Raw genomic sequence first — 115,343 nt, forward strand, 5'->3', positions numbered from 1 at the left:
CCTTGCCCGGAACGCCGTTGATCATGATGTGGGTGATCGTCATGGTATCGCCTCGTCAGTGGTGGATTTGATTTTTTGTTTTCGCGCTGTGCACATGCCTCGGCATGCCCGACGGTAACCTACCACAATTGTCCCTTGGATTCAAAAGCCTGTGGTTGGAGGGGAGAACGGTATTTTGGAATGAGGGGGGCAGATCCCGTCTGTTGTTCTCACGCCATCCCTGTGGTAAAAACGGAGCAGTAAGCTGTGTCCGCCTTGCCTGTCTGAACGAATCGATGCGACAGGCGACCCGCCTTGGGTGGGCAGCCCCCTCTTTCCCCGTCCGAAAAGGAGAGTCCATCGCCATGAATGCCATTTCCCGTGAAAAATTATCTCCGAAATCCGTGTTGACCCATCTTGTTCAGGGGGGCTACCTCTCCCAGGATCAGGCCAGGCATGTTGTCTCCATGCGGGAGAGCGTGGAGAGAAAGCTGTCTCGGAAGAGGGAGGGCAAAAAGGTGGGGATCATCGAGGTGCTGAGGCACCTCTCCATGGACCGGGCCGACAGGCCGGGGGAGCCCCTGGATGAGGATGCGATTTACCAGGCCCTGGCCGATGCCTGGGCCATAGATTATATGAAGATCAACCCCTTGAAGCTCAACATGGAGACGGTGACCAAGACCATCCCCAGGAATTTTGCCATGAAGCACCTCGTGCTACCGGTGGCGATCAAAGACGGGGAGCTCACCGTGGCCATGTCCGATCCCTTCAACGCCGAGGTGCTGGATGACCTCAAGCGGGTGAGCCAGATGCGCATCCGGCCCGTGGTGACGTCCCGGTCCGACATCGAGCGCTATATCAACGAATTTTTCGGGTTCAGGTCGTCCATCGCTGCGGCCAAATCACAGTATGCAGGAACGGGCATCGACCTGGGCAACCTGGAGCAGTTCGTCAAGCTGGGATCCTACGGGGAGATCCAGTCTTCGGACCACCACATCATCAACGCGGTGAATCATCTGTTCAGCTATGCCTTTGACCAGCGGGCCAGCGATATCCATATCGAGCCCAAGCGCGATGTGACCGTCATCCGTATGCGCATTGACGGGGCGCTGCACTCCGTCTACGAGTTGCCTAAGACCATTCACAGCGCCCTGGTGACGCGCATCAAGGCCATGAGCCGCCTGGACATGGCGGAGAAGAGGCGCCCCCAGGACGGCCGCATCAAAACGGACAAAGACGGCACGGAGGTGGAGATCCGTGTCTCCACCGTGCCCGTGGCCTTTGGAGAGAAGGTGGTGATGCGTGTGCTGCATCCGGACATCATGTTCCAGGATCTTGAAAAACTCGGGTTTACCGGGGAGGATCTGGTTCGGTACGAAGCCCTTGTGAACCGACCCCACGGCATTGTGCTGGTGTGCGGGCCCACGGGAAGCGGCAAGTCCACCACCCTTTACTCCACCTTGAGGCGACGGGCGAGCCCGGAGCTCAACATCACCACCGTGGAAGACCCCATCGAGATGGTCCATGAGGAGTTCAACCAGATCGCGGTCCAGCCCCAGGTGGGCATCACGTTCGGCACCATCTTAAGAAATATCCTGCGACAGGACCCGGACATCATCATGCTCGGGGAGATGAGGGACCTCGACACGGCAGAGAACGCGGCCCAGGCGTCCATGACCGGCCACCTGGTCCTCTCCACCCTGCACACCAACGATGCGCCGTCGGCCATTATCCGCCTGCTGGACATCGGGATCCCCTCGTACATCATCCAGGCAACCCTCTCCGGGGTAGTGGCCCAGCGCCTGGTGAAGCGGGTCTGTCCCCATTGCGTGGAGACCTATGAGATGGACAGCGAAAAATTAAAAGGGCTCGGCCTGGATTCGGGTCGGGAAGGGATGCTGACCCTGTCTCGGGGCGCCGGGTGCCTCAAGTGTCGTGGAACAGGGTACCTGGGCCGGCTGGCCATCTTTGAGATCCTCACCTATTCCGAGGAAGTCCGTCGCCTGACCACCCGGGACGCGGACGCTGAGGCGATTCGTATTCAGGGGGTCAAGGAGGGGATGGTGAGTCTGAGGGAGAGCGGCATCCGGCAGCTCCTGGCCGGGAACACCACCTGGGAGGAGCTCCTGCGGGTGACCTGGGAGAGCCATTGATTCTGTACTTGAAAAAAAAGGCGCCCTGAACATGATGTCAGGGCGCCTTTGTGATTGGTTTGGGGCGGATTACTTTTTTAAAAAGGTGAAATGATCTCCGGGGGTGAACCCCTGGGTGGAGTAGGTCACCAGAACGGTTGCCGTTTCGTCCTGGGTGTCGAGGACAATGAAATTGCCGATGTTGACGGGGACCATCAGGCCTTTGTCTGTTAAGGCGTCGTCGGCCTTTTTGGTCTCGTAGTAAAACACCGTGTAGGTCTGGCCCTTGGCAATGCCGTCGGAGGCGCCCCGGTTGATGAAGCCGACCATGTCCTGGCCGAAGGTGGTCTCTCCTTCCTCGGCGGTGATGATCTCCCCTTCCATGGACTCTAAGCCGTCCAGGATGGGGATGTCACGGGACCGTTTTTTGTAGGGCATGATCTTGTCGTCGAGCTTGATGGAGCGGTAGGAGTCGGTGATGCGGGCGATGAAAAAGCCGTCCCGTTCTCCCATGATCTCCACCACCCCGCTCAGGTAGTGCTGGGTTCCGATCTCCTTGCGGACGCGGTTGAGTTTTTTTCTGTTGACGTCCAGGAGCCGTGCGGTGATCTGTCGGGGAGTGATGGTGCGGTAGGTGACATAGCGCGCGCCGATGACCAGGGAGGTCTCTTCGCTGGCCTTGATGTAGATGATGTCGCCTTCGCCCAGCATCAGCTGGTCGGTGCCCTTGAGTTTGAAGACCGTGCCGTGGGGGGTGACGGGCTCTTTTTTCATGAACCCGACCCGCTCGATTTTGGAGTAGTGGTAGGTGCGGGGCTCCTCTTTGTCCGCGATGGCGGCGGCTTCCACGGCGCCGGCTTCGTCAACGGCCATGGCGTGGCTCGAATCCCCGGTGCCCAGGGCGTCCAGATCGCTGCGATGGACGAGTTTGATTTTCTGGCCGGGATAGATCAGGTGGGGGTTGGCCAGCTGTCCGTTTTTGCTCCAGAGGTCGGGCCAGGTGTAGGGATTGTCGCTGAATTTTTGAGAGAGGCCCCAGAGGGTGTCCCCTTTTTTGACCGTGTAGTACACCCCGGTTTCCGAGGCGACCTGCTTCGTGGTATCAGCCAGACCTGATACCCCGGAGGACAAAAGGAAGACCAGTGTGAGTACGGCGGCGTATCGGAGTTTTGCCTTGATATCCATAATCGCTCCGGTATGATAATTAAGGTAAGTTGATATAGACCGTATCCGGTCTGAAATAAGGCCCCTGCATCGCTCTTTACTGTCCGGTTTTTTCATCCGTGTGTCAATACCAAATACTGGAAAGCGCTCACGTATTTTGGGGCCCTCTGGGGACATAAGATATAAGGTGAACCCAAGGAGTGGACGCCGTTCGGGCGTCTTTCTTACATCTGGGGTTGTGGTGCGGAAACAACCCCTGTATATGGTGGCAGCGGGTGGCTCCGGATCGTTGTTGAGGTGCCACAGGTCACACACTTACAGCTCATATATCCTGTATTGTCCTGATTTGTCAATGTTTTCGCGAATGCTCCCGTTGGGGCGCGGAACGGGCCTTGACGGGTTGTCACGCATCGGGCAGCAAAGGGAGAGGAACGTTTATGGAACGGATTGCAGATTTTTTGTTTGAAGCGGGGATGTTGAAGCGGATTCCGCGTTCCGGCTACCATTTCCTTGGCGGGGGAAAGGAGAGCATCGCCGAGCACTCCTTTATGATCACCACCATCGCCTTTGCCCTGTCCCGCATGGATGAGACCGTGGACGCCGGCAAGCTGCTGGCCATGTGCCTGGTGCACGACCTTCCCGAGGCCCGCACCGGGGACCTGAACTATGTTCAGAAAAAATACTGCTCCGCCGATGAAGCCCGTGCCGTGGCCGACCAGGCCCGGGGCCTTCCCTTCGGGAAAGAGTATGCCGCCCTGGTGGAGGAGTTCAATGCCTGTGAGACCCTTGAGGCAAGGCTTGCCAAGGACGCAGACCAGCTTGCCTTTGTCCTTGACCTGAGAACGCTCATGGACACCGGTCACAACGGTGCCGACAAATGGCTGGCCGTGGTGCTGGAGCGCCTGGTGACGGAGCCGGGGCGAAAGCTTGCCGACGCCATTGTATCCCGGGCCTGGGACGACTGGTGGTTGACGGGGTATTCCGAATAGGGACAGGCCTGTGTATCGCAATTTGTTCACGGGGCCCTGAGCGTTCTGCGGGGCATCAATGGTGGTTTTCCGGCTTTCTTCGGGTGGGGTGGAAAGGGGCTGGGGAGAAAATGCCTTTAACTTCGGCGCCGGTTTGGCCGATCAACATGAATGCATTCGGCATCAGTCTCGGGTGCTCTCGTGAGGCGAGACCGAAATAAAAAGGGGGAGGCGTGCCCGCATGTGTGAGCGGGCCAAAGGGCGGAAGGCATGGAAAAAATGGATACGGCTAAAATTTTGTATGTGGACGATGACCAGGATCTGATTCAAATTTACACCCGGTTTCTGGAAGGGGAAAACTACAGCCTGAAAACCGCTGCCGATGCGGAGGAGGGGCTTGAGATCGCCCAGGACTTCATGCCGGACCTTATCATCAGCGATGTGGCCATGCCCGGCATGGATGGGCTGGAGTTCTGTCGCAGGGTTCGGGCATCCGAGGGTCTTGGGGACGTCATCTTTATGCTGGTTTCCGGCATTGATGTGGAGCCGAGTGACGTGGTGGCGGGGCTCGGTGCCGGTGCGGACGAGTACCTGGTCAAGCCCTTTTCCCGCGATGAGCTCGTGGCCCGTATCGGGACCCTGCTGCGGATAAAAGGGCTAAAGGAGAGGGCTGAAAACGCCGATAGTTTTTTAAAGGACGAACTCCGGAACCGCGACACCCTGGAGGCCAGGCTGGCAGAGCTCAAGGAGGAGCTCGCCGGTGAACGGGAGGCCCTTTCCGGGGCCCTCAAGCAGGTGGCTTCCCTGGTGGGTGAGCGGCAAAAAGCTGTGGAACGGGCCGATGCCATGGAGGCCCGGGCATCAGACACCCTGACGACCTGTGTGGGCCTGCTGGTTTCAGCCCTGGACGCACGGCCGGTCTTTAAACGGGGACACGGCGCCGATGTGGCGCGCCTGTCTGTGGCCATGGCCGAGGATCTGGGGATGGAGGATGACAAGCGCCATCACCTGGAACAGGCCGCGCGGCTTCACGAGCTGGGGCTGCTTTTTGTATCGGAAACCCTGGCGGGGAAAAACCCGCTGGACTACTCCGAATCGGAAGCGGATTTTCTCTCCAGGCACCCCGAACGGGCCGGGAAGATGCTGGCCGGTGTGGAGGGGCTGGAAGAGACGGCCCGCATTGTCCGGCACCTGTTTGAACACCTCGACGGGAGCGGGACCCCCAGGGGCTTGAAAAAAGATGCCATCCCCTTGGCGTCACGGATCATTGCCGTGGCAGACGCCTGGGAAACCCTGGCGGCATGGCCGGATGGCGGCAGCGAGAGAGATCGTCTGGACAGGCTGGAAGAAGAAGCAGGGACGCGATTCGACCCCAAGGTTGTACACTGTTTGCGTAAGTGTCTGGGACGAAAGCCTGAAACTGAAGTCGGTGGCCGTGTGGAAATGAATGTGTTTGATGTGAAGCCCGGAATGGTTCTCGCCTCAGCCATCTATACAGCCAAGGGTGCCATGCTCCTGCCGGAGGATACGGTCCTGACGGACGAGTATATCAGGCAGATCGCACGCTACAACCGGATCGATTCCCTGGAAGAGACTGTATTTATAAAGGGATAGGTTGGCTTGACATGGATCTGGCTTCATTGATAGGTGTGATTTCCGGGGTTGGCTTTACGGCCGCGTGTATTCTTCTGGGCAGCAGCCTGATGCTGTTTTGGAACATGCCGTCGGTGATGATCGTTGTGGGCGGGACCATCGCCTCGACCCTCATTGCCTACCCCCTCAAAGAGTTCCTTGGCGTCTTCAAGACCGTTGGCAAGGTCTTTATGTTTAAGATCGAGAAACCCGAAGACCTGGTCAAGGCTCTGGTGGAGATCTCCAACAAGGCGAGGAAGGGCGGGCTTCTCTCCATCGAAGCAGACATCAACAGCACCGAAGACCCCTACCTGAAAAGTGCCCTCCAGATGACCGTGGACGGGGTGAAAACCTCGGACATCGCCGCGGTGATGCAAAAGAGGATGGAGTTGACCCACCGGGAACACAAGGTGGGGTACTCGGTTCTTGCCTCCATGGGGTCCTATGCCCCGGCCTTTGGCATGGTGGGCACCCTCATCGGCCTGGTGCAGATGCTGGCCAACCTCGACGACCCCTCCTCCATCGGGCCGAAAATGGCGGTGGCCATGATCACCACCTTTTACGGCGCCCTGATGGCCAACCTGTTTTTCATTCCCATGTCGGACAAGCTGAAGCTCCGCAGCGAAGAGGAGATCATGAACATGACCCTGCTGTACGAGGGCGTGGTCTCCATCCGCGAAGGGGAGCACCCCAGGCTCATGGAAGACAAGCTCAACGTCTACCTGTCGGCCGGGGGCGGAAAAGCCGCCAAAGAGGAGTAGACCATGGCTGACGAAAACGGCACCGGCGCAGCCGAAGAAGAGGCGGCTCCGGCCCTGAACCCTCCGGCCTCCATCGGGGGCGACGACGAAGAGGGCGGTGGCGCCCCCGAGTGGATGTGTACCTTTTCCGACCTGGTGACCCTGCTCATGTGCTTTTTTGTTCTGCTTTTTGCCATGAGTACCATCCAGGAGGAGACCTTCAAGGAGCTTGTTCAGTCCTTGAAATCAGCCCTGGGCGTGCAGCAGGTTCCCGAGACCGGCACCCGTGAAGGGTTGAGGATGAACGCGGGCACCGACACCACCGACCCCAAGGACCATGCCGTCGATGAGCTGGGGGGGATGGTCCAAAAAGAGATGGAAGAGATCGTCAGCGATGTGCGCGAGCTCATCATGTTCAACAAGCTCGGCGGCCAGGTGCGGGTGGAGGAGACCGAAGACGGCGCGGTGATCACCATCGCCGACATGGTCATTTTCGGGCCCGGCGAGGCAAGGCTCTCCGAGGACGGGCGCATCGTCATGGAGAAGGTGGCCATGGTGCTGGCCCAGTTTCATTATCCCGTCACGGTGTCGGGGCATACCGACGCCCTGCCCATGGCCAGGCGCAATGACGATTCCAACTGGGAACTCTCCACCCGTCGTGCCACCAGCGTGGTGCGTTTTCTTATCTCCATGGGCATTGATCCTGCCGAGTTGAAGGCCCAGGGGTTTGCCCACTACCGACCGGTGGCCGACAACGGGACCCCCGAGGGGCGCGCGAAAAACCGTCGGGTGGAGATTACCTATGAGCGCACCTACATCGCCCGGGCGATGGGCGGGGAGCTGTATTAGGAAGGCCACGGGCCTTTTGTCTGTTCTTCCATCACTGCCCCCTTCCTTTGCCGTCCTGCCTTTGGAACGCGTCGTGTCCACGATTGCTGTTGAACTCTCAATTTCTATCGGATAGAATACAAAGTTTTTAAAATATCGCTGGGGCGACGCCACCCGGGGGACATTTTCTCTGCGGCTGATGGCGGCCCTGTCTTTTACGTTTTTTTGTGGTGACGGATATGAAATTGAGATTGGATGAGCTTGCCAAGGCCATGGCCCTGCCGCGGGACACCCTGGAACGCTGGATTCGCCAGGGGCGCATTCCCGTGAAGAAAACCGGGACGGAGTGCTCTTTCGGGTTTGCGACCCTTAAGAGCTGGGCCGGAAAACACAACACCACCTTTGTCCTGGATGAGCCGACTTCGCCCGTGGATGCCACGCGGGAGGCCGTGACCCTGTCCCGTGTCCTGGAGCGCGGAGGGGTGGTGTACGATCTTGATGGCGACGATGTGTCGTCGGTCCTTCTGAACATGACCTCCTCGGTGAGGGGGCTGGGGGAAGGGGAGAGGGAGTCCCTTTTTCATCTCCTTGACGAGCGGGAACGCCTGGCTTCCACCGGTGTGGGGCGCGGTGTGGCCCTTCCCCACCCTCGAACGCCCATGGACGCCTGCGAGACCCCGTCCATCACCACCTTTTTCTTAAAGCACCCCGTGGATTTCGGTGCGGTGGATGACCTTCCGGTGCGCGTGCTCTTCCTGATTCTGAGTCCGGATGTGGGGATTCACCTTCAGCTTTTGTCCAAAATTTCTTTTTGTGTTCGGGAACCCGCGTTTCTGCGGTTTCTGGAGAGCGTGCCCTCGGAGGCGGCCCTTTTGGAAAAGGTGGCCGAGTTCGAGAGCCGTCTGTGACGGCCCGTGTGGGAGCCCGGTTTTTTGCGGTGGGGCAAGGCCACGGGCACCCTCTTTACAACGGGGATGGAATCTGTTAGTCCGGCGGTGTCGGTTCGGTACCGACAGTTGTTGGGTTCAGCCAGGAAAACCCCTGGTCCGGAGACCCCATGGAGTTCAGGCGGCGAATCGCCGCTGGGGGACCATGGTGTGTCCGGTTCAGGCGTTTTAAGGGCCTTTTTGCGTCATGATACCGGGGCGTGTTTTGTTTATGGTCGGGAACCCTTTTCCGACATCTTTGGGGATCTTTTCAAATGTTGAAAAGGCTGTGTAGACTTCCGTCGAAGTTACCGCGTATTCAGTCGGATGACCGGTTGATTTTGATGGTGGCAGGCGTCATGGTGGGGATTGCAAGCGGGTTGGCGGCCTTGGCCCTGAACCGCAGCCTTGAGGCGATGATGGAACTGGTTCATCACCTGAAGGACTACCCCTGGGCGTTTGTGCTGCCCGGGATCGGTGCGGCCGTGTCCGCCATCTATCTCGATTATGTGATGAAGGAGGGGGCCGGCCACGGGGTGCCGGAGGTGATCTATGCCGTCTCCCGCTACGGGGGGCTCCTGCGCCTGAGGTCCAGCGTTTCGCGGCTCATCTCCAGTTGCCTGACCATCGGCAGCGGCGGCTCGGCAGGCCCTGAGGCCCCGGTGGTGATGAGCGGGGCGGCCATCGGCTCCAATATCGCCAAGCTCTTCAATTTAAATGACCGCCAGCGCGTGACCCTTGTGGGGTGCGGGGCGGCCGGTGCCATCTCTTCCATCTTCAACGCCCCCATTGCCGGCCTGGTCTTTGTGCTGGAGGTGGTCCTGGGGGAGTGGTCCACGGTGAATATCGTGCCCATCGCCATCGCGGCGGTGGCAGGCACGGAAGTGAGCCGTTTTTTCAACGGCAACCAGATCGCCTTCAGCCACACCGGGTTTGATATCGGGGTGGCCGATACGGTTGCGGCTGCAGGCCTCGGGCTGGCCACGGCCCTTTTTTCCATCCTGCTGACCCGGGCACTGCGTTCCATGAACGGGGTCTCCTCCGGGGTCAAGCTTCCCAAGTGGGGGCGGGCGGCCATCGGCGGTTGTCTGGTGGGGCTTCTGGGCCTTATCTTCCCCGATGTGCAGGGGGAAGGGTACCATGCCATCCGTGAGATGATCGTGGGGGCCTACAACGGTGCCTTTCAAGTGGCTGCCATTGCTATTTTTGCCAAGATACTGGCCACCTCCCTGACCCTGGGCTGGGGTGGGTCCGGGGGGATCTTTGCCCCCTCCCTTGTGGTGGGCAGCTTTACCGGGCTGGCCTTTTACCGGGGCGTCACCGTCCTCTGGCCCTCCATTCCCCTGGTGGGGGAAGGGTGCTTTGCCCTTTTGGGCATGGCCGGGCTCATCAGCGGTATCCTCCAGGCCCCGTTGACCGGTATTTTCCTTATCGTGCAGATCACCGGGGGGTATGAGGTGATCCTGCCCCTTATCGTCGTTTCTGCCGTCTCCACCACCATCACCCACTATTTTGAGCCAGCCTCCTTTTATATGAAGGATCTGGTGGACCGGGGCCAGCTTCTCCGTCCCGGCACCGATGCGCGGGTGCTCAACGACCTCTCCCTGGGTGAACTCATCGAAAAAGATTGTCTGTCCGTGACGCCCCACATGACCCTGCGGGAGTTTGTGGAGGTGATCAAGCGCTCCACACGCAACTATTTTCCCGTGGAAGACCCCGGCACCGGGGATTTTCTGGGCATGGTGGACCTCGACAGGGTGCGGCCCTATCTGTTTGACACCATCATGTACGACGCCGTGGTGGTGGAGCAGATCATGGACCGCGACGTTGCCACCATCGCCTACGGGGACGAGCTGGCCGAGGTGTTGCAAACCATGGACGGCCAGGGGCTTTTCAGTATGCCCCTGGTGGTGAACCGGCGGTTTGTGGGGATGATCTCCAAGGCCACCCTCCTTGATAAATACCGAAAAGAGCTGATGGTGCAGACCACCGACAACCCCTGATAAGGCATGAAACCTATGGATACCCAACTTTTCCACATTTTTCGGAACACGCCCACCGGGCGGGAGACCTTTCTTCAATCACTCTATTTCTGTCGCCTCATGGGGGCGTCTCCGGTGGTGTACGTGCCCAAGCACACCAAGTTCCTGATGTACTTTGAGCGGGATGTGGTACAGGTGGATCTGGACAGCTCCTACTTAACCGCTTCGGAGACGGCTGAAAAACACGCGCGGGAGCTGGCCGAGCAGGAAGGGTTGGATCCCGGGGTGTTCAAGGCGAAAAACTTTACAGCCTCCACCCTGCCGGACATTCCCGTGGACTTTGATTTCATGTGCTGTCCGCGCAGCATCAGCGATCTGACGAGCAAGATCGGGTTGGGGTACATCGGCTCGCGGGTGCGCCGTATTATCCGCTCTGCTTTTTTTCCCGTGCTGATCACCAGCCCCTCCTTTCGTCAGTGGAACAGCATCACGGTTTTCTTCGGGGGGTCTGAAAACGCGGTCAATGCCCTGCGCTTAGGGGCCCGTATCGCCCGAAAAACAGGCATGAAGCTGCGCCTCTTTACCCAGGTCGAAGGGGGTAAGACACGGGACGATTACGAGAGGGTGATCGTTGAGAGCGGCCTGGGGGATGACATGTCTGCCTATGTGGACGACTGGCTCCTGTTTTTCGGGGGCAGGTTTGAAGAAAATCTTTACGAGGTCCCCCATGACAGCCTGTTGGTTCTGGGGGCCTATGGCCACGGATTGATCCGGGACCTTCTCTTTGGAAGCAAGATGGAGACCATTCAGTCGGTGATGCCCAACAACCTGATGGTGGCCGGTCCCAATTACGTCGACAGGCGCGCCTGATGGGATGATGCGTTATCCCGGGGCGTTGTGTGAGAGCCTTGGGGGGTGGGCCTGCGGCTGCCACGGGACCTTTTTCAAGGTCCCCTGAAAAGTGTGAGAAAACCCCTTGACAAAGATATGGGGATGACGTAAATCTTCTCTCGCTTTTGGAGCGGTATCCAAAACAAGCTGCTTCGGCGGCAAGGCTTCCACAGCACGCAAGGGTGGAAGGCCGGATACCGATTATAAGGGTTATAGTTTGCGGAGAGGTGACCGAGTGGCTGAAGGTGCACGCCTGGAAAGCGTGTGTGCTGTAACAGGTACCGAGAGTTCGAATCTCTCCCTCTCCGCCACTACCCCTTATAACTAAATTAAGGGTCAGGTTACATCGGAACAGGTTTTCACCACCTCCTCTCAATTCGGACGTGGGGCACCTGTTTTTTTTGTTTTGGCCCCATAGTCTTGCCCATGGCAGCAACGGGATGGACGGGGCGCTTGCAGCGCCGCTCATTTTATGGTTTCATCCCTGGTAGTGACCCCATGCACTGTGTGGGGCTTTTGAGGCGGCACCAGGCCGCGGCTGATTTGATGACACGCCGGCGCCTTGCCCGCGTTCCGGTCCGGAACCGGTCTTCGGCCGGCAGGGAGAACCGGTCACCATGTCCTATCTTGTCCTTGCCCGAAAATACAGACCCCAGCTTTTTGACGATGTGGTGGGGCAGTCCCACGTCACCACCACGCTCACCCATGCCATTTCTGCCGACCGTGTCGCCCATGCCATTCTTTTTTCCGGCCCCCGGGGCACAGGGAAAACCTCGGTGGCACGAATCCTTGCCAAGGCGATGAACTGTTCCGGCAGGCGGGAGACCGGTTCCCCCCACCCCTGCAACTCCTGCCGTTCCTGTCGGGAGATCACCCAGGGCAGCTCGGCCGATGTCTTTGAGATCGACGGTGCCTCCAACAACAGCGTGGAGCAGGTAAGGGAGCTGCGAAGCAACGTCAGCTACATGCCTGTCTACAGCCCCTTTAAGATCTACATCATCGACGAGGTGCACATGCTCAGCATGGCGGCCTTCAACGCCCTTCTCAAGACCCTGGAAGAGCCGCCGCCCCATGTCCTGTTTATGTTCGCCACCACCGAAGTGCACAAGATCCCGGTGACCATTCTTTCGCGTTGTCAGCGCCACGACATGCGGCGTGTTTCCCACCGGGACCTCAAGGCCCACCTTGAAAGGCTCAGCTCCTTAGAGGGCGTGTCCGTTCCCCAGGAGAGCCTGGATCTCATCACCGTGGAAGCGGGGGGCTCGGTGCGGGACTCCCTGAGCATCCTCGATCAGATTATCGGCAGCGCCGTGGACGGCGCCGTGACCCATGAGTCGGTGCTGACCACCCTGGGGGCCGTGGAGACGAGCGATGTGATGGCCCTTGTGGGGGCCCTGATTCGGAGGGACGGCGGGGCTGTTCTGTCGGCGGTGAACCGCTTTTACACCCAGGGCAACGATCTGCGGCGCCTCTTTTCCAGCCTGACCCAGACCTTAAGGAACCTTTTGGTACTGGACGTGGCCGGGCCCGAGGTGCTGGACCTTCCCGACGGAGAGACGGGCGCCCTGGCCGCCATGGCCAAGGCTTCCACCCGGGGATTCCTCACCAAGGCCCTGGAGGTGCTCCTGGCCGAAGAGCCGGCGGTGCGCTATGCTGCCGCCCCCAAGATGGCCCTGGAGCTGGCCCTGATCAAGATCCTCCAGGTACCCGATGCCCTCTCAATAGACACCCTGATTCGAAAAATCGACACCCTGCAGAAGACAGGAGGAAGCTCCCCTGCGCCATCGGGGGCACCCCAGGGTGCGGCCGGGGTTTCCGAATCCCGGGCGGCATACACCCCCAAGGCGCCTTCTGCCGGTCCGGTAGGCACCGCCCCGGAGTCGGCCGTGGTGGCCTCGTCGAGCCCGGCTCCGACCGAGCCGGTGCGCCCCGCCCCGGAACCGCTCCAGGCGGCTGCGTCGAGCCCGGCTCCGGCCGAGTCGGTGCGCCCCGTACCGGAACCGATCCAGGCGGCTCCGTCGAGCCCGGCCCCGGCCGAGCCGGTGCGCCCCGTCCCGGAACCGGTCCAGGCGGCTCCGTCGAGCCCGGCCCCGATCGAACCGGCCCACTCCGTCCCGGAACAGGCCATGGCGGCTCTGTCCGGTCCGGCCTCGGCCCCTCAGCCTCCCCGGGGGGCTGCAGTTCAGGCGGCAGGGAACGAAGCACCTCGTCCTGCCTGGAACCCTTCGGATTCGCCTGAAAAGGCATGGGGGGCGTTCCTTGAGGCCCTGCGTAAAAACCGGCCCCCCCTGGCCCCGCTCCTTGCCAAAAGCGCCTTGAAAAAAGTGGCGGGAAAGAGTATTGAGATCGAAATCACCGCCAACCGTTTTGCCGTGGGACGACTTAAAAACGGCAAGAAAAAAGAGTTGGAAGACGAGATCCGGGCCTGGTTCGGCCCGGAGATGGACGTGACCCTACACACCATCATTGCCGGCGAAGAGACCCCTTCCGGGGGGCGCCACGGGAACGATCGTTTCGTGACCGAGGCAAAAGAGCACCCCGTGATTCATGAAGCCATACGGGTCTTCGGGGGCAAGGTGGATGTCAACATCATTAAGGAGGAAGACCATGAAAGGCATGGGTAACATGATGAAGCAGGCCCAGAAGATGCAGGCCAAGATGATGAAGCTTCAAAACGAGATGGACCAGTACACCGCAGAGGGTACCGCAGGTGGCGGCGTGGTCAAGGCGGTGGCCAACGGCAAGCAGAAAGTGCTTTCTGTTACCATCGACCCGGAAGTGGTGGACCCCGAAGATGTGGAGATCCTCCAGGAGATGGTAGCTGCCGCTGTGAACGACGCCCTGACCAAGGTGGGGACCATCGTCAACGAGAAGATGAGCAAGGTGACCGGCGGGATGAATATTCCCGGTCTGATGTAGGTTTTTCCCCTGCTTTGTTGCCCAGGCTGCCGGAGGCTTTCCCTCCGGCATGCCGCTTACGGGCCGTGCGTTTTGCTTTGCACCCATTCCCAGGTCCAGCATGAATCATTATCCAGCCTCGTTGAAGCAGCTTATCGACAATCTCGCCCGTTTGCCGGGGATCGGCCGCAAGAGCGCCGAACGACTGGCCCTTCATATCCTGAAGGCCCCGCACCGAGAAGCGGATCTTCTGGCGGGGAGCATTGCCGAGGTGAAACGGCGAGTCCGGCTCTGCCGCCGCTGTTTTGCTCTTTCAGAGTCCGATCATTGCCCCATTTGTGCCAACACGGCCCGTGATCAGTCACGCATCTGCGTGGTGGAAAAACCGGCGGACATGGCGGCCATTGAGACCTCCGGGGGGTACTCCGGCACCTACCATATCCTCCAGGGGGCGTTGTCGCCCATGGACGATATCGGCCCGGACGACCTGCGTATTGCAGAGCTCCTCAACCGGGTGAAGGCCGAAGGCCCGGCAGAGGTGATCCTTGCCACGGGGACCAATGTGGAAGGGGAGGCCACCGCCGCCTATATCGCCGAGAAGCTCCACCTTCTGTCGGTGCGGGTGACGCGCATTGCCTCGGGCGTGCCCATGGGCGGGGATTTGAAATATGTGGATCAGGTGACCCTGAAACGGGCCATGGAGACGCGACATGATACATAGTAGCACCACAAGTGATGACATTTTCGAGTGCACCCAGTGCGGCGAGTGCTGCACGGGTTTCGGGGGCACCTACATGACGGAAGAGGATGTGGACCGCATCGCCGATTTCATCGGCATGAGCCCGGAGCGGTTTGTGGAGACGCGCTGCCAGATTGTCGACGGCATGCCGGTGATCGCCGCAGGCGAGGACGGGCGCTGCGTTTTTTTCAAGGATAACTGCACCATCCACGAGGTGAAGCCCCGCATGTGCCGTGCCTGGCCCTTCATCGATGCCGTGGTTCGGGTCCCTTCCAACTGGGACCTCATGGCCAACGCCTGCCCGGGAATCCGGACAGGGTTTCCCCATGATGTGATCCGGCGCATTGTCGGCCAGGAGCAGAGCAAGCTCAATGAGGCCAGGCATGAAGCCGGGTCAATCTCGCCACATCTCAGGGGGCAGAAGGCGTAAGGGGGCGTCTGCCTCCTCCGGGATGGCGATGACACCCCGGCGTTCCAGCTCCCCAAGGGCTGCATGAAACCCTGCGGCGTCCCCTGCCCACAACGGCTCCACCCCACGGCGGGTCAGGGGCAGGTCCTGGTCTGCCAGGCCGGTTAAAAGCAGGTAACACGAGACGGTCTCCGTGGGGAGGCCAAGGGTGAAAATTTTCTGGTCCATGTGCATGGGACCTCCTTTCCTGAAAGGCGTGTGCATGGGCTTGTTCGGGGCTTTCCCCGGTGGGGGCCCCACTTCGCTGACACTGCGGAGTATACCAAACGGTGTCCAATTCACAACCCTTGCCGGGCCATGGTCGACACCGTGTGGATCCGGCAGAACATACACAGGCGTTTTTACTATTATGATTGGTATTTTTGACTCGGGTATCGGGGGGCTTACCACCTGCCGTGCCTTGAAACAACTCCTTCCCGGTCACGAGATGATCTATTTCGGCGACACCGCCCGCACTCCCTACGGCAGCAAGAGCCGGGAGACCGTCGTGCGGTACAGCTTAGAAAACACCCGCTTTCTCCTGGATATGGGGGCGGAGATGATCGTGGTGGGGTGCAACACGGCATCCAGCGTGGCCCCTGCGGCCATCAGGGAGGCCTTTGACGTGCCTGTGTTTGAAGTGGTGACTCCGGCTGTGGAGCAGGCCCTTGCCGCCTCGAAAAAGGGGCAGATCGGGGTGATCGGAACCCGTGGCACCATCGCAAGCAGGGTGTACGAAACCCGCATCAAAGAGATGCGCCCCACCGCGTCGGTGCATTCCAACCCCTGTCCCCTGCTGGTGCCCCTCGTGGAAGAGGGGTGGTTTGATCGCCCCGAAACCCGCAGGATCGTCAAGAGCTATATCCACCCGCTGCGGGTCCGTCAGATCGATACCCTGATTCTCGGGTGCACCCACTACCCCATGCTGGAGCCCATCATCAAGCAGAAAGCGGGGAAACGTGTCTCCATTATCAACTCCGGGGCGGCCGTGGCCCGTCAGGTCAAGGCCTATGTGGACGCCCACCCCGAGTGGCGGGACAAGGGCGGCAGCGAAGGCTGCGACCGGTTTTATGTCTCCGATTACACCCCCCAGTTTCGCTCCATCGCCGAATCCATCCTCAATCAGAAGGTGGAACTCCAGCTGGTTCAGCAGTAGCGGCGGGCGGCTTTTGGCGGGCACCCGCCATGACTCGCCCACGGATGACGGTTTTTTTTTGTGCGGGTGTGGCCTGGAGCCATGCCCGCCCAAAAGGGCCGTGCCGAATAAAGATTGATCAAATGCGGGTTTGATATTATAAATAAATACAGCGTCTTTTTCGGGCGCTTTCTTTCTTCGGATCATCCGCTGCGGGTCCCCTTGCACCCTTGGGAGCATCCGCATTTTTAAACGGCCTTTTCCGGCTGGATTTTTGTCTCTTCCTCTTTTCTTTTTCTCCTCGTGCCCCTTCGCTCACCGCCGGATGCCGGTTGCTTTGTTTCATTCTTCTCCGTGAAAACCACTCTTATGCATCATGCATTCCCCACCCGCAACGCCATGTGAGGAGGACTCCATGACCGTACGCAAGATTTTCATTGCCGGGGCCGGAAACGTCGGCTCCGCTGCCGCCGCTTTTATGGCGACCAAACAGCTCGGGAACATTCACCTCTATGATATCCTGGAGGATTTTGCCGTGGGCCAGGCCATGGATATCAACCAGTCCCTGCCGTATTGGCGGTCCGACTCCAAGGTGACGGGGTGCCGCTCTCTGGGGGAAATGGAAGGGGCGGACGTGGTGGTGATCACCGCCGGTGGCAAGAGGGCCGAGGGCATGACCCGCCTGGACCTTCTCTATCAGAACCTCGACATCATGTACGAGATCGGCGAGATGGTGATGACCCTGGCCCCGGACGCCTTTGTCCATGTCACCAGCAACCCGGTGGACGTTCTGACCTGGGCCTTGAAAGAGCGGTGGCCCAAGATGAAGGTGACGGGTCTCGGCTGCGCCCTGGATGCCATGCGGTTTCGGTTTTTCCTCGCCGAGCACTTGAATGTCTCCCGGGAGGCCGTGAACTGTACCGTTATCGGGACCCATGACGACAACATGATACCCCTGGTGAACCGGGCCGATGTGGGGGGGACCCCCGTGAAAGAGCACCTTTCTCCTGACGATGAGGATCGCCTGGTGACCCTGGTGAAGCACGGGGGCGGTGACATCGTCAAGCGCTTGAAGACGCGCAGCGGTTTTTTTGCCGCAGCCACCAAGGTGACCCAGATCGTTGAGTCCCACCTTCACAACAAGCAGCACATCTTTCCCTTGAGTGTCCTCGTAAACGGTGAGTACGGATACTCGGACATGGCCTTGTCCCTTCCCGTTTCCATCGGGGAGCGGGGGGCCCACAAGGTGTTTGAGTTTGATTTGAGCGACGAAGAGCGGATCCTGCTGGATGTGTGCGCCGACTCCATGCGCAAGGTGATTGCTGAAATACGTGAGAGGGCATAAAGGCGCGGCAGGTAACATGTGGGCTGCCCGCATGGTTTTGTGGGCGTCAACCGACAGGAACCGGAAAATCCATCGACCGAATTCAAAACGGACCGATTTCTCAAAGGGAGGAGACGGTGGGTGACTCAGGCCTTACAGCAACTTTGGAACGAAGGACGGCAACGGACAGGCGGATCTACTCCTACGATAAACATTACCCGGAGAGACGCAAAGGGGGAGACAGGCGGGGAGACGAAGAGCCCGGTGCCGAAATCGGTTTGCGGGCAGAGGGCGACGGCCCCAAGCGTACCTGACCGCTGATGCCCGGCGTTTTGCTTTGCACGGCGGAACAAGCCGGCTTTCCCCGGCCTGTAACAAGCCCTTTCTGCGCGTCGAGCCGCGCTTTTCATCCCCTTAACTCAGCATGCCACGTACTCCTTTCGGGGTGAGCTGAAAGAAACCATCCTTTTACTACAGATACCCCCCAAGGCCCCATTGATCGTGCAGACCCTGCTCTGTGTTCACTGGGGTTTTGTGATGTGGAGCTGCGAAATTTTTGTCAAAAGGGTTTTATAGCTGATTTTAAGTATTTTTGAAGCGCGTGTCCTGTTCCAGTTCGTCATAGTCAAAATCTGCGAAATCGCCTCCCGCTCGATGATATCAACCGCATGTTGCTTGATTCCTTTCAGGGAAAAGTCAGCCAATGCCTCCGGGGATTTGGTGGCAAGGTCCCGGATCTCTCCCATGAGGTGGTCGTAGATGGGAGGGGCTGCAGGGGAGGCGCCGTTAATCCGGGGAGACTCCTCATCGAGGATTTCGCTGAGGGTGGCCTGATCACAGCCTATGAGAAGAATTCGTTTCAGGGCACTGAGAAGCTGCCGGACGTTTCCTGGCCATGGGCAGCGGCAAAGCCTGTCGAAGGTGTAGGTGTTGAGCGGGCTGATCTCCCGGTCCGTGTATATCCGCCGGTAGACCTGCGTGTAATGGGCAATGAGCTCGGGGATATCCTCGGGACGTTCCCGTAACGGGGGGATGTGGATTTTGACCATGTTCAGCCGGTAGTAAAGGTCCTGGCGGAACTCTTTCTTTTCTATTTTCTGCTGCAGGTCGTGGTTTGTGGCAGAAATGACCCAGGTGTTGGATCTCAAGTTGGTTTCAGAGCCCAGGCGGCTGTACTCCCCGCTTTGAAGCACGTGAAGGAGTTTTGCCTGGAGATGAAAGGTCATGTCTCCGATCTCGTCTAAAAACAGGACCCCGTCGTCGGCCAGTTCGAATTTACCCTTGCGCATTTTGTGGGCACCCGTGTAGGCGCCCTGTTCGATCCCAAAGAGTTCGCTTTCAAGGAGCGTGTCCGGAATGGCGGCACAGTTGACCTTGACGAACTCTTTTTTGTTTCGCAGGGATGTCTCGTACAGGGAGCGTGCGACAACCTCTTTACCCACACCGGTTTCGCCGGTAATGACGACGTTGAGGGCCGCGTTCCGCGCGATGCGGCTTACTGTCTCGCGAATTTTATTCATGGCGGGGCTGACCCCGACGAGGATGGTGCTCATGATGTCACCCTGGGGAATATATAGGTTCGGCCTCAACCCTTGGGGGGACGGGCCTGGCAGGGACACAACGGATCGGTCGGAATACTCAGGGACTTAAAGGCCATGTGCGCTTAAGAGGGGGGCGTGTCAGTGCCCAATTTATCTCCAGCGTGAATGGTGTCCCATGAGTGTGTATTAAAATCAGTTCCAACGTTTGTGTTTGTTGTGACTGGATCGCGTATCGCGAAATCAAGGAGTTAATTAATAAATGAAATATTTTTCCATGGCAAGAGTAAAGATGGTTTTTTACTCCTGGGTGTGTGCTGTGATCCTTGACAGGTAATAATATATTGTATTTTTATAATCTGTTGACGCGCACCCTTTCGGTAGGTATATAAGTGAATCTTCTGGAACTCGATATTGCCTTTTACTATGACTGTGTGGGGCTTGATGAAGGAATCAGGTAGTAATGCCAGTATTGATTTTGAATTTATCGCAGGGATGGTAGTTAAGTGGTACTGGGTCCTGTTGATACCCGTTACGATCTCCGTTTTTGTGGGGATATATCTGATTTATACCTCCCAGAGATTTTACGAGGCAAGGACGGTCATTCTGGTCCAGCCCCAGAAATTACCCACGGATGTGGTGCGAAACATCATCGCCGAGGACATTAACACCCGGGTGAGTACGCTTTCCCAGCGCATCAAGAGCCGAACGAATCTCGAGAAAATCATTGACGAATTTCATCTGTTTTCCAGTCACGAGTCAAAAGACATGTACATGGAGGACAAGATCGACACCCTCCGCCGGCGCATATCGTTTAAGGTGACCAACGGGCGAAATCGCAATGCAGACTCCTTTGCCGTCACATACAAGGGCACGGATCCTGTCCGTGTCACAAAAATTACCCAGTCCCTGGCATCGTATATCATCGATGAAAACCTGAAGCTCAGGGAAACCCAGGTTCTCGGGACCAACTCTTTTCTGGAAGATGAGCTGGAGACCATGAGGAAAAAGCTCGTGAAGACGGAGACGGGGCTCAAGGAGTACCGCGAGCGATACATGGGAGGGCTGCCGGAGCAGTTGAACAGCAACCTGCGTATCCTGGCCTCCCTTAACGAACGCCTGCCCCATGCCAGGAACGAGGTCAGGGCCACAAAGCTCCAACTGGACGCGGTGCGCCAGAAACTCAGCCTGGCCTCCGGGACCGGTGGGCCTGCCGCCGCCGTTACGGACCAGGGGAAAAGCGAGCTGGAACGCCTCAAAGAAGAGCTGAACGTCCGGCTGAAACGCTACACCAAACGGCACCCGGATGTGCGCAGGCTCAAAGCGTCCATTGCCGCCCTGGAAGAGCAGCCCGCCGAAGAAGCCGGCCCTTTGCAGGAGGCACCCAAGCCCCGGGCCGCATCGCTTCTTGATCGCCAGAGACGTGAGATCCTGGCGGAGCTTGCCGTCAGTGAAAAAGAGCTCACACAGCTCAAGGCCCAGATCGCAATCTATAAAAAAAGGGTGGAGGATACCCCCCGAAGGGAACAGGAGCTGCTCTCCCTCCAGAGGGATTACGAGAACATCCGCGGTGCCTACCACTCTCTTCTGGGCCGTCAGCTTGAGGCCCAGATTGCCGTGAACATGGAAAAGAAGCAGAAGGGCGAACAGTTTCGCATTATTGACCCTGCAAGGGTCCCGGAAAAACCGGTGGAGCCCGACATGAAAAAAATAGTGCTGTTTGTTCTGGCCGCCGGCCTGGGCCTCGGCTGCGGGGTGGTCGGGCTTCTGGAGTTCATGTTCCAGACCTTTCGAGGCCGCCGTGCCGTTGAGTCGGCCACCTCCGTGCCCGTCATCGCCACGATCCCCAACATGGAAGGATCCGGTGGGGTCCGTGCCCTTCTCTGGAAGCGGGTGGTCCCCATCTCCGGGGGGGCCATGGCATTTTCCCTTATCGGGGTGTTTCTCTGCCTTGCCTACCTGAAAGGGTGAGTCCATGGGTGTTCTAAGTAAAAGGGAAGAGACTCCGGACGGCGAACACATCGGCACCCCAGGGGGCCTCGGGCCTCCGGGTGAGGTTGCCGCCAAAAAACTCGTGACCCTTTCGGACCCCTGGGGGTACAGCTCGGAACAGTTTCGGGCCGTCAAGACCTCCATTATGTTTCCCGCTGACGGGCGCGATATTCGAACCCTTCTTGTGACAAGCGCCGTCCCCGGGGAAGGCAAAACCTTTGTGGCGGCAAACATTGCGGCGTCCCTTGCCGGCAGCATGGACAACCATGTGCTTATTGTCGACAGCGATATGAGGCGTCCGTCCATGGCCGAATTTTTCTCGCTGCCCCCCGGAGCGTCTGGCCTGGACCTTTATTTGAACCACCGATGCCCCCTTGAAGACGTGATTTATCGTACGGGCATTGATAAATTATCCCTTATTCCGGCGGGAGGCGGTGTGCCCAACCCGTCGGAGCTGATTACCTCGTCCACCATGACTCAGATGATTGCAGATGTCCGGGCGCGCTATTCAGATCGTTATGTGATTATTGATTCCCCCCCCCCCTTTGTTTGCCCCGGAGACCATCGCCATATCCAAGTATGTCGACGGGATTGTTGTTGTGATTCGAAATGATAAAACGCAGAAAAAATCTGTGGCGGAGTTGCTGGACAGGCTGGACCGGGACAAGGTCATCGGCATCGTCCTGAACAGGCACAACGCCCCCTTTGGCATGGGATACGGCTACAGAAATCCATCCCCTTACGGCAAGAAGCCGAGCAAAAAAAAGTAAGTGCTCACGTAAAATAAAGATGTCTGAACAAGACTGAAGCATGCCGCAGTGATTAGTCCCGGGGACTCCGTCTGCCCCCTTGTCTGTATGGCACCATGTGCCCGACCTAAGACTGGAATTCACGGTTCTCTGCTCGACCCGTGACATATCCGGGTTCGCAGGCCGGGACGCGACAAGCCATGGGATAAATCGCTGCGAAATAGAGGTTTCACTGTGACTCGCCTTGCCGCCGGAGGCATCGCCTTTTCGTGTGCAGGGTCTGTGGTTTGACTTGCGACACACCGGTGCCTCCCATGGTGGCGGCATCATGACGTATTAATGGACCAGCAGGTGGTAGTGACTCGATATGATCAACGTTTTTAGAAGCTATTATACTATACGCAATCTGTTTTTGATTATGCTTGAAAGTGTGCTCCTTTATCTGTGCATCCTGTTTTCGGCGACTCTTTTTGCGGGCGGCGAAGGGGCCGGGGATTTGTCGGGCCTCTCCACGAAGGCGGGGCTTGTTGTCTCCACCTGCATTTTCTGCCTTTACTGCAACAATATCTATAGCTTGAAAGATACGAATGGCTACGCAGACCTGGCCTTTAAGCTGTTTCAGTCCTTTGGCGCGGCCATGATTCTGCTGGCGATGGTGTATGCGGCTTTCAACCAGGCCATCATCGGTACGAAGTTCTTTTTTGTCTATATCCCCGTCGTGGTGGCGATTCTTTCGATCTGGCGGTTTTTTTATGTCTACCTGCTCAAGTCCGGTGTGCTGAGCCAGAGCATCTATATTATCGGGGACAGCGACCTGGCCATCGATATCTGCCGGGAGACAGAAGCCGAGATCGACTGCGGGTATCGCGTCAAAGGGATCCTTTCGCGCAACCCCCTCAAGGGGATGGAATCGGTTACGGCCCCGCACATCAACACCTACGATAATTTAGCCGCAACAGCCAAAGCAAACGGCATCAAGCGCATCGTGGTTGCCCTGAAAGAGAAACGGGGCAATTTTCCCATCGACGAACTCCTCCTGTGCCGTGTGAGCGGCATCGATGTGGTTGAGGGCAATACCTTCTATGAGATGTTGACGGGGAAATTCCTTGTCTCATCCATCAACCCCACCTGGCTGATCTTTTCAAACGGATTCAAAAAGAGCCGGATTCGAAACATCTTCAAACGGCTCGAGGATCTGTTTGCCTCCGTTATTCTGCTGGCCCTTTTTTCTCCCCTGATTCTTGTTACGGCCCTTCTTATCAAATGGGACTCCAAGGGACCGGTGCTTTTTTCCCAGGATCGCCTGGGAATTCGGCACAAGCCATACAGGCTCTATAAGTTCAGGTCCATGGTGGAGAATGCCGAGGGCCTCAGCGGTCCCGTATGGGCCAGTAGAGAGGACCCCCGGGTTACCCGTGTGGGGAAATTCATCAGGACATGGCGAATCGACGAACTCCCGCAATTGTTCAACGTACTCAAGGGAGACATGAGCCTTGTGGGACCGCGTCCGGAAAGGGAGCATTTCGTCAAGCAGCTGGAGGCCCAGGTGCCCTACTACGCCGAGCGGTTCATCGTCAGGCCCGGAGTCACGGGGTGGGCCCAGGTGCGGTATGAGTACGGCGACTCCGTGGAAGATGCCATGGAGAAGCTCAACTACGACCTTTTTTACATCAAGAACATGAGCATTTTCATGGATGTCGTGATCGTGTGCCGGACCATCCGCACGGTTCTTTTCGGGGTGGGGGCCAGGTAGCTGCCCTGTCGGTTGGGGGGCTTCGGCCACCATTCAACCGGTGCCTGGAAGGCTCACGTAAGACCTGTTTGTCAAACTTTTTAAAAGTTTGGCCCCCGGCAGGGCCGCCGGAGGCTTGTTTGAGCTGAATAGTGACCCGTTTTTCTGTTGGTCGGGGACGGCAATTTTACGTTGGTATCGTGGGCTCATGGAACCCAAGGGGCGAAGCTATGTCTTGTCGTCAGGTCGTTGCGGTTGTCTTGGTTGTGCTGTTGGCTGGGGTTTTCTCAGGGACCCCGGCCCGGGCAAAAAAAAGGGAAGAGCCAAACTATACCCTGGGCTATGGGGACGTGATCGATGTCCTGGTGTGGAAGGAGGCGGATTTTACGGTTGAAGGCCTCACGGTACGTCTCGACGGAAAAATCACCTTGCCCCTGGTCAATGATATCCGGGCCGAAGGACAGACAACCCGGCAACTCAAGGCCCACCTTGAAATTGTTCTGCGAAAGTATATTGAGAGCCCCGTGGTGACAGTGCTCTTAAAAGAGGCTCGGAGCCAGCGGTTCTATATCCTCGGGGAGGTCATGCAAACGGGGGAGTATTCCCTGACCAAAGAGTTGACGGTCCTTCAGGCCTTTGCCATCGCCGGCGGGTTTACCGAGTGGGCAAAAAAGAAGGACATCTTTGTGCTGCGCAGGAAAGAGACAGGCGAGGCGGTGATCCCTGTGAACTACCTGGATATCATCTCCGGAAAAGACCTCAAGGGCAACATCGTCATCCGGGCGGACGACACCATTGTGGTGCCGTGAGCCGTATGCTTTGTTCCCATGCCGGGCGATGCCCCGGCACGGGCAGCGTTCAAGGGGCTATGACCCGCTTTGCGCCACGGGGATCTCTTCGGGCCTTGCTGCTGCCGGTAATCTGGTTTGCTTGGGGGCTGACCTGTGCCCCTTGTTTTGCAGAGGTCCGGCTCGGGGTCACGTCCCAGGTGGAGTACAATGACAACCTTTTTCTAGAACCCTCGGAGGGGACCTCGGATTTTTTGTATCGGGTGTTTCCCTGGGTGGATTTGACGGAGAGGGGGCGCCGTCATCAGGTCAACCTTGCCTACCGTCCCAGCTACACCTGGTATGACCGAAACACCGAGTACAACCAGGCGGGCCATAACGCCGACCTGGGTCTTTCCGTCAACGTGACCAGGCATGTGGACCTTTTTTTCGACAACCATATCGAGCGCAGCGAGGAGGGGACCTCGGACCGGCAATCCCTGCAGGGGGCCTCACGGTTGCCGGTGACGAATCTCTCCTCGACCCTGGCCGCCCTCTGGGCAACGGGCCGGGACGAATCGTTCAGGGTGTCCTGTACGGGGGAGTCCCTGGATTACGACAGCCAGAGTCCCTCCGAGGACAGCCGCGAAGCCAGAGGGGAGGTGACCTGGCGGACGCAGGTGGGGGACCATCGGTTCCTGACCCTTGAGGCGGATTACGTGAAAGGCTGGTACGACGTCAGCTCTTCCTACCGGCAAGGCAGCGGCACCTTGGGGGCTGAGCATGGGGTGACCGCAAAAAAACGCCTGTTCGGCAGGGTCGGGGTTTCAACGTACACCAGCGACGGGCGAACGGATTACGTCACCGTCAACCCCTACGCGGGGGTGGCCGGGGAGTTTCCGAGGGGCCGGTATGATCTGGGCGCAGGGGTCCTGATCCGGGAAGAAGAGGACGCCGATACCACCTGCAGGCTTTCGGTGGTGGGAACCGCAGAGATCGAAAAACAGTGGCGGCGCGGTGACCTGTCCGCCTGCCTTGAGACCGGCCATGAAGAGAATTATATCGATTTTGATACACCCGGATTTACCACCTTTGTCACCGGCCTTGTCACCGGAGGGTACCTTCCGGCAAAGGGATGGCGGGTGGACGGCAGCTGCGAGGTGCGCGGCGACGACTACCTTGAGAACCGCGCCGGAAGGGAAGACAGGCAGGATGTGACCGTCCGGCTGACGGGTGGCGCTGAGTACCAGCTCATGAAGCAGGCCACCGTGAGGCTGGATTGCCATCACCGTTTAAGGCGATCGAACCTTGCAGAGCATGAGTACGACGAAAACAGCATTGTCCTGACCCTGAATATGTATACACGCTAACGGGCAAGGCTTTGGGCCTTGTCTCCCATGACACCAAGGGCTCGGGTAAAAATAAATAGGTTGGTCGTGCTATTTATTTTTTCTTCAGCCCCAACCAACATTAAACTGGGTGAACTGTGATTCCTGAACAAGAGATTCAAATTGCCGTGATCGGCCTGGGGTATGTCGGGCTTCCGCTGGCCGTGGCCTTCGGACACCTGTTTCCGACGGTGGGCTATGACATCAATGAAGGGCGTGTCAACGAGCTTGAGGGCGGTGAAGACTCCACCCTGGAAGTTGCCCCGGAAGAGCTCAAAGGGGCGAGGCTCCTTACCTATACCTGCGATCTGGAGGCCTTGAAACGGTGCAATGTCTACATTGTGACCGTGCCCACGCCCATCGACGGGAACAAGCGCCCGGACCTGAGCCCCCTTGAAGGGGCCAGTGAACTGGTGGGGCAGGTGGTGGGGAAAGGGGACGTGGTGATCTATGAATCCACGGTGTACCCCGGGGCCACGGAAGAGGTGTGTGTGCCTATCATTGAGCGGGTCTCAGGTCTGGCCCTGAATACCGATTTTTATGCGGGCTACAGCCCGGAGCGCATCAACCCCGGGGACAAAGAGCACCGGGTGACATCGATCCTCAAGGTGACCTCAGGCTCCACCCCGGAGGCCGCAGAGTTCGTAGACAGCCTTTACGGCAAGGTGATTGACGCAGGGACCCACAAGGCAAGTTCCATTCGTGTGGCCGAAGCGGCCAAGGTCATCGAGAACACCCAGCGGGACCTTAACATCGCCCTGATCAACGAGCTTGCCATCATGTTCAATCGCATGGAGATCGATACGGAAGAGGTGCTCAATGCCGCAGGCACCAAGTGGAATTTTCTCCCGTTTCGACCGGGCCTGGTGGGGGGGCACTGCATCGGGGTCGACCCCTACTACCTGACCCATAAGGCCCAGGAGATAGGGTACCACCCCGAGATTATCCTTGCCGGGCGGCGGATCAACGACGGCATGGGGGCCTACGTGGTTTCCGAAGTGGTCAAGCAGATGATCAAGCGGCGGATCCAGGTCCAGGGGGCTTCGGTGCTCATCATGGGCCTCACCTTCAAGGAAAACTGCCCGGACCTTCGAAACACGCGGGTGGTGGACATGGTCAACGAGCTCTCCGAGTATCATGCCGAGGTGGCTGTGTACGACCCCTGGATCGATGGGCAGGAGGCCGAAGAAGAATACGGGATAAGGCCCATCGACGCACCGGGGCCGGGGAGCTACGACGCGGTGATCCTTGCCGTGGCCCATGACGAGTTCAAGGCGATGGGCATTGATGCCATAAGGGCCCTGGGCAAGGAGCGCCACCTGCTCTTTGATATCAAGTACCTGTTCCCCGCAGACCAGGTGGACGCGAGGTTATGATCATGACTCCGTTTGCAGGCCTTGAAAAAGAGCTGAGCAGGGAGCCGCAGACCTGGCTGATTACCGGGGTGGCAGGCTTTATCGGGTCCAATCTGCTGGAAACCCTTCTCAAGCTGGATCAGCAGGTGGTGGGGCTGGACAACTTCGCAACGGGGCACCGGAGAAACCTTGATGAGGTCCAGGCCCTGGTGACCGAGGTGCAGTGGGCCCGTTTTGAATTGATCTCAGGGGACATCACGGACATAGAAACCTGCCGGAGGGCATCAAGGGGTGTGGACTTCGTGCTGCATCAGGCCGCCCTGGGCTCGGTGCCGCGGTCCATCGAAGACCCCCTGGCAACCCATGCCAGCAACAACACGGGGTTTCTCAACATGCTGCTGGCGGCCCGGGACAACGGGGTGAAACGTTTTGTCTATGCCGCCTCAAGCTCTACCTACGGCGATCATCCGGGGCTGCCCAAGGTGGAGGAGACCATCGGCAGCCCCCTGTCCCCCTATGCCGTGACCAAATACGTCAATGAGCTTTATGCGGATGTCTTTGCGCGGGCCTATGGTATGGGCTCCATCGGGCTTCGGTATTTTAATATCTTCGGCCCCCGCCAGGACCCCGACGGCGCCTACGCCGCGGTGATCCCCAGGTGGATCGCCGGGTGCCTGAATCAGGAACCCGTGTTTATCAACGGCGACGGAGAGACCAGCCGCGATTTCTGCTATGTGAAAAACGCGGTGCAGGCCAACCTCCTTGCCGCCACCACCCGAAACGATGAGGCCGTCAACCAGGTGTACAACGTGGCCGTGGGGGACCGCACCACCCTGGTCCGGCTTTACGGGGCCATTCGAAAGAGCCTTGCCGGCCGGGTGGGGGGCTTGACGCTGCCGGAGCCCGTGTACCGGGATTTTCGCGCCGGAGATGTCAGGCACTCCCAGGCCGATGTCTCCAAGGCCGCCCGCCTGCTGAATTACCGCCCCACCCACCGGATCACCGAGGGCCTTGAAGAGGCCATGGACTGGTACGTCGGGTTTTTCAGGGGCAAAGACGGGGTCCCTCATTCAGGCACACGGAAGGCTGCAAGGTGAGCCCCCGTACCCAAAACCAAGCCCTTCCCCACGGGCGCATGGTGTGCCTTGTATTGGTGATGCTGGTCGCCGCCGTGGCCATTCGGGGCATGCATCTCACCGAATCCGTGCCCCTGAAACAGTCCTTTGAGGCCTTTCCCATGGAGATCGGGCCGTGGACCGGTGAAACGAGCCGCTTTGACGAGAAAATTTACGAGGCCCTGGGCGTGGACGACTCCATCCTGGGAACCTACCGGACGGCACGGGGGGATGCGGTACAGCTCTACATCGGGTATTACCACAGCCAGAAAAAGGGCGATCTTATTCACTCCCCGAAGAACTGCATGCCAGGCTCGGGCTGGGCCATCACCCACTCGTCCCTGGAAGAGGTGAGGGGCACTGGCCCCGGTGATACCTTTCAGGCCATCAAGCTTTTCATTGAAAACGGCGGTGAGCGGCACGTGGTGCTCTACTGGTTCCAATCCAGGGGGCGGATCATCTCATCGGAGTACATGCAGAAGATCTACCTTGTGGTGGACTCCATTTTCAAGCGACGCACCGACGGCTCCTTTGTCCGGCTGATCTCGCCTGTTCGCGGCGGGGATGCCGATGCCGCCACCCAACAACTGAAAGCCTTTGCCCATGACCTCGCACCTGTCCTCCATGCGTACCTTCCTTCATAGGGCGATAAGCGCCCGGCCACAAGCGGTGGGCTGTGCCCACGGGGTGCTGCTGGCCGCCTCCTTCGGTTTTTTGTACCTGGGAACCCTGGCGGAGCTCACCTCGGACTGGAACACCAACCCCAATTTCTCCCATGGGTACCTTGTCCCGCTCATCTCGGGATTTCTGATCTGGCGCCGGAAAGAGCAGTTGAAAGCGCTTCCCATCACCCCTTCGCACCTGGGGCTGGCGGTGTTTGGCGGGGGGCTGCTGCTTTTCTTCGTGGGAACCATCGGGGCCGAACTCTTTGTGATGCGATGCTCCATGCTGGTCACCCTGGCCGGGATCATTCTGTTTTGCCTGGGCAGGCAGTGGGCCAAGGCCCTGGCCGTGCCGGTGGGGTACCTGGTCTTCATGATTCCCCTGCCCAGCATCATCTGGAACAAGATCGCCTTTCCCCTGCAGCTCATGGCCGCTTCGGGGGCTGCCCACGCCCTGCCTCTGTTTGGGGTGTCGGTATTTCGGGAGGGCAATGTCCTGCACCTGGCATCCACCACCTTAGAGGTCGTGGATGCCTGTTCGGGGCTCCGGTCCCTCATGGCGCTCCTGGCCCTGGGGGCTGCCTTTGCCTTCATCTCCCCCCTTGCACCCTGGAAAAAATGGATCCTGTTTTTGTCCTCTGTTCCTGTTGCCGTGCTGGTGAATGTCTTACGGCTTACGGTCACCGGCATGATGGCCGTGTACATCAGCCCGGAGACAGCCCACGGGACGATGCATGATCTTTCCGGGATGGTGGCCTTTGGCGCGGCGATTTTTTTTCTCTTCGTGATAAATCAATGTTTGGAAACGTGAAAGCACCCACATTATGACCCATTTAAAAAAACGGATTCATTTGATTGCGGCGGCGCGGCCGAACTTCATGAAAATTGCTCCGCTGTACCATGTCCTGGCCCGCAGCGGCTGGGCCGAGCCGGTCATCGTCCATACCGGGCAGCATTACGACGACAACATGTCTGACGCCTTTTTCAGGGATTTTCATCTTCCGGAGCCGCACATTCACCTGGGGGTGGGAAGCGGAAGCCATGCCGAACAGACCGGACGGGTGATGATGGCCTATGAACGGGTTCTGTTAAAGGACCCCCCGGATCTTCTCGTGGTGGTGGGGGATGTCAACTCCACGTTGGCGACAACCATTGCGGCAGCCAAGCTGGGGGTGCCCATCGCCCATCTGGAGGCGGGCCTGAGGTCCTTTGACATGTCCATGCCCGAAGAGATCAACCGCCTGGTAACAGACAGGCTCTCCCATTATCTCTGGACCCCCTCGCAAGACGGTGACGCCAACCTGATGCAGGAAGGGGTGGCCCCGGAGAAGATCCAGTTCGTGGGCAATATCATGATCGATGCCTTTGAGATGCTGAGGGAAAAGATTGAAGCCCGGTCCGTGTGCACGCGCCATCACCTGAAGGCCGGGAACTACGGGGTGGTCACCCTTCACAGGCCGTCCAACGTGGACGACGATGACACCTTGAAGGCCTTGTGCGAGGTGCTGGTGCGCATCTCAAAAAAGATTCCCCTGGTGTTTCCCGTTCACCCGAGAACGGCCAAGCGGTTGGCGGAAACCTCGCTTATGGACGGGCTGAAAGCCCAGCCGAACCTTACGTTTTGTGATCCCCTGGGCTACATCGAGTTCATGAGCCTGGTGTGCGACGCGCGGTTTGTGCTCACCGATTCCGGCGGCGTTCAGGAAGAGACCACCTACCTCAAGATCCCGTGCCTGACCCTTAGGCCAAACACGGAACGCCCCGTGACGGTCACCATAGGCTCCAATCGTCTCTGCACCGTAAGAAATATTGAGGCGTCCGTTGACGGGATCCTGCAGGCCCCTTGCCACGGTTTTGAGGTCCCCGAGTTGTGGGACGGGCAAACCGCCCAACGCGTGGCGTCGTCGATCCGAAAAATTGTGGGGGCAGAAGAGGGGGTCGCCCATGGCGCCTGAGACGGGTCCCGACACCCGGGGCAAAGGGGCCTTTGTCTTTACGGTGGACGTCGAAGACTGGTTTCAGGTGGAGAACTTCAAGCCGTGGATTCCCTTTGAGTCGTGGCCGCACCGGGAGCTGCGGGTGGAGAAAAATATCCATGGGCTGCTGGATCTTCTGGACGGGGGAGGGCAGCGGCGGGAGGCGACCTTTTTTGTGCTGGGCTGGCTTGCCGAACGGTATCCCCACCTGGTGCGGGAGATTTATGGCCGCGGCCATGAGATCGCATCCCACGGGTTTAATCATCATCTGCCCGCCATGCAGACCAGAAAGGCCCTGCGGGAGGACCTCCTGAAGAGCCGCACACTCCTTGAGGACCTGATCGGGGAGAGGGTGTGGGGGTATCGGGCCCCGAGTTTTGCAGTAAACGAAGAGGTGCTGGCCCTCATTCAAGAGTGCGGGTACCTCTATGATTCAAGTTACAACTCCTTTGACCGGCACGGCCGGTACGGCAGGCTGGATGTCTCGGGGTTTCTTCGGAGGGGCATCGCCATCAAGCTTCAAGACGATTTTTATGAGGTGCCTGTCAGCAACCTCACGTTAGGGGACCAGGTCATCCCCTGGGGTGGCGGAGGGTATTTCAGGATGATCCCGGCCCGGCTTTACGCCGGGGGGGTGCGCCGCCAGATGAACCGGGACGGGGCCTTTGTCTTTTACACCCACCCCTGGGAGCTGGATCCCGGCCAGCCCAGGGTGAAAGGGGCATCGGCCCAGTATGCCTTCAGGCATTACATCAACCTGAATCGCACGGCCGGGAAGCTGGCCCATTGCTTACAAGCACTCGGCCCGGTCCGGTTCACAGGGTGCCGGAATTATCTGCGTCTGATGGGAGACGCCGTTGCCTGTCAAAAAGAGAAAGAGGCGATTTATGGTTAAGGTCAGGGTATTCCAGGCTGGGGATGAGCACCGGTGGGACCGGTATGTCAACGGGCATGCCGACGGCACCTTTTTCCATCTGGTGTCGTGGAAACACGTGGTGGAAACGACCTTCGGGCATCGGTCCTGGTATTTGATCGCAGAAGATGAAGAAGACCGTATGGTGGGGGTCTTGCCCCTGTTTGAGATCAAGAGCCTGTTGTTCGGACACTTTGTCGTGTCCACGCCCTTTGCGGAAACCGGGGGGCCCTTGACCGACTCGGATGCGGTCACGGCAAGACTCCTGGACGAATCGGACACCATCGCCAAAAAGACAAAATGCCACTACGTGGAGTTTAGAAACCGCCACGGCATGCCGGACCTGCCCACCAAGGATCTTTACTACAACTTTAAAAAAGAGATCTCCTCCAGCGATGACGCCAACCTGAAGGCCATCCCGAGAAAATCCAGGGCCATGGTCCGCAAGGGCATCAAGATGGGCTTGCGGTCGGAATTCGGCAACCATCTGCTGGATGAGTTTTATGACATTTTGTCCAAGAACTACCACCGGCTGGGCACACCAGTGTTTCAAAAGAGGTTTTTTGTCAATTTCCTGAAATGCTGCGGGGAGAACGCACGGATCATGGTGGTGCGGACCCCCGAAGGCCGCGCGGCCTCGGCGGTGCTTACCTTTTACTACAAAAACCACGTGATCCCCTACTATGCAGGTTCGGATTTCCGGCTCAGGCACCTGGCCCCCAACGACTTCATGTACTGGGAGCTCATGCGCGACGCCAGCTGGAAAGGGTGCCACTGCTTCGATTTCGGCCGCAGCAAAAAGGGGACAGGCTCTTTTCACTTTAAAAAGAACTGGGGCTTTGAGCCGGAGCCCCTGGCGTACCAGTACCACCTCCTGGACGTGGGGGAGATGCCTGACCTGAGCCCGGCCAACCCCAAGTACCAGAGGCGCATCGAGATGTGGCGGCGCATGCCCCTGCAGGCAACCCGGGTGGCCGGACCCATGCTGTCCAAGTATCTTGTTTGATATTCGGTTGCCTCCGGCGGCCCTGCCGGGGGCTAAACTTTTAAAAAGTTTAACAAACAGGCCATAAAAAAATCTGTTTGAATGAATTTCGTTTTAAAGGCGGATTTGCTTTGACCCGAGGGACGAGGGGCAAAGCAAATCCGCAACCTGCTTTCAAGGTGGCACACCTTGCCGCCGGAGGCATAACTGAATAGTTACCCTTTCTTTTTTGATCTGGTGGAGCCCATGAGCCGCGTCCTGTACCTTGCCCACAGAATTCCCTACCCCCCCAACAAGGGGGATAAAATAAGGTCTTACAACACCATCCGGCACCTTGCCTTGAACCACGAGGTGGACCTGATCTGCCTCGCCGACGACCGGCGGGACCTCAAGCACCGCAAAGAACTCTCCGCTTTGTGCCGAAGGGTGGCGGTGCTGCCCTTGAACACCTTCAAAGCCAAGGTCAACGGGGTGTGCAGTTTTTTGAAGGGGGCAACCATCTCTGAGCGCTACTTTTACCGCCGCAGGTTTCAGCGGATCTTTAACGCCTGGACCCGGGAGACGCCCTACGATGCCGTCATCTGTTTCTCGTCCCCCATGGCCCAGTACCTGCTGGAGGATGATTTTGTCGCTTCAAAGGACGGATCCATGCGCCTGGTCATGGATTTTTGCGATGTGGATTCGGACAAGTGGGTCCAGTATGCCGGAAAGACAAAATTTCCACTGAATGTATTGTATAAAAACGAAGGGCTGCGCCTGCTGCGTTATGAGCAAAAGGTACACAGAATGTTTGATCGCTCTATTTTCGTATCAGATCACGAGGCGTCTTTGTTTAAGGCCTTGTCAAAGGATGAGGAGCGGATATTCGTCGTCCCCAACGGGGTGGACAGCGACTATTTTTCTGAGCATGAACGTGATGTTTCCCAACGGAGCGGAAAGCCCATGCTGATGTTTGCCGGGGCCATGGATTACTATGCCAATGTCGACGGGGTCCGGTGGTTTTGCCACGATATCCTGCCGGAGGTTCGACGGGGACACCCGGACATCGTGTTCAATATCGTCGGCAGCAACCCCCTTCCCACCGTCACAGAGCTTTCAGCCATGGACGATGTCCATGTGACGGGCTTTGTCAAAGACATTCGCCCCTACTACCAGGAAGCCGATGTCTGCGTCATTCCCCTTCGCATCGCAAGGGGGGTTCAAAACAAAGTCCTGGAAGCCATGGCCATGGGAAAGACCGTGGTGACAACACCTGCGGCGATCCAGGGCATCCAGGTGACACACGGGAAGCACGTTCTGGTGGCCGACAGCCCCAAAGGGTTTTCAGAGACCATCTTGTCCCTTATGGATGACCCCGAGCGAAGGGTCGAGTTGGGACAGGCCGCAAGGGCCTGTGTCCAGCGCGACTATTCGTGGAACCGGAATGTGTCCAAACTGATGGATATCGCCCTTCATTAAAAACTTTCTGGCCAACGAGTAAAGGCATCACATGAAAATTCTCCACATTCTCGATCACAGCCTGCCCCTGCACAGCGGGTATACCTTCCGAAGCCAGAGTATTTTTGAAGCCCAGAGAAACATGGGCTATGAACCTGTGGTGTTGACGACTCCCAAGCAGGAGGAAAACTGGAAAGGCGATTCCACGGGCAGGGACGTTATCAACGGGTTTCACTATTACAGAGCGGGCAAGGTGGAAGGCAGGGCGTGGCCGGTGCTGTACGAAGCAAAGCACATGGTAAAAACCTATCGCAGGATCATGGAGATTCTAAAGCGCGAAGACATCGGGCTTATCCACGCTCACTCTCCGTCCTTGAACGGTCTTCCCGCACTGCTTGCCGGAAAAAAGACGAAGACGCCTGTTGTGTATGAAATTCGAGCCTTTTGGGAAGACGCGGCCGTGGATCACGGGGCTTACAAAGAGGGCGCCTTAAAATACAGGCTGACAAAGTACATCGAAACAAAGGTGTGCAAAAAAGCGGGCCATGTCGCCATATTGTGCAATGGGCTGAAAAAAGACCTTGAGAAACGGGGCATTGCCGGTGACAAAATTACCCCGGTGTTCAACGGGGTAAACCCTGATGACTTTGCTCCATGCAAACCCGATGAGGAATACCGGAGAAAATGGGGCGTGGAGGGGAAAAAAGTCATCGGCTTTATCGGCTCGTTCTATCGCTACGAAGGGCTGGATCTTCTGGTGAAGGCCTTCGGTAAACTGAGCCGGAACGATGACGGGTGCGTGCTCCTCCTCGTGGGGGGGCGGGGAGATGGAGGCTGAGCTGCGCGCCCTGGCAAGGCAGATGGGGATTGAGGATCGGGTTATTATGCCGGGACGGGTGCCCCACGAGCGGGTCGCGGGGGTCTACGCCATGGTCGATGTGCTTGTCTACCCGCGATACCCCATGCGCTTGACGGAGCTGGTGACCCCGCTCAAGCCCCTTGAGGCCATGGCCATGGGAAAGGCTCTCATTGCAAGCGATGTCGGTGGGCACCGTGAGCTCATCACCGACGGGGAAACAGGCGTGATGTTTCCCGCAGGAGATCTGGAAGGCCTGGTGGCTGCGCTGGGAAAGGTACTCTCGGACGGACACCTGGCGGCAACCTTGGAGCAGGAGGGAAAGGCATGGGTGTCCCGGGCCCATACCTGGGCGAAAACCACCTCTGTGTACCGCGATATCTATGATGCCCAGGTTCACGTTGGGTAGCGTCATTTTTCATGGGCTTGGAGAGATAGTGCAATGTGTGGAATAGCAGGCATCATCAACACGGATCGTGCACCGGTATCACCCGATATCCTGAAAAAAATGGCCGATGTTTTGAAACATCGCGGACCGGATGATGAAGGTTTTTTCATGAACCGCCCCGAGGCTGAACCTCGCCCAAAGTGGAAGCACGTCCCGGGGCAGGGGCATGTGGGCCTGGCCCACAGGCGGCTCAGCATCATTGCCCTGGACAGCGGGCATCAGCCCATTCCCAATGAAGACCGGTCTGTGTGGGTGACGTACAACGGGGAAATCTACAACTATGCGTCCATCAAAACCGAGTTGACGGGAAAAGGGCACCGCTTTGCCACAGACTCGGATACCGAGGTGATTGTCCATGCCTATGAAGAGTGGGGGGATGCGTGCGTACAAAAATTCAGGGGGATGTTTGCCTTTGTCCTGTGGGACCAGCGCAGGGACAGGATCTTTGCAGCCCGGGACAGGGTGGGGATCAAGCCGTTATACTATTTTTTTGAGACCGGCCGGTTTGTTTTTGGATCGGAGATCAAAGCGATTTTAGAGCACCCCGATGTACCCAGAAAGGTGCGTTCTGAGTCGGTATGCGATTACTTCCACCTGATGTATGTCCCCGGTCCGGAGAGCATTTTTGACGGCATACACAAGCTCTTGCCCGGTCACACCCTGAGCATCGAAGATGGCGTCATGCGCACTGACGAGTATTGGGATATCTCCTTTGCCCAGACCCTTGACCTTACGGAGGATGAATGGTGCCGCAGGGTTCGTCACAAACTTGAGGAAGCCATTGACTTACGTATGCTAAGCGACGTCCCCTTGGGGGCGTTTTTAAGTGGCGGGGTGGACTCCGGCGCTGTTGTTGCCCTCATGGCGGGCTTAAGCGAGGCCCCGGTCAAAACAGCTTCCATCGGGTTTGCAGACGAAACATTCAACGAGCTTCCCTATGCCCGAAGGATCGCCGAGCAATACAACACACACCACCATGAAAAGACCGTGGATGCCGACTCCCTGGCTATCCTGGATAAACTTGTGTGGCATTTCGACGAGCCCTTTGCCGACTCATCGGCCATCCCAACGTATTATGTGTCCCAGATAGCAAGGGAAAAAGTGACCGTTTCACTCTCCGGTGACGGAGGCGATGAAAATTTTGCGGGATACAGGCGCCACCTCTTTGATTTTGCAGAGAATCGCCTGCGGGCCGTGTTTCCCGAATGGTTCAGGAAAACCGTTATTTCGGGGTTGGCGGATATTTGCCCCAAGGCGGATCGCCTGCCCAGGTTTTTACGGGCCAAAACCCTGTTGACCAATTTGTCCAGGGAGCCCGTGCAAGGGTATTACAACTCCATGGCGTGGTTCCAGGGTGCACCTGATCTGTTCAGCCCTGAGATGAAAAAAGAACTCAACGGGTATTCGCCCGTATGTCACTATGAAAGGTATTTCAGGAAAAGCGATGCCTCCTGCCCCCTCTCCCGGGTTCAATACACGGACATGAAGACCTATCTGGTGGATGACATCCTCACCAAGGTGGACCGCGCAAGCATGGCGAACTCACTGGAAGTTAGGGTCCCGGTTCTGGACCATGAGTTCATGGAGCTGGTGGCCGCCATGCCCTCGAACCTGAAGCTGAAAAAACGGGAAGGCAAATACATCTTTAAGAAATCCCTGGCAGGTCACCTGCCCCACGACTGCATGTACCGGGAGAAAAAAGGGTTCTCCATTCCCCTGTCCTCCTGGGTAAAAAACGATCTGAAGCCCGTCTTTGAAGACACCGTCCTGAGCAAGAACAGTTTTTGCAGCAATTACCTCAACGAAAAGGCCGTTGAAAGGCTTTGGGACCAGCACCAAAAAGGGCAACGGGACTTTGCCTTCGAGATCTGGGCGATTCTCATCTTCGAGCTCTGGGGACGGCGATGGCTTTCCTGATGGTGCCCTCTATGGTCAAAATCGATTCAAGAAGCGTGCCTTCTATGGTTAAAGTCTGATGAATCACAGGGTCAAGAGGGCTCAAGAAAGAACAAAAGCAATGCCTCCGGCGGCGAGGTGTGCCACCTCGAAAGCAGATTGCGAATGCGCTTTCCCCTTCGTTCCTCAGGGAAAATCACATTCACTTTTGATTTTGATTGGCCTGAATTTGCTTTTTAAAACCTGTTTATTAAACTTTTTAAAAGTTTAGCTCCCGGCAGGGCCGCCGGAGGCAGTTTTAACTTGGCTGCCTCCGGCGGCAAGGGGCTGAGCCCTTTGACCCCAGGCTCGCGAATGCTCTCGGCCTTCGTTCCTCAGGCCGATCACATTCGCTGACGGGTTTCGCCCGTTGTCATGTTGTAACATCGCTCTGTGGCCCTGGGATCATCCATGTTGACCATAGAAGGCACGGTGTTCTGTAAGGTCACATGTGCCGAAAAAGAGAGAAATCAACCACCCACATGGTCTATCCGATCTTTTATCTTCTTGTTGTGGCGGTCGGGTGGGTGGCCGGTCTGTGCCGGGGGCCTTTCTGGGCGGTGCTGACTTATGTCTTCGTTTATTTCAACATCCCCTCCCACCAGTGGTGGGCCGCCAGCGTGCCGAGCCTTCGGTGGAGTTTTCTCTCGGCGGGCATTGTCCTGGCAAGCTGCGTGATTCATAAGGAGCAGCTCAAGGATGGTATGAACGCCCCCTTGAAGGCGCTGATTCTCCTTTTGGGCCTCATGATCTGCATCATTCCCCTGGCCTACAATGCCGATCGATCCCTGGTGAGGATTTACGACTTTTTCCGGTATGTCCTCTTCTTTTACCTGGTGTGCAGGATCATCAAAACCTTTGCCCAGTATCGCTGGTTTGTCCTGGCCATTTTGTTCCACTGCTTTTTCCTCTCTCTTTTGGCAAGGCATTATTTCAGCGGAATGCGCCTGGACGGCGTGGGCCTGCCGGACGCCGCGGACGCCAACATGCTGGCGGCCCTTGTGGTGCTGGTGCTGCCTTTTCTCGTGGTGTTTCTTTTTTTCGGCAGCAGGTTTGAAAAGGTGGCCGCACTTCTGTTTACCCCCTTTATTCTCAACATGTTTGCCATGACGCGGAGCCGGGGCGGGTTCCTGGGCCTGCTGGTGGCAGCCGGGGTCTTTGCCTGGGGCGCTCGCAGGGACGTGGACATCAAAAAGATGGTCCTGGGGTTTGTGGCGGCCGCAGTGGTGGTGCTGGGGATCATGGACAAAGGGTATGTGACGCGGGTGACCCGTCTGTTCGGCGGGGAAGAGAACATCGAGGATCAAAGTGCCGGGCGCACCGATATCTGGAGGTACGGCTTGCACATGATCAAGGATTACCCCCTGGGGTGCGGAGGCGGGGGGTTCTCCCTGCTGAGCACCTCTTATCTCCCGGACCATTTGATTGAAAAAAGGGTGGGGAGGCGCGCCTCACACAACACCTATGTCCTTGTGGTGACTGAACAGGGTGTACTGGGGCTGGGCATTTATCTGGTGTTTATCCTGCTTCTTTTCAAAGGGACTCGACGGGCTCGCAGCAGCCTTCACGGGATCATGGGCATGGACAAGGGCCTTCGGAATCACATGCTGGCCCATACCTACGCCTTGGAAACGGGACTTGCCGGTTTTTTTACGGCGTCGATTTTTATCGATCGCCTCTATTTTGAATGCATCTACCTGATTGCGGCGCTTGTGCCAGTGTTGTCCGCTGTTGCGGACGCAGCCCAAGGCCCTGAGGGCACGGAAGGAATCCAGCCATGACGGCGGAAAATGTGAATCCCATAGATCCCGCCCTGGTCAATGGTTTTGTGGGGGTGGTGGGCAGCCCGTCTTCGCTGCGCGACACCTGTGCCCGGCGCCTGTGTTCGGCCTACGGCCAGTTCAAGGACAACCCGAATGTTCAGGTGAAACGCGGGAAACTCTGTGAGATCACCTTTTTCATGCGTCGTTCTGTTTTGGAGTCGCCCGGTAACGGGAGGGCGTGGACCCAGGTTGCGGGGGTGTTCTCCGGAAGCCCCTCTCCAGGTGACAGCGGTCCTGAAGAAGTTGCCGGGTCCCTCCAGGGGCAGTTTTTCGGTATGTCGGTGGACGAGGAGTGCTCCAGAGTCACCCTTTTTTCCGATCACGCAGGGGTTCTGAAGGTCTATCATGCGCAACGTGACGGGTTTTTCCTCTTTTCCACCTCGTCACTGGCCCTGGCCGCGGTGCTGGGGACCCCTTCCCCTGACCTTCTGGGGTGCACCGAGTTTCTCTCCATGGGGTACGTGCAGGGCGACAGGACCTTTTACAAAGGGATCCATGTCTTTCCCCCGGCCTCTGCCTGGGTGTTTGACGGGAAAAACCAGGCAGCGCCCCGTAAGCTGCGGTACTGGCAACCGTTATCAGGTTATGGGGCGGACCAGCCCCCCCTTACGACCCAGGTTTGCGTGGAAAAAGCCCTTATGTCCCTGGACAGACACGCAAAGGCACTGGCCGTAACTTACGATCGTCCTGTGTGTGATCTGACGGCCGGGTTTGATTCCCGGGGGGTTGTCTCCACCCTGCTGAAGGCAGACCTTCCTTTTGCCACGGTCTGCAACGGGTTTTCGGGAAGCGACGATGTCAGGGTTTCAAGCGCCATTGCCAGACGGTTGGGGTGGCATCATGAGTTGAATGAGCTGGGGCACATCGTGGGTGGGCTGACCATGGCCGATATCAGCAGGGCCCTTCGCCTTACCGACGGGGAGATCCCGGTATCGGACTACGTGATCCCCATGGCTGTGCATCAACACCACGGCGATAGATTTAATTTGGCGTTCAACGGCAGCGGAGGGGAGCTGTTCCGGGGGCGTTGGTGGGAAGGGGAATTCTTCCTTAAGGGAGGGCAACGGATCGTTAACAAGGGGCGACTGGTGAAACGCCTCATGGTTCCCGGCCACGACTGGGCGCTCCTGGCCCCTGAGTTGAAACCCCAGTTTTTTAAGGCGACGGAGCGGGCCATCCAAGCGTTATCAACGGAGAATACCGCCCGTTCAAACACCGCAAAGATTGATTTAATGTATTTAAACAGTCGCATGGGACGCTGGCATGGCAGGTACTATTCGTCGACCTTTCAGCTCATGCCGTGCAGCACCTTGTTTTTGACCGGTGAGCTGCTGGAACTCATGTTTCGTCTGCCATGGTACGCCAAATACAAAAATTACATGTACAGGCACCTGCTCCAGGCGTCCCATCCTGTCCTGGCCCGGGAACCCATGGGCGAGAACCTGCCGGCGACTCCGGTCTCCTTTGCCCATGGCAGGGCCCATCTTGGATGCTGGCTGCGGGGCGCAGCAGGGAAGGTCCGGACCAGGCTCGCCGGAGGGCAGTATCAACAGGGTGCCCAGGGGATGGATATACACGGACGTGTTCTGGCAATGATCCATGATGCAGAGCCGTTGACGGACGTTTTTTTATCACAGGGGCTTAAGACAGGGGCGCTCTACGACAAGGGCGCCATGGTCGAGGTGGTCCGGCAGTCCTGTGCTTCGGGCTTTGGTCTTGCGTCAGCCCAGTTGATGCGAATGGTCACCCTGGAGCGAGCCTTTGAAGAGGCGTGCTCCGTGATGTGTGAGTGAATCGGGTTTACCGGGGAGTTGTTATGACCAGAAAACGCGTGCTGTGCATCAGCTACCAGTTCCCTCCCTTTGCCGGGACGGGCGTTTTTCGTGTGCTGAATTTCGTGGAGCACCTCCCGGACCGGGGCTGGGATCCGGTGGTGCTCACCGTGCTCCCCTGCCATTACGAAAGGGGAACGGCCCTTGATGACGGGCTCTGTGCCAGGGTAAACGGGTCGGCGCGAGTTCACAGGACAAAGTGTTTCCAGGGGATTGACGCCATGCTCAGCCTCAGGGGAAAGTTCAGGGGCAACGCCACCCCGGCAAGTGCGGGGCAGGGAGAGGCGGCAGGATCCCCCCCCGCCGGAAAGGGGCTTTGGCAGGGGGTTAAGGATGCCGTCACCCTGGCATACCGCATTCCGGACAAGCAGGTGGGCTGGTTTCCCTATGCCCTGTCAGAAGGGTTTCGCATCTGTCGCCGTGAAAAACCCGATCTGATCTATGCGTCGGGGGGGCCCTGGACCTCGTTTCTCATCGGGCTTGCTTTAAAGGCTCATTTTCACCTGCCGTTGGTCATCGATTTCAGGGACCCATGGATGAACAATCCTTATGACGAGCTGAACGTGGGGTTTCGCAGGCGGGTGAACTGTTTTCTGGAGAGATGGTGCCTTCGCCGGGCCGATGCGGTCATTGCCAACACGGAGCCGCTGCGCACCCTGTTGGCCGACACGGCGGGCTCTGGGAACAAGTGCCATACCATCACCAACGGATATAACGAGATGGAGTACGTCGGGCTGAAGGCCAGGGCCTCCGGCACGGCCCCCCTGGTGGTGACCCATGTGGGTAATCTTTACGGCAAACGCACTCCCGACAGTTTTCTTCAGGCCCTTACTCGATTGATCGACACCGGGCGTCTCGGCACCCATGAGGTGGCGGTTCGTTTCATCGGCCATGTGGACGAGGTCCGCATCAAGAACCTTATCGGCTCCCACCCGGTAGGCGCAATGGTTACCTGTGTTGGGATGGTCCCTAAGAATCAAGCTCTGGATATGTTGTTCCAATCGGACATCGCCCTTCTCATCCAGCCGGATACCCGCCTGCAGATTCCCGCCAAGCTCTTTGAATATATCCGGTCCCAGAAACCTGTCCTTGCGGTGTGCGGGGAAGGGGCCACCCAGGAACTCATTGAAGCCCACGGCCTGGGGGTGGTAGCGGATACCGACGACCCCGAGGGCATGGAGGGGGCTATTCTGGATGTGATTCGGCAGGCACGGTCCGCGGAACGCGTCGTGAAGAAGGACTACCTGGCATTTGAAGCCGGGGCTTTGACGACGCAGCTGGCAGGCGTTTTTGACGGGTTTTTTCCGTCATATCCTCAGACGAAAAACGGGTGATACATGTGGTTTCAATCAACCAAGAAGGCTGAAGACAGGGTGTTGCACGTGGTGCTCTCTTTGGGGATCGGCGGGGCCGAGCGCATTGTCTCTTCCCTGATCGAAGGGGGAGAGGCCGCCGGGATCTCCCATGGGGTGTGCTGCCTGGATGAGAAGGGGCGGCTGGCAGAGGCCCTTGAAGACACAGGCCATGAGGTTCATCTGGTCAGGAGGAAACCGGGTATTGACCTCTCCCTGCCTTTCAAGGTGGCAAGGCTGGCGGTGCGCTGTGGGTATACCACCCTTCACGCCCACGGGGAGACCCCGTGGTTTTATACGGTGCTTGCGGTGATTCTGACCCAGGGGCTGAGGTTCCGATGTCTGACCACCATCCATGGTTACAGCGGGGGGGACAACGCCGAGTTGGCCCATCCCCGTCTCTGGCGTTTCCTGATGGTTTTTACCCGTCGTGTCATCGTTGTTTCAGGTGCCCTTGAGCACGAGATGAAGGCTGTCTATCCGGTGCTGGGGAAAAAGGTCGAGACCATTCGAAACGGGATTTCGCCGAACGAGAAGGTGCCAGCCCAGTCGCGGGACGCCTGGGGGCTGCGTGGAAAAACCGTGGCAGGGGTGGTCTCTCGCTTGTCCCCCGTGAAGAACCATCTGCTGCTGCTAAAAGCGGTGGAACGACTCATCGGGTTGGGGCGGGAAGACCTTGTGGTGATGGTCGTCGGGGACGGACCCGAGCGGGAGCCCCTCGAAGCGTATGCCCAAAAGCCAGGGCTAAAAGGGCACGTGATCTTTACCGGTGAACGCCTCGATGCTCTGGGATTTTATCCCCTTTTTGACCTGTTTGTGTTGCCCTCCCTGTCCGAGGGGATCTCGGTGGCACTGCTGGAAGCATCGGCCTTGGGGGTGCCCCTCATCGCCTCAGGGGTCGGGGGCAATACCGAGATCGTATCGCATATGGGCACGGGCCTGGTCTTTGAGTCGGAGAATCTGGATGACCTTACACGCCAGATAGAGCTGTTGCTCGACACACCGTCCCTTGCCGGGCGGCTCGCGGCCGGAGCCCGGGCCTGGGTTCGGGAGACCTTTTCGGTGCGCGCCATGGTGGACAGGTACAACCGCCTTTATCTGGAGATGGCCGGCTGATGAAGATTCTGGTTTTCTCGACCCTGTTTCCCAACAACACGGCCCCTGCCCACGGGGTGTTCATCAAAAACAGGATGAAGGCGGTTTCGGAGATGGATGGTCATGAGGTCCGTGTGGTGGCCCCTGTCCCCTATTTTCCGCCGATCAAACGATTCAAGGCGTGGTATCGCTTCTCCCAGGTGGCCGCCCGCGAGAGGGTGGATGGCCTGACGGTTTATCACCCCAGATACCTTGTGACCCCCAAGGTGGGGATGACGGCCTACGGGGTGTGTCTTTTCCTTGGGGCTCTGAAAACCGTCAAGGCCTTGGAAAAGAGCTTTTCCTTTGACGTCATCGACGCCCACTACATGTACCCGGATGCCTTTGCGGCCGTCCTTTTGGGCAAGGCCCTGAACAAGCCGGTGACGGTCTCTGCCCGGGGCAGCGATATCCATCAGTTTTCAAACCTTGCCATGATCCGGCCCCTGCTTCGCTACACCCTGACACAGGCCGATGCCGTCATTTCAGTGTGTGCTTCCCTCAAGGAGATGATGGTGGAGCTGGGTATCCCTTCGTACAAGGTGAGCGTTATCCCCAACGGCATCGACGGCACCGCCTTTTATCCCGCGGATCGGGCTGAGGCGCGGCAGCGTCTGGGAATCCCCCTTGATGCCAGGGTGATCCTCTCCGTGGGGTCCCTGATCCGGCTCAAGGGACACCACCTCCTGGTGGAGGCCTTTGGTCGGATCGTGGCAGAAGAGCCGGACCATACCTGTTTGTACATTGTGGGCGACGGGGTGGAACGAGGCGCCCTTCATCGCCAGGTTGAGGCCCTGGGCCTGGGCAGTCGAGTCGTTCTCTGCGGGCAGGTTCCCCACGGAACCCTTGTGGACTATTACAACGCCGCCGATCTCTTTTTTTTGGGGAGCGAGCGGGAAGGCTGGCCCAACGTCATCTCCGAGTCCCTGGCCTGCGGGACCCCGGTGGTGGCCACCCGGGTCAACGGTATTCCCGAGATTGTCCGGTCCGATGATTTAGGGGTTCTGGTGGCGCGGGATGTGCCCTCCTTTGTGGCGGGAATCCGCCGGGCTTTGGACACCCGTTGGGACCGCAGTGCCATCGGTGCCTATGGGCAGTCCCGGTCCTGGGCCATGGTGGCACAAAACGTTGTTTCTGTTTTAAAGAGGGTGTCTATGCGCTAATATAACAAATAATCAAACCCTTACATATTATGTAACGCCTTTTGCGGCTGGTCCTGGCCCCTTTGCGAATGCCCTGCAAAGTTCATGTCCTATGGGGAATCCATAGCATCACGGTCGACGTTTTTCGCGTGGCGGGAAACGTTGGAGCGGTAGTCGGTTTGTTCTTTCCACTTCGTTTGACCATGATAGGTGAACATGATGAAAGAATCCTTGCAGGGTGTCCTGAAGAGGCGCGTATGGTGCGCTGTTGTCGTGATGTTTTGCGTTGGCGGCGTTATGTCGACCCATGGCGAGTGTGCGGTGGATCCTGCCGTGAGGATCGAGGTTCGCGAGTTGCTCCCGGAGGGCGTATCTGGGCTGGACAGGCCCCATGAAGCGGCCACCTTCGGGGTACCCTTAAGGGACTGTGACGGGATTCAAACCATCAATCAGTTGGGACTTTCCGGACTATGGGATTATCAGTTCCGGGTGCTGCACAGATACCCGAGCGGTAACATTCAATGGGTGCTCATCGACACACTGGCCTCGGTTCCGGCGGGGCAGAGCACGGTTATCTGGCTCACCAATGGCTCTGGCAACAGCTCGGGAAACAGTCTGCCCATAGACCTGGCTGCGGATAACGGCAACACCATCACGGTAGACACCGGTGCCGCCCGGTTTGTCATCAGAAAAGCCCGTTACAACGTCTTTGATTCCGTGGTGGCCGGGGGCACCTCTTTTCTTTCGAACACAGGCGGCATCACGGCTGTCAGCGGAACAACCCAGTACTCTTCGGCAAATGACGAGCAGTCCACGGCGGTCATCGAAGAAAATGGCCCCATCAAGGCCGTGATCCGATGCGAAGGTCACCTTAAACCCGCAAGTGGTCCGTGGCTCTTTGGCTACACCATGCGCATGTACTTTTACAAGGGCTCAGGACGTACCCGCCTGGACCTGATCCTCAAAAATGCAGAGATCAGTTCCTACTCCGTGAAAACCTTTGAATCGGTACGTATTAAGCTTCCCACCACCATGGTCGCCCCTTCCTATCTGTTTTCAACCGGTCCGGGAGTACAGGCCGGAGGGTTCATCGACGGCAGCGCTCACCTGTACCAGGGCTACAGCAGCTACAAATATGTGCAGTACCTGGGCGGTGCGGATTTGCTCAAGGCACGCCTGGTCCCGGATGTAGGGCTTGAGGTTGTCAACGGGGCCTCGGTGATCCACGCCCTGGGCGATGAGAAGAGTTACAGCGAAGGGTTTGCCGCCATGGCCACCCAGGGCATGCAGATCAACTGCGGCATCCGGAACCTTTACGGCATGTGGCCCACGGGGTTTACCATGACCGAAGACGGGCATCTTTATATTGATGTGTTCAGCCCCCGCAACACCAAAGATGACATCCGATTCGCCTTTTTCGCCCACGACAAACGGCAGGTGGTTCTGGAGTTCACACCGGAGGCAAAGGATCCCAAACAGACGTTTTATACCCTGCAATACCCCCTGGCCGGGCTGGCTGATTTTGAGCATTACGCGGAGGCAAAGGCCGTTTATGGGGAAGATAGGCTGGCAACCCATGGAGAGACACGGGACTTTCTTGCCGATATCGGATTGGAGAGTTATGAGATCTCCAATGTGGATACCTTGCGCAGGTATTATGTGTGGGGGCAGGGCGGAGGATCCAATCAGTATGATCTCCAGCTGTGCAAGTACCTTCATTATCTTCAGACAGGCAACGGGGGTGCCTTTCTGGCCGCACAAAACGATGACCACTACAAGATGTTCGGATCGGTCAAGCATTCGGATGATTTTGATGTCTATGTTCAGGGACCGACTCTTTTTAAAAACGTGAACACCACCTCCCCACCCGACCAAAACCTGACATACAACAGCAAATTTTTCGACCGGGAGCACTCCCACGATGTGTCTGTACCCGTGGGATACTTTCTCACCGGGGACGAATCGTTGATGGACGCATGGCGTGATTACGGAGAGTATACCCTCTACGATCAGGGGTCCGGAAAAGGTCCTGTCGACAGCTATTACGACGGGACAATCCACGTGGGGTTCCCTCGCATTTTTTCAAGGGCGTTAAGGCGTGCCGGAGCCTATGGGCAGTATGCAAGCACGAGTGTCTGGCGGGAAAAAATCGGTCGAATGGTAGGAAATTTTATGGGGATGCGGGCAATTCCCGAAGATGACGATCAAGACGGCTGGGATTCGGATCGTGGCTTTTTCTATATGAGCAGAGATGGAAGCAGGCCCGACGGCGTGCGCTCCAATAAAGTGTTTATGGCCTACGATATATTCCCCAACGCCTTTTGGTATTATGTCCCCGGGAACTTTGATGACCCCTTGATGTATGAAGATTATCAAGACTATATTCTGGGGCTTGCCTTCCATTCATTGCGTGAGATCATTCCTCTGGAGCACCAGCCTTATGGATTCAAACTTGATGAAGCCAATTCGGCGGACCTTACCGGAGAATATCCGTTTTCCTTTTTGATGGCTGCCGGGTATGAAATGACGGGGGATGACTCTTTCTTGGACCAATACACATCCCATTATCGTCAGATGCTGATTATCCAGAGTAAAGAACGGGTCTATTCTCCCTATTCGTCAAAATTTATACACAACCATGAAAATCGCGATATTTTAACGGGCTATGTAGCTCCTGAAGGCGCCGGACGTGTCGACTTGGGAAACTCCGGTGCACCGGGCGTTTCGCGTTCCGGTTCTGTGTACACATTGACCTGGCAAGCGCCCATGGACGAGATTATCCGTTATCAGATAAAGTTCTCTGCGGCACCAATGGTCGAGAACCTCAATTTCGATCAGGTGACAAGGGCGTATGAATACGCTCCTTCGGCATATGAAAATTTCTGGGCGGCGTTGAACATCGCCAATGAGCCCACTCCCAAGCAGTCTGAAGGGGATGTGGAGACGGTATCCATAGACGTTGCGCAGGCAATCAACGCTTACAATACCCGGTATGGCCTGACCGCCGGCCAGCCCGCCTATCAAGTCTATGATGACCAGACAGATTACTTTTTTTCTGTAAAGTTTTTTGCTGATGCACCCATTGTCAATGGAATAGACACCCCATTATTGCCTTGCCCCCCCTAACATGGAAAGTCATTCGTTTCCCCCCCTTATTTTTGAATGGCCTGGTGACTGCATAAACAAACCAAGACAAAGAATGCGCTTTATCGACGACAGGTATATTGGTTGTGTTGTTGAGACGGTTCGCGATCTCCATTGTGCTGCATGACCGGGAGTTGAGAGCTATAAGGGGGACAGATGTACATGACGATTCATGGCGTGGGTAGTGGCCTGCGGAAGAGTTCGCTATGGCTGTTTTTGTTAACGTTCTGCTTCTGCTGTGGGGTCACGGTACATGGATACCCTGCCATAGGTCATCCTGTGGAGATCAGGATACACGAACTTCTTCCCGATGGCGTAAAGGGGCTGCACAGGAACCATGAAGTCGCATCCTTCGGGATACCGTTGAGTGAGGCGGCCGGGGTTCAATCCATCGACGAATTGGGTCTTGTGGGGGGAGGGGCATATCAGTTCAGGGTGCTGCACAGATACCCCAGCGGCCATGTTCAGTGGGTCCTTGTGGATACCCTGGCATCGGTTTCGGCAGGGGAAGAGAGCATTGTCTGGCTGACCAACGGGGCCGGCAACAGCTCGGGGCCTCAGTTGGCCTCGGATCTGGGGGAAAAAATATCGGTGGACACCGGTGCTGCCCGGTTCGTGATCACGAAAAAGAACTACAACGTGTTTGATTCCGTTTTCGTAGGCGAAACATCCTTCCTTGAGCCCACCGGAGGGGTTACGGCGGTCAGCGAATCAACCCGGTACTCGTCGGCCAATGATGGTGACTCCACGGCAGTGATTGAAGAAAACGGCCCGGTAAAGGCTGTCATCCGATGTGATGGGCATCTGAAGTCATCCCTTGATGACTGGCTTTTCGGGTATACCATGCGTATGTATTTTTATAAGGGCACAGGCCGAACGCGGCTTGACCTCATCATCAAGAATGCGGAAATAAGCTCCTTCACCGTCAAAGAATTTGAATCCCTTCGCATCGAACTTCCCACCACCATCGCAAATCCCTCCTATCTTTTTTCCACCGGTCCGGGGACCATATCCACAGGGCCTGTTGACGGAACAGCGTATCTGTACCAGGGCTACAGCAGCCACAAGTATGTTCAGTACATGGGGGAGTCCGGTCTGCTAAGGGAGCGCCTGGTGCCCGACGTGGGGCTCAAAGTGGTCAATGGTGCCACTGTGATTCATGAACTGGGAAACGAGGCGGACCACAGCGAAGGGTTTGCATCGTATTTTTCTGGAGCTAAGCGCATCAACTGCGGGATTCGTAACCTTTACGGTATGTGGCCGGCGGGGTTTACCATGGATGACGAGGGCCACCTGTATATTGATATCTACAGCACCCACAACACAAAAGACGATATTCATTTTGCCTTTTACGCCCATGACAAACGGCAGGTCGTGCTGGAGTTTACCACGGAGGCAAAGGCATCCCAACGGACATTTTATGCCGTGCAATACCCTTTGACCGGTCGAACCAAATTTCAACATTACAAGGATACCCGGGCCATCTATTCTCACGACAGACTGGCAACCCACGGAGAAACACGAAAATTCCTGAAAGAGATCGGCCTGGAAAGCTTTGAAATTTCAAATGTAGACACCATGCGTAGGTACTATGTCTGGGGGATGGGGGGAGGGCCAAACCAGTACGACATGAATTTGTGCCAGTACCTTCACTATTTGCAAACCGGCAACGGGGGAGCGTTTCTGGCAGCCCAGAACATGGACCACCATAAAATGTTCGGATCCACCCGTCACTCGGATGATTTTGATTTTTATCGTTACGGACCTGAACGGTTTAAAAATATCAATAATATTGATCCGGATAAGCAACCCCTTGCCTTCAACAATCGCTTTTTAGACCGGGAGCATTCCCATGATGTTTCTGTTCCCATAGGCTACCTGCTGGCTGGCGATGAATCCATCATGAATGCCTGGAAGGATCACGGTGAGTACACACTGTATGACCAGGGCTCTGGAAATCACGGTGAGGTTAGCTATTACGACGGTACAACATACTTTGGGTATGTTCGTATTTTTTCAAGGTCATTCCGTCGGGCAGGTGCCTTTGGCCAGTATACAGAGGATCCTTTGTGGCACGAGAAGGCCGGGCGTATGGCAAGGACGCTGCTCAGCTTGAGGGACGACCCTGAGGACGTGAACAAGGATGGGTGGCAGTTGGACCGGGGGTATGTATATATGCACCGCCACGGAAACGAAACCTACGGTGGAAAACGAACCAATACCGTGTTTATGACATACGGGATTTTTGCTGATTCCCTTTGCTATTATGATTCAGTTGGTTTTGGAAACCCATTGTACCACGAAGACTACTACGATTACATGCTCGGTCTTTCCTATCATGCATTGAATGAGTTGGTCCCCCTGGGGCGTCAACCCTATACATACACTTTAGACAAATCAGCCATTCTGGATGATGCCGGAGCATATCCCTTATCCGGGCTGATGGCTCATGGGTATGAGATGACGGGAAATGATCAGTTTTTGAGCAGGTACAAGCCCCATTATAACGGAATGCTGACAGTTCAGAGCAAAGAGCGTGTTTACTCGTTGTATTCATCGCGTTTTATCCATGATTATTACAACAGGAACGTGTGCACCGGATATGTGTCACCCCTGGGGAACGGGCGTGTGGACATGGGCAATTCCGTAGGCATGAACATTTCGCGAAGCGGATCAGTCTACGCCTTGACGTGGGAGGTCCCCAGAAAAGGTATCAAGCGCTACCAGATAAAGTTCTCACCACAGCCTATGGTGGAGAATCTCGGGTTTGACCAGAGAAAAAGGACTTATACCTATGATCCGGCCTTTTACGACAATTTTTGGGCTGCATTGAACGTGGGCAATGAACCCACACCCAAACAGGTTGAAGGAGAGACGGAATCCGTGGCCATCGACGTACGACAGGTCATCCATGATTACAATGCCCGGTACGGCCTTGAAGCCGGTGAAGCGGCCTACCTGTCCTATGACTCAACCAGGGATTACTTCTTTGCTGTGAAGTATTATACTGTGATTCCTTTTTTCCACGGAATAACGATACCGTCGTTGTCTTGCCCTCCTTGATTATAAGGTTCGTGTTCAGTTATGCCTTCGGTGAGACCTTTTTGACTGAATTCCGCAAAAATTTTCAGGTTCCATACCTTTTATCGCTCAGCCCCCCACCTGACATATTTACAGCCCATACCTATTCATAATGGTGCGTTTCGATTTTGTTCAGGAATGGATCGAATTGAAAAAGCCTTTTCTATGTATGAGAAAAGACTGTTTTTATAACTGATTGAAAATATGTTTTGAAATCTTGTCTGGTGGGGTGCTGCTCTTGAAACAGGCAGCGAATCAGTAAATTAGTTGTGGGGTTTTATCGCGAAATATATTTGTGAGCGCTTTCGATCGGGTCAATCAAGTGCAGGCTTGGAGCAGTTTCCTGCAAGTCGATTCTTTTTTTCTCCTTTTAATGTGTATCAAAATTTTAGGTGTTGATGGTGGTAAATACGTTGCGGTGTAATTTCGTGAAGCGAGTCGTGTGTTCTTTTTTCATGGTGTGCTGTATCGGTGGCTCGATCCCCCAGCAAGGGACGTGCGGAATCAAATCGGCAGTTAAAATTTTAGTCCATGAACTTCTTCCCGAAGGGATGGCAGGGGGAAATAGGGCCGGTGAGGTCGCATCCTTCGGCATCCCCCTGAAAGCATCTGATGGGATTGGATCCGTCAGTGAACTGGGCCTGGTCGGTTCGTCGGACTATCAGTTCCGAGAACTTCACAGGTATCCCGACGGCACCATTCAGTGGGTGCTTGTGGACACGTTGGTGTCGGTTGAGGCAGACGGGAGCAAGGCGATCTGGCTCACCAACGGTTCCGGCAACAGCGCGGGGTCTCACCTCGCAGTGAATGGACCTGAACATATTACGGTGAATACGGGCGTTGCCCGGTTTGTGATCAGGAAGAAGAACTACAACGTGTTTGACTCTGTCGTTGTGGGCGATACCCCGTTTTTACGAGGTACGGGAGGGATCACAGCCGTCAGTGGAACAACCCGCTACTCGTCGGCCCTGGATAACGATTCCTCGGCAGCGATCGAAGAGAACGGCCCTGTGAAGGCGGTTGTCCGGTGTGATGGGCATCTTAAGCCCGAAAGCGGACCGTGGCTTTTCGGCTACACCATGCGCATGTATTTTTACAAGAACACCGGCCGAGTCCGGCTTGACCTGATCATCAAAAACGCCGAGATGGCCTCCTATTCGGTAAAGATCTTCGAGTCCCTTCGCATTGAGCTGCCCACAACGGTCTCTGACCCCAGCTATCTTTTTTCCACCGGGCCCGGGTCGGAAGCCCATGGCACCATAGACGGAACCGCCTACCTGTACCAGGGCTACAGCAGCCACAAGTATGTGCAGTATCTGGGGGGCGCCTCCATGCTTCAGCAGCGTCTTGCCCCGGATGTGGGGCTTAAGGTCGCCAACGGGGATTCGGAGGTGCATTCACTGGGGGAGGAGACCGACCACAGCGAAGGCTTCGGGGCCATGTACTCGATCGAAAAACAGATCAATGTCGGGATTCGAAACCTATACGGTATGTGGCCCGCAGGGTTTACCATGGAGGACGACGGTGACCTGTTCATTGATATTTTCAGCCCGTGGAACTCAAAAGACGATATCGGGTTTGCTTTTTTTGCCCATGACAAACGGCAGGTGGTGCTGGAGTTTACGAAAAAGGAGGATGCCCCCTTACCAAGGCAGACTTTTTACGCCATACAATACCCCCTCACCGGGAGGGCGGCATTTCAGCATTACAAGGACACCGGTGCCGTCTATTACGAAAAGAGGCTTGCGACCCATGAAGAGACGAGGAGGTTCCTGGCCGAGATCGGACTGGAAAGCTATGAGATTTCCAATGTGGACAGCATGCGCAGGCACTTTGTCTGGGGGCAGGCCGGGGGCGATAATCAGTATGATGTGAATTTGTGCCAGTATCTTCACTACCTGCAGACAGGCAACGGCGGTGCATTTTTGGCTGCCCAGAACATGGACCACCACAAGATGTTCGGGTCAACACGGCATTCGGATGATTTTGATTTCTATCTTGACGGACCTGAACTTTTTCCCAACGTGAATACAGTTATACCGCCGGAACAAGAGAAGTTGGCCTTTAATTATAAACCCTTCGACAGGGAGCACTCTCATGACATCTCCGTCCCCCTTGGGTATTTCCTTACAGGTGACGAGTCTTTCATAGACGCGTGGAAAGATCACGGGGAATATACCCTTTACGACCAGGGCTCCGGCAAAGGGGCTGTGGGAAGCTATTACGACGGGACCACCTATGTGGGGTTTCCCCGCATATTTTCTAGGGCCCTCAGGCGTGCCGGGGCCTTTGGTCTCTATGCCAGTACGGATGTGTGGCGGGAGAAAATATATCGTATTGTTAGGAATTTCATGAGCATGAGGGCAACGCCTTTGGACTCCGATCAGGATGGATGGGACCTGGACCGTGGCTTTTTCTATATGAGCCAGGCCGGAAACTGTCCGGAAGGCTTGAGATGTAACAAGGTGTTCATGGCATACGATATCTTTCCTAACTCGTTCTGGACGTATGGTCCTGAAAATTTCGATGATGATTTGATGTACGAAGATTATCAGGACTATCTCCTGGGGGTGGCATACCATTGCTTGACAGAGATAATCCCCTTTGAGCACCAAGTCTACATGCTTGCGCTGGATTCCGTCAATGGGTCGGATGATAGAGGGGAGTACCCCTTTTCGTTTTTGATGGCCTTGGGGTACGAGATGACGGGGGACGATGCCTTTCTGGTTCAGTATAAGTCCCATTACAAGATGATGCTGGTGACGCAAAGTGAAGAGCGGGTCTACTCTCCCTATTCGTCAAAATTCATTCATGATTACTACAATCGAGACATAGTCGCAGGCTATGTGGCTCCCGTGGGTAATGGGCGTGTGGATATGGGAAATTCCAGCGCGTCATCCGTTGCGCGCCACGGTTCCGTGTACAGCCTTACATGGAACGCCCCACAGGACGGGATCCATGGGTACCAGCTCAAGGTTGCTCCGGTGCCCATGGTGGAAAATCTTAACTTCGATCAGGTAGCCCGAACCTACCAGTACGACCCGATCACGTACGATAACTACTGGGCAGCACTGAACGTGGACAATGAACCGGTACCGAAACAGAAAAGGGGGGATGCCGAATCCGTCTCTGTGGACGTTGCGCAGGTCATCAGCGCGTACAATGCCAGATATGGCTTGTCTGAAGGCGACCCTGCTTACCGCTCGTATGATCCGGATATCGATTACTACTTTGCTGTAAAATACTACAAAGTGGCTCCCGTTGCCCACGAAAAGACCATTTCTTCGTTACCCTGTCCATAAAGGACAAAACTTAAAAAGCAACGCGAATTTTGGGCTTGGAAGGCCCGGTTTCATCGCAAATCACTCCTTTTTGTCTCTCATACCGGAGCATGCTTGCGGCGTTTTGAATCGCATCGCCCGAGGTGACTTGCCTCATTACCTACTCCAAGGATACTTTTCGAAACATGAGTTTGAAAAACAAGGTCCTCCACTCACTGAAATGGCTCACCATCGGCAAATTTATGGGCCAGGTGTTTACCTGGGCTGTCACCATTCTGGTGATCAGGCTCTTGTCGCCTTCGGATTACGGGTTGATGGCATCTGCCGGGATCTTTGTTGGTTTTTTGCAGCTTATCAGTGAATTGGGGTTCGGAGCTTCAATTATCCAGGCCAGGGATATTGAGGATTCTGTCATTCAACAGATTTTCGGGTTTGTTATCTGTGTGGGGGTGGTGCTTTTTGCCATGTTGTTCGTCTCGGCACCGTGTATTGGTCTGTTCTTCGAAAGCGGCGCCCTGGTGCATGTGGTGCGCGTTCTCTCCTTTCAGTTTCTGGTGATCCCTTTTTTGACCATCCCAAAGGCCCTCATCGAAAAAGAGCTCCTCTTCAAGCAGAAATCCATGATCGATTTTTCGGCAAGCATCGCAAGCGGAGCGACGACATTGGGTGTGGCCCTCCTGGGCCATGGTGTCTGGGCTCTGGTCTCGGGAAGTTACGTGCTGATCTGTGTTCAGATGGTGGGGTATCTTTTTGTGTCCCCCATCCGGAAGCGCCCGGTGTTCCGGTTTCGAGCCATTGGGGCCTATGCCTCCTTCAGCGGGTATGTCACCTTTGAGAAGATCGTGTGGTATACCTACACCCAGTTCGACGTGATATTGATCGGAAAGCTCCTGGGTCAGGAGGTCCTCGGGTATTACTCCGTTGCCATGCACCTCTCCTCCATTCTCCTCAACAAGATATCCCCGATCCTTTCTCAAGTCGCCTTTCCCGCCTATGCAAAAATCCAGAACGAGTTCGAGAAGGTCTCCTTCTATTTTTTAAGGACCGTCAAGTTTTCAAGCCTGGTTGTGTTTCCCGTTTTCTGGGGCCTGTCGAGCATCGCCCCGGAGGTGATCTCCATTTGTGTGGGGCCCAGGTGGGGAGCGGTTGTAGAGCCTTTTAAACTGTTGTGCCTTGTCATGCCCTTCAGGATGCTTTCGGTGCTGCTTCCGCCCCTTTTGAAAGGCATCGGCAATCCCGGTTACTCCCTGAGAAATATCATGATCACCTTTGCGGTGATGATGGTGTCCATTTATGTGGGTGCCACCCGTGGGGGCGTCCTGGGCGTTTGCTACGCCTGGGTCGTTATGTATCCCGCGTGCTGGCTGGTGGTTCTCATTTTGTCCCTTCCGCTGATCCAGATCCGGGTTGGGGCGTATCTTCGCGCAATCAGCGTGCCGTTGAGCGGAAGTCTCCTGATGTACGGGGTCGTCTCTTACTCCGGCTTTGCGCGGGGCGTGCACCCATACCTCTCGGTTGCCCTGCTCATCGGCATCGGCGCCCTTGTGTACGGAGTGTGGTTGCACCTATTTGATCGAACCTGGTTTTCAGATGTCTTTGCCATGCTGAAGACCACCTGATAACACCTCAAAAATCGACTAAAGTGTACACGCGCGGTTACCCCCAGTTTAAGGACCACTGGCTTACTAATGAGGCCGAATCCCAGTCGACATAGTAATTGCTTCAGCGGGCATTATATTCAGGGCCTTATGGCGCACCAAATGTCGGGTGTAATATGACCCCATTAGTAAGTGGAATCTGCATTTCGAAAATGATAATAGAGGAAGGATGCAGATGGGAAAAAACGAAGAAAATTTACCGATAAATTCAAAGCGGAAGTAGCGATCGAGGGAATCCGTGGAGTGAAGACTTTAGCCAAACTCGCTGCAGAATATAACATTCATCCGAATCAGATATCAAACTGGAAGAGGCAGTTACGCCGAAAAATTGGGATGCCAATTCCACCTTAACTTTGCCGTTCCGTGGTCGAAGATTGGGGGTGATCGTAGTCAATGGCAAAATGCATACAGCATAAGAGAAGCCTTCTGTTCTGCAAATTTGCTCTCCCAACCAGCAATTGTTCCCTTGTGGGAGTTTAATATACGCCCTGTAGCACGAAGGCCAAGCCCTTCACTTCGAAGCCTCAAGGTTGCGGCTACCGTACTGATGGGTGATTTAATCCTTTCCATCGCGATGTTGTGGGTTTGGGAGAAAACCTTTTCACAGTTAGAGCATCGCAGCAAATGACGTTCACCATTATGAATGGTCTGATAGCGCTTAAAAAAGATACATTCGGGCACTGACAATGGGGGTGTTTTATTGAGTCTAAATCGTTCATGATGGCTTTAAATCATAGAATTCACTTTTTTGGGAAAACGGGTATTCAATGATTTAAGTCCAGTCCCGGTATTCCTGAAAAAGGGGTTGTTCTACAGGCTCGTTATACTATCAAGAGAGAGGGATATATGCTTGTTCTTGGTTCTACAGGGGAATTTCGATGTTCAGCCAAATGGGTAAATGAGTCATTGGTTCTACGGGGCCCAGAAAACGGCTTTTTTGGCTATAAATTGGATTCTCTATCTGGCGATAACGGTATTTATACCGAGTGGAATACAAACAACGACATTCTGACCATATTCAATGATAGGTTTGGAATGTATCCAATTTATTACACCAGAACATCCAGTGGTGTAAATTTTTCGTCATCAATTGCTAATTTACTTGCAGACGAAGATCATTATCAGATAGATTCTGCTGCTGTAGCGGTATTCCTCAGAATGGGCATATTCATTGGAGACACCACTCCATTTTCTGAAATTAAAGCATTACCCCCCGGTGCCAAATTACAATTTGATCGAAACGGTCTTAGTATAGAAAACAGAGAGATATCCTGCGGGAAAAACGTAACCCCTTCGATTAAAGATGCTCAAAATATATATGGCGAACTATTTAAAAGTTCAGTCTTGAAGTTTAGAGAGGCATTTCCAAAAAAAATAGGAATTCCTCTTTCTGGTGGTCGAGACTCACGCCATATTATATTTGAATTGATGGCTTCCGGACTAAAACCATATTCGTGTATAACCATGAAGCATCAACCCCCCAAACCCAATGAAGACGCAAAAATTGCCAAGGAAGTATGCCAATATTTCAATTTCAAACACGTAATTCTTGAACAGGATTTATCCATTTTGAGAATGGAAAAAGAAAAAAATATACTCACCAATTTCTGCTCATTAGATCATTCTTGGATTTTACCCTTGTCACGATATTTGTTGGAAGAAGGTTACGATGCAATATTCGATGGCATTGGCGGGGACGTTCTTTCCGCAGGATTGTTTTTAACTGAACATAGGTTGAACCTCTACAATAGGAACAAATTCGAGGAACTTGCCAACGAAATTTTAGGTTTTGAGGGCCATCTGCCTCATATGCTGACTAATTCGGCTTATAGTAGATTTAATAGGGATATAGCTGTTAATCTTCTTGTGCAAGAATTAAAAAGATACGTAAATACACCAAATCCTATAGGGCAATTTTTCTTTTGGAATAGAACAAGAAGGGTTGTTGCATTATCTAGTTGGGGGATTTTGGGTCAAAAAACACATGTTTTCGCTCCCTATTTAGATCATGAATTATATAACTTCCTTACTTCGTTACCAGCTGAGTACTTTTTGGATCACACATTCCATCAAAACACGATCGCCAAACAATATCCGGCATATGCACATCTTCCGTATGAAACAAAAATGCAATTACCTCAAAAGGGTGGGGTTGCGTCTAATTACTTTCAGTTGGCAGAATTTACACGTTTTTCTCTCGGTTCCTTAGTAAAACCATCTATGTGCCGTCCGTCATTTTTTTATTTAAGATTATTTAAGAGTCTATTGTCGATGAAATATTATGACCAATTTAAAGGCACGTATCAAGTTCCAATCTATCTTAGCCAGTTAGCAGAGTATTATCGAGGAATATAGAGATTATGTATTCCATCATGTGTGCTGAAGATTTTTATCCGCGTGAGTCGAATTCTCACGCAAAATAGGGCCGTTGTCGATTGTGTCGGCCACAAGAATTGAATGCTGAACGCAACCTTTCATTTCGTTGCAAAATTCTTGATGATACAAAAAGCACACAGAAGCTTGACTCTTTGAGTGGTCATTAGAACTGAGGAGTATGTGCCCAAAAAAGCGATGCGTTACACGTTTAAACGCACCTTAGGGCCTGCCCAAGAAATAATTATACAAACTGCAGATATGAGCAAAATAACTTGTACTAGATTTTTCAATCAATATAAATTATCTTAGGCATAACTTTAAACCTCAAACTCAATACAAGTTATGTCCTTACAAAACGATTATAAAATTCCAGCATCATTGAGGAGCTTACGCCTGAATTATGTGCCTTTCTCAATGAAATGCGCGATACGTTGACCGGTTCAGACCGTCGCCTATTTATGGCAACAGTGGTAAAACTTCTGGGGCCCAAAGACAAACGAAAAGCGGAACTCTGCCTTGGATGGAATAGATGCGCTATAACTAAAGGTATTCATTAATACAACCGACAAAGCTTTGGGGCTTGCGCGGACAATGACATGGAAAGGTATCAATCCTGTTGTTACGTTTGTCCACAAGACCTACCAAAAAGGTGTTTCCCTAACAAAAAAGACTATGGATGCCTTAGAGAGGCAAATATATCGTGTCCCTGGTATCGAGAAGTGGGCCGTCGATATAAATCACTTTGGCAAATAATGTATAATTATTTCATGGTATGGCCCTTAGGCTTTTGAACGGGTTGCGATCGATTTCGGTCGTCGGATTTGGCCTTTATTTTCTCGGAGTATCAAAATAGCGCCGCAAAGATGACGGAGACCCGATTTTCTGACCCCCATTGCTCAGGCGCCCGTGGATGACTTTCTTTACCACACATTTTTCATGAGTGGCTCCGGTTGTTTCCGGCCCACGTTACCGCCGTTCCGTGGCAGACATATCCGGGGCATGTACCCTGCAACGTCCGGTTCGAAAGAGAGCTTTCGACCCAGTGGGAGCAAAGGGGACAGGGCCGTGCACCCGTCTGTTTCCTGTCACTGCTCTCCCCCCGCAAGGCCTCCTCCAGGCTGGATGCCTTTGTACCGAAATACAAGCGATTCAGTGTGCCTCTCCTGCAGATTATTGGATCCCGTCGGTACGGGTATTTATCAGATATTTATTGAGATCTGTAGCTCATGTGTGCCAGGGCCACGGAAATCGATTTGTCGTAATATTTATCTTAATAAACGACGAAAGGAACCCATGATGAGTTACGATTTTGTTGTTCGGAATTGTGTTGGAACCGACAAGCATGAAAGCTGTATCGAAATTTCTGGGCCTCAAGGTGTGGAGAGGTTTTGTTTCGGGTATGTTGTAGATAAGTTCTCATGGCCAATGTTTTTCAATAACGACGGCGTGCTTTTTGGTGCAGCGGAGGCAACGTCGGATCCGTTTTTCTTCGCTCTCGTTTATGGCCTGGGAGGGTGGCAGGGGCCGTTTACTGGTGGCAATGGTACGCACTGGGTCAGCAGCAACAAGGCCATGATGAGTTTGGGGTGGACAGAGTATCCGTTTCCTGAGGAGTCAAACGGGTGTGGGCAGTGTAAGCTGACGGCATTGGACCTCGATCCTTCGGGTGTTGCAAGTGCCCTCATTGAATACGAATGGGAGGGGGGCACCAGTCATTCCGTCCATAAGAAGTGGGCCACCAGGGTGTAACGAGATCATGATGATACAGGAATTTTGATTTTCGAATGGGACGGCCGGGTGGCCAAGTTTTTCCGACCGTCCCATAAGTGGGAATTTATTCCCCTTGTACTTGAGTCTTTTTGGGAGCATCGCTTTGATGTCAAGCCAGCGACTATTTTGGATTGTACCTCTTTTTCTGGCTGTATGGCTCATGCCCCTTACGGGGTATGGTTTGTTAGAAAAGCCGATTCCCGTCATGGTCCATGAACTGCTTCCCGAAGGCGTGACGGGCCTTGACCGGGCAAACGAAGTCGTCTCCTTCGGCATACCGCTCATGGACTCGGATGGGATCAAAGACATCGGGGCCCTTGGCCTTAACGGGGCCTCCCATTACCAGTTTCGTCCCCTGCACAGATACGGAAGCGGGAATATCCAATGGGTGCTAGTGGATACCCTTGCCAGCGTATCGGGGGGGGAGATGACCCAGCTGCACCTCACAAACGGGACGGGCAACAGCAAGGGACCGAACCTGGCTCGGGATACAGGGGCAACGATTACGGTGGATACGGGAGTCGCCGTCTTTACGGTAAAAAAAGCCCATTTCAATGTCTTTGAGTCGGTGCGGATCGGGGACTTTGATTATGTAAGGGGGACTGGGGCCATCACAGCCCGGAGCGGAACCAGCACCTATGCCTCCCATCGCGATCCCATGTCCACGGCTGTAATCGAAGAGAACGGTCCTGTGAAAGCCGTTGTGAAGTGCGACGGGCACCTCAAAAATGAAAGCGGGGAGTGGTTATTCGGATATACGATGCGGATCTATTTTTATCGGGGTACCGGGCGTACGCGCCTTGATTTGATTCTTAAAAATGCCTCCTATTCATCGTACTCCATGAAAGTTTTTGATTCGGTCCAGGTTGAGATTCCCACGACGCTTTCTTCTTCTGTTTTTATTTTTTCAACAGGCCCTGGTAAGGAAATGTGCGCTGAGGTCGATAGCTCTGCTTATTTGTATCAGGGGTATAGTAATTACAAGTACCTTGAGTATATGGGCGGCGTAGATATGTTCAAGGAGCGACTGGTGCCTGATGTCGGCTTGTCTGTAGTCAATGGATCAAAAATTATCAAGGGTCTTGGTAATGAAGCGGACCATACCGAAGGGTGGGGGGCGGTATCTAAGGGTGACAGACGCATCAATTTTGGTATTCGCAACCTTTACGGGATGTGGCCCGCGGGGTTTACCCTGTCTGATAAGGGGACGATTTTTCTTGACGTCTACAGTCCTTATAACTCTAAAAAAGGTATTAAATTCGCTTTTTTTGCCCATGACAAACGACAAATGGTGTTGGATTTTACCACGCCGGAAACCTCACCAAAACACTCATTCTATTCTCTGCAGTATCCCCTTTTTGGTAGGGCTAACTTTTCGCACTACTTGAGGACAAAGGCTATCTACGGCGAAGATCGAATGGCAAGTGATAAGGAAACGCGTAATTTTTTCGCTCTTGTCGGGCATGGGAACTACGAAATTTCAAATGTTGATAGCCTTCGGCGGTATTACTGTTGGGGCATGGGGGGCGGCCCGAATCAGTACGACCTTCAGCTTTGCAAATACATCCATTTTTTGAGGTCCGGGAAAAGCGGTGCGTTCCTATCCGCTTTAAATGATGACCACCACAAGATGTTCGGATCTACACCCTATTCCGACGATTTTAACTTTTACAAAGACGGCGTGACCTACTGGTCCAACAACAATAACACCTATCCGGAAAACCAGGGGAAGGAGGCCTTCAATGCAAAGTTTTTCGATGATGAGCATAGCCACGACATATCCGTGCCCATCGGTTATTTTTTAACTGGTGATGAATCCATGATGGAGGCATGGGCGGAATATGCCGAATACACCGCCTACAGACAGGGAACCAGCGTACCTAATTGGAGTTACTACGAAGGGGTTTTTAAAAGGCCTATGCCAAGGGTTATGTCTCGTGCCCTCAGGCGGCTTGGTGCATTGTCTCAATACCTGAAAGATCCGTCCTATTATAGATCAAGGGCCAGGTTGATGGTCCGGCAGATTCACAGGCTACGATCCGACAGGCTGGATGACATGAAGGATGGCTGGGATTTGGATAGGGGTTTTTTCTATCTGTCCAGGGATGGAAGCCGGCCGAAGTACGAAAGATGGAACAAGCTGTTTATGGCCAACGACATTTTACCCAACAGTCTGTGGTGTTATCAGCCGGATGTATTTGATGATCCGTTGTACTATGAGGATTTCGAAGATTTTATGCTGGGCATGGCGTGGCATTCCTTGGACGAGGTGTTGGACCTGGTCCATCAGCCGTATCTCTTTGACCTTGATAAGGCCAATTTCTATGATGAAGAGTGCACTGCCGAATACCCCCTGACTTTTCTGATGTCCCTGGGGTATGAAAAAACAGGGGATGAGATATTTTTAACGGCGTATCAACCCCATATCGGGCGTCTTATGACCTATCAGTCCCGGGAGAGGGGGTACACCCCGTATATGTCTCGTTTTGTCGATTACTACTACCACCGGGACGTGGTGGCCGGGTATGTTGATGCGATAGGGGACGGGCGCGTAGACATGGGAAACTCGAGTTCTCCCCGCATTACACGACAGGGCTCCAGCTACACCTTGAACTGGATTACACCCAAAGATGGTATAGAATCGTATCAGGTGAAATACGCCCCAGTCCCCATGGTTGAACGCCTTCATTTTGATCAAAGGACCAGAGCATTTCAGTATGATTCGGAACGATACGATAACTTCTGGGCCTCACTCAATGTGGCGGGGGAACCGTCACCGTCGTTCAGGGCCGGTTCGCCTGAGACCTTTACGGTGGATGTGGCAAAAGTCATGGCGCAATACAACCAGCGCTACGAATTGACTGATGAGGACTCGTGTTATCAATCCTATGACCCGGACGTGGATTACTATTTTGCCGTCAAGTATGTTCTTAATCCCCATCATCTGCAGGGCCTGCCGTGCCCGCCCAATTAAACAGGAATATTGACCACATGTCTCGGGGGCATGTACGGAAATATCACCAGAGGGCCCACTGCCCTGTATGGCGGATATAGGTAGCAAGGCAGGCATTGGTCACGGCATGGGCTGAAATAAGGGCCACCATGTCTTTTCTCACGACCCAGAGCATCGAGAGAAGTACTCCGTACACCATGGCCGCCGGCCATTCGAAGAGTCGGTGCCCCATGGCAAAGAGGGCGGAACTGAGAAAGATCGCAGCCGAACTCCAGGCTCCAGGCTCAACGGAGCGTACATCGCATTCATCAAGGGCTTCACTCAAAGGCGAGTGAGAGCCCTTTTTTTGGGCCTGCTGCCATTGGAGAATCAGGCGGAAGAGGTAGCCCCGGATAAGGAGTTCTTCGAAGAGTGGGACCACAAGGGATGCGGCCGCAAAGCGGAGCCAGAAAGCCAAAGGGGACCACGGTGTATGGCTTCCTTGCGGCTCGAAGGGCTTGGCCAGACAGACCCATAGGACGCAGCCGATTACACCCGTAAGACCTCCCCAGAGCAGCGATGAACCAACGGGCCTGGGCCCTGTAAGGGGGAGAATGTTTTTCCAGGTGAGGGCCAGGGCCAGGGGGACCAGGCCCAGCCTCAGGGCGTAACCCAATGTCGGAGAGTCTGTGACCATGGGAATAAGCACATAAAGGGCGTAGGGTGACAGGTAAAGGATAAGAAGGGTGCGATTGCTTATGTCGAGGGGGGACATGGCCCCCATTTCAGGTTTTTCCATGATGTCCTTTGCTTAGGTGCAGACACGTTGAAATCTATGCCTGGCTTCATCGGTGGTCTCATCGTGGTGCTGCACCATAAAAAAAGAGAATGGGATGAACGACCCCACTCTCCTTTTTTATGTGTATCGAGTTGCTAAGGGTAATGCTGCGCTCTATTTCTTGGCATACTTTCGTCGGCCGAGGCCTGCAAGCCCCAGAATACCTATGCCGAGGAGGGCAAGGGATGCCGGTTCGGGAACGGGCCTGATGTCGATGGCCATGATGGCCATGTCGTCCCAATCACCATCCGGATTTTCTCCAATTTCGTCGTCAAGGTAAATACGGGCCAGGTTGGGTTGTTTGTACTCAATGGCGATGTGCTGTACACCTTTTTCGTCATCGGGTGAGTTGAGGTCCCAGTTTGAGTAAAACTCGTAGTCCGCTTCTGCGCTGGCCTCATCGGCGTACACACTGAAGTAGAAGCCGAAGGTGTCGTCAAATTTTACGGCACCGCCGGGCTCTCCTAAAGAGCTGAAATCATTTTCAGTGTTGATGTACCAGTCAAGGCCCACTTTTTTGAAGAAAGCCTGGGCTTCACTGCCGACGGAATCGGACTTGCTGAACAGTTGGACTTTTTCCGTAACCGTGGGGGTGGCAGCGGCCGTGTCGTCGACGGAAAAGAGTCCGAAATCAGCGTGGTATCCGGAATTTCTGACCGTCATGATAAAGGTGCTCTCGCCGTCTTCAGCCGTTGTGTAATCCGTTAAGGACCAGTACGGAGAGTCGTTCCAGACATACCCTTCGGAGTTCTGGATGGGGTTGTTGTCTGAATCGACGGGAATGGCGTAGGCGCTCCCGACCAGTAAAAAGATGGCCAGGAAGGTGTAGACCCAGATTTTGAGATGGTTTTTCATGCGTCGTCTCCTTTGCTGTCGTAAGGTGTTATGAGTGAAACGTTCTACAAGGGAAGTTGTTTATCCAAAATTTTAAGGCTCAATGGGCGTTCATCAGGTCAAAATGCTCTGGTGCGGGTGGGGTGCACCGTATTTTTTTCAGGTGAACGTGGTGGGCAAAAAAAATCGGATGAACTCTAATTGCTGACCTCTGCCAGCGAATCTTTCGCCGAGAGTAGTAGCAGTATTGATGCCAGTTTACTCTTTATTGACTCTTTTTTCGATACGCACCGTCAGGCCAGGCTCTTCAGGTGTGACAGACGTGACGGAATACATTTATTGTCGGTCCAATGTGAATTGGACCACACACAATTATGTGTAGTTATGTAATGAGCTTCATGTTTTACTTTTTTGAATAAATATGTTGACACAATCGGTGGGGGATCATATCAATTTGGTTTGATATTACTCGTAGTCTTAAAATAAATGATCCCTGAAAGACCTGTGTCCACCCATTGTTACGCGTGCGATTCGTAACCCGGAAGCAATATTCAGTTGCGATTCGGTGACCAAATCCGGCACATGGGGAGTCCCTTATAATCGCCATGTGCGGTGGGCGATTTTATTTGTTTTTCATACGCGCTTTCACCTCAATATATTGAATCTCTTCCGATGATTCTGAACCGTCAACACCAACCGATGCCGATGAAGCGTTTCCATGGATAATATGGGGGTAGAACTATGGTAGTTAAGCGTTTTGCGTTGACCTTGTGTGTGCTTGTTTTTGTCGTGACCGCCTGTGCAACCGATAGCGAGAAGCGGGATGCGTATTTTGAAAAGGGGCGTTCCTACGTCGATGAAGGAAATGTCAAGGAAGCCCTCCTGGCGTTTAAAAACTGCGTTCAGATTGATCCGACCTACTCGAAAGGGTGGTATGAAATCGCGACCATCGCCATTCAGCAGGGGGATCCGAAAAGAGCGTTTCGCGCGTACCTGAAGGTGGTTGAAAAAGACCCGGGCCACAGCGAGGCCCACTTCAACCTTGCCAGGCTCTATTTACTTGCTAAAAAGACGGAAGAGGCCCGGAATCATATTGACAAAGCCCTTGCCGGCGCACCGGAGAACCTGGAATACCTGATGGTCTCTGCTGCTGTGTTTTCTGTAAATGGTCAGGACAAAGAGGCCCTGGCGAGTTACGATCGTGTTTTTGCCTTGAACAGCAAAGATATCCGGCCTCTTCTCGGTGTGGCCCGCCTGAAGACACGGGCCAGGGATTTCAAGGGGGCCGAAGAGGTCCTTCGCAAGGCTTCTGCCATTGCTCCGGAGGCCATTCGCCCGCGATTGGAGCTGGTAAACCTGTTGACCCGCAGCAAGCAGTTTGAAAAGGCGGAAATTGAACTGAAGGCCATTGTTGCGGCCAACAGCGACAATGCCGGGTTACTGATTGTGCTGGGGGATTTTTATTCGGCCCGGAAAAAATACGCGAAAGCCGAAATCGCCTATCGGGACGCCGTAGCCAAAGACCCCACGGCCTTTCGCCCTGTCATGAAGCTGGCCCGGTACTACGAGAAGAGAGACGATGTTGAAAAAGCCGAGGCCATGTACCTCAAGGCCTTGGCTTTAAAACCCGACGACGGCAATGCCGAGGTGACGGTTGCGAGATTTTACGCAAACCGTGGGGATTTAGAAAAAGCCGGGGAGATGATTGCCCGCACCTTAGAAGCATCCCCGGGCTTTTTGCCGGCCTTAAGCTTGCGGGGGGAACTGGAACTCAGGCAAGGACGGTTCGGTGATGCCCTGGAGACATTCACTGTGGCAACCAAAGAGGACACCACAAACGCCAACCTTTTCTACCTGAAAGGGGTGTCCGGGATGGGGCTTGGGAAAAACGATTTGGCCCGTAAAGATGTGTTGAAGGCTCTGGAGCTGAAGCCAAACCACCTGAAAGCCCGGGTTGCCCTGGCAGAATTGTATTTAAGGGACCGTGAGTTCCAGCTGGCAAAGGAGAGCCTGGAAAAGGTTCTTGCCGTATCCCCCGACTTATACAAGGCCAATCTTCTTATGGCCGATGCCCTGGGGTCCCTGGGTGAGAACGCCGAGGCACAGCTGATCTATACCCGCCTGAAGCAGCAGGGGCCGGACAGCCCGGTTGTCTTTTTTCGATCCGGGACCCTTCACATGGCAGAGGGGGAACTTTCCCTTGCCATGGACGATTTCGAAAGGGCAAGGGCCATCAACCCCGGTTTGATGGATGTCTTTGGAGCCATGATCCGTTGTCGGATGATGAATGACGAGGAGAGTGAGGCCCTTGATCTGTGCCGCGAGCAGCTCAAGGTGGTGGAGAAGACACCGGCGGCGTTGGGCATGGTGCACGGCATGATGGGAGACATTTACGCACAGATGGGCGACTTGAAGAAGGCAGAGGGTGCGTACCTGACCGCCATTAATGTAAGCCCGGAGATCACCCGTCCCTATTACGGTCTGGCGTCGGTGTACCACAAGCAGGGAAATACCGACAAGGTGGTGGCACAGCTGAAGGGGCTGAGTGAGAAAAGACCCAAAGACCCCATGCCCCATGTGCTCATGGGAATCTTGAGCGAGGGCTCCGGGGATGTGGAAACCGCCAAGGCGAGCTATCGGCATGCCCTGTCCTTACGTGGGGATATTGTCGCAGCAACGAACAACCTCGCTTATATACTCGCCGATGCCAACGAAAAGATTGATGAGGCGCTGGAGCTTGCCAGGATGGCCAAGAGCAAAGCCTCGGATGATCCCAGCGTCATGGATACCCTGGGCCTGGTGTACTACCGGAAAGGGCTTTACGACAGTGCCATTTCGGAATTCAAAGACAGCCTTGCCAAGCTTCCGGAAAACGCCATGGTAAACTATCACCTTGGGCTGGCGCTTCATGCCAACGGAGACGTGGAAAAAGCGAAGGACTCCTTTCAAAAGGCTCTGGACATCAGCGAGGATTTTAAAGGGTCGGACACGGCCCGGGAGCTTCTGGCTCAGTATTGAACCGTGTGCGACACCATGCCAATGGGCGTGTCCGGTTCGTAACCAGACTGGGACAACCGTATGAAATACCTTCCATTCAAGCAGATTATGCTTTCACTTCTGTTGCCCGTTATCCTGTACGTGTGGTCTGTGCCTTTGTGCGAGAGGTATGTCGCCGGGTATCATCAGGCCAAGATGAAGCAGGTGCTTCTCCAGAGCGAGAAATCGCTTTGGGACGGAGAGGCGGCGGTTAAGGAAGTGGTTCGGGACAACCTAACGCGTTATGTGGCAGAGCGCTTGTCCTTTGTTCTTTTTTCAAGCCGGACGATAACGGTGAGGACCGGATTTGGCGAGCTGCTATACCCGGTAACCGATACACCCTCTTCACCTCTGGATGATCGGCAGGTTGTGGCAACGGAAAACTATCGCCTTCTGCAAGAGGGGCTGGTGGTTGATGTGGAATTTTTCACAGGGCCGACGGCCCCTCTGTCCGTGATGGCTCTTCTTGTCTTCAGTGCCTTGGCCATGGGCGCCCTGTATCGTGTGTACCGCAAGCAGGTCGTGTACATCTCCGCGGAGCAACAAGAGAGAGACTGTGCCATTGCGTCGTTAAGGGCTGGAGAAAGAGCCGCTGAAAAGCAGCTTGAAGTTCTGGGGGGTCGGCAGGAGGCATTGAGGAGGTCTCTTGAAAAAGCCAGAAAGGAGCTGATTGAGTCCACCGAGAGCCAAACAGAAATGGTGGAGGAGATAGAGGTCCTTGAATCCCTGGTGGAAGAAAACGAAACGCAGCTTACGGAACAGAAATCAGAGATCAGGCAGTTGACGCAAAAAATTGAGGCGCATCGACCCGTTAAGGAGAAAAAAGCAGGCAAACGGGCCCATCGGGAGCGGGAGATCACGGCCAGGCGGCTGACCACGCTTTATAAAAATTTGCGTGTTCATGAGAGGGCTGTGCAGGGCTTTCTCGCGTTGGATGAGGGCATGCGGCTGAAGTGTGAAGAGGTGATTCATCAGTTGAATGGCGACCCGGGCGGGGTGTCTGTGAAGCGGAAAGTCTTCGGAGGCAAAGGGCTTGACACGTTTTTAGAAACGGAATTTGCCTACAAGGGCCGGATCTATTTTCTGCGCCTGCCGGGAGGCAAGGTGGAGGTCGTGGCCATAGGGACCAAAAACTCCCAGGCCACGGAGCTGGGTTTTTTGCATCGCATCAGCGGAGAGACGAAAACGGCATGAGGTAATCATTGTTTTTTAGTAACTATTCACCTTGCCTCCGGCGGGTCGCTTTTTTGAAAAAAAGCTCCGCAAAAAACGTTTCTAATGTAAAAAAGTGGAAATTATTTTGGCGGAGCCTGGAAAGGCTTGCTTAAGACCTGTTTGTCAAACTTTTTAAAAGTTTGGCCCCCGGCAGGGCCGCCGGAGGCTTGTTTGAGCTGAATAGTTACGTTTTTTATGGAGTATCCAAGCAAAACGCCGGGTGCCGGAAGGCTTCCCGGCGTTTTGCATTGGGGGTCATACCGCGAAAGGGCCCTTGAAAATTTGCGTTCGTCTTAAGGGCTGCCGTGGCTTCGGCCGTTTCATCCTCTAATCCGGTTATTTCACGAGTCAAGTGCACCCATATTCATGAAGATGCAGTGGTTTACCTCAACGCTCTGCTAACGCAGAAGATGGGTGCACTCGGCTCGCCCGAAGGGTTTAGAAAATCGAGCGGAAAACGGTGATTGAAATGTTTCAGATACTTCTGAGCAATCAGCTGTACTGCCTCTTATTGCTTTGAGTTGGTCGTTTTTTTTATGAAATACCCGGGCTAAGGGCACTCCTCCCGGCATACCTCGATGAAGCACCCTCCTGATGACCCACCGCCTGCGGCCGGGGTGTCTTGTGGGCCAGTTGGGTCCCGTGGGTCACTGGGATCATTGGGGTCAGGGTCATCGTCGTTGTATGTGTAGGGCCCCATGCCCACGGCGATGAGGGGTTCGCCTTCGGAGACGAAGGCGGCAGGCCGGCTCTCCCCGTTTGCCCTGTTGTAGGGCTCGGAACCCATCTTTCCCCATTGGAGGAGCTCACCGTCTGCTGTGATGGCCGGGAGCCTTCCCGCCGGAAGGGTGGCGTCCCCTTCCACGGGCCCCAGGCCGACAATCAGCTCATGGGTGCCGTCATTGTCCATGTCAACGCATGTGGGGCGGGTCTCCCCCGTAAGGGCGTTGTACTCTTCCCAGGCAACGTTCAACCATTTGAGGTGGGTGAGAGTATCGTCTTTCCATTGGACAACCGCTGTGCGACCTGCGCCCCCTTTTCCGAGTCCGACAATGATCTCGTCTTTGTCTGACTCGTCTTCCACAACCTTTCCGCAGGTGGGCCACGTTTCGCCGTTTTGCGTGTTGTACTCCTCCCAGGTAAGTCGGCCCCAGGTGACGCTGTCAAAGGGTACCGTCATGTCGGCGCAGGAGATCCTGTCCAGGACAGCATAGCGGCCGTCTGGAGAGACAGGGCTCTGGTCGCTGCCTCCCAGGCCCACAATGATCTCCATGCAGCCGTCGTCGTCGATGTCACCGCAGGCCGGGCGGGTCTCTCCCACGGCTATGTTGTACTCCTCCCAGGGGATGGTCATTGTGGTTTGAAAGGTGACATGCTCCCCGTCAAAGGAGAAGATGGCGAGGCGGCCCTCTCCTCCTTTGCCCAGGCCCACGACGATTTCATCTCTGCCGTCGTTGTTGAGGTCTCCACAGGCGGGCCAGGTCTCCCCGTTGCACTCGTTGTACCGGGTGTATTCCCCTTCGGGGAGGCGCCCCCAGGCCAGGTGCTGGTACGTGGGGGAGACAACCTGGAAGAAGCCCCCGGGAATGGCTGCGTCGTCTTCCACGGGACCCAGGCCGATGATGAGCTCGGTGTTGCCGTCTCCGTTCAGGTCTCCTGATGCCACGCGGGCTTCTTTGGTCGCCTTGCGATAGTTCTCCCAACCCACGGTGAGCCATAGCCGGTGCTCCATATCGCAATCAATGATTTCGACGGATGCATGTGCCGGTGTGGTCTGGGGTTCGATGGGGGTGAGGGTGTCCCGGACAGTGCAAGTAGCTTCGCTGGTGTTTTCGTCTGTGTCCGAGACGGTCAGGGTAAAGGTCAGCTCGATATCCTGTGGCAGGGACCGGGGAGCGATAAAATGGGCCATGGCCTGATCCGGGGTGTCCAGGCTGACATCAGGGCCTCCGGTCTGGCTCCAGTGCCAGGTCGGGGGGCAGCCTTCGGGAAACCGGGAGGCGCTGCCGTCCAGAGTCACCTCTTCCCCTTCACGGACAACCTGATCGCCCCCTGCATCGGCGTGCAGGGGCTTGGTGATGGTAATTGTAACCGTATCCCTGTCTGCGAGGCCTTCTGTATCGGTGACCAGGACCTCGAAGACCAGTTGAGCGCTGTCGTCTTCACCTAGGGCTGGGGCCGTAAAGGTGGGCTTGATGCTTGAAGCGTTTGACAGGGTCACCGGTGGCCCCTGGGGTTGGCTCCACTGGTAAGAGGCAATGCCGTCATCCGGGTCGATGGATGCCTGGGCAGTGAGGGTGACCGTTTGCTCTTCCAGGACAAACTGGTCGGGCCCTGCATGGGCGCTGGGGGGGCGGTTATCCAGGGCAAACTGCACCTCAGTGATGGCTGAATCCGTGGCCCCGTCACTGTCCGTGACCGTCAGCTGAAATGTGAGGATGACGGGTGTTTCCGGTGCGTCCGGGTTTTCCGGGTCCACAGGTTTTTCGGGCTTCTCCGGCATGATGAAGGTGGCTGTTTGTGTGTCTGCGCCTGTGAGGGTAACTTCCGGGTCTTCAAAGCCGAACACCTGGCGCCAGTGCCAGTTGACGATGCTGCCGTCCGGATCACTGGATCCGTCTCCGGACAGGATGATGGTTTGTCCTTGTACGGCAATTTGGGGAGGGCTCGTGATGACCGTCGGGACCGTGTTGATCGAGCCGAAGGCAACGGAGATCTCCTGGGAGTAGGCGGCCGGCTCGTTCGCTTCGTTGTAGGCCCTTACGGCAAAGTAATAGGTGGTTTCCTCTTCAAGGCCTTCCACCGTATGGCTCATGACGGGGGGCGGAGAGCCAGGGTGATTCAAAAGGGCATGGCCGGAGTAGACGCCGGGCTCGCCTGAAGCCTTTCGCCAGGAGAGACGATAGTGGCCGGCTGTGTCGCATGGCGTCCAGTGGACCGTGACCTCCCCTGCAAGGGCTGCCCCCGGGGCGCCGCCCATGATCATGCACCACAGGAAAAAGGCACCGATAGCGACCCGCAGGCCGAAGGGCACCCGGTACGGACGGGGTGTGCCGTTGGTCGGCCCTTTCGGGGCATGCCCGCAGGCGGTTTTATAAAAAAACGGGGAGCGTTGTGTGGCAAGGGGGCGTTCGGCTCTATCGTGTCTGTTCATCATGTTCTCGCTGTAGTGGTTGCAGTGATATATTGGGCAAGGATCCCAGGATGGGGACTCCCAGGTGTTCGGCGATCTGTTTTTCTGATTTGTACGAGGGGTCCAGGGCTTCGACGATCGCCTGGGCCAGGACAAAAAGAAGGAGGCCCCCGGCAAAGCAGATGAGGGCCGGGATGAGACGTGAGGGCTCCCAGATTCGCCTGACGGTTCGCGAGGTGTAGGTCATCTCCGGGGTACGCTCCATGGGCGGAGGTGCGGGAAGGTCCAGGCGCTTATAGCCCTCCTGGATACGCCGGAACAGGGTGTTGCCGTAGTAGGTCACCAGGCGCTCCCCGGTTTTTCTGTTTTTTCCCGTGTAGGTGACAATGACCTGGGCTTCCTCACTGAGGCCTATGGTCAGGTTCTCCCTGGCTTCTGCGTAGAGTTCGGTCCGCTGGGCCTGGGTTACGATGGCCTTGTACCCCAGGGGGTAGTCGATGATCAGGTGGGGGAAGAAGTTTCCCTTGATGAAGCGTGCGGCCTGCCCGGGGGAGGCGGTGAGATCGGAAAGGGTCATGGCCTCCGTGGGGGATTCAGGGGCTGTGACCGGGGCATCTGCCGGCGATGGAAACGAAAGGGAGATGGCAAAGGTATGGGGCTTGTATGCCATGGCCATAAGGAAGAGCAGGGGCAGGGCAATGACCAGGCTCAGGTACCGGTGGTTTCTGTTGATCCGATACAACATCCGTCTGATGTAAAACAGCATGGTGTTCCTTTCTGTTGCGTATCGCGGTTTGGGCAACGGGGGGTGACACAGGGTGCGGCGATCGTGTTTTCATGATCGTGCCAAAGGATTTCTCCACTGATTGGCGACAACGCCCAAAATCGGTGCGCCATTTGCCTGGAGTGCGCAACAGGCGCGTTTGGTTTTTGACTTGGAGGTGACATTGACAAGAGAGACAAGAATTACACCGTCCACGACGTTGCTCAGGGACATGGGGTCGTTCATGTTGCGGTTTGTCGGGAAGACGGACGGCGCATCGATGAAAACCTGAGCGTATGTTGCTTTTGTCTTCTTCAGGAAAGCCATGATGTTTTCATCAGAGTGCGCATATTTCCAACTCTCTGATCGTGGCAGAGCCGGGGCGGTGAGAACCGAAAGATTCTCAATCCCCGGGACATTGGCCACGTTATGCAAGGGGGGTATTGGTATGCGGGGGGCATCGGTGGGGGGGAGCTCGGGGATGTTGAAGTGGGTATGCACCCTGGGGGCAAACCAGTTGCAATCGATGAGCAGGGTATTTTTCTTTTTTTCCTGAGCGGACAGTGCTGCCAGATTGCATGTCAGCGTTGTTTTTCCTTCATGTCGCCAGCCGCTTGTAACAAGAATTGTTTTTGGCGGCGATGTCTTTTGTTGCTCAAACACCATGGCGTAGATGCGTCGCGTTTCCGTAAGGCTCTGGCGGGTCGGTGAAGGGATGCTGTCTTTTTTGTTCATTGTGACCTTTGCGTTATGGCGGCATCTCATGATGGCTACTCGCCTCACTCATTGTGCGAATCTTATCTAGCTGTTCGGTAAAATCGAACAGTGAGGCATACACCCGGTGATAATAAATCATTCGGGAAACTGCCGGTCGCAACGTCGTGATAAAACGTGGGGGGCGTTTTGTCTTTATGTGGTATGGCTTGTGATTATTGCTTCTGAAAAAGTTGTAGTAAAAGATAGGGGAATGCGCCTGCTTTTTCAATGCTTTTTTCGCCCCCTTAACTTTTTGCTTTGTTTTTTTATTTTATCTGCTTCTGGTGCTTCGAGAGGAAATGCCGGCCGGTCCGCCCGAAGGGGTAGAAAGTTGAATCGAAATCCGCGAATTACATTTTGTGTTCATGGGACTACTGAGTTGGGTTAGTTATTCGTCATGGCCCCTGCTATTGCTTTGGCTTGGCTCTTTTTGTATGAAATGTCAGGGGTAGTGACGGACGATCGAGGGCTGCGTATTCCAATTGAAATAGCACGCGATACGGCGAAACAGGTGGCGATGGCGCATTTTTCTGAACCGTTTTTGTTTTGTTGACGTCAGGCATTCAGGTGAGTACTCCAACCCATTTTCCTTTGGCCGCCGTCTATGTTGAACGGTGGGCGAGGTCTCTTTTTTTATTGCAGGGCCATTTTTATGGCCCAAAAAACGAGTGGGGCTGATATAGGAAGCGTATGAACCCAGGATTTTTTACGGAGACTTTTCAACCATGAACCCCGGCCTTTATATCCATGTCCCCTTTTGCATTCGCAAATGCCCTTATTGTGACTTTTACTCCGAGTCTTCCCTTGCGCAAAAGAAGGCGTACTTGGACGGGATTGTCCGGGAGATGGACCTGGTGGCCCGCGACCTTTCTGTGTGCGCTGCCTTTGATACGGTCTATTTCGGCGGGGGGACCCCCTCTCTTTTAAAGCCCGGAGAGGTGGCAGGGCTCCTTGAAGCAGCCCGCAGCCGTTTTACCTTTGCCCCGGACGTGGAGGTGACCCTTGAGGTGAACCCCGGGACGGTGACCCCGTCGAAGCTGGCCGGATTCAAACAGGCCGGGGTGAACCGGCTGAACATCGGGGTGCAGTCCCTTGACGACGGCACCTTGACGTTTCTGGGACGCCTCCACAACGCAAGGGAAGCTGAAGCGGTCCTTAAGGAGGCCCGAGGGTGCGGGTTTTCAAACATCGGTGCCGATTTGATCTACGGAGTACCGGGCCAGGACATGGCGTCGGTGCATGCCGATGTGGCGGCCCTTCTCGCCCATGCCCCGGAGCACCTCTCCTGCTACATGCTGACCCTGGAGGCCGGAACACCCCTTTATGTCCGCCATGGCAAACGTGATTTCTCCATGCCCGGTGATACGGAGCAGGGGGCCTTTTTCGGGGCGGTGTCAGATGCCCTGACAGAAGGCGGCTACCTCCATTACGAGGTCTCCAACTTTGCCAGGGGAAAACAATACGTTTCCCGTCACAACACCAAGTACTGGGAGATGGCCACCACTGTGGGGCTTGGGCCTTCGGCCCACGGGTTTTACACCGAAGGCGAGGCGCACGAGCATCCCTTCAGGTGGTGGAACGTGGCCCACCTCGGGAACTGGCTGGACTGTCTGGATAGAGGGGAAAGGCCCCTGGGCGGGAAAGAGGCCCTGGATCGGGAGGCGCTGATGACGGAAGCTCTCTACTTGGGGCTTCGGCGTATGGAGGGGGTGAGTCTTGCAGTTTTTCAGGACCGTTTTTCCCTGGATTTAAAAGCGGTCCTGGGGTCTGTTATGAACGGTTTTGAGGATGAGGGGTTGATGGTGGCCGATGCCGAGAGCATCCGTCTGACCCGAAAAGGATTTGCCGTGGCAGATGGCATCGTGCTGCGTCTCCTGCAGTCCTTATAAAGGAGAAGCGGCGCCTCGTCGCACCATGCCCTCAGAACCAGAAAAGCCCGCCGTCTCAAAAAGAGACAGCGGGCTTTTGTGTTTGACAACAGTGTCGCGTCGGCGAAGGTCACCTATCACCTATCACCTATCACCTATCACCTATCACCTGGCTTACGTACTCATCGTTTTGATGACAAACTGGATATAGGCCCGGGCATGGCTGATAAAGGCGGCCATGTTGGCCCTGTGGTTGGCGAAGAACCCGCTGTAATCGCTTTCCTGAACGACGAAGGGGTCAAGTTCGGTGGCGTGCTGGAGCATCAGCACCGCATGGTGCAGGTCGTTGGCAGCGCCTCTGGAGTCCAGGACGGGGGCAAAGTCCACCATCACCGCTTCCAGGATGGTGGCCATGGCGCTTGAGACACCTTGCGCATAGTAGAAGTAGTCGTCCGCCTTGAAGGTGCTGACGGGGGCGCCGCTCTCTTCGTGGGTTTTGACCAGGTCGTCGTCGCAGTCTCCCAGAAGGTTCTCGTAGCTGCTGAGCAGGGGGATGAGGTTGTCGGCCCGGGAGTGAAAGGTTGCCTTGTTGGTGTTGAGGCGCTCCCTGTAGGTTTTCAGCTCTTCAATGGCCTGGGCATAGGATTTTTCCGGGGCGGGGAGCCAGTATTTTTTGGGGTCGTTGTTGAATTTGGCCCGGGCCAGGTTGAGGTTTTTGTCAAATTTGATGGTGCTGCCGGTTCGGGCGATGCGCTCCACGAGTTTTTCCGTGGTGCGGCGGGTTACTTCCAGGACGCCGAGCTGGTGGTTTTCCACGTTGTCGGTGAAGAGGGTAAAGACATCATTGGGTCTCCAGCCGAGGCTGCGCTGCGACAACTCGTAGTCAAGGGGCTCGATGAGGGCCGTGACAAAGGCGGTGCCCCGGACGGCGTTGGGGAAGAGATCAGCCACATCCTGTTCCAGGGAGCTGTGGGAGCCTTTGGTGGAGGCCTCGTGTCCCTGGGTGTCCACGTGGAGGGTGGACTCGGGGTCCTTGGCTGCGGCTGTTTCATGGGAGGGGGCAGCGCTGTGGGGATCTGCCGGGGTGCCGTGGGCGATATCTGCTGTTCCGTGTGCTGCGCTGGCTGTGGCCTCGGAATCATGGGGCTGTGTTCCCGGGGTGGTGTCGGCGGCGTGGCTCGTATCCAACATTTTTTTCAGGGCGTTGTCGGCTGTTTTGAGCGTTGGGTTTTTTTCCACCGCCTGGTGATACGGAGACGGATTGTTGTCGCTGCCGGTAAAGAAGTAAAACAACTTGGCCCCGCCCCACAGTACGACGAGGGTCGCGATGACGGCCAGGCCGACCCGTGAAAAGACGTACACCTTAAACTCTTTGCTCAGCTTTTTTTTTGCGGGATCACTCATGTTTTCTCCTTCTCTACGGGGGCATTCGATGACAGCAGGTTGATGACTCGGCTAGCGACAGCCAACAGTATGCACATTTTTGAGGCAGAAGTCAAAAGAGCAGACTAAGGAGCGCAGGGGTGGCGGGGGACCCGTTGAGCCTTGAGAAATCCACCTGATCACCGGGGAGCATGACGGCCGATAATCGGGATGAAAGGAAGGTGCCCCACGGACCCTTTCGGGCCGGGGGCGATATTTTGTCATGGGAGGATGCCGGGGTTTAATGGTGTTACTGGATTAGCTGCGGCCCCTCAGCTGCCTGGCGTCTCCCACGCGAATGGTGAGGTTCATGCCGTCGTAGTGTTCCAGCAGGGGGATGAGGTATTTTCGGGAGACCCCGCCTGTCATCTCTTTAAAATCGGCGGTGGACATTTCGGTGTTTGATTCAAAAAATGCCAGGACTCTCGATTTCAGGCCCTCAAGGGCTGGCTGGTGAAAGTACAGGTCCTCTTTGACCTTCATCAGCACCCCTTCTTTAATAAGGAGGAGGAGCACGTCTTTGGCTTTGTCCACGGGAACCCCCAGGGATTCGCACAGTGCCTTGAAGTAGGGGGGGGTAAGGGCCGTGTCGCTGTATGCGTTGATAATGTCTTTTTTCAACTGCTCCTGATCCACCTGGAGCTCGACGGTGTGGGTGGCGAGTTTAACCGTGTCGGCGGTAAGGATCACGGCATTTTCGCTGACCAGGTGATTGAGGGTAAGGGTGAAGACGCGGCTTCCCAGCACGTCTGGAAACTTGGATTTCAACTCCTCTTTGGACATGCCCTCTTTCAGGGGGTTGGCCTTGTGGTACTCGGCCAGGTATTCTTTGGCAATGTCGGTAAGTCGGTTGAAGGTGTCTCCGTGGATCAGGGTTCGGGTCTCCTTGTCCGTCTGGATGACCATGCGTTTGGACAGCAGTCCGGACAGGGCGCCGGTGAGCTGTTTTTCGCTGCAGTTGGTCATGAGCTTCAGGTCGGAAAAGGGAAGTCCCGCGTAGCCGGACTGGATAACGTGAAAGGCGATGATCTCGGGCAGCTCGTTTTCCATGAGCCCTGCAAGGCCCTTGACCACGTCGTCCCTGAAGCGTTTGTGTTTCGGTGGAATGGGGTTCAGGATACGCCCCCCCCCGATGGTACGCACCGGGGAGTAGCTCCGGATGACGTATCGGTCGTCCTTGATGCAGGCCACGGGTTCTTCCAGGCGAAGCTGCACTGCGGCGGTGTCTCCGGCGTCGAGGCTCTCCCTGTCCAAGAGGATCAGGTAGCCCAGAACCTCACTGGTGCCTGTGTGCAGGCGAATGCGGGTGCGGTTTTTCAAGGGCTTTTTGGCGCTGGGCAGGTAGAGAAACTCCACGTCCATGAGGTAACTGGGCTTGATGTCCCCCGGCGTGGAGACCACTTCTCCGCGCTGGATGGCGCTTTTCTCAAGGCCCTGGAAGTTAATGGCGGTGCGCATTCCCGAGGCGGCGGTCTCCACGCTGTCGCTGTGGACCTGGATGCCACGGACCTTGGACTCTGTGCCCGAGGGGTAGATGGTAACCGCGTCCCCCACGGAGATCTGTCCTGAGATGACCGAACCGGTGATGACGGTTCCGAAGCCCTTCATGGTGAAGACGCGGTCTACGGGCAGGCGGAACAGGGAGCTGGTGCGGCGCTGAGGCACGGTGGTGGACAGCTCGGCCAGTGTGGCCTTGAGAGTGTCCATGCCCTCGCCGGTGATAGAGGAGACGGGAATCATGGGGGCTCCCTCCAGGAAGGTGCCTTCGAGGAATCCGCCGATATCTTCCTGCACAAGCTCCAGCCACTCCTCGTCCACGAGGTCGGTTTTGGTGAGGACCACCACGCCGTGGGAGATGCCCAGAAGGGAACAGATCTCCATGTGCTCGCGGGTCTGGGGCATGACCCCCTCATCTGCGGCGATGACCATGGCCACGATGTCGATACCCGTGGCCCCTGCCACCATGTTTTTGACAAATTTTTCATGGCCGGGGACATCCACGATGCCCACATGCTGGCCGTTGGGCAGGTCCATGGAGGCAAACCCAAGTTCAATGGTGATGCCTCGGGTCTTCTCCTCTTTAAGCCGGTCCGTTTCAATGCCGGTCAGGCTGCGGATAAGGCTGGTCTTTCCGTGGTCAATGTGTCCTGCCGTGCCGAGTATAATCTGTTTCAACGACCCTTTGCTCCTCATTATATGCGCATCTATTTGGATTTTCGGTGACGCCAGTATGCGGAAAAATAGCTCAGGCTCAGCAGAAGCAGGCCCAGAGCCGCAGAAAAGACGATCCCCTTGTCCGGATAAAAGAGACGCATCAGCAGCGTCCCAAAGACAAAGGAGAGAACCGCACGTATTATAAAAATGGTCACACGTTCCATATGGGTGCACCTCAAGGCGATGATTCGCCGTCCGGGTTCATGTGTCGGGGTGGATAAACGCATGCCGGGCATGTATAAAATCTCTGCCCCTTGGCACGATTCATACCTATTATAGTTGGCTGGTGGGGGTCAATAGGCAATCTCCCCGACAGGAGGGCGTCAAGGCCGTGCACGCCCGGTTTTTTCAAGGGTCCCAAGGCCGGTATTCGGATCGCTTCGGGACGCGGCCTGCTTTTCTTTGCACCGCTTGAAATGTGACCTCAGGCGTATCGATGCACAAAATCAAGGGCTTGTTGACGGGGCGGGAAATGGCGGGGATTTTTTTTGCATTCATGCTTGAAAAACCCTTGTCATGGCCAGATTCATCGGGTATAAGTCTCTTGTTTTTGGTGAGCGTAGCTCAGTTGGTAGAGCCCCGGATTGTGGTTCCGGTTGTCGCGGGTTCAAATCCCGTCGTTCACCCCATACACTTTGCGCCTGTAGCTCAGCTGGATAGAGCGCCGGACTTCGAATCCGTAGGTCGCAGGTTCGAATCCTGCCAGGCGCGCCATTTGGAAGACCAAAGCCCCTTCTGCGGAAGGGGCTTTTTTGTTTTGGTCAAATCCTCCACATTCCACGAGATCTTTGTGGAATTGCATGCCAAGACTTGTCTTGGGATCGCCTTTCGTTTTACCTCTCTGTGGTTACCCCACTCCCCGTTTGAAACCCTTTGTGTGATACACTCCCGCCAAAAAAGTGGGGCAGGGGTGGGGCAAATAGTCTCGATTCCAAAAAAACTGGGGCCACATTGGATGGCCCGTAAATCACGCCGTGACACCCCGGGGAAAGGGATAGGAAAAATCCCCATGGGTATGGTATATATGGGCCGTTTTGCGGATCAAAAGAAAGGGGCAGGATTTTACGATGGATGCATTGCTGGTGACCAAATTCCATATGCCTCTTCTTCCGGATGGGGCCATTCCAAGACCACGCCTGAACAACAAGCTGTCATCCACGACCAAGGTATCCCTTATCTGTGCATCTGCGGGATTTGGAAAAACCAGTCTGGCCATTGCCTGGCTCAGCCGGCAGGCATTGCCGGTGGCCTGGCTTTCACTGGATGAAAACGACAATGAGGTACATCGTTTCTTCAGCTATCTGCTCACTGCCCTGAACCGTTGTATGCCTGGTGTTGCAGAAAAATCGTTTGAGCTTTTGTCCTCCCCTGCATCGCCTGCCATCATGGCAGCCATGACGCAAATGATCAATGATCTGGAGCAGGCAGGGCGCCGCGTTATTTTGGCCCTGGACGACTATCACCTGATCGAAAACCAGGAGATCCATGCTGCCGTCGGTTTTTTGATCAATCATCAGCCGCCCCACCTCCATCTGGTTTTTCTCAGTCGCACAGAGCCCCCGTTGCCCATTGCCAAGCTCCGCTCGAAGAATCAGCTGAATGAGGTCGGGACCGAGGACCTGCGTTTCAACGTGGAAGAGGCCCGCTGTTTTTTAAATCGCTCCATGTCCCTTGGCTTGACAGGAGAGCAGGTCGCCAAATTGGAGAAGCAGTCCGAAGGGTGGGTCACTGGATTACAGCTTGCGGCCCTGTCCCTGAGGGAGCTTCGGGATGCAAATGGATTCATCGACAGCATGTCGGGAGAAGACCGGCATATTACTGATTATCTTGTCAGTGAAGTTATTGCTCATCAGGACAAGGATATACAAGACTTCCTGATGCAGACATCCATTCTTAAGCGGTTCAATGCAGATCTCTGCGACGATCTGCTTGGCATTGAAAACAGCCAGCAGGTTCTGGAGCAACTGGAGAGGGGCAACCTCTTTATTATCCCCCTTGACAACAACCGGTGCTGGTACCGTTATCACCATTGGTTTGCCGAGATGCTCAGCAATCGCCTTTGCACTCGGGGCAAGCAAGAAGTAACTCGCCTTCACCGGCAGGCAGCAAGCTGGTTCATGGCCCACAGCATGTGGGAAGAGGCCATCGACCATGCGCTGGAGGCAAAGGACTACGACCGGGTTATCTCGCATCTGGAGACACACATCGATCGGATACTGGCCCGTGGGCATTTCAATATCTACCTGCAGTGGTTTAAAAAGGTGCCCGCAGACTACATGCCTTTGACCCTGACCTTGCACCAGCTGTTCTTTCTATATGAAATGGGGGAGTTTGAAGCCTTTGACCAATGCCTCCAGCAGATCGGGAAGCAGCTTGGCCCCCTCGGTAACGGCAAGGAAGGGGCGACACCCGAACAGCGTGGTATTTTCTTAGCCATCAAGGGCATCCGCAGTGCTTCTTTGTTTGCCGTAGATGAAGCAAGGGGCCATTTTCGGGATGCCCTGAGTGTGCTTCCTGAAGAGAAACGTTTCTGGCGGACCCTGGCTCTTGGTGGCTACGGATTCTGTCAGCGGGTCAGCGGCGCCCCCGGAAAGGCGATTCAGACTTTTAGAAAAGCCGTTTCCATGGCCTTTGATGAGAATCTCTCCTTCTGCTTTTTCATGTATTCCATAGCATTGGCAAAACTCTACATGGAATATGGGGAACTTCAACGGGCACTTGAAACCTGTCGAACACTTGTGAACTACCAGGGATCCGACGACGAAGACGTCCCTTTTTCAGGTCTTGCCCATGTTGTTATGGGCCAGGTGTACTACCACACAGGCGAACTTCTTCATTCCGAAAAATATCTCAAGAACGGGCTGAAAAAGATCACAAAAGATGGTGACGTCTTTTCCATTGTGGACGGCTACCTGATCCTTGCTCTGTGCCTTCTCGATCAAGACAGGCCGGAGCAAGGCATTGAGGCCATGGACGAGATGAGTGCCTCCATTGACAGTCTGGCACCGCCAGACTCAGTGACCCTCATGGCTGCATCGTGCAAGGGGCTGATCCGCATACTGAGCGGCAAACCGGCTTCGACGGACAAAGGGTTTTTGCCACAGGGTGGCCGGGATCTTGCCGATAAGGAATATCCCGATTTATCCCCCTTGAACTTTCAGGGCATCTACCGAACCGGTCAACAACCGTTGACATGTTACTCAAATGTCATCCAGCTTTTCGGTGCCAAAATGGCCATGGAAAGCCATAGGATCGACGAGTCGCTTCTCATACTCAATGAGTTTGTTTTAACATTCGATGATACAACCAGCCTTCTGTTCAGGGTGGACGTGTTGATTCAGGTGGCCCTGGCCCATCGCCGGCTTGGCAATGACGCCCGGGCGACGGAGAGTATGAAAAACGCTGTGGTCCTTGTTGCACCAGAAAACTATTGCCAGATATTCATGCGGGAAGGCCTGCCGGTATACGAGTTGTTGAAGCAGGTCGGCAGGAGACTGGGGCCCGACGAGCAGGAGGCAATGTGTTTTGTCGGGCGAGTGCAGAAAAAAATAGTTGAGCCCTCCCGGCCCGGCAGGTCACAGGACGCTTCCTTAGGCCTGACACCTCGCGAATTGGAGGTACTCATCTGCCTTGCCAAGGGGGCGAATTATGCAAAAACAGCAGGGCAGCTCTTTGTCTCTGTGAACACCTTGAAAACACACATCAAAGGAATCTACAGCAAACTGGGGGTGGGCAACCGCACCCAGGCCATCAATAAAGCCAAGGAGTTCAGGCTTCTCCCGCCTTCGTAAGGGCCGTGGATAAAACGGCACTCTTTACCCCACACACATCATGCTTTCATTTCTCTGCCCGTCATGCGGAGCTCCGGTGCTTTTAACGGGACGGAACGCCATTCGATATGGGGCCGAGGTCAATCCCAGGTTACGTGCCATTTTTCTATCACCCTTTTGTGTGATCTCCGGCTGTCTGCAAAATCACCCTCTGGGGTGATTTTTTTTGTCCCGTATCCCTCTACTATAAGCAGAGACAACATGCACACGCAGGGGCATCCCCCTGCAGATTTTTGTTAATGACTGGGAGGTGGAAATATGAGTGGGTCGGGTTCTCGAAAATCAACCTATCACTCGACAGTGGGGCGCCGCGATTTCATGAAAATGCTCGGGATAGGTGCCGGAGCTGTGGGCGCCGGGGCTGTCGGCCTCGGCTCAACGGCCGCACCGGCCTTTGCCGATCTGGATGAGATGATGGCATCGCCTTATGCAGAACGCAATCTGCCCTGGTGGGTCAAAGAGGTCGATGAGCCAACCGTGGAAATCGACTGGGATCATATGGAGATATTTCCGGGGGTCCATAAAACCCTGTTCAATCCCGGAGGCTGGGATAACAAGAAAGAATACAAGGCGATCCACGCGCGCAACATAGCCTCCACAACGGAGAAGGTAAAAAAAAACGTACCGGGTTATTCCATTCGTGATCGTGCCTTAGGGGACGCCAACTGCTGGGGATGGGGGGCACTGAGCTCCATCGCCCCGTCGTGGACCGGGCCTGAGGTGGCGTCTTTTAACGGCTGGGAACATCCGACCATGTTCTACACCCCGGATCAGTTCGGAGTGCCTCGTTTCGAAGGCACACCGGAAGAAAACTCGCGTATGTTGCGCGTTGCCGGGCGTATTTTCGGTGCTGCGGATATGGGCTTTGTCAAACTCACGGATAAAACCAAAAAGCTCCTTTATGGGAACATCCGTTTTGAAAAGGTTGATAAAGGTTACGATGCCGGGAACGGTACGGTCGTCCTGCCCGATAAGGACTTGTGGGTTATCTGTGCCGTTATTCCGCAGTCGTTGTGGATGGCCCAGTACACCGACCGCATGAGCTGGGCATCGGCCAACACCGCCGCTTACTCCAGGGCCAATATCTACTCCAATCGCATCAACGTGTTCCTGCGAGGCCTCGGGTACCAGCACTACGGAGGGGACACGGGTGCCGTTGGCCGAAGTGTCGGCTTCGGCATCATGTCCGGCATGGGGGAATACGGTCGTGCCGGTATCCTTGTCAGTCCCCAGTGGGGCACCAACTTCCGTACGGTTATGCTGACTGTAACAGACCTTCCTCTGGCTGAAACCAAGCCCATCGACGCTGGGATTGTGACGTTTTGCAGGGTCTGTAAGAAATGCGCTGAAATGTGTCCGTCCGGCGCCATTCCGAAAACCGATGAACCCTTTTGGGGGGGAGACAAGTCCTGGCAGGCCAAAGGGATCAAGGGGTGGTACCAGGACGCGAAGAAGTGTTTTGCCTACATGCTCGGCGGCGACCCGGATTGCAGTCGTTGCCAGGCCGTTTGTCCCTTTACCAAGTTCGATGAAGCCGTCATGCATGATCTGGTTCGCATGTCCATTGCCAAAGCCCCGGCACTCAACGCGGCCATCCGGAAGATGGACGACGTCTTTGGTTATGGGCAGGAACCACCGTTGGAGAAGTCTCCCTGGGAAGTCGACCCCATGGATATTCCCCTGTTCGGTCTCGATAAATCACGGTCTTAGAAAAAAGGGAATATTATGCGAATCGTTAGCTGGAACTGGTTCTGGTATGTGCTGCTCGGGTTTATCATGGGAGGGGGCGCTGTTTATCTCGTCACGCTGCTGAAAGAGAAATGCGTGAGGCTGGTTTGGTATGAATGGCTCCTGACCTTTTTGTCGTTTATCACCTTTATGCTACTGGGGCAGACCTTTATTGGATCCTTCAACGAAGGCGAACCCCGGGCTGCCTGGTTAAGCGTTGTTTTTATGGGGCTGCCCATCGTCATCATGGCTGTGGTGACGTTGCGGTCGGTTCGTGGCAGGCAATCCGCCTGAGCAAGAGGCCGGGCCCCTTCTGATTATAAGCCTCTGTTCCGGTGGGCGTGCCCATGCACACGGACGGTCCTCGTACCCGGACCAACAGGCTGGAGGGCAGAAAGGGCCCCAGGGTAAAAAAGATGTCATCTGAATCCATGATAGAAAAGAAAAAGCCGGCCTGCAGCCACCACAGCTCGCGAAAAAGAGAACGTGTTCTTGCCGTGGGGACCATGCTCCTCATCATGGCGGCCTGGGCTGTGGGGTTCACGTTGGAACATGCAGATACGGAGCCCTATCTGTATCAGGCCATGCCCGGGGCGGACCGTATTGAAAAAACACCCCAGGGAAGCTATGCCGCCTATGGTACTGATCAGCTGATCGGTTACATAAGCGTCGGGGAAGGAAACGGTTACGGGGGGCCCATGAACGTGGCGGTGGCAACGGATCTTGACGGCAAGATCACAGGGTTGGCAGTTATTCGTCACCGGGAGACGCCCGAGTGGTTTAAGCGCGTTCAGGAAAGCGATTATTTTTCCTGTTTTATCGGGAAAAAATTCAGCGATCCCTTTGTGCTTGGCGACGATATCGACGGCATTAGCGGGGCGACATACACCTCCCGGGCAGTGGCGCGGGCGTCCCTTGAGGGAAGCCGCTTTGTGGCTGAAAACAATCTGGACCTTCCGGTTCCAGCCAGGAAACCCGCTCAGGTTGCCTTTGGCCCGCCGGAAGGGGTGCTGCTTTTGCTGTTCGCCCTTGGCTTCCTCGGCCGCCGCAAATCGTTTCGTCACAAAAAAAAGGTGCGCTGGCTCAGTATGCTCACCGGCATGATTATTTTGGGGTTTATGTATACCAACCCGTTGACTCTCTCCCTTGTCAACAAAATGCTTTTAGGGTTCTGGCCCGATTGGCATACGCATTTGTATTGGTACGTGCTGCTCGGCGGAATCCTGTTTTGCCTGGTATCGTCCGGCAAAAACCCCTACTGTGAGTGGTTTTGCCCCTTCGGCGCCGCCCAGGAGTGCCTCGGTACAATCGGCGGAGCCAAAGCCCATGCCGTTCCCCGTTATAAATTCGTTCTTATGTGGCTTCAGCGCGGCCTGGCACTGGCAGCCATTCTCATTGCCATGGTGTATCGCAATCCGGGGATATCCAGTTATGAAATATTCGGCACCCTGTTTGACCTGAAGGGAAGCATCCTGCAGTTTTTCCTTTTGGGGCTGGTGGTGTTGGCGTCTTTGTTTGTCCGTCGTCCATGGTGTCGATACCTTTGCCCGATCAAGCCGATTGAATCGCTGATCAGGTTCCTTAGAAAATGGGTGAAAAGCAATGGCTCAGCAAAAATACAGTTCCCGTAACGTAAAAGAGATACTGGTGGTTGTTTTTGTTCTGCTTGGTTCCCTGCTGGTCATGGTCCATGTCGGGAAGAACCTGATGGATGAACTGCGCGAAACATCGCACATCAGGACGCCTTACTCGGTGTTGGTAACACCGCAACCAAAGAGCAGAGCAAGCCTGTCTTTGGTTTTGATTTCTTCCTTGTGAAACGTGAGCATTTTTCGTATCACTTAGTGGCTGTGAGTGGAGAAGGGCATACTTCCGTCCAAATAGCGTGGCCGGGTATTCATCTTTTTCTCTCTTTTTTGCTGCTTATGGGTGGTAGAATGGCAATGTCTGATGTGTTGGTTTTGTGATGGAATGTAATGAGTAAGGATTAAGGTGTTTCAATGGGATTTTTTGATAAGTTGAAGGCCGTTAAAAACGCTGTAACCGGCGGTGCGGCAAAGGTTTATGTTGAATGTGACGGCTTTTCATTTTCCGAGCCTTTCACGGTGACCGTCGTGGCCCAAACCAAGGATGCCCCGGTGAAGATCAGCCGCGCGTATTTGAAAGTTCAGGGTGAGGAAGAGGTCGAGGTGCCCGACGTGGACGTGGAGTTTGATTCGGATGGTGACGTGGAGCGGCGACTGGAGACGGTGCGGGCATCCCATGTGACGGTGGATCAGGAATACACCGTGATCGATGCCCAGGAGCTTGAAGCCAATAAGACCTATCGTTGGGAAGTTGAGGTGGAACTCCCTGCTGATGCGCCCCTGATTTATCGTGGCCGGTTCTGTGAGCACACCTATTGTGCTTTTGCAGGGCTGGACTGCTTCGGCAACGACCCCGATTCCGGTTGGGTGGCGTTGGCGTGATACGCTGACCATACGATGAGCTAATGTGCCTCAGGTGCTTGAGACATCCGCACAAAATGATGCTCCCTATATACAAAAAAGGCCCGGGAAAATCCCCGGGCCTTTTTTTATGCCCTTTGGTCCGGCACGGCCACATGTTGTGCCGGACCATTATTTATATAAGGGACATCACACGGCATCAAGGAGCATGTAGGCATTCGAGAACCTGCCGCTTTCGGGGATAAAGCACAGAACCTTCTGGCCTTTTTTCAGGTTGCCGGACTTGAAGAGCTCTTCCAGCATCACGTAGATGGAGGCGGAACCCGTGTTGCCCTTGGTGCTCAGGTTGGTGAACCACTTCTCGTAGGGGACGTGAAAACCGATCTCCTTCATTCCTTTGTAAAGGGGTTCTTTGAAGAAGTGGGAGGAGAAGTGGGGGAGGAACCAGTCGATCTCGTCGGCCTTGAGACCCTTTTTCTCCACCACGACCTTCAGGTGCCGGTGAACGGCCATGTTGACGATGTTGTCCCCCAGCAGGCGGGTGTCCTGCTTCAGGGCGAAGAAGTCGTTTTCAACGGCCTCTTCAAGGGAGCCGGTCTGCCTGAACCCCACCATCTTGCCCTCTTTGTTTTTTCTGCCGCCGGAGTACATGCACGTGTCGTAATCGCTGGCAAAGGAGACATGGTCGATCCAGTCGACCTTGAGGGAAAGTCCCCCGGCGTTTTGTTCATTGGACATGTAGACGGCCCCTGCCGCATCCGAGAGCATCCATCTCAGGAACTCGGCGTCAAAAATGAGCTCGGGGTTTTTGTCGATGTCTTTGTTGCCGTTGGTCTCTTTGTGCTTGAAGAAACTGGATCGCAGGATGGATGACGCGATTTCAGATCCTGTGGTGACGGCATTTTTGGAAAATCCGGAAGCCACGTTCATGTACCCGAATTTCAGGGCGCTGATGCCGCTCAGGCAGATACCTGCCGTGGAGATCACCTCGCAAGGCTTTGATTTCAACTCGCCGTGCACCATGAGTCCGTGGCCGGGGGCCGTCACATCCGGGACGGTGGAGCCGCAACACAGGCACTCGATGTCGCTGGCCGAAAACCCGGAGTAGGGCTCGAGTCCCTTGATGGCTTGGGCCGTGAGCTCGGCATTGGTGTGGGTCATCTCACCGGTGTCCTTGTTAACGGCGTAGTATCGGGTTTCAATGCCGTTGTGTTTCAGGATTTTGTTGCGAATTTTTGACGGGGTTTCGTTGATCATGCCAAGGACTGATTCCATCTCATCGTTTCCTACGGGTTCACCGGGCAGTGCAACAGCAATGTCGTTGATGTAGACGTCTTTCATGGCTGACTCCTTTGGGTTGAATGGTGAAACGTTATGGATAGACAACAGAAACATGGGGTGGCCGAAGGCCAGGCTTGGGAAGGCCGCGGCCGCGGCATTTCCCCGGGTTCGGAGGTGCCCATGGTTTTCCCTCTGGACCAGCCGGGCGGACCATGGGCCGACGGGCTGTGCCCGTGGTTGACAACATGGGTGCGTCAAGGCCCATTGTATAAGGAAGCGGTGACGCGCTTTGTCTCGCCCGGTTTGTCAGGCACCCCCTTTGCCCGCAGCAAAGGGGTTGTGCAGCGACTGGAGATAGGCTCCCACCCTTCCCTGGAAAAAAAGGCGAAGAATCAGGCCGACCACCAGGCAAAGGGGCACCATGACCAGCACGGAGAAAAACAGGGAGAGAAAAAACAAGAGCTCCACGGGATAGCGGAGGCCGTACCAGAGTCGGCCCGCCAGTCGCGCGAGGGTGGCCCACGGCCAGAAGAGGAGCAGGCCGAACTTTTCCGGCAGCATGTACTTACCGCTCACCTCGGGAACCTCGTCGCTCAACTTCACCAGGCGGCACGTTTCGAGCTCTCCTTTTTCAAGGGCGACGCCGAGGCGCTGGCCCACGGTCTGAAGGGAATCGATGTCCCCGGACGAGACCCCGGCCGCCGGCAGGGAGGGGATCACTTTTTTCCGTCCGGTGAACAGCCACAGCGGGGTGGTCAAAAAGGTTGCCGAGGCTGGCCCCTGGTCGATGAGCACCACATGGCCGATGATGCGTCCCCCCAGTCCCTGGACCAGGTTGCGAACCTGGAACCAGGCGCGGTGCCACATGTTCCGGCAGGCATTGACCATCACAACTGGCGTCCCCGCAAGGACCCGTGCGTCCCTGGAGTTCAAGAAGCCCAGCATGGGAAGGGAGAGCTTTAAAAACCACACATGGTAACCAAGGATGATCAGGTCGTAGTCTCCGGGGTTCAGTTCATGCGCCGGTGTCTCCATGGCCGGGGGGATCTCAAGGAAAGCCTCGGGAAACACGTCGAAAAACCGGAAGAATGTCCAGGGATAGGGATATGCTTTTTGGGGGGAGACAACCAGGGTCTCCACCTCCACCCCGTCCAGGTCTTTAAGGGGCCGGGTCAGGGAATCCATGCAGTCCCCCAATTGTCCGCTCTGGGAAAAATAGACACACAACACACGCTTCATCATCCGACTCCTTTTCAGGTTCTGTTGTAAGGGTAAAGGCCAGGTGTTTGCTCATCAGGCAGGAAAAGGGCTCCATGGACAGGGCATGTCGCCACTCCTCGTGTTGCCTCATGATTACCTGACGATGAGGAATTTGTTTTGAGAAACTAAGCCCCGGGGGGCCCGTCGTCTTTGCTATTATGGGTGCATGCCACCCCGCATCCACGGGGATGCGTAAAGGGACGGGACGAAAAAAAATGTGGTTTCGTTTTTGGTAAGGAGAATAAGGAAGGGTCGCCAACTTGACACACCTCGGGTGTGTCTATATATTGGCTGGTAACAGTGAGAATACTTCTCTTATTCTCATGCCTTGGGGGGTACAGGGTGTGGCCGCACTCTGTGCTCCCTTTTTATTTTTATAAAGCGTTACAGTATCAAACAATGAGAGATGTGCCCGGCAACGGTGTAAATACCATCGTCGTATTTCTGGAAGGTCGGTTTCGTATGTCGGTGGTGGTCGTTTACAGGTGTTGCGAGGCTTAAACAGGAACAATGGTTCGTTGTTTTTAGTTTATAAATTAGATGGTTTTTCTTTGTCAAGCCATTTTGAATGACTTTTTTGCTTCCTGTTTTCTTATGGGATTTGATGCCGCATTTGAACCTTTTTGCCGGCAATGAAAAGGCATTGTTCTGATGTGGCGTTTGGGTTTAAGCTTTCGTTTCTATTATGTTTATGATTGAATGTTTCGGCCATGGAGGCTGTGCGCTGGGATGAATTGTTCGCTATGTTAGAAATAAGTTAGAGACAAAATTTGTCTTTTCTAACGTTGTTTTTTTATCGTCGTTTCGCGTGAAGGTACCCTTTGCGATGTCTTTTGGTTTTCCTTTGTTAGGCCACACAAAGAAATCCTCCGGAAAAGGACCGGTACAGTGGGCAGGCTTTTTGATCTTGGTACATCACTACTCGTTGTAAGATATTGATTGATAATTGTATATTGTGCGGTTTTTACTCAGGATACCGGAAATGTTGCCCGTGGTATTCTTTATCTTTTTGTGTGCAAGGGGTTGCTTTTCGTGCTCGCCCCTCAATTAGGGTTTTGGCGATGTCTGTGATTCCTGTGGCAGACAGAGCCGGGGTATCCCTGAGTCCTTGGATTCGTGTCAGTTGAAAAGCAGGCGTTCCACCAAAATGCCATCCCCCCTCTTTGTTTCTTTTAGTTGACAGCATGCTGTCATTATGGGAGGGTGCTGTCATGGATATGCAAAACCACACGAAACGGACGGACGCAGCCGAAAGGTTCACACAGATTCTTCTTGAAACCTTTCGTTTCAACGGAGCTCTCATTGCCGCGGGGGATCGGCTGACGAAGGAATTTGGGCTGACAAGTGCCACCTGGCAGATACTGGGTGCCATCCATGAGGTGCCTTTGACCATGGCTCAGATTGCCCGTGACAAGGGCCTTACTCGGCAAAGTGTCCGGAGGACAACGGCCTTGCTTGAGGCCAGGGGCTTCGTCGAATTGCAGGAGAATCCGGGCCATCGTCGGGCCAGGCTGGTGGCCCTTTCTGAAAAAGGTGGCGATGTGCTGGCACAGGTCACCGAGGTTCAAGCCGTGTGGGCCAATGCCATCGCCGAAGGAATGGACCCCGACGCGCTGGTCGTGACCCTTCGTACGTTGAGGGCCTTGTCTGCAAAATTGTAAGCTATTGTTTTTTTGGCGTTAGCCCGGATATTTCACGAGTCGAGTGCACCTATATTCAAGGCATCAGAGCTGCAGATGTAGTGGTTTACCTCAAGGCTCCGATAACGCGGAAGATGGGTGCACTCGGCTCGCCCGAAGGGTGAGGAAATCGAGCAGAAAACGGCGAATCACATTTTGCACTTTTGAAATATCTGAATTTGCTTGGATAACCATCTGTAATAACATCAGCTTGGCTTGGCTTGATCGTTTTCCCATGAAATATCCGGGTTAGGAGGCAGTCATGAAGACCATGAGCCGATCGCAGCAGAACATGTTGAAAGCGGTCCACCTTATTGCAGCGGGCCTGTGGCTCTCAAGCGTGATCATCATCGCGGTGATGCCGTATGTCTCGATAGACATCATCAGCGGTGATGCCCTGTACATGTACAATCGAATCTTTCATTTTATCGATATGAAGATTCTCACCCCGGCAGCCGTCGTGACGCTTATCACCGGTCTGCTCTATTCCCTTTTTACCCGATGGGGTTTCTTCAAGCACGGTTGGTTGATCTACAAATGGGCGGCAACCCTTGCCATTGTACTCAGCGGGACCTTTTATCTGGGCCCCATGGTGACCCGGAATCTGGAGATATCGAACCTGAAGCGCTTGGCGGCGTTGCAGGATCCCGTTTATCTTCATGGATTGACGGTGGGGGGCTGGGCGTCGGGTATCAACACGTTACTTCTTGGCCTTGCCGTTGTCTTTTCGATCTACAAACCCTGGAAGAAAAAAAACGGATAGAAGGGCCTTTCTTTAAAGAGGCAAAACGGGCGGCTCAGATGAGCCGCCCGTTTTTATTTTATGGATGGAGTTTGGTGCCTTGCGTTTCAGTACACCGTCTCTTTTTCTGGCTTGCGCATTGCGTGACGACGGCCTTTGGCGTAGGGCAATGATACACGTATTGGCATCGTTAAAGCGGCCGTCACTTCATGTGTGTATCCGTATTGTTCGACCGAGCCCTTACTGGTAGGACACGGTAAGGCTCACCCCGGAAAAAGCGGAGTAGGCACGGATACCGATGTAGGTGGCCCCGCTGCTGGGGGCGGCGTTGCTGCAGGTTTCGTTGTTGCCCCACTTGTAGGGCCTGCAATCGTAGTCGGACTGGGTGGGTTTGTCACCAAAGCGGGTGTAAAGGTCGGCGTCCCCCGATCCGTCGCTGATGGAGATGGTGAGGTTTGCGGCCCCTGAAGGAAGGAGCACCTTGTGGTAGAGCCAGTCTCCCTTTGCCGCGGCAAGGCCGGTGAGGGTCTCGCCGTTGGTGATGACAGGGACGCCGTCGTCGGCCGTCACAACGATCTGCCGGGTGTCGATGGCAGTGAGACCGTCGTTATCGGTGACGGTGAGGGTCGCCGTATAAGAGCCTGCGGCGGCATAGGTGTGTTGCGGGTTGGTCTGGGTGCTTGTGGCCCCGTCTCCGAAGGCCCAGGCACGGGAGGTGATGCTGCCGTTGGCATCGCTGCTCTGGTCGCTGAATTGAACGGTCAGATCCGTTGCGGCAAAGGTGAAGGCTGCCGTGGGGGCGCCGGGCTGGGCCACGGTGAGGAAGAGGGCGCTGACAGCCCCCCAGTTGTTGTTGGCATCCTTTGCGCGCACAAAGACCATGTGTTCGCCGGCGGTCAGGCCGGTGGTGTCCACTGTGCCGGTGATCCCTTCGGAGGTGGCGTTGAAAACCCCGTCGGTGGCATGTAAGGCATGTGCCACGGTTCCCTGGGCCCATGGCGGGGTGTCGATGGTGTACTCAGCGGCGGCGATGGCCTGGGAGGCTTCGGTTCCGTTGGCGCTGCTGTAGCGGGTGTCAACGGCCGTGGCGGTCACGGTCCCTGCGTTGTCCAGGGAAAGAGAGAGGATGTCGGGACCTGCCGGGGTCTTGTACGGGGCCCGGGCCACCTTGGCGGCGTAGAGCAACGCGGGAAGGTTGCCAGGGAGGATTTGGTTTTCGTAGGTAGCGCAGGACTGGAAAAAGGCGGTGCCCAGCTCAAAGCAGTACCCGGCGATGCCCAGCTCGCCGTAGGCGTAGTCGTCGGTGGTTCCGGTGGTGGGGTAAAGGCCCACGGCCTGCTGGGGGGTATAGCCGTTGAAGTAGGCGAATTTTCGGCCCAGGGTCTGGAGCTGGGTGCCGTTGGGGGCGGCGTTGCTGGTATCACCCCAGGGCCAGAGTACCAGTTCGCTGTAGCTGTGGATGTCGATGTAAAGGCCCGAGGCGTCGTCGGACACCAGGCCGCCCGGGGTGCCCCCGTTGTGGTCGTCGAAGATGGCCTTCATGTAGTTCTGAACCGCCTGGGTCTCGGGCTCGGATGCCGCATGGGAGCCCCGATAGGTCTGGTCGCAGGTGTAGGTGCTGGCCCCGCTGCCGCCCCAGTGAAAGTCGAAGTTTCGGTTCAGGTCTGCCCCGGGGGTCTGGTGGGCGCAGTAGTCTGTGTTGTTGTTTTTTCGCCAGGAGGCCCCGCCTTCGGCCTGCTTGCGACCGTCCGGGTTGGCGTGGAGCATGAGGTGAACTTCATGATGATCGAGGATCCACCGGGAGTCCGCGTCGGTTTGGTAGGTGTCGGTGAGCTGGTGGGCAAAGGCCAGGGCCAGGGGGGAGGTGGTGTACTCCCGGGCGTGGATGGCACTGGTGATAAAGAGCTTTGGCTTGTGGCTGGTGATGGTTTTGTTGGTGAGCTTTAAGACAAACAGGTCGTAGCCACCGCTGGTGTTCTCTTTTTTCCAGGAATCCCCCGCGTCGATGATTTCGGCAAGGTTGGGGTAGGCCGTGACCATGGCCTGGGCGTCGCTGAAGGTGGCTTCCACGGTCTTGTAGCAGGGGTACCCAGAGATGGTGTCAGCCGACTGGGTGGCCAGGGCCATGGGGGCTGCGGCGTCTTTTCGGTGGAGGATGTACCCCTCATGGGGCTCGATGCGGAATCCCAGGGACGTGAGGTAGGCCTCGTCTTTTAGGGTGGCATGAATCACCAGAAACCCCTCGTCGTAGTTGATTTCGGGCGGGGTGGGCTCAAAGGATTTGATCACGTAAAGGGCGATCTCTTTGTCGGGGAAATAGGCTTTGATGTAGCGCCGTGATTCCTCACGTTCCGCCTGGTCGGCAAAGGCACCGGTGCCAAGGATCATCAGAAACACACTCGCGAAAAACAGGCATAGACATTTGGCTTTCATGCACATCTCCTTTTCGTGGGTTAGGAAGTCTGGTGCGTGGAACAGGACCTGCTTCGATGAACCGGAGGCGCCCAAAGGAAAGGGATACCGGGGCATCGTGTATGCCGGGGGAATAAACGCATCTGCGGATCGTGGCGTGCACGACACGCGCTCTGTTTGTCTGCTTTCGTGGTTTTTCAACGGCCTCTTCGGGCCGGAGGCGTGATGCTTTTTTTCTCTGAAACGTGAGGCAAAGGCGGGGGCACAATGTCTTAACTGATCATGATGACAGTCTTTTGATGTCGTAGGGTATTATATCGTCGTTTTTTTTGATGTCAAGGAAGGGGAATGGGGGGAGGGAATCGTGGATGCCCGGAGCACCGCACTCCCGTGCGGCTTTTTGATGAAGCGACCCGGTGCGGCGACACCGGGTCGTAACGGATGGGTCGGGCGGCAGTGGCTAAGGTTCATACGTTTTCACGCCATATGCCGTGGCGAAATCACGTGAACGCTGCCCGATCCCCATGGTGCATCTTATTTTTCGGGGTAAAGGAAGGCAAACGCCTCCTCTTTGAAGGCGGACCGTTCGGTCATCTCTTTTTTCGCCTGGTCGATGCCGTCGGCAAGGACCGGAACCGCTTTTTCAAGGATCGCAAGGTAGTGGTCGGCATCCTGGGCCGTAAAGGCCGGGATCTTCCAGGTCTTGACGGTCTGTTCCGACACCACCATGGACAGGACGGCACACATGCCGGGCATGATGCCTCCGCCGCCCACAAGGTTGTGGAGATCAGACGACATAAAGGTCACTCCTCCGGCGTCCTGGCTGACGATGGTGGCCAGCTCGCCCACGAGGCTTACCTTTTCCCGTGCCGTGGAGGCCGCAGCCAGGGCCGTGCCCAGGGCTGCAATGCGCTCGCCCAGTTCCCGGGTGGCCTTTTCCATGTCTCCGGTTCCCCGGGGAAAGGCCGTGTCGGAGTGGGTGCAGGGAAGGCCTGCGGCGCGGATTCCTTCGATGAGGGCGTTAAAGACCGTGGGGTTGTCCACCTCTTTGTTCATACGCACCCAGAACATCTCTTCCCGGTTGTCTTTAAAGACGGCAGGGGCATACGCTTTGCTCTCAAGGATGATGGTGGGCAGGGCGTCCAGGCCGAGTTCTTTCAAGGCCCGCCCTTTGTCGCCGAGCATGATGTTGCCCTCTAAGTCTTCGTCCGGTCCCAGGCCGCCCTCGCTGGCATTGATGATGGCCATTACCGAGACAGGGATGTCGTCGATTTCCAGCACGGTTCCGATGACTTTTCCAACCTTTCCGGGCATGTCTTCAGCCCCTGTGACGAATTGACCCGGGTAATTTTTTTCAAAGGTATTCACAACGGCCAGGCAGGTGGCGGTCTGAAGGGCCACGGGGAGCTCCAGAACGCCCTGTCCGTAAATTCGTCCGAAGGCAGTGCACGCCACGGTCTGGCTGTAGATCGCATCCATGCCGATGGCAAGGCGGGCCAGGGTGGCCTCAAAGGGGGTGATGCCCCTGCGGGCCCGGGCTGTTCCGATGCCACCGCCTTCAGTCCGTACGGTGACGATACCGGTGTCGATGTCGGCCTCCACCGAGGAGATGGTGGTGCGCACGGGAAAGGCTTTTCGCAGGAGACAGGCGATCACCGCAAAACCTGCGGAGTCGTCCTGAACAAAACCGAAGTTGGTGTGGACATGGCCCGCGCCCACATGGCCGGTGATGCCGAGGATACCGCTGGATTCGTTGCTTTTGGAAATCTTCATCATGCTGGCTCTTTTTTTAACTGTTGAGAGTAGGGTTGCCTTCTGTGGGTGGCACTGGGGCCCCTGTGGAAGACACCGGCGATACAGAGAAAAAATGAAAACATGCCTCCGGCAAAGACGCCGAAGGCATATTCAAGCTGAGTCGATCCCCCCATGTTCAAGGGGGAAGGCCCGCATGGTGCGGGCCTTGATTTTACAGTCCCGGCAGCCAGAGAGCGAGGGAGGGGACAAACACGATGGCCAGAAGGGCCAGTACCATGGTGAGCAGGAACGGCACCACCGCCACGCTGAGCTTTTCGATGGACAGGTTGCTGATGCTGCAGCCCACGAAAAGGTTGACGCCTACGGGGGGAGTCAGAAAGCCCATGGAGGAGGTCACGATCATGACAATCCCGAAATGGATCGGGTCCATGCCCAGGTGCTTGACCACCGGCAGGAGCAGGGGCGTCAGGATCAGGATGTTGGCCAGGGCGTCCATGAAGGTTCCCATAACAAGCAGGAACACCAGGATAATGGGGATCAGGATATACCTGTTGTCCGAGATGCTTGTCAGGATATCCACGAGCTGGTTCGGCAGGTTGTAAAAGAGAAGGATCTGCCCCAGGGCCGTGGCCGTGGCCACCACCAGGAAAATGGAGGCCGTGGTCAGGGCCGTGCCCTTGAACACTTCGGCGACTTTTTTCCAGGAGAGGGTCCGCAGGAACAGGCCTTCCATGATGAGGGAGTACACCACGGCAATGACGCCTGCTTCCGTGGGGGTGGTGAAGCCGCCGTAGATGCCTCCCAGGACGATGAGGGGAACCATTAACGCGGGAAGGGCTGATTTCAGGGAGGAGAATACCTCGGAAACCGGCGCACGCTTACCGGAACCGGTAAACCCGTATTTTTTGGACAGGACATAACTGCACAGCATGAGGCAGGCACCCACAAACAGGCCGGGGATAACCCCTGCGATAAAGAGGTCGCCTACGGAGACACCGGCCGTGGTGCCGTAAATAATCAGGGGCACACTGGGGGGGATGATGACCCCAAGGCAGCCTGCGGCGGTGTTGACTGCGGTGGAAAAGGACTTGCTGTACCCTTCCTCCTCCATGGCAGGAACCATGATGCCGCCGACGGCGGCCACAGTGGCGGGTGCGGAACCGGAAAGGGCCCCGTAGAACATGCTCGTAAGCACGGAGATATGCGCCATGCCGCCCGTGATGTGCCCCACCAAAGAGCGGGATACCGCCAGGAGCCTCTGGGCCATGCTGCCCTTCTGCATGATCTCACCGGCCATGATGAAGAAGGGAACCGCCATGAGGGGGAAGACATCCAGGGATGTTACCATCTTCTGGATGAGAAATTCGTAAGGGAGCAGATCGCTGAATGTCATACCCACGGTGACACTCAGGCCGATGGCGATCCCGATGGGCACACTCAGGAGGAGAAATGCCGCAAGCGAAACAAACGTTAAAACAATTGCCATATCCATTGGACCGGGTATTCCTTAATTGATTTCCATGATTGAAGGGTCGTACTTGCCCGTGATGACCCCCCAGAGCCTCTCCAGGGTTCGCAGGGCCATCAGGCCCATGCCCACCGGAACACTGAGAAAAACCCAGTACATCTGAACCTCAAGGGCCGGTGTTTTCTGTCCTGTGGAGGATAAGAACATGATGAACTTGATGCCCCAGAAGGTGGCGCAGGCACAGAACACGACGGTGCAGAGATGGGCTAAGATGGTGACGGGCCTGGCAAATTTTCCCCCGAACATGTTGCGGATAACCGTGACCTCCAGATGACGGTTCATCTGGGTGGCGTAGCTGCACCCCACGTAAACGGCCCAGATAAAAAGATAGCGTGCGATCTCCTCGGACCAGTCGAGGGAGTTCTGAAGCACGTATCTGTTGAAGACCTGGACAACGGTGATGCCTGTCATCATAACCAGCGCCAAGGAGGAGAAAATCTCCTCGGATCGGTTGATGATGGATTTGGTCGATTTTATCATGCGGATGAGCTCCTGTGGCCGGGTATGCCGAAGGGACGGCATACCCGGTTGTTCTTCATTACTCGGCGATGGTTGCCTTGGCCTGTTCGATCAGCTCTTTACCGATTCGCTTCTCGAATTTTTTGTAGACGCCTTCAGTGGCTTTTTTCCAGTTCTCGCGCTCTTCGGGGGTGAGAACGGTTACGGTGACGCCTTTGTCTTCGAGTTTGCCCAGGATCTCTTTTTCACCGTCACGGATCAGCTTTCGCTCATAGAGTTTGACCTCGTCGAAGGTTTTCAGCACGAGTTCTTTGTTCTTGGGGCTGAGGCTGTCCAGGAAACGCTTGGAGATCATGACCAGGTGGGGGCTGTAGAAGCTGTTGACGATGGTAACGTTGTTGTTGACTTCCGGGAAGTTGTTGTGCCATGCCAGGTTCAGGTCGATGTCGATGCCGTCCACGGTTTTCTGCTGAAGGGCGGTGTAGACCTCACCCCAGGAGATGGGAGTGGGGTTCATTCCCAGGCTTTTCAGGGTCGCGATGTGCGCTTTGGAAGGGGTGGAACGGATTTTCAGACCCTTGGCGTCGGCCATGGTGGTTACGGATTTTTTGTTGTTCCAGAGGTTACGGAAACCGATTTCAATGTAACCGAGGCCGATGATGCCGCTTTTTTCCAGGGCCTTGCTGGCGTTCATGCCGATGGGGCCGTCGGTGATTTTGTCGGTGGAGGGGTAGTCGGGGAAGAGGAAGGGCAGGTCAAAAATCAGGAATTCATCGGAAAAGGGGGACAGGTTTGCGGTGCCGGCAGAACCCATCTGCAGCATGTTGAACTGGAGGCCTTGAACCACGCTGTCAAAGTTTCCGAACTTTGAGCTGTCGAAGATATCCACGCGGAATTCGCCGTTGCTGCGTTCTTCGAGCAGTTCTTTAAATTTTTCAAACGCCTGACCCATAGGATGCTGGGGGACGTTGGGGTGGGCAAGTTTGATCACAATGGGGCCGGCTACGGCAGACGAAGTGGCCAAAAATAGGGTGATCATCAGGGTTGCAATAATGGTTTTTAATCTGGTCATCCTTGAACTCCTTAACTCCTTATGTATTAAAATGTCCGAGAGCCTCTCCGGAGCTCCCGGGCTGTACCGTCACACATTCAGCAAGGGTGGTGCTGCGTACCGCTTTTAAGGCGGAACGCCGGATTCGATTCGTACGGTCTGGGAACGCGATCATCACGGTACCCAAAGGCAATGCCATGGCGCCTATGGGCTTGATCGATCTGTTGTTTTGTGTTCCCGAACAAGGGCCTTTTTCCCCCTTCGTATGAATCTTTTTGACAGGTGTCATGAGTCTGATTGAACACACTGTGCCTTTTTAATTGGACATGATAGGGTGCTTTGGTTCAAAACAAAATATTCGATCAATATCTATAAAATGACTATTCAATATGGGTATTATATGCGGTCGGACCGTGGTGTGTAAGGGAACAGTCCATGGGGCAAAATAACCATGAATTGGCGGGGATGCCCTAAATACACGTATTGTTTATCCTCTTTGCCACCCACTGATGATGTGATTATGCCTATTTTGTGTGGGTATTTTTAGGGAACGTGATGGTTGTTTGGCTCTGTCGGGGTATGCTATTTAGATGAAACAGATGGCAATTATTCAGGGCAACATGGCTTCCGGCGGTGCCGCAGGGACCATGATTGTCAAACAGGGTTTAAAAACATCAGGGTGTCTGGTCGCCTGAAAGGGTGTCGACTCCAGCGGACGGGGAACAAGGCGGTGAGGGCCGAACCATGCGGTTAAAAAAAATAGTCTCTGTGCCCGGGCTTTGGAAGCAGAGCCTCATGGCCCGCCTGGTGGGTTCGTTTTTGTTCCTGTCCCTGACCATTGTGAGTCTGGTGGGGTACATCGCTTACCACCAGGCCACGGAAGCCCTTAAGGCGTCGGTGTTTGATCGTCTGGACACGGTGGCGACCTTTAAGGCGGGCGAGTTGAACCGCTGGGTGGAAGACCGCATGCTGGACGTGGCTTTTTTTGCCAGCCTGCCCGACGTGCGGCGATCGGCGGGAACTCTTCTTAAGAGTGGCCCCTCAAGTCCGGGGTACCAGGAGGCCTACACGGCCTTGTCCCACATCATGGAGGACATACTGGCAGGCAGGTCCGATCCCGAGGAGATTTTTGTCCTCTCCGCCGTGGGCGGACAGATCGTGGCCTCCACCAACCCGGAGCAGGAAGGCCTGTACCGGCCCAAGGACATCTATTATACACGGGGGCTCCAGGGCAATGCCATCCAGGGCGTCTACGCTTCCCCCATGACCCTGAAGCCGACCCTGACCCTTGCCACCCCGCTTTTTGATGGGGCCGGGGAGCAGCGGCTGGGCGTGCTTGCCGCCCACATGAATTTGAACCATATGGACCAGATCGTCCGGAACGCCGCAGGCCTTGGCCAAAGCGGGGAATCGTACCTGGTGGATTCCTTGAACGTCTTTGTATCGGCTGACCGGTTCGGCCGCCTGGAGTTTCCCAAGGGTGTCCACACCGAGGGCATCGACACCGCGGTGTCGGGCCTGAATGGGTCGGGCATCTACGAGAACTACGCCGGGGTGCCGGTTATCGGGGTGTACCGCTGGCTGGAAGAGCGCCAGCTGGCCCTTTTGGTTGAGATGAGCCTGGAGGAGGCCTTTGCGCCGGCCCGAATACTGGCCCGGAATATTATCCTGGTGGGGGTTGTCTCGGCCTGGCTGCTGACCCTGGGCATTTACGTCCTGGCCCGACAGATCGCGCGGCCCATCCGGACCATTGCCGACACGGCCATGCAGGTGGCCCAAGGGGATCTGGAGTCCACGGTGCCGGTCCTCACCGAAGACGAGGTGGGCATCCTGGCCCGCTCCTTCAACCGGATGGTGGGCGAGGTGAAAAAGCACCGCGTGCACCTTGAGGACCGGGTCGCCGAGCGCACCGCAGACCTCAAGGAGATCAACGCAAGGCTCCAGCATGAGATTGCCGTGCGCAAAGGGGCCGAGGGTGAAATCCGCACCCTCAACGAAGGGCTGGAACAACGGGTGCAGGAGCGCACCTCCGAGTTGTCCGTGGCCAACCGCCTGCTCCAGCGGGCCAAGGAGTCGGCCGAGGCGGCGAGTCGGGCCAAGAGCCGGTTCCTGGCCAACATGAGCCATGAGCTGCGGACACCATTAAATATCATCCTGGGATTTTCCCATCTGCTGAACCGCGACGAGCGCACCTCTTCCGACCAGCAGGAGTCCCTGCAGACCATCACCCGAAGCGGTGAACACCTTTTGGCCCTGATCAACGATATCCTGGAGATGTCCAAGATCGAAGCGGGCCGGACCATCTTGAAGGCGCAGAGCTTTGATCTGGCCCTGACCCTTGAGGGCATCGAGCGGATGCTGCGCAGCCGCACCGAAGGAAAAGGGTTGGCGTTTGCAGTGGAAACATCCCCGGATCTGCCCCGGTATATAAGGAGCGATGAGACCAAGCTGCGCCAGGTTCTCGTGAACCTGCTGGGAAATGCCGTGAAATTTACCGACGAAGGCGGCGTGATCCTGCGGGTCCGGCGCGGCGAAGACGGCCCGGACGCTTCCCGCCTGTTTTTTGAGGTGGAAGACACCGGTGTGGGCATTGAGGCAGGCGAGACCGGCATCATTTTCGATGCCTTTTCCCAGACCGGATGCGGGGAGAAGGAGAGGGAAGGCACGGGCCTTGGCCTTGCCATCAGCAAGCAGTACGTGGACCTCATGGGGGGCGAGATTTCTGCCGAAGGGCTGGACGCCGGGGGCTCGCTTTTTCGCTTCGATATTCGCTTCGAACCGGCGGATATGGCCGAGATCAAGGTCAAGAGCACGGATCGGCGGGTGACAGGGCTTCAACCCGACCAGCATGCCTGGCGGATCCTTATTGTGGAAAACAACCCGCAGAGCCGTGATTTGCTGAAGAGGCTGCTCACCGTCGTGGGCTTTGACGTACGGGAAGCGGTCAACGGAGAGGAAGGGGTGGATCTGTTTCACCGGTGGCATCCCCACCTGATCTGGATGGATCTGAAGATGCCGGTGATGGACGGTTATGAAGCCGCCCGGAAGATCAAGGCAAGCCCCGGGGGGCAGGACGTAAGGGTTATCGCCCTCACGGCGAGCTCCTTTGACGAGCAGAAGGGGGACGCCCTGACTGCAGGCTGCGACGACTTTGTCTCCAAGCCCTTTGGGGAGGCGGACATTTTCGGCACCATGGAGAGGCACCTGGGGGTGCGCTACCTCTATGAGAAAGAGCCGCAACGAACCGGTGTGGCGGCATCCGGGGGGGGCAATTCACATCAGGCCGGGCCCGACGATCTGGCTGCGCTGCCCGAGGATCTACTCAAAGAGCTCGCCGATGCGGCAACGGCCTGCGATGTCGGCAGCGTCGCATCGATCATCGATGAGGTCAGAAAGATCGACGGCCCCGTGGCCGATTCCCTGGCCGAGCTGGCCAACAGCTTTCGCTACGATGATATTCTTGCGTTGATCAAGGTGTAGAAACCTGCTTTCAAGGTGGCACACCTTGCCGCCGGAGGCTTTTTTAAATACTTTTTTTAGGCACATGCGTACGGAGAGACCCACATGGAGACGGACCACACCCTTTCAGGAAGCTGGGACCATACGGAAGGAAATATTCTCGTGGTTGACGACAACCCCGAGAATTTGAGGATCCTGGTGAAGCTGCTGACAGAAGCCGGATACAAGGTGCATGCCGCGTCCAAGGGCTCTCTGGCCTTGGGGGCGGTGGAGCGCTCCCTTCCAGACCTGATCCTTCTTGACATCAAGATGTCGGGCATGGACGGGTACGAGGTGTGTCGGCGGCTCAAATCAGACGGGCGCACCGCGGAGGTCCCCGTTATTTTTATCAGCGCCTTGGATGACGCCGAGGACAAGGTCAAAGGGTTTGGCCTCGGCTGCGCGGATTACATTACCAAGCCTTTTCAGTTTGAAGAGGTCCTGGCCCGCGTGCGGACGCACCTTGGTTTTTGCAAGCTCAAAAAGCAGCTCCATGACAAGATCAGGCTTCTCCACCATGAGATCGTGGAACGCCAGCGCGTGGAAGCCATGCTGCAGGAAAAGCATGACCAGATGGAGCAGGAGGTGGCCCAGCGCACGGCAGAGCTGAGGGAAAAGTCCCGGCACCTTGAGGAGGTCAACCAGGCGCTGAAATCCATGCTGGATCACAGGGACCTTGAAAAACGGGCCATCGAAGACAACATGGCCGTGAATCTTAAAAAATACGTCAAACCCTACCTCGAACAGATGAGAAAAACCATCGGTGGGGAGGAGCACAGAACGTCCCTGAAGATTATCGAGACAAACCTCAACGAGCTGGTGGTTCCGATTCGCAACAGCATCTCGTCAAAGTACATGGACCTGACCCCCACGGAGATCAAGGTGGCGGACCTGATTCGGCAGGACAAGGGGAGCAAGGAGATTGCCGAGCACCTGAACCTGTCCATCAGCACGGTGTCCAACTTCAGGCACAATATCCGGAAGAAGCTGGGACTGAACAACAAGAAAACCAACCTCAAAACCTATCTGTCGACCCTTGCACCATGAACGGCATCGATATGGGGGACAGTCATCGGCAGGTAGCAGGGGCTGGGGTTTTGGCCATGCGCACCAAATGCAATGTATCGAAGGGAAAGGCCATGTTTAAACCGACATTTTTTTCATCCCTGCTCTGGTCCGCATTGGTTGTGAGCCTGTCGACAGGTGTGTTTTTTGCCTGCTCTTCCCCTTCGCCCCCTCCGGAGATACGCATCGGTGTCATTGCGCCCCTTACCGGGGATTCGGACGCAAGGTGGGGAAAATCCTACGTGAACGGGGCCATGCTTGCCGCCGCCAGGATCAATGAGGACGGCGGGTTGGAGATAGACGGCCGCAAGCTCAAGGTGACCCTGACCTTTGCCGACAGCCAGGGCAATCCCCAGCTTGCGCTGAATGTGGCCCGCAAGCTCATCGCCCGCTACGAAGTGGCCGCCATTGTGGGGGCTCCCCGCAGTCAGGTCGCCATTCCCGTTGCCGCCCTTGCGGAGAGCCGCCAGATCCCCTTTGTGACCTCCATGGCCACCCACCCCCGGGTCACGGCCGGAAGACGGTTTACCTTTCGCACCATCTTCAGCGATACCTTCCAGGCGGAGGTCCTCGCCCGGTTTGCCTACCAGGATCTGGGCGCAAGGCAGGCCGCCGTGCTCTACGAGGTGACCAGCGACGACAACACCAGCCTGGCCGGACTTTTTAAAACGGAGTTCGAGGCAAAGGGCGGCCGTGTGGTGGCTTTTGAATCCTACATCACCGGGGAATCCGACTGGACTCGCCAGTTCGAAACCATCCGAGACAGCGGCGCTGAGCTCTTGTTCCTGCCCAACTTCGGCAACGAGGTGCCCCGGCAGGCACGCCTGGCGAGACAGGCCGGTATCCGCATGCCCTTTCTGGGGGGTGACGACTGGTGGGGCATTGAGACCGGAAAAGACCGCGCCGCCCTGGAAGGAGGCTTTTTCAGCACCGACTACGCCCTTGACCTGGACAGCCCGCAGAATAAAAAATTCGTCGCCTCCTACCGCGAGCGCTACAAAGAAGACCCCAACGACAACGCCGCCCACATCTACGACGCCCTGGGCCTGATCTTCAAGGTCATCGCAGAGCAGGGCCGCGTCGACTCCGAATCCATCCGCGATGGCCTGGCAGGTGTCCGGAATTACTCCGGCGTCACCGGAACCATGCGGTTCCAGGGCAGCGGCGACCCCGTCAAGAGCGCACAGATCATCCAGGTCACGGGGGGGCGCTTTATTGTGGTCAAAACCATGGCCCCCTGATGGGGTTTTGTCTTATGAATCACAGGGCCCTTAAGGTTTCAGCCGGTCATCCCGCCACTCGTTTCATCTTATCCTGCTCTTCCTTGTAAACAGCCACCATGCGATTGATTTTGGCGTACTGCCGTGTCAACAGATCCTCGGCAATGGTTCGCAGCCCCCACATTTTAAAATCGATCTGAAGGCCGTTGCCGCTTGGGTTTTCCGCCCCGTTAAGCTCATGGAAAAATCCGCCCACCGAGGTCAGCAGGCGATGAACATCCTTGATGGCATCGCACAGTTCCGCAATTTCAGACCCTGAGAACATTCCAGGGGTGGGTTGGGTATCGGGTAGGGTCATGATGGACTCCTTTTTTGTTGGTGAATGGTGAATGGCGGCGGTGATGCTGTCCGCCCCCATGGAACACTCAAACCCGAGCCACCGTACATGAGTCCTCACCCCGTAGGGTGCACTCCGTGCACCATGCCCGGGACCGTCGGACAGCTGAAAATGGCCGCAGTGACCGCTACCCGACACGCATGGCATCTCACCGCTGTTGATGAATAAGCCTGTGAATCACGGCAACGGAACCACGACCTTCAAGCCGTGGTGTTGCGTTGTTTATTCGTAGGAAAAAAGCCGCACAGGAGTGCGGCGCTCCAGGGCGACACATGATAGCGCCATCAGTTTTGCCTTTGTAAAGCCTGAGCATATCGATGCCGTTACCACTTGCTGTTTTCTGATTTCCATTCACGATGCTGCTCGAGATCGTAAGGTCGTAAGACATGGTCGCAGCGATCGCTACCCACCACGTGACTCACACAAAAAAAAATCAATACACAACTGGTAACTAATCAGCTGTTATAGGGATAGTTTCGGCGGTAAGAATTGCGAAGCCACCATGAACGCTGGTCGAAGTGCGCTTTCTCCTATGTATCGGCAAAGGCGAAAGTCTCTATTGAATCTATCAATATGCTCCTGTTTTTTTATTCGGATTAGCAGTTTGACTTAAAAGCTATTTCTCAATTAGGGTCTCGGGGTTGAAATGGCGGCCCACAGGGGACTTCAGGTTTGTTGATGAACCTTCTCCCTGGGGCGACTGCGCGACGGTTAAAGGCGTGCATCATGAGGTAACCGACCAACCAAGGAGAGGAAAGGTGGCTTTTTTAGAGGCTTCCAAGGTGAGCAAAAGCTACCGAGACAAAGAGAACCGGGAAATTGTCGCTCTTTCGGATTTTACGTTGTCGGTGCAGGAGCGTGAATTCATCACCATCATCGGGCCGAGCGGATGCGGGAAGTCATCGTTTCTGTTTCTTGCCGCCGGGCTGGAACCCTTAACCTCTGGGGTCCTCGAGTTTCACGGGGAACCTGTCACAGGGCCTGACCCGCTTAGCGCCATGGTGTTTCAGGAGTACCTTCTTTTTCCATGGAAAACCGTGCAGCAAAATATTGAGTTTGGGCCTGAGTTGCGGCATGTCCCCCCTGACCAGCGCCGGGAGGTGTCCGGTAACCTGATCAAGATGGTGGGGCTCGAAGGCTTTGAGAAACGGTACCCCCATGAGTTGAGCGGGGGGATGCAGCAGCGGGTTTCCATTGCCCGGGCCCTTGCCAACAATCCGAAGCTGATTTTAATGGACGAGCCGTTTGGGGCCCTGGACGCCTTGACCCGTGAGACGCTTCAGGTCGAGCTGCTGAAAATCTGGCAGCAGGCCAAATGCACGGTGTTGTTTGTCACCCACAGTATCTCCGAGGCAGTTTATCTGGCCGACCGGGTGGTGGTGGTCAGCAAGCGTCCGGGAACGATCAAAGAGGTAGTCGACATCGACCTTCCCCGGCCCCGGGACCGGGAGATGTTTACCTCCCCCAGGTTCATTGAGTATGAGCGGTATTTAAAAGCCATGATTTTAGACGACATATAGGAGCGGGCGTATGGATGGTTCCGTCAAGAGTCTTTCTCAGCCAACGGGTCTGGTGGAGAGGGCCGACCTGATTTTTCCCCTTACGGCCCTGTTGGTGAAGTGTAGGAAACTGGGCTCTCCCCTGATGTGCCTGGTGGCCTGGGAGGTGATCGTACGCCTTGGGCTGATCAATCCCTTTTTTTGCCCGGCCCCCACCTCCATTGTCAGGGAGCTTTATGCCCTGGCCTTTACGGGGGAGCTGTGGATGCATCTTTACGACAGCGTTTCAAGGGCGGTCTACGGCTATTTTCTTGCCTCATTGCTTGGGGTTGGTGTCGGTTTGGCTGTGGCCGGATCTCGGGTTATGGAGGCGTTGTTCGATCCCCTGATCGAATTGATTCGGCCGGTCTCAACCTTTGCCGTGATTCCTATTTTTTTCATCTGGTTCGGCATCGGTGATGTCTCAAAGGTGTTGATCATCACCAAGGCCTGTTTTTTCCCCATTGTCCTGAACACCATCGCCGGGATCCGGGGGGTCGACCCCAAGCTGATCCAGGCGGCGCGCTCCTTGGGGGCCGAGGGGTTCACCCTCTGGTCTCGGGTGCTGATTCCTTCGGCCCTGCCCGTGATCCTGACGGGCATGCGTGTGGCAACCTCCATGTCTGTCACCACCCTTGTCGGGGTTGAGATGCTTTCAGCAGATTCGGGGATCGGCTTCATGGTGATCGATGCCCAGCGGGTGTTTGCCACGGAAAAAATGTTTGCCGGTATTCTTGTCCTGTCGGCCCTGGGGTTCTCTTTTGATCGCATTGCCCGGATCATCCAGAATCGCGTTTTGGCTTGGCATAAAGGGATGTAGGGCTGCCTGTGTTTCTGGGACCATGATCAGGGGCGATTCATGAACGATGATGGGGACGCTTCGCGCTTTGGGTGCCCATCCTACAGGGGTCGGGTACATGCCAGACTCACTATGAAACGAGCGAATGTGATCACCCTGAGGCACGAAGGGGGGGAGCATTCGCAACCTGCTTTCAAGGTGGCACACCTTGCCGCCGGAGGCATTTTTTTTACACCCTTAACAGTACGGAGATTTAATGAAGAGGTTTATCGTTGTACCGTTTCTGGCCCTTTTTTTGGTGGCCGGCACAGGGTTGCCGGCATCGGTGGCCGGGGAGCTGCCGGTGCTCAGGCTCTCCTATTTCCGGGATATTGATGAGCTGCCCTTTTATGTCGGGCTTGAGAAAGGCTTTTTTGAAGAGGAAGGAGTCAAGGTGGAGCTGGTGCGCATCGGCGGCGCCACCAATATCATGGCCGCGGCCATGAGGGGAGAGATTCAAGGGGGGAACATTCCCGTGCCCGCTTTGTTTCATGCCTCTCTCAGGAAGATTCCCCTGAAGGTTGTCTCCTGGCTTGGGACCTCCCACCCCGGAACAAAATGCGGCCTTCATGTGGGCAAGGGCTCTGCCATCCGAACCGTCGGGGACCTCAAGGGAAAGCGCATTGCCTTGAGCGGGTCCATCGTCTCAAAGACCATCCTGTCGGAAGCCCTGGATCAGGCCGGGCTGACCATGAAGGACGTCAAGCCCATGCTTGGCATCGACATGCAGGAGCCTATGAAATACGAGGCGGTGTTAAACAGCAGTCAGGTGCATGCCATCATCACCTGAGATCCTGTCGCGACTATGCTGGAAGTGCATGGTGTGAGCAGGCTTTTATCATCGTTTCATGATATTATTCCTGATTTTGTATTCAGCGGCGTTTTTTTCAGTGATACCTTTTTAGATTCCCACCCAGAGCAGGCGAGGGCCTTTTTGAGGGGACTTGTAAAATCTTTTGTTTTCATCCGAGAGCATGAGGCAGAGGCCAGGGAGTTTATCCCGAAACATACGGGCGTGGAGTTGGATGTTGCCCGGGTGTGCGCCCTTCGTCGTTTCAGTGTCACCGGCAGGGAACCCGACGGGTTCATCGATAATCAACGGGACCTGATGGTGAAATTCGGTTCCTTGAGCCGATCCGTCACCCTGGATCCTGTGATTGATTACAGCTACCTGCCCCCATTAGGAGAGAAATAACGTTGATGAACCGTATACGCATGATTATGGTTTTGTGTCTCCTGGTCCCATTGATTGGAGGATGCGCCGGCCTTGCCGATAAGAACGGTCAGGGCCATAGGGGCAGCGCCGATCGTTTTTCGAGCTCTGTCCCTAAAGGGTGGCAGTCTCTGACCACGCTGCCCCTGAAGTATCAAGACCTTCCGGGGATTGAGGCGGGGGAAGAGATCCTGGGCATCGTTGCGAGCCCGGACGGGTCCGGCGTTCTCCTTTGGTTGAACCAGACGACTCCGGTGGCCATGGAGGTGTTTCAGAAAGATGTCTATGGCATGATGGATCAACGTGGGAAAGCGTTTAAAGCCGATAAACGCGTCAAAAAATATCGCTGCATGAACTCATACAAGCCCTATGGGGATCTGTATGGTATCGACAGCTATTATGAGTACTGGAAGTGCCAGGACAGCCGCGGGAAGGTCAAGGGGGTACGGCGTACCTATTTTGTCTCCTCGGGGGACCAGGCCGTCTCTTCGGTGTCCAAGGTTTTGTACTCCAACTTTGCTGCTTATGACAGCCACCTTATGGCGTTTTCCGACGTCAGCGTGTCTGAAACCGATTAAAGAAAACGCCCGCACCTCGTGGGGTGGAGGCGTTTGATTGGTTAAAAAAAGCCCCCGGCGTCCCCGCCGGGGGTCGACACCAATGAACTCTGCCCAGCGGTCCTTCCCAGCATCGTCATCCAGCGGTTAACCACATGCTGTTTTGAAAAGGCATCCGCTCTTTCAGATGTGTCGGTTGATCCCTTTCATTTACCCTTCATTTTTCATTTCCAGTCGGTGCCATATATTTGATATTGCGAGGCTCCACCAGACGTTTCAGATCAAGCCAGAACTGAGCCCGCGGTTCCGAATCCGGTGGCTGTTGAATCGGCAACTCAAGGAAGGGAACCTCCATGTTCAAGGCATGGAATTTTTCAGATAGAATTTCAGCCATAATGCCCATGAGTAAAGGCGCTTCAGGGTCAGGGTTTTCAATGGGAATGGGCGACTCCGTGTTGTACCTGTTCACCTTGTGCTTGCCCCAGTGGATGCCGCAGGTCGGGCTGTTGCGCAGTCCGATATAGCCTACCAGGCGAAAACCATTTTTCAGGAATTCTTCAACCATGAGAAAGGGGGTTTGCAGAAGCTCTTTGCAATGATTGCGGAAAAAAATATTGTCATATTGCTGCCTGCCCTGGGGGTTGCGCTGCAATCCCATGGCGGTTGTTTCCGGGCAGGGGTATTGAATGATGCCGACCCGTAATTTCATAAAATAATCCACCAATTCATGGGACAAGGGGAAATTTTGCCCAAGCACGTGAACGCGGCAGTATGGGTTGATCAAACACTGCGCGACCAAAATGATTTTTTTGTCTTTTTTACCCATGATGGGTTTCCTTAATCTACGGATGGGGGGATGGAGATCTCTGGATGTGGGTGATGGCAGGACGCGTCCCTAACCCGGATATTTTATGATATCAACCTCGTTACCAGGAGTCGCTTGGGTGCGTTGTGTGCACTCGGCATGGATGGGGGCATGTGGGGGAAGGTCGGTGCTGTATGGGTTTTTGACGTTTGAATCTATCTTAACTTACAATGGTTTAGCATAGCGCTGTAGCCAAGGCAAGGGTGGCGCGTGTGGTGCCGTGCCCATCGGGCGAGTGCACAACCGTCAACGCCCGGTAACATAGGGGCCGCTCGGATCTTTTGTCCCGTAACAATTGGGTGACGGTCAACCGGCGACAACCTCATGCTGTTTTAAAAAGGTACCCAATCTGCAAAATGTGTAGGTTCGACACACCCCTATTCCATCTGCTCCTCAAGGCTGTCGATGCAGGCCTGCCAATCCCTTTGGCGGCTTTTGCCTCCAGAGTGCAGCAGCTCCCGGAACCGGCTGATCAGCCGGTTCATGACGGCTGGGGGCAGGTAGTCCTCGGCGCAATCGATGAGAGCAATCCGCACGCCGCAGGTATCGGTGCGGGTTAAGTCAAAGACCCGGTCTGCGAGGTCTTCTTTTGTCGGATGGTGGGGGGCATAAGACAAAAAGAGGTCCCTGGCTTTATGGGTGTAGACGTCTCCTACCTCTCCGCCGGAATCATCGCACAGTTCAAAGACCGCCTCATCGGTCTCAAAAAAGTCCAGCACCAGCTCTACGCCCAGGCAAGGTTTTTCGGCTGCTCCTGCGTAAATATCATCCAAGATACCGACCAGGTGGTTGGCAAGGGTTGAGGTCTCTTCCCATGGGAGATGCTTTTCGTTGCTTTTGAACTCGGACAGTTTTTCCCTGGCCCTCTCCACGTTTTCATCCGCTGTGGCCAGCATGCGCGAGATCACATCAAACACGTCGGGATGGGTATTTCCCAATTCCAGCAGAGCGTCTGCCAGGGTCCCTTCGCCCAAAGCCATTAATCGCTGTTTTGTGTCGTCACTCATCGATAGAATACCTCGTAAAAATTCATATAACCACATTGAATGTTTCATGATCAAAACATGAATGACGGCAAAAAACCATCTCAAATGACATGGCATGCATCCCCTGCAGGGCTTACCTGTCCATGGACAGGGTAGCATCGGTAAGCCGAAGACAACCGTTCCTGTTGTTGCGTTCCATGGGCCTTTAAAAAAGCCGCACAGGAGTGCGGCGCTCCAGTACGGCATGGGGTTACGGTATGTTTAGCCCGGATATTTCATGAAAAACGACGAAATTAAAGGAATGGAATCTTATTGCGGTTTATTATTCTCAATTGGGCTCGCTGATGTTGAGCCGGTCGATTTTGGTCAGCAGGGTTTTGTAGCTGATTTTTAGGATCTTTGAGGCATGGGTCCGGTTCCAGTTGGTGCGGTCCAGGACCTGGGAGATCACCTCTTTTTCCACGATGTCGGTGGCGGTTTTTTTGATGGCTTTAAGGGAGAAGGCCTCCATGGCTTCCGGGGTGCCGGCGGCCATGGTGCGGATCTTTTCCACGAGGCTGCCGTAGGTGGTGGGCGTGGTACCGGGGGCGTTGTCGGGTGGGGCAGGATGTTCGTGGAGGATCTCGGAGAGGGTCTCTTCGTCGCAGCCGATGAGAAGGATCCGCTGCAGGATGCTCACGAGCTGACGGACGTTGCCGGGCCAGGAGAAACTGCAGAGCCTGCCGTAGGTGTGGGTGTTCAGGGGGGCGATGACCCGGTCCGGGTACTTGTCCTGATAGAGGCGGGTGTAGTGGGAGATGAGTTCGGGGATGTCCTCGGGCCGCTCGCGTAAGGGGGGGATATTGATCTGGATCATGTTAAGGCGGTAGTAGAGGTCCTCCCGGAATTTTTTTTCTTCGATCCTCTGCTTGAGGTCGTGGTTGGTGGCCGAGATCACCCAGGTGTTGGAGGTGATGTTGGTCTCCGAACCCAGGCGGCTGTACTCCCCGCTCTGGAGGACGTGCAGGAGCTTGGCCTGGAGGTGAAAGCTCATGTCCCCGATTTCGTCCAGAAAGAGCACGCCCCCGTCGGCTATTTCAAATTTACCCTTCCGCTTGCGGTGGGCCCCGGTGTAGGCCCCCTGTTCCACCCCGAAGAGCTCGCTTTCAAGGAGGGTGTCGGGGATGGCCGCGCAGTTCACTTTCACGAATTCTTTTTTACGCCGGGGTGAGAGCTCGTAGAGAACCCGCGCCACCACCTCCTTGCCGACCCCGGTTTCTCCGGTGATGACAACGTTTAATGAGGTGTCCTGGGAGACCAGGCGGATGATCTCACGGATTTTCTGGATGCTGGGGCTTGAGCCCACAAGGGGTGTGTCCATGGCGTTGCCTGTTTTGGGGTCCGGGTGCATTAATGTGGCAGTATCGGGGGAGGGGAGAGGAGGTGCGGCGCGTCAGGCGTTGCCGCATGCCGGGCCTCTGCGGTGGGCCGAGGGGCCGGGCATGGGTGCTCGGTGGCACCGAGCGGGCCGTGGGTCGGGAAAGCGCACAACGGGTCGTTTTGCCGTGTCCCTAATACTTATGACCGCCTTGCAACACACCGGATCAAAAGGTGGCGATGGCCACCTTCGGCCATGGGTCGCAAGGCAATTTCAGACGGCGATTTTTTTGCGAAAGGAGGCATGGGCGAGACTCTGTTCGGGGCGTGCCGACCTCCCTTGGCGCGCATCGCGTCATACGCGTCTGTGATGAACGATTGTGCATGGGAAATCATGCCAAGTCGCCAATTTTCTAAAACATGAATAGTGTTGAATCTTGATAAATAATAGATTATTATAAATGCCATATCAAGCTCAAAGTTCCCTGTCTGGTTTCTCCTGATCCTCCTCTCTGCGGGTGTTTCACAATTTCCAATTGCCTATTTCATGAGTCTGTTTAGTGCCGGCCGACGGTATTGCGGGAAGTTTGCAGGATCGGTGTCACGTGACGCGCTGGATGCCGATTGCGACAGGGCTCACGCAGGACTCACCTGTCCTTTTCCACGTCTGTGGAAGAGTCGTTTACCGATTCGTACGGTCTGCTGTCCCTTTATCCATTCACCGAAAAGACGGCCCTCATCGCTCACCGGTACGGCTCTGGCTTGCAGAGCCCGTCAATGATTGCTGGAGGATATATGAAAGGCATCCAACGCGATAAAAACGACATGGAGTTTTACATCGGGATGGTGGCCAAATGGTATTGGATCGTCCTGATTACCCTCGCCCTTTCCCTGATTTTCGGGATTTATCGTGTGTTGACCCTGCAGAATTTCTACGAGGCCCGGACCGTGATCCTGGTCCAGCCCCAGAACCTTCCCCCGGACGTGGTGCGAACCATCGTGGCCGAGGACACCAACATCCGCATCACCACCCTTTCCCAGCGTATCCAGAGCCGGACCAACCTGGAAAAAATCATTGAGGAGTTTGATCTGTTTTCCGGTGAGGGCAGTCAGGAGATGTTCATGGAGGACAAGGTCGCCGTGATGAGAAAGCGCATCTCCGTGGACCTGACCCGGGGGCGCAACCGCAACGCCGACTCCTTCACCGTCTCCTACCGGGGGACCGATCCCGTGCGGGTGACCCAGATCACCGAAGCCCTGGCTGCCAACATCATCGACGAGAACCTGAAACTGCGGGAGAGCCTGGTCCTGGGGACCAACTCTTTTCTGGAGGCCGAGCTCAAGGCCATGCGGGTCAAGCTGGTGAAAACGGAAACCGGGCTCAAGGAGTACCGGGAGCGTTACATGGGCGGACTGCCCGAGCAGCTGGAGAGCAACCTGAGCATTCTGGATTCCTTGAACGAGCGCCTTACCCATGTGCGCAACGAGGTGAGGATGTCCAAGGAACGGCTGGACCTTTTCCTCCAGCGGTCCAATCGGCCCGTGGACACAACCGTGGATGACGTGCCCGGGCGGTCCCTGAGCAAGGAGCAGGAGCTGGAGCGCCTGCGCGAAGAACTCAATTTTCGGCTGAAACGCTACACCGAGTTTCACCCGGATGTCCTGCAGGTGAAGTCGGCCATCCGGCAGCTGGAGTCCGAGCCCGACGAGGTGGTGGCCGAGCGGCCACGGTCCCGGCCCCTCTCGGCCTTTGAGCAGCAGAGGGCCGATCTTCTGGCCGAGATCCGGATGAACGAGAAAGAGCGGGACGCCCTGGTGGCACAGATCCGGGTTTACAAGAAGCGGGTGGAGGACACGCCCAAACGGGAGCAGGAGCTGATTTCCCTGCAGAGGGACTACGACAACATCAGAAGCGCCTACCACTCCCTGTTGAACCGGCAGATCGAATCCCAGATCGCCGTGAACATGGAAAAACAGCAGAAAGGCGGCCAGTTCCGCATCATCGATCCTGCCAGGGTGCCTGAAAAGCCCATGGTCCCGGACATGCAGAAGGTGGTGCTTTTTATCCTGGTGGCGGGCCTTGGCCTCGGGTGCGGCATCGTGGCCATGCTGGAGCTGATGATGCCGACCTTTCGCGGGGCCGGGTCCGTGGAGGTGTATACCGCGGTTCCCGTCATCGCCAATATCCCGACCATTGAGTACGGCTCCGGGATCAAACGGTTTTTTCTGACGAGGGTTCTTCCCGTGGCGGGCTGCCTGACGACGGTGTGCCTGCTGGGGACCCTCCTTGGCCTGGTCTATATCAAGGGGTGACACGATGGGGCATTTTTCCAAAGCACTTGAAAAAAGAGACTCTGAGCGTGGTGACAAACCGGTTGTCTCGACACCCGACAAGGTGAA

92 protein-coding genes, 3 tRNA genes and 1 pseudogene (2 of these 96 cut by a window edge) are annotated in these 115,343 nt (G+C 55.6%); 70 read left to right on the forward strand and 26 right to left on the reverse strand.

Translation table 11 applies throughout. The features are described from left to right. Positions 1–43 carry the 5' portion of a dihydrodipicolinate reductase C-terminal domain-containing protein gene (locus tag BLQ12_RS04345; protein ID WP_092208633.1) on the reverse strand. The gene continues 782 nt to the left of window position 1, outside the view, so the window shows 43 of its 825 coding nt (coding positions 1–43); the start codon lies at positions 41–43; the stop codon falls past the left edge of the window. Between the two features lie 301 nt (positions 44–344). Between BLQ12_RS04345 and BLQ12_RS04350 the strand changes: the two genes are divergently transcribed. Next, positions 345–2,132 (forward strand): GspE/PulE family protein, encoded by a 1,788-nt coding sequence (locus BLQ12_RS04350; protein WP_092208635.1) that lies wholly within the window; start codon positions 345–347, stop codon positions 2,130–2,132. A gap of 69 nt (positions 2,133–2,201) precedes the next feature. Here BLQ12_RS04350 and BLQ12_RS04355 read toward each other — a convergent pair whose 3' ends face one another. Then, on the reverse strand, positions 2,202–3,296 hold the full coding sequence (locus tag BLQ12_RS04355; protein ID WP_175469491.1) for a LysM peptidoglycan-binding domain-containing protein: 1,095 nt from the start codon (positions 3,294–3,296) through the stop codon (positions 2,202–2,204). A 416-nt stretch (positions 3,297–3,712) separates the two neighbouring features. Between BLQ12_RS04355 and BLQ12_RS04360 the strand changes: the two genes are divergently transcribed. From BLQ12_RS04360 to BLQ12_RS04415, 12 genes are all read left to right on the forward strand, one after another. Then, positions 3,713–4,264, forward strand: coding sequence for an HD domain-containing protein (locus BLQ12_RS04360; protein ID WP_092208639.1), 552 nt, complete (start codon positions 3,713–3,715; stop codon positions 4,262–4,264). 249 nt (positions 4,265–4,513) lie between these two features. Continuing rightward, positions 4,514–5,857, forward strand: a complete 1,344-nt coding sequence (locus BLQ12_RS04365) for an HD domain-containing phosphohydrolase (protein ID WP_092208641.1) — start codon at positions 4,514–4,516, stop codon at positions 5,855–5,857. A gap of 11 nt (positions 5,858–5,868) precedes the next feature. Further along, complete coding sequence (locus BLQ12_RS04370; RefSeq protein WP_092208643.1) at positions 5,869–6,636, forward strand: motility protein A; 768 nt, start codon at positions 5,869–5,871, stop codon at positions 6,634–6,636. A 3-nt stretch (positions 6,637–6,639) separates the two neighbouring features. Next, entirely contained in the window at positions 6,640–7,464 is an 825-nt protein-coding gene (locus BLQ12_RS04375) for an OmpA/MotB family protein (protein ID WP_092208645.1), read from the forward strand. 218 nt (positions 7,465–7,682) lie between these two features. Further along, positions 7,683–8,351, forward strand: a complete 669-nt coding sequence (locus tag BLQ12_RS04380) for a PTS sugar transporter subunit IIA (protein ID WP_092208647.1) — start codon at positions 7,683–7,685, stop codon at positions 8,349–8,351. 362 nt (positions 8,352–8,713) lie between these two features. Then, on the forward strand, positions 8,714–10,372 hold the full coding sequence (locus BLQ12_RS04385) for a chloride channel protein (RefSeq protein WP_226860270.1): 1,659 nt from the start codon (positions 8,714–8,716) through the stop codon (positions 10,370–10,372). A 15-nt stretch (positions 10,373–10,387) separates the two neighbouring features. Further along, positions 10,388–11,221, forward strand: coding sequence for a universal stress protein (locus BLQ12_RS04390; RefSeq protein ID WP_092208651.1), 834 nt, complete (start codon positions 10,388–10,390; stop codon positions 11,219–11,221). Positions 11,222–11,463: 242 nt separating this feature from the next. Then, a tRNA-Ser gene (locus BLQ12_RS04395) sits at positions 11,464–11,553 on the forward strand. A gap of 306 nt (positions 11,554–11,859) precedes the next feature. Continuing rightward, positions 11,860–13,866 carry a DNA polymerase III subunit gamma/tau gene (dnaX, locus tag BLQ12_RS04400; protein ID WP_092208653.1) on the forward strand — a complete coding sequence of 669 codons (2,007 nt, stop codon included), beginning with the start codon at positions 11,860–11,862 and terminating at the stop codon, positions 13,864–13,866. After that, positions 13,850–14,161: a YbaB/EbfC family nucleoid-associated protein gene (locus BLQ12_RS04405; protein ID WP_092208655.1), complete on the forward strand. Its 312-nt coding sequence runs from the start codon at positions 13,850–13,852 to the stop codon at positions 14,159–14,161. The genes dnaX and BLQ12_RS04405 overlap by 17 nt, the downstream gene beginning before the upstream one ends. 100 nt (positions 14,162–14,261) lie before the next feature. After that, positions 14,262–14,861 carry a recombination mediator RecR gene (gene recR, locus BLQ12_RS04410; RefSeq protein WP_092209005.1) on the forward strand — a complete coding sequence of 200 codons (600 nt, stop codon included), beginning with the start codon at positions 14,262–14,264 and terminating at the stop codon, positions 14,859–14,861. Continuing rightward, positions 14,851–15,309 (forward strand): YkgJ family cysteine cluster protein, encoded by a 459-nt coding sequence (locus tag BLQ12_RS04415; RefSeq protein ID WP_092208657.1) that lies wholly within the window; start codon positions 14,851–14,853, stop codon positions 15,307–15,309. Before recR ends, BLQ12_RS04415 begins: the two co-directional genes overlap by 11 nt. On the opposite strand, the gene BLQ12_RS04420 is transcribed toward BLQ12_RS04415, so the two are convergent. Next, positions 15,274–15,516 (reverse strand): hypothetical protein, encoded by a 243-nt coding sequence (locus BLQ12_RS04420; RefSeq protein WP_139163828.1) that lies wholly within the window; start codon positions 15,514–15,516, stop codon positions 15,274–15,276. The two genes, BLQ12_RS04415 and BLQ12_RS04420, sit on opposite strands and share 36 nt — an antisense overlap. 181 nt (positions 15,517–15,697) lie before the next feature. Between BLQ12_RS04420 and murI the strand changes: the two genes are divergently transcribed. Then, positions 15,698–16,483, forward strand: coding sequence for a glutamate racemase (gene murI, locus BLQ12_RS04425; protein WP_092208661.1), 786 nt, complete (start codon positions 15,698–15,700; stop codon positions 16,481–16,483). Between the two features lie 136 nt (positions 16,484–16,619). On the opposite strand, the gene BLQ12_RS26850 is transcribed toward murI, so the two are convergent. After that, a complete protein-coding gene (locus BLQ12_RS26850; protein WP_139163829.1) occupies positions 16,620–16,808 on the reverse strand; it encodes a hypothetical protein in 189 nt (62 codons plus the stop codon). Between the two features lie 69 nt (positions 16,809–16,877). On the opposite strand from BLQ12_RS26850, the gene BLQ12_RS04430 reads away from it, so the two are divergent. After that, positions 16,878–17,807, forward strand: coding sequence for a malate dehydrogenase (locus BLQ12_RS04430; RefSeq protein ID WP_152005797.1), 930 nt, complete (start codon positions 16,878–16,880; stop codon positions 17,805–17,807). 116 nt (positions 17,808–17,923) lie between these two features. Continuing rightward, positions 17,924–18,100, forward strand: a complete 177-nt coding sequence (locus BLQ12_RS27285; RefSeq protein WP_175469492.1) for a hypothetical protein — start codon at positions 17,924–17,926, stop codon at positions 18,098–18,100. Between the two features lie 207 nt (positions 18,101–18,307). Here BLQ12_RS27285 and BLQ12_RS04435 read toward each other — a convergent pair whose 3' ends face one another. Next, positions 18,308–19,339 (reverse strand): sigma 54-interacting transcriptional regulator, encoded by a 1,032-nt coding sequence (locus BLQ12_RS04435; RefSeq protein ID WP_092208665.1) that lies wholly within the window; start codon positions 19,337–19,339, stop codon positions 18,308–18,310. A gap of 429 nt (positions 19,340–19,768) precedes the next feature. On the opposite strand from BLQ12_RS04435, the gene BLQ12_RS04440 reads away from it, so the two are divergent. The 30 genes and pseudogenes from BLQ12_RS04440 (at position 19,769) to BLQ12_RS04575 (ending at position 60,206) form a co-directional block, all read left to right on the forward strand. Continuing rightward, positions 19,769–21,295 carry a GumC family protein gene (locus tag BLQ12_RS04440; RefSeq protein ID WP_175469493.1) on the forward strand — a complete coding sequence of 509 codons (1,527 nt, stop codon included), beginning with the start codon at positions 19,769–19,771 and terminating at the stop codon, positions 21,293–21,295. A 4-nt stretch (positions 21,296–21,299) separates the two neighbouring features. Beyond that, positions 21,300–21,929, forward strand: a complete 630-nt coding sequence (locus tag BLQ12_RS04445; protein WP_092208669.1) for a polysaccharide biosynthesis tyrosine autokinase — start codon at positions 21,300–21,302, stop codon at positions 21,927–21,929. Continuing rightward, positions 21,916–22,086, forward strand: a complete 171-nt coding sequence (locus BLQ12_RS26855) for a CpsD/CapB family tyrosine-protein kinase (protein ID WP_139163830.1) — start codon at positions 21,916–21,918, stop codon at positions 22,084–22,086. The genes BLQ12_RS04445 and BLQ12_RS26855 overlap by 14 nt, the downstream gene beginning before the upstream one ends. A gap of 397 nt (positions 22,087–22,483) precedes the next feature. Further along, positions 22,484–23,818: a sugar transferase gene (locus tag BLQ12_RS04450; protein ID WP_175469494.1), complete on the forward strand. Its 1,335-nt coding sequence runs from the start codon at positions 22,484–22,486 to the stop codon at positions 23,816–23,818. Positions 23,819–24,027: 209 nt separating this feature from the next. Further along, positions 24,028–24,606 (forward strand): polysaccharide biosynthesis/export family protein, encoded by a 579-nt coding sequence (locus BLQ12_RS04455; RefSeq protein WP_092208673.1) that lies wholly within the window; start codon positions 24,028–24,030, stop codon positions 24,604–24,606. 179 nt (positions 24,607–24,785) lie between these two features. Then, entirely contained in the window at positions 24,786–25,934 is a 1,149-nt protein-coding gene (locus BLQ12_RS04460) for an outer membrane beta-barrel protein (protein WP_175469495.1), read from the forward strand. 116 nt (positions 25,935–26,050) lie between these two features. Further along, positions 26,051–27,328, forward strand: a complete 1,278-nt coding sequence (tviB, locus tag BLQ12_RS04465; protein ID WP_092208677.1) for a Vi polysaccharide biosynthesis UDP-N-acetylglucosamine C-6 dehydrogenase TviB — start codon at positions 26,051–26,053, stop codon at positions 27,326–27,328. A gap of 2 nt (positions 27,329–27,330) precedes the next feature. Next, a complete protein-coding gene (locus BLQ12_RS04470; RefSeq protein ID WP_092209007.1) occupies positions 27,331–28,404 on the forward strand; it encodes an NAD-dependent epimerase/dehydratase family protein in 1,074 nt (357 codons plus the stop codon). After that, positions 28,401–29,066 carry an exosortase C-terminal domain/associated protein EpsI gene (locus BLQ12_RS04475; protein WP_254781970.1) on the forward strand — a complete coding sequence of 222 codons (666 nt, stop codon included), beginning with the start codon at positions 28,401–28,403 and terminating at the stop codon, positions 29,064–29,066. The genes BLQ12_RS04470 and BLQ12_RS04475 overlap by 4 nt, the downstream gene beginning before the upstream one ends. Continuing rightward, the gene (locus BLQ12_RS04480; protein WP_254781972.1) at positions 29,026–29,895 is read left to right on the forward strand and encodes an exosortase; all 870 of its coding nucleotides are present in this window, start codon (positions 29,026–29,028) and stop codon (positions 29,893–29,895) included. The genes BLQ12_RS04475 and BLQ12_RS04480 overlap by 41 nt, the downstream gene beginning before the upstream one ends. A gap of 13 nt (positions 29,896–29,908) precedes the next feature. Further along, entirely contained in the window at positions 29,909–31,039 is a 1,131-nt protein-coding gene (gene wecB / locus BLQ12_RS04485) for a non-hydrolyzing UDP-N-acetylglucosamine 2-epimerase (RefSeq protein WP_092208681.1), read from the forward strand. After that, positions 31,029–31,955 (forward strand): XrtA system polysaccharide deacetylase, encoded by a 927-nt coding sequence (locus BLQ12_RS04490; protein WP_092208683.1) that lies wholly within the window; start codon positions 31,029–31,031, stop codon positions 31,953–31,955. The genes wecB and BLQ12_RS04490 overlap by 11 nt, the downstream gene beginning before the upstream one ends. Further along, positions 31,948–32,979 carry a FemAB family XrtA/PEP-CTERM system-associated protein gene (locus BLQ12_RS04495; protein WP_092208685.1) on the forward strand — a complete coding sequence of 344 codons (1,032 nt, stop codon included), beginning with the start codon at positions 31,948–31,950 and terminating at the stop codon, positions 32,977–32,979. Before BLQ12_RS04490 ends, BLQ12_RS04495 begins: the two co-directional genes overlap by 8 nt. 225 nt (positions 32,980–33,204) lie before the next feature. Further along, entirely contained in the window at positions 33,205–34,416 is a 1,212-nt protein-coding gene (locus tag BLQ12_RS04500) for a TIGR03087 family PEP-CTERM/XrtA system glycosyltransferase (protein ID WP_092208686.1), read from the forward strand. Between the two features lie 31 nt (positions 34,417–34,447). Continuing rightward, complete coding sequence (locus tag BLQ12_RS27655) at positions 34,448–35,233, forward strand: glycosyltransferase (protein ID WP_092208687.1); 786 nt, start codon at positions 34,448–34,450, stop codon at positions 35,231–35,233. Continuing rightward, entirely contained in the window at positions 35,223–35,660 is a 438-nt protein-coding gene (locus BLQ12_RS27660; RefSeq protein ID WP_217640238.1) for a glycosyltransferase, read from the forward strand. Before BLQ12_RS27655 ends, BLQ12_RS27660 begins: the two co-directional genes overlap by 11 nt. 33 nt (positions 35,661–35,693) lie before the next feature. After that, positions 35,694–37,616, forward strand: a complete 1,923-nt coding sequence (asnB, locus tag BLQ12_RS04515; RefSeq protein WP_092208690.1) for an asparagine synthase (glutamine-hydrolyzing) — start codon at positions 35,694–35,696, stop codon at positions 37,614–37,616. Positions 37,617–38,116: 500 nt separating this feature from the next. Next, on the forward strand, positions 38,117–39,415 hold the full coding sequence (locus BLQ12_RS04520) for an O-antigen ligase family protein (RefSeq protein ID WP_175469496.1): 1,299 nt from the start codon (positions 38,117–38,119) through the stop codon (positions 39,413–39,415). Continuing rightward, positions 39,412–41,250 (forward strand): asparagine synthetase B family protein, encoded by a 1,839-nt coding sequence (locus tag BLQ12_RS04525; RefSeq protein WP_092208694.1) that lies wholly within the window; start codon positions 39,412–39,414, stop codon positions 41,248–41,250. Before BLQ12_RS04520 ends, BLQ12_RS04525 begins: the two co-directional genes overlap by 4 nt. A gap of 23 nt (positions 41,251–41,273) precedes the next feature. Then, a complete protein-coding gene (locus BLQ12_RS04530) occupies positions 41,274–42,623 on the forward strand; it encodes a glycosyltransferase family 4 protein (RefSeq protein WP_092208696.1) in 1,350 nt (449 codons plus the stop codon). Positions 42,624–42,626: 3 nt separating this feature from the next. Next, the gene (locus BLQ12_RS04535; protein ID WP_092208698.1) at positions 42,627–43,757 is read left to right on the forward strand and encodes a glycosyltransferase; all 1,131 of its coding nucleotides are present in this window, start codon (positions 42,627–42,629) and stop codon (positions 43,755–43,757) included. Further along, positions 43,757–44,938: a glycosyltransferase family 4 protein gene (locus tag BLQ12_RS04540; RefSeq protein ID WP_092208700.1), complete on the forward strand. Its 1,182-nt coding sequence runs from the start codon at positions 43,757–43,759 to the stop codon at positions 44,936–44,938. Before BLQ12_RS04535 ends, BLQ12_RS04540 begins: the two co-directional genes overlap by 1 nt. 276 nt (positions 44,939–45,214) lie before the next feature. After that, the gene (locus BLQ12_RS04545; RefSeq protein WP_139163831.1) at positions 45,215–48,043 is read left to right on the forward strand and encodes an exo-rhamnogalacturonan lyase family protein; all 2,829 of its coding nucleotides are present in this window, start codon (positions 45,215–45,217) and stop codon (positions 48,041–48,043) included. A 579-nt stretch (positions 48,044–48,622) separates the two neighbouring features. After that, positions 48,623–51,124, forward strand: a complete 2,502-nt coding sequence (locus BLQ12_RS04550) for an exo-rhamnogalacturonan lyase family protein (protein WP_139163832.1) — start codon at positions 48,623–48,625, stop codon at positions 51,122–51,124. Between the two features lie 446 nt (positions 51,125–51,570). Then, positions 51,571–54,444 (forward strand): exo-rhamnogalacturonan lyase family protein, encoded by a 2,874-nt coding sequence (locus tag BLQ12_RS04555; RefSeq protein ID WP_139163833.1) that lies wholly within the window; start codon positions 51,571–51,573, stop codon positions 54,442–54,444. A 164-nt stretch (positions 54,445–54,608) separates the two neighbouring features. Then, positions 54,609–56,042: a lipopolysaccharide biosynthesis protein gene (locus BLQ12_RS04560; protein ID WP_092208708.1), complete on the forward strand. Its 1,434-nt coding sequence runs from the start codon at positions 54,609–54,611 to the stop codon at positions 56,040–56,042. A 231-nt stretch (positions 56,043–56,273) separates the two neighbouring features. Next, positions 56,274–56,432, forward strand: a pseudogene (locus BLQ12_RS28290) (transposase); the annotation flags it as partial. Between the two features lie 495 nt (positions 56,433–56,927). Next, the gene (locus BLQ12_RS04570; RefSeq protein ID WP_092208712.1) at positions 56,928–58,436 is read left to right on the forward strand and encodes an asparagine synthase-related protein; all 1,509 of its coding nucleotides are present in this window, start codon (positions 56,928–56,930) and stop codon (positions 58,434–58,436) included. Between the two features lie 612 nt (positions 58,437–59,048). Beyond that, complete coding sequence (locus BLQ12_RS28470; RefSeq protein ID WP_139163834.1) at positions 59,049–59,210, forward strand: hypothetical protein; 162 nt, start codon at positions 59,049–59,051, stop codon at positions 59,208–59,210. A 540-nt stretch (positions 59,211–59,750) separates the two neighbouring features. Beyond that, entirely contained in the window at positions 59,751–60,206 is a 456-nt protein-coding gene (locus BLQ12_RS04575; RefSeq protein WP_139163835.1) for a hypothetical protein, read from the forward strand. Positions 60,207–60,411: 205 nt separating this feature from the next. Here BLQ12_RS04575 and BLQ12_RS27290 read toward each other — a convergent pair whose 3' ends face one another. After that, positions 60,412–60,567, reverse strand: a complete 156-nt coding sequence (locus BLQ12_RS27290; RefSeq protein WP_175469497.1) for a hypothetical protein — start codon at positions 60,565–60,567, stop codon at positions 60,412–60,414. Between the two features lie 87 nt (positions 60,568–60,654). On the opposite strand from BLQ12_RS27290, the gene BLQ12_RS04580 reads away from it, so the two are divergent. Next, positions 60,655–63,201 carry an exo-rhamnogalacturonan lyase family protein gene (locus tag BLQ12_RS04580; RefSeq protein ID WP_139163836.1) on the forward strand — a complete coding sequence of 849 codons (2,547 nt, stop codon included), beginning with the start codon at positions 60,655–60,657 and terminating at the stop codon, positions 63,199–63,201. 43 nt (positions 63,202–63,244) lie between these two features. On the opposite strand, the gene BLQ12_RS04585 is transcribed toward BLQ12_RS04580, so the two are convergent. Together BLQ12_RS04585 and BLQ12_RS04590 are read right to left on the reverse strand one after the other, a co-directional pair. After that, on the reverse strand, positions 63,245–63,958 hold the full coding sequence (locus BLQ12_RS04585; RefSeq protein ID WP_092208717.1) for a CPBP family glutamic-type intramembrane protease: 714 nt from the start codon (positions 63,956–63,958) through the stop codon (positions 63,245–63,247). 153 nt (positions 63,959–64,111) lie between these two features. Next, positions 64,112–64,852 (reverse strand): PEP-CTERM sorting domain-containing protein, encoded by a 741-nt coding sequence (locus BLQ12_RS04590; RefSeq protein ID WP_092208719.1) that lies wholly within the window; start codon positions 64,850–64,852, stop codon positions 64,112–64,114. Positions 64,853–65,572: 720 nt separating this feature from the next. On the opposite strand from BLQ12_RS04590, the gene BLQ12_RS04595 reads away from it, so the two are divergent. Then, positions 65,573–67,849: a tetratricopeptide repeat protein gene (locus tag BLQ12_RS04595; protein WP_092208721.1), complete on the forward strand. Its 2,277-nt coding sequence runs from the start codon at positions 65,573–65,575 to the stop codon at positions 67,847–67,849. A gap of 60 nt (positions 67,850–67,909) precedes the next feature. After that, positions 67,910–69,061, forward strand: coding sequence for a hypothetical protein (locus BLQ12_RS04600; RefSeq protein ID WP_092208723.1), 1,152 nt, complete (start codon positions 67,910–67,912; stop codon positions 69,059–69,061). Positions 69,062–69,632: 571 nt separating this feature from the next. Here the strand turns inward: BLQ12_RS04600 and BLQ12_RS04605 are convergent. From BLQ12_RS04605 to BLQ12_RS04615, 3 genes are all read right to left on the reverse strand, one after another. Beyond that, on the reverse strand, positions 69,633–72,239 hold the full coding sequence (locus BLQ12_RS04605; RefSeq protein ID WP_092208725.1) for a PKD domain-containing protein: 2,607 nt from the start codon (positions 72,237–72,239) through the stop codon (positions 69,633–69,635). After that, positions 72,220–72,981 carry a YveK family protein gene (locus BLQ12_RS04610; protein ID WP_092208727.1) on the reverse strand — a complete coding sequence of 254 codons (762 nt, stop codon included), beginning with the start codon at positions 72,979–72,981 and terminating at the stop codon, positions 72,220–72,222. The genes BLQ12_RS04605 and BLQ12_RS04610 overlap by 20 nt, the downstream gene beginning before the upstream one ends. Before the next feature lie 69 nt (positions 72,982–73,050). Continuing rightward, on the reverse strand, positions 73,051–73,713 hold the full coding sequence (locus BLQ12_RS04615; RefSeq protein ID WP_092208729.1) for a CpsD/CapB family tyrosine-protein kinase: 663 nt from the start codon (positions 73,711–73,713) through the stop codon (positions 73,051–73,053). Positions 73,714–74,459: 746 nt separating this feature from the next. On the opposite strand from BLQ12_RS04615, the gene hemW reads away from it, so the two are divergent. Beyond that, complete coding sequence (gene hemW, locus BLQ12_RS04620) at positions 74,460–75,623, forward strand: radical SAM family heme chaperone HemW (RefSeq protein ID WP_092208731.1); 1,164 nt, start codon at positions 74,460–74,462, stop codon at positions 75,621–75,623. 153 nt (positions 75,624–75,776) lie between these two features. Here the strand turns inward: hemW and BLQ12_RS04625 are convergent, their stop codons facing one another. The 3 genes from BLQ12_RS04625 to BLQ12_RS27295 all read right to left on the reverse strand — a co-directional run bounded on the left by BLQ12_RS04625 (position 75,777) and on the right by BLQ12_RS27295 (position 79,402). Next, positions 75,777–77,006: a DUF2333 family protein gene (locus BLQ12_RS04625; RefSeq protein ID WP_092208733.1), complete on the reverse strand. Its 1,230-nt coding sequence runs from the start codon at positions 77,004–77,006 to the stop codon at positions 75,777–75,779. 276 nt (positions 77,007–77,282) lie between these two features. After that, the gene (gene selB / locus BLQ12_RS04630; protein ID WP_092208735.1) at positions 77,283–79,199 is read right to left on the reverse strand and encodes a selenocysteine-specific translation elongation factor; all 1,917 of its coding nucleotides are present in this window, start codon (positions 79,197–79,199) and stop codon (positions 77,283–77,285) included. Positions 79,200–79,228: 29 nt separating this feature from the next. Then, entirely contained in the window at positions 79,229–79,402 is a 174-nt protein-coding gene (locus BLQ12_RS27295; protein ID WP_175469498.1) for a hypothetical protein, read from the reverse strand. A gap of 389 nt (positions 79,403–79,791) precedes the next feature. Here BLQ12_RS27295 and BLQ12_RS04635 point away from each other — a divergent pair. The 8 genes from BLQ12_RS04635 to BLQ12_RS04665 all read left to right on the forward strand — a co-directional run bounded on the left by BLQ12_RS04635 (position 79,792) and on the right by BLQ12_RS04665 (position 87,264). Further along, positions 79,792–79,867: transfer RNA gene (locus BLQ12_RS04635), tRNA-His, on the forward strand. 8 nt (positions 79,868–79,875) lie between these two features. Next, positions 79,876–79,952 (forward strand) — tRNA-Arg (locus BLQ12_RS04640). A gap of 353 nt (positions 79,953–80,305) precedes the next feature. Then, positions 80,306–83,029, forward strand: a complete 2,724-nt coding sequence (locus BLQ12_RS04645; protein WP_092208737.1) for a winged helix-turn-helix domain-containing protein — start codon at positions 80,306–80,308, stop codon at positions 83,027–83,029. Positions 83,030–83,326: 297 nt separating this feature from the next. Further along, on the forward strand, positions 83,327–84,778 hold the full coding sequence (locus tag BLQ12_RS04650) for a reductive dehalogenase (protein ID WP_092208739.1): 1,452 nt from the start codon (positions 83,327–83,329) through the stop codon (positions 84,776–84,778). 15 nt (positions 84,779–84,793) lie between these two features. Then, positions 84,794–85,090, forward strand: a complete 297-nt coding sequence (locus BLQ12_RS04655; protein WP_092208741.1) for a VcrB family reductive dehalogenase putative membrane anchor — start codon at positions 84,794–84,796, stop codon at positions 85,088–85,090. 212 nt (positions 85,091–85,302) lie between these two features. Next, on the forward strand, positions 85,303–86,427 hold the full coding sequence (locus tag BLQ12_RS04660) for an FMN-binding protein (protein WP_175469499.1): 1,125 nt from the start codon (positions 85,303–85,305) through the stop codon (positions 86,425–86,427). Beyond that, on the forward strand, positions 86,399–86,614 hold the full coding sequence (locus BLQ12_RS26870) for a hypothetical protein (protein WP_139163838.1): 216 nt from the start codon (positions 86,399–86,401) through the stop codon (positions 86,612–86,614). Before BLQ12_RS04660 ends, BLQ12_RS26870 begins: the two co-directional genes overlap by 29 nt. Before the next feature lie 182 nt (positions 86,615–86,796). After that, positions 86,797–87,264 carry a hypothetical protein gene (locus BLQ12_RS04665; protein ID WP_092208745.1) on the forward strand — a complete coding sequence of 156 codons (468 nt, stop codon included), beginning with the start codon at positions 86,797–86,799 and terminating at the stop codon, positions 87,262–87,264. Positions 87,265–87,432: 168 nt separating this feature from the next. Here BLQ12_RS04665 and BLQ12_RS04670 read toward each other — a convergent pair whose 3' ends face one another. Beyond that, positions 87,433–88,584: a beta-ketoacyl-ACP synthase III gene (locus BLQ12_RS04670; RefSeq protein WP_092208747.1), complete on the reverse strand. Its 1,152-nt coding sequence runs from the start codon at positions 88,582–88,584 to the stop codon at positions 87,433–87,435. A 246-nt stretch (positions 88,585–88,830) separates the two neighbouring features. After that, on the reverse strand, positions 88,831–89,766 hold the full coding sequence (locus BLQ12_RS04675; protein ID WP_139163839.1) for an NADPH-dependent FMN reductase family protein: 936 nt from the start codon (positions 89,764–89,766) through the stop codon (positions 88,831–88,833). 1,229 nt (positions 89,767–90,995) lie between these two features. Between BLQ12_RS04675 and BLQ12_RS04680 the strand changes: the two genes are divergently transcribed. Beyond that, the gene (locus tag BLQ12_RS04680) at positions 90,996–91,445 is read left to right on the forward strand and encodes a MarR family winged helix-turn-helix transcriptional regulator (protein WP_217640239.1); all 450 of its coding nucleotides are present in this window, start codon (positions 90,996–90,998) and stop codon (positions 91,443–91,445) included. A gap of 90 nt (positions 91,446–91,535) precedes the next feature. Here BLQ12_RS04680 and BLQ12_RS27300 read toward each other — a convergent pair whose 3' ends face one another. Further along, entirely contained in the window at positions 91,536–91,700 is a 165-nt protein-coding gene (locus tag BLQ12_RS27300) for a hypothetical protein (RefSeq protein ID WP_175469500.1), read from the reverse strand. Between the two features lie 25 nt (positions 91,701–91,725). Between BLQ12_RS27300 and BLQ12_RS04685 the strand changes: the two genes are divergently transcribed. Next, complete coding sequence (locus BLQ12_RS04685) at positions 91,726–92,226, forward strand: hypothetical protein (RefSeq protein ID WP_092208751.1); 501 nt, start codon at positions 91,726–91,728, stop codon at positions 92,224–92,226. Positions 92,227–92,445: 219 nt separating this feature from the next. Here BLQ12_RS04685 and BLQ12_RS04690 read toward each other — a convergent pair whose 3' ends face one another. The 5 genes from BLQ12_RS04690 to BLQ12_RS04710 form a co-directional block, all read right to left on the reverse strand. Then, entirely contained in the window at positions 92,446–94,638 is a 2,193-nt protein-coding gene (locus BLQ12_RS04690) for a M14 family zinc carboxypeptidase (protein ID WP_175469501.1), read from the reverse strand. A 513-nt stretch (positions 94,639–95,151) separates the two neighbouring features. Continuing rightward, positions 95,152–96,393, reverse strand: a complete 1,242-nt coding sequence (locus BLQ12_RS04695; RefSeq protein ID WP_254781976.1) for a hypothetical protein — start codon at positions 96,391–96,393, stop codon at positions 95,152–95,154. A 190-nt stretch (positions 96,394–96,583) separates the two neighbouring features. Next, positions 96,584–97,864 (reverse strand): TRAP transporter large permease, encoded by a 1,281-nt coding sequence (locus BLQ12_RS04700; protein WP_092208755.1) that lies wholly within the window; start codon positions 97,862–97,864, stop codon positions 96,584–96,586. 15 nt (positions 97,865–97,879) lie between these two features. Then, a complete protein-coding gene (locus BLQ12_RS04705; protein WP_092208757.1) occupies positions 97,880–98,380 on the reverse strand; it encodes a TRAP transporter small permease in 501 nt (166 codons plus the stop codon). Positions 98,381–98,438: 58 nt separating this feature from the next. Beyond that, positions 98,439–99,431, reverse strand: a complete 993-nt coding sequence (locus BLQ12_RS04710) for a TRAP transporter substrate-binding protein (protein ID WP_092208759.1) — start codon at positions 99,429–99,431, stop codon at positions 98,439–98,441. Between the two features lie 723 nt (positions 99,432–100,154). On the opposite strand from BLQ12_RS04710, the gene BLQ12_RS04715 reads away from it, so the two are divergent. From BLQ12_RS04715 to BLQ12_RS04725, 3 genes are all read left to right on the forward strand, one after another. Beyond that, positions 100,155–102,890, forward strand: coding sequence for a response regulator (locus BLQ12_RS04715; RefSeq protein WP_092208761.1), 2,736 nt, complete (start codon positions 100,155–100,157; stop codon positions 102,888–102,890). A gap of 84 nt (positions 102,891–102,974) precedes the next feature. Beyond that, entirely contained in the window at positions 102,975–103,955 is a 981-nt protein-coding gene (locus BLQ12_RS04720; protein WP_092208763.1) for a response regulator, read from the forward strand. A 92-nt stretch (positions 103,956–104,047) separates the two neighbouring features. Beyond that, positions 104,048–105,214, forward strand: coding sequence for an ABC transporter substrate-binding protein (locus BLQ12_RS04725; protein WP_175469502.1), 1,167 nt, complete (start codon positions 104,048–104,050; stop codon positions 105,212–105,214). A gap of 46 nt (positions 105,215–105,260) precedes the next feature. On the opposite strand, the gene BLQ12_RS04730 is transcribed toward BLQ12_RS04725, so the two are convergent. Next, positions 105,261–105,551, reverse strand: coding sequence for a hypothetical protein (locus BLQ12_RS04730; protein WP_139163840.1), 291 nt, complete (start codon positions 105,549–105,551; stop codon positions 105,261–105,263). Positions 105,552–106,348: 797 nt separating this feature from the next. On the opposite strand from BLQ12_RS04730, the gene BLQ12_RS04735 reads away from it, so the two are divergent. From BLQ12_RS04735 to BLQ12_RS04755, 5 genes are all read left to right on the forward strand, one after another. Next, positions 106,349–107,110, forward strand: a complete 762-nt coding sequence (locus BLQ12_RS04735) for an ABC transporter ATP-binding protein (protein WP_092208769.1) — start codon at positions 106,349–106,351, stop codon at positions 107,108–107,110. A gap of 10 nt (positions 107,111–107,120) precedes the next feature. Next, positions 107,121–107,948 (forward strand): ABC transporter permease, encoded by an 828-nt coding sequence (locus BLQ12_RS04740; protein WP_092208772.1) that lies wholly within the window; start codon positions 107,121–107,123, stop codon positions 107,946–107,948. 235 nt (positions 107,949–108,183) lie between these two features. After that, positions 108,184–108,756 (forward strand): ABC transporter substrate-binding protein, encoded by a 573-nt coding sequence (locus tag BLQ12_RS04745; protein ID WP_092208774.1) that lies wholly within the window; start codon positions 108,184–108,186, stop codon positions 108,754–108,756. Positions 108,757–108,771: 15 nt separating this feature from the next. Continuing rightward, the gene (locus BLQ12_RS04750; RefSeq protein ID WP_092208776.1) at positions 108,772–109,161 is read left to right on the forward strand and encodes an ABC transporter substrate-binding protein; all 390 of its coding nucleotides are present in this window, start codon (positions 108,772–108,774) and stop codon (positions 109,159–109,161) included. Between the two features lie 5 nt (positions 109,162–109,166). Then, positions 109,167–109,757 (forward strand): hypothetical protein, encoded by a 591-nt coding sequence (locus BLQ12_RS04755; RefSeq protein ID WP_139163841.1) that lies wholly within the window; start codon positions 109,167–109,169, stop codon positions 109,755–109,757. Positions 109,758–109,953: 196 nt separating this feature from the next. Here the strand turns inward: BLQ12_RS04755 and BLQ12_RS04760 are convergent, their stop codons facing one another. The 3 genes from BLQ12_RS04760 to BLQ12_RS04770 all read right to left on the reverse strand — a co-directional run bounded on the left by BLQ12_RS04760 (position 109,954) and on the right by BLQ12_RS04770 (position 112,947). Then, positions 109,954–110,562 (reverse strand): DUF523 domain-containing protein, encoded by a 609-nt coding sequence (locus BLQ12_RS04760; RefSeq protein WP_092208780.1) that lies wholly within the window; start codon positions 110,560–110,562, stop codon positions 109,954–109,956. Between the two features lie 416 nt (positions 110,563–110,978). Beyond that, positions 110,979–111,608, reverse strand: a complete 630-nt coding sequence (locus BLQ12_RS04765; protein WP_139163842.1) for a DUF6880 family protein — start codon at positions 111,606–111,608, stop codon at positions 110,979–110,981. A gap of 307 nt (positions 111,609–111,915) precedes the next feature. Further along, positions 111,916–112,947, reverse strand: coding sequence for a sigma-54 interaction domain-containing protein (locus BLQ12_RS04770; RefSeq protein ID WP_092208784.1), 1,032 nt, complete (start codon positions 112,945–112,947; stop codon positions 111,916–111,918). A gap of 791 nt (positions 112,948–113,738) precedes the next feature. On the opposite strand from BLQ12_RS04770, the gene BLQ12_RS04775 reads away from it, so the two are divergent. Continuing rightward, positions 113,739–115,256, forward strand: coding sequence for a GumC family protein (locus BLQ12_RS04775; protein ID WP_175469503.1), 1,518 nt, complete (start codon positions 113,739–113,741; stop codon positions 115,254–115,256). Positions 115,257–115,260: 4 nt separating this feature from the next. Further along, on the forward strand, positions 115,261–115,343 hold the beginning of the coding sequence (locus BLQ12_RS04780) for a polysaccharide biosynthesis tyrosine autokinase (RefSeq protein ID WP_092208788.1). The gene runs 787 nt beyond the window's last position; only the first 83 of its 870 coding nucleotides appear in the window; it begins with the start codon at positions 115,261–115,263; its stop codon lies off the right edge, out of view.

The organism is Desulfoluna spongiiphila, from assembly GCF_900101345.1.
In the GTDB taxonomy this organism is placed as follows: Bacteria; Desulfobacterota; Desulfobacteria; order Desulfobacterales; family Desulfolunaceae; genus Desulfoluna; species Desulfoluna spongiiphila.

Excerpts from the sequence above, each read along its gene's own strand:
- BLQ12_RS04350 (WP_092208635.1), top strand. The coding sequence starts at position 345 with ATGAATGCCATTTCCCGTGAAAAATTATCTCCGAAATCCGTGTTGACC.
- BLQ12_RS04355 (WP_175469491.1), bottom strand. The coding sequence starts at position 3,296 with ATGGATATCAAGGCAAAACTCCGATACGCCGCCGTACTCACACTGGTC.
- BLQ12_RS04360 (WP_092208639.1), top strand. The coding sequence starts at position 3,713 with ATGGAACGGATTGCAGATTTTTTGTTTGAAGCGGGGATGTTGAAGCGG.
- BLQ12_RS04365 (WP_092208641.1), top strand. The coding sequence starts at position 4,514 with ATGGAAAAAATGGATACGGCTAAAATTTTGTATGTGGACGATGACCAG.
- BLQ12_RS04370 (WP_092208643.1), top strand. The coding sequence starts at position 5,869 with ATGGATCTGGCTTCATTGATAGGTGTGATTTCCGGGGTTGGCTTTACG.
- BLQ12_RS04375 (WP_092208645.1), top strand. The coding sequence starts at position 6,640 with ATGGCTGACGAAAACGGCACCGGCGCAGCCGAAGAAGAGGCGGCTCCG.
- BLQ12_RS04380 (WP_092208647.1), top strand. The coding sequence starts at position 7,683 with ATGAAATTGAGATTGGATGAGCTTGCCAAGGCCATGGCCCTGCCGCGG.
- BLQ12_RS04385 (WP_226860270.1), top strand. The coding sequence starts at position 8,714 with ATGGTGGCAGGCGTCATGGTGGGGATTGCAAGCGGGTTGGCGGCCTTG.
- BLQ12_RS04390 (WP_092208651.1), top strand. The coding sequence starts at position 10,388 with ATGGATACCCAACTTTTCCACATTTTTCGGAACACGCCCACCGGGCGG.
- dnaX (WP_092208653.1), top strand. The coding sequence starts at position 11,860 with ATGTCCTATCTTGTCCTTGCCCGAAAATACAGACCCCAGCTTTTTGAC.
- BLQ12_RS04405 (WP_092208655.1), top strand. The coding sequence starts at position 13,850 with ATGAAAGGCATGGGTAACATGATGAAGCAGGCCCAGAAGATGCAGGCC.
- recR (WP_092209005.1), top strand. The coding sequence starts at position 14,262 with ATGAATCATTATCCAGCCTCGTTGAAGCAGCTTATCGACAATCTCGCC.
- BLQ12_RS04415 (WP_092208657.1), top strand. The coding sequence starts at position 14,851 with ATGATACATAGTAGCACCACAAGTGATGACATTTTCGAGTGCACCCAG.
- BLQ12_RS04420 (WP_139163828.1), bottom strand. The coding sequence starts at position 15,516 with ATGGACCAGAAAATTTTCACCCTTGGCCTCCCCACGGAGACCGTCTCG.
- murI (WP_092208661.1), top strand. The coding sequence starts at position 15,698 with ATGATTGGTATTTTTGACTCGGGTATCGGGGGGCTTACCACCTGCCGT.
- BLQ12_RS26850 (WP_139163829.1), bottom strand. The coding sequence starts at position 16,808 with ATGAAACAAAGCAACCGGCATCCGGCGGTGAGCGAAGGGGCACGAGGA.
- BLQ12_RS04430 (WP_152005797.1), top strand. The coding sequence starts at position 16,878 with ATGACCGTACGCAAGATTTTCATTGCCGGGGCCGGAAACGTCGGCTCC.
- BLQ12_RS04435 (WP_092208665.1), bottom strand. The coding sequence starts at position 19,339 with ATGAGCACCATCCTCGTCGGGGTCAGCCCCGCCATGAATAAAATTCGC.
- BLQ12_RS04440 (WP_175469493.1), top strand. The coding sequence starts at position 19,769 with ATGAAGGAATCAGGTAGTAATGCCAGTATTGATTTTGAATTTATCGCA.
- BLQ12_RS04445 (WP_092208669.1), top strand. The coding sequence starts at position 21,300 with ATGGGTGTTCTAAGTAAAAGGGAAGAGACTCCGGACGGCGAACACATC.
- BLQ12_RS04450 (WP_175469494.1), top strand. The coding sequence starts at position 22,484 with ATGCTTGAAAGTGTGCTCCTTTATCTGTGCATCCTGTTTTCGGCGACT.
- BLQ12_RS04455 (WP_092208673.1), top strand. The coding sequence starts at position 24,028 with ATGTCTTGTCGTCAGGTCGTTGCGGTTGTCTTGGTTGTGCTGTTGGCT.
- BLQ12_RS04470 (WP_092209007.1), top strand. The coding sequence starts at position 27,331 with ATGACTCCGTTTGCAGGCCTTGAAAAAGAGCTGAGCAGGGAGCCGCAG.
- BLQ12_RS04480 (WP_254781972.1), top strand. The coding sequence starts at position 29,026 with ATGACCTCGCACCTGTCCTCCATGCGTACCTTCCTTCATAGGGCGATA.
- wecB (WP_092208681.1), top strand. The coding sequence starts at position 29,909 with ATGACCCATTTAAAAAAACGGATTCATTTGATTGCGGCGGCGCGGCCG.
- BLQ12_RS04490 (WP_092208683.1), top strand. The coding sequence starts at position 31,029 with ATGGCGCCTGAGACGGGTCCCGACACCCGGGGCAAAGGGGCCTTTGTC.
- BLQ12_RS04495 (WP_092208685.1), top strand. The coding sequence starts at position 31,948 with ATGGTTAAGGTCAGGGTATTCCAGGCTGGGGATGAGCACCGGTGGGAC.
- BLQ12_RS04500 (WP_092208686.1), top strand. The coding sequence starts at position 33,205 with ATGAGCCGCGTCCTGTACCTTGCCCACAGAATTCCCTACCCCCCCAAC.
- BLQ12_RS27655 (WP_092208687.1), top strand. The coding sequence starts at position 34,448 with ATGAAAATTCTCCACATTCTCGATCACAGCCTGCCCCTGCACAGCGGG.
- BLQ12_RS27660 (WP_217640238.1), top strand. The coding sequence starts at position 35,223 with ATGGAGGCTGAGCTGCGCGCCCTGGCAAGGCAGATGGGGATTGAGGAT.
- asnB (WP_092208690.1), top strand. The coding sequence starts at position 35,694 with ATGTGTGGAATAGCAGGCATCATCAACACGGATCGTGCACCGGTATCA.
- BLQ12_RS04520 (WP_175469496.1), top strand. The coding sequence starts at position 38,117 with ATGGTCTATCCGATCTTTTATCTTCTTGTTGTGGCGGTCGGGTGGGTG.
- BLQ12_RS04525 (WP_092208694.1), top strand. The coding sequence starts at position 39,412 with ATGACGGCGGAAAATGTGAATCCCATAGATCCCGCCCTGGTCAATGGT.
- BLQ12_RS04530 (WP_092208696.1), top strand. The coding sequence starts at position 41,274 with ATGACCAGAAAACGCGTGCTGTGCATCAGCTACCAGTTCCCTCCCTTT.
- BLQ12_RS04535 (WP_092208698.1), top strand. The coding sequence starts at position 42,627 with ATGTGGTTTCAATCAACCAAGAAGGCTGAAGACAGGGTGTTGCACGTG.
- BLQ12_RS04540 (WP_092208700.1), top strand. The coding sequence starts at position 43,757 with ATGAAGATTCTGGTTTTCTCGACCCTGTTTCCCAACAACACGGCCCCT.
- BLQ12_RS04545 (WP_139163831.1), top strand. The coding sequence starts at position 45,215 with ATGTCGACCCATGGCGAGTGTGCGGTGGATCCTGCCGTGAGGATCGAG.
- BLQ12_RS04560 (WP_092208708.1), top strand. The coding sequence starts at position 54,609 with ATGAGTTTGAAAAACAAGGTCCTCCACTCACTGAAATGGCTCACCATC.
- BLQ12_RS04570 (WP_092208712.1), top strand. The coding sequence starts at position 56,928 with ATGCTTGTTCTTGGTTCTACAGGGGAATTTCGATGTTCAGCCAAATGG.
- BLQ12_RS28470 (WP_139163834.1), top strand. The coding sequence starts at position 59,049 with ATGACATGGAAAGGTATCAATCCTGTTGTTACGTTTGTCCACAAGACC.
- BLQ12_RS04575 (WP_139163835.1), top strand. The coding sequence starts at position 59,751 with ATGATGAGTTACGATTTTGTTGTTCGGAATTGTGTTGGAACCGACAAG.
- BLQ12_RS27290 (WP_175469497.1), bottom strand. The coding sequence starts at position 60,567 with ATGGGAGGCCCCGTTAAGGCCAAGGGCCCCGATGTCTTTGATCCCATC.
- BLQ12_RS04580 (WP_139163836.1), top strand. The coding sequence starts at position 60,655 with ATGACCCAGCTGCACCTCACAAACGGGACGGGCAACAGCAAGGGACCG.
- BLQ12_RS04585 (WP_092208717.1), bottom strand. The coding sequence starts at position 63,958 with ATGGAAAAACCTGAAATGGGGGCCATGTCCCCCCTCGACATAAGCAAT.
- BLQ12_RS04590 (WP_092208719.1), bottom strand. The coding sequence starts at position 64,852 with ATGAAAAACCATCTCAAAATCTGGGTCTACACCTTCCTGGCCATCTTT.
- BLQ12_RS04595 (WP_092208721.1), top strand. The coding sequence starts at position 65,573 with ATGGTAGTTAAGCGTTTTGCGTTGACCTTGTGTGTGCTTGTTTTTGTC.
- BLQ12_RS04600 (WP_092208723.1), top strand. The coding sequence starts at position 67,910 with ATGAAATACCTTCCATTCAAGCAGATTATGCTTTCACTTCTGTTGCCC.
- BLQ12_RS04605 (WP_092208725.1), bottom strand. The coding sequence starts at position 72,239 with ATGATGAACAGACACGATAGAGCCGAACGCCCCCTTGCCACACAACGC.
- BLQ12_RS04610 (WP_092208727.1), bottom strand. The coding sequence starts at position 72,981 with ATGCTGTTTTACATCAGACGGATGTTGTATCGGATCAACAGAAACCAC.
- BLQ12_RS04615 (WP_092208729.1), bottom strand. The coding sequence starts at position 73,713 with ATGAACAAAAAAGACAGCATCCCTTCACCGACCCGCCAGAGCCTTACG.
- hemW (WP_092208731.1), top strand. The coding sequence starts at position 74,460 with ATGAACCCCGGCCTTTATATCCATGTCCCCTTTTGCATTCGCAAATGC.
- BLQ12_RS04625 (WP_092208733.1), bottom strand. The coding sequence starts at position 77,006 with ATGAGTGATCCCGCAAAAAAAAAGCTGAGCAAAGAGTTTAAGGTGTAC.
- BLQ12_RS27295 (WP_175469498.1), bottom strand. The coding sequence starts at position 79,402 with ATGGAACGTGTGACCATTTTTATAATACGTGCGGTTCTCTCCTTTGTC.
- BLQ12_RS04645 (WP_092208737.1), top strand. The coding sequence starts at position 80,306 with ATGGATGCATTGCTGGTGACCAAATTCCATATGCCTCTTCTTCCGGAT.
- BLQ12_RS04650 (WP_092208739.1), top strand. The coding sequence starts at position 83,327 with ATGAGTGGGTCGGGTTCTCGAAAATCAACCTATCACTCGACAGTGGGG.
- BLQ12_RS04655 (WP_092208741.1), top strand. The coding sequence starts at position 84,794 with ATGCGAATCGTTAGCTGGAACTGGTTCTGGTATGTGCTGCTCGGGTTT.
- BLQ12_RS04660 (WP_175469499.1), top strand. The coding sequence starts at position 85,303 with ATGCTCCTCATCATGGCGGCCTGGGCTGTGGGGTTCACGTTGGAACAT.
- BLQ12_RS26870 (WP_139163838.1), top strand. The coding sequence starts at position 86,399 with ATGGCTCAGCAAAAATACAGTTCCCGTAACGTAAAAGAGATACTGGTG.
- BLQ12_RS04665 (WP_092208745.1), top strand. The coding sequence starts at position 86,797 with ATGGGATTTTTTGATAAGTTGAAGGCCGTTAAAAACGCTGTAACCGGC.
- BLQ12_RS04670 (WP_092208747.1), bottom strand. The coding sequence starts at position 88,584 with ATGAAAGACGTCTACATCAACGACATTGCTGTTGCACTGCCCGGTGAA.
- BLQ12_RS04675 (WP_139163839.1), bottom strand. The coding sequence starts at position 89,766 with ATGATGAAGCGTGTGTTGTGTGTCTATTTTTCCCAGAGCGGACAATTG.
- BLQ12_RS04680 (WP_217640239.1), top strand. The coding sequence starts at position 90,996 with ATGGATATGCAAAACCACACGAAACGGACGGACGCAGCCGAAAGGTTC.
- BLQ12_RS27300 (WP_175469500.1), bottom strand. The coding sequence starts at position 91,700 with ATGGGAAAACGATCAAGCCAAGCCAAGCTGATGTTATTACAGATGGTT.
- BLQ12_RS04685 (WP_092208751.1), top strand. The coding sequence starts at position 91,726 with ATGAAGACCATGAGCCGATCGCAGCAGAACATGTTGAAAGCGGTCCAC.
- BLQ12_RS04690 (WP_175469501.1), bottom strand. The coding sequence starts at position 94,638 with ATGAAAGCCAAATGTCTATGCCTGTTTTTCGCGAGTGTGTTTCTGATG.
- BLQ12_RS04695 (WP_254781976.1), bottom strand. The coding sequence starts at position 96,393 with ATGATGAAGATTTCCAAAAGCAACGAATCCAGCGGTATCCTCGGCATC.
- BLQ12_RS04700 (WP_092208755.1), bottom strand. The coding sequence starts at position 97,864 with ATGGATATGGCAATTGTTTTAACGTTTGTTTCGCTTGCGGCATTTCTC.
- BLQ12_RS04705 (WP_092208757.1), bottom strand. The coding sequence starts at position 98,380 with ATGATAAAATCGACCAAATCCATCATCAACCGATCCGAGGAGATTTTC.
- BLQ12_RS04710 (WP_092208759.1), bottom strand. The coding sequence starts at position 99,431 with ATGACCAGATTAAAAACCATTATTGCAACCCTGATGATCACCCTATTT.
- BLQ12_RS04715 (WP_092208761.1), top strand. The coding sequence starts at position 100,155 with ATGCGGTTAAAAAAAATAGTCTCTGTGCCCGGGCTTTGGAAGCAGAGC.
- BLQ12_RS04720 (WP_092208763.1), top strand. The coding sequence starts at position 102,975 with ATGGAGACGGACCACACCCTTTCAGGAAGCTGGGACCATACGGAAGGA.
- BLQ12_RS04725 (WP_175469502.1), top strand. The coding sequence starts at position 104,048 with ATGTTTAAACCGACATTTTTTTCATCCCTGCTCTGGTCCGCATTGGTT.
- BLQ12_RS04730 (WP_139163840.1), bottom strand. The coding sequence starts at position 105,551 with ATGACCCTACCCGATACCCAACCCACCCCTGGAATGTTCTCAGGGTCT.
- BLQ12_RS04740 (WP_092208772.1), top strand. The coding sequence starts at position 107,121 with ATGGATGGTTCCGTCAAGAGTCTTTCTCAGCCAACGGGTCTGGTGGAG.
- BLQ12_RS04745 (WP_092208774.1), top strand. The coding sequence starts at position 108,184 with ATGAAGAGGTTTATCGTTGTACCGTTTCTGGCCCTTTTTTTGGTGGCC.
- BLQ12_RS04750 (WP_092208776.1), top strand. The coding sequence starts at position 108,772 with ATGCTGGAAGTGCATGGTGTGAGCAGGCTTTTATCATCGTTTCATGAT.
- BLQ12_RS04755 (WP_139163841.1), top strand. The coding sequence starts at position 109,167 with ATGAACCGTATACGCATGATTATGGTTTTGTGTCTCCTGGTCCCATTG.
- BLQ12_RS04760 (WP_092208780.1), bottom strand. The coding sequence starts at position 110,562 with ATGGGTAAAAAAGACAAAAAAATCATTTTGGTCGCGCAGTGTTTGATC.
- BLQ12_RS04765 (WP_139163842.1), bottom strand. The coding sequence starts at position 111,608 with ATGAGTGACGACACAAAACAGCGATTAATGGCTTTGGGCGAAGGGACC.
- BLQ12_RS04770 (WP_092208784.1), bottom strand. The coding sequence starts at position 112,947 with ATGGACACACCCCTTGTGGGCTCAAGCCCCAGCATCCAGAAAATCCGT.
- BLQ12_RS04775 (WP_175469503.1), top strand. The coding sequence starts at position 113,739 with ATGAAAGGCATCCAACGCGATAAAAACGACATGGAGTTTTACATCGGG.